The sequence below is a fragment of the Chelatococcus sp. XZ-Ab1 genome (genome assembly GCF_029309855.1).
GTDB classification, from domain to species: domain Bacteria; phylum Pseudomonadota; class Alphaproteobacteria; order Rhizobiales; family Beijerinckiaceae; genus Chelatococcus_A; species Chelatococcus_A sambhunathii.
The window spans coordinates 1-111981 of record NZ_JARKII010000001.1 but is presented as its reverse complement, the minus strand read 5'-3'; the positions used below and the strand labels follow the sequence as shown (position 1 = coordinate 111981).

Sequence of the window (111981 nt, the reverse complement as noted above, 5' to 3'; positions counted from 1 at the left end):
GCCCCTGCGGCGGTCCCGTCCGCCGAGGCACCTGTCGCGCTCGCCATGGCGCCGGTGCCCCCGCGGCGGCCTGAGGACGCCATCGCTTCCGTCAATGCCATTGCCGCAACGGCGGTCGTTGCGAACGTTCCGGCGCCGCCGAGCCGACCGGTGAGCTTCGCCGCCGCCGGCCTCGGCTCGCAGGAGATCGGCACGCGCGCCTCATCCGACGAGAGTGGCGCGCTCGCCGCCCTCGCCGCGGCGGCATCCGCCCGTCCACCGATGACCCGCGTTGCCGGCCTCGTGCCGATGGCCTATGCGGCGGCCGACGTGCCGGTGCCGCCTATCCGCCCCCTCGCCACCGCCGCATCGCCGGCTGTCGCCGAAGAGGCGAGGCCCACGCCTGCCACGCCCCGCCCGGTCGCCGCAGCGGCCGTCCCGCGCGTCCTGCGCCCCCTGTTCGGCGGCGACCCGGTCGAGCCGCCGACCCCCTCGTCGCGCATTGCGATGGCCCATGCGGCAGCCTCGTCCCCGCGCCCCCTGCCGGCGAGCCGGCTAGCGGCAGCGGCCTTCACGCTCGCGCTGCCGCTTCACGCCGACGGTCCGGAGGCACCGCAACCCTGAAGCGCAGCGACCCCAGACAACAAGAAGCCCCGGCAGGACCGGGGCTTCTTGTTGGGCCGGTACGGCAGCCTCGCGGCACCTCACATGCCGAGCGCCTGCATGTAAAGTTCGAGGATCGCCTCTTCCTCCTGGCGCTCCTCCGGCGGCTTCTTGCGCATGCTGACGAGCCGGCGGATCGCCTTGGTATCGAAGCCGCGTCCCTTCGCCTCGCCGTAGACTTCCTTGATGTCGCCAGCGATGGCCGCCTTCTCCTCCTCGAGCCGTTCGATGCGCTCGATGAACTGCTTCAACTCCTCCGCGGCAACACCACTGTCGGCAACGTCGCTGACCATATGTCTCTTCCGTCTCACTGATGGATCATGGGCGACCGGCGGCCGCCCGCGCGCGAGCCGCGCAGACTAGTGGCTCCGGCGCGGATTGGAAGGGGCCGTGGCGGCCGAAATGTCTCGTGTCCCCGCTATCCCGATGTCAAGGCCGGATCAGCCGTGGCGATGGCCCGCCTTGGTGAAGGCTGCCTTCTGCTCCGGCGTCGCCTCCTTCTGGTGGCGCTCCTTCCAGTCCTCGTAGGGCATGCCGTAGACATGCTCGCGCGCATTGGCCCGGTCGAGCGTCAGCGAACGCTCGGCGGCCGCTTCCTCGAGCCAGTTGGACAGGCAGTTGCGGCAGAAGCCGGCAAGGTTCATGAGATCGATGTTCTGCACGTCGGTGCGCTCGCGCAGGTGCTTCACGAGCCTGCGAAAGACCGCGGCCTCCAGTTCGGTCATCGTATGGGCGTCGATCTGCTGCATTGCCGTGCTCCTTCCTCGCCGTCCGGCCGTTGCGAGGAACAATGGTGACGAAAGTCGCAACTTGCCATAGGAGGAGCGGGATCGCGACCTCCCTCGCAGACGCCGGTGCCCCCTTGAGCATCACCTCATCCTCGAAAGCCACGCATGCACCCTCGCCGCTCGCGCTCGGCGCCCTCCTCGCTGCGGCGCTCGCCATGGGCCTGTCGCCCGTCCTCGTGCGCCTTGCCGATGTCGGGCCGTTTGCCAGCGCCTTCTGGCGCGTGGCGCTCGCCTTGCCCATCCTCTGGGTCTGGATGCAGGCGGAAGAACGCGGCCGCGGGACCGCACGGTCACGACCCTTCGGGCGCGGCACCGTGCTCGCCGGCCTGTTCTTCGCCGGCGACCTGTTTTTCTGGCATCTCGCCATCATGAACACGACGATCGCCAATGCCACCTTTTTCGCGACGATGGCGCCGCTCTTCGTCGTGCTGGCGAGTTGGCTCGTGTTGCGTCGCCGGGTCGCCGGCCCGGTTCTCATCGGCCTCGCCTTCTGCCTCGCGGGCGGGGCGGCCCTCATCGGCCAGAGCCTCGATATCGCGCCGCAGCGGCTCGTGGGCGACGGCTTCGGCATCGCCACGGCCGTCTTCTTCGGCTTCTACTTCCTCGCCATCGAACATGCGCGCAAGACGACCGGAGCTGCCCGCGTCACCTTCGAATCGAGTCTCATCACCGCCGCCATCCTGCTCGTCGTGGCCTTCGTCATGGAGCCGCACATCCTGCCGCGGAGCAGCTGGGGCCTTGCCGTCCTCGTCGCGCTCGCCTGGTTCAGCCATGCCGGCGGCCAAGGGCTGCTCGCCTTTGCCCTCGGGCATCTGCCGGCGACCTTCTCCTCCCTCGTCATCTTCCTGGAAGCGGTCTTCGCCGCGGCCTTCGGCTGGCTGATCGCGGGCGAGGCCTTGACGCTGGTGCAAACGGCCGGCGGACTGCTCATCCTGTTCGGAATCTGGCTCGCGCGGCCGAAAGCTCCGCGCACCGCAGTGGAACGACAATTGCCGGTGCCGCACTAGGGTCGAGTGCCGGGAGGAACGAGGGAGAACGAGATGGCCGAAGGCTTGGGCGACAAAGGCATGGCGCACCCGGCGTACCTGTCGGGTCCCGTCGGCGCGCGCCGCGCGGTGCTGGAGGCGGTCTTCGAGGCGGCCGTCGCCGCGGCCCACCCGCGCCTCTGCCTGCCGCAGCACCTGCCTCCCCCGCCCGCGAACGGGCGCATCATCCTGCTCGCCGCCGGCAAGGCCGCCGCATCGATGACGGTCGTCGCCGAGGAATTCTACGAGAGCGAATACCGCCTCCCGCGCGAACGCATGACTGGCATCGCCGTGACACGGCATGGCTATGGCCAGCCAACGCAACGAATCGAGATCGTCGAGGCCGGGCATCCCGTGCCGGACGCCGCCGGCCTCGCCGCGACGGAGCGGGCGCTCGCCCTTGCCGCCGGGGCGCACAAGGAAGACCTCGTGCTCGTGCTTCTGTCCGGCGGCGGCTCTGCCAATTGGATCGCGCCGGCCGGCAACCTGACGCTGGCGGAAAAGCAGGCCATCACGCGCGCACTGCTGCGCTCCGGCGCATCGATCGATGAGATCAACGCCGTGCGCAAGCACCTGTCGCGCATCAAGGGCGGGCGCCTCGCCCGCTGCGCCGCTCCGGCGACGATCCTGACCCTCGCCATATCCGACGTGCCCCGCGACGACCCCTCGACCATCGCCTCCGGCCCGACGGTGCCTGACCCGACAACACTCGCCGAGGCGCGTGCCATCGTCGCCCGACGCGGCGTTCCGCTGACCGCCTCGGCCGCAGCGCTGCTCGACGATCCGGCGAACGAATCTCCAAAGGCCGGCGACCCAGCCTTTGCGCGCAGCCGCTTTGAGATCATCGCCCGCCCGGCCGACTCCATCGCTATCGCGGCGCGCACCGCGCGGGAGAACGGCTACGAGCCCATCGTCCTGGGGGCCGACCTCGAGGGGGAGGCCCGCGAGATCGCAGCCAACCATGCACGGCAGGCGCTTGCCCTGCGCGAAGCCGGCCGCCGGGCCGCCATCATCTCGGGCGGGGAACTGACGGTCACGCTGAAGGGTAAGGGACGCGGCGGCCCGAACCAGGAATACGCCCTCGCGCTCGCCCTCGCCCTCGACGGCGCGGCGGGCATCTGCGCCCTTGCCGGCGATACCGACGGCACGGACGGCGGCGGCGGTGCCGCGAGCGACCCGGCGGGCGCCATCATCGACGAGACCACGCTCGCGCGCGCATGCAGCCTTGGCCTCGATCCCGCCGCATCTCTGGCCGACAACGATTCGACGCGCTTCTTCGAAGCCCTCGGCGACCTTCTCCTGCCCGGTCCCACACGCACCAACGTCAACGATTGTCGCGTGATACTCGTCGACGACCGCTAGGACGCGCCGGTACGGACAACGAAGAGGCGCGTTGACATTCCGCGCCGCGACGCTCAAGACCTGTATCGATTAGATGCTTGATTGGCCGATGAAACTCACCCAGCTTGCCCCCATGTCCCGGCTGCGAAAGTTCGCCCTCGGCGCCCTCGCCCTCGCGTGGCTCGCGCTTGTCATCGGGGCCGTTTCGCCTGCCCGGGCGGACCTGCGCATCTGCAACATGACCGGGGCGCGCGTCGGCGTCGCGCTCGGCTATCGCGACGCCCAGGGCTGGATGACCGAAGGCTGGTGGAACATCGACGAACGCAAATGCGAGACGCTGCTCAAGGGGCCGCTCGCCGGGCGTTTCTACTACATTTACGCTCTCGACTATTCCGGTGGCGGGGAATGGGGCGGCCGCTCCTTCCTGTGCACGCGCGACCGCGAGTTTTCCATTCGCGGCATCGACAACTGCCTCGCCCGGGGCTACGAGCGGACCGGGTTCTTCGAGGTCGACACGGGACAGCAGAAGAGCTGGACCATCCAGCTCACGGACAGCAACAGAGCAGCCGAGGTGCGTAGATGAGACGGATGCGGCGCGTAAAGATCTTGGCCACCCTCGGACCCGCGTCCAACGACCCGGCCATGATCGCCCGGCTGCATGAGGCCGGCGCGGACGTCTTCCGCATCAACATGAGCCACACCTCGAAGGACGATCTCGCCGAGCGCGTTGCCGCCATCCGTGCCGTCGAGCAACGCGCGGGCCGGCCCATCGGCATCCTCGTCGACCTGCAGGGACCGAAGCTGCGCATCGGCACCTTCGCCAAGGATGCCGAGATGCTGTCGGCGGGCGAGCGCTTCGTCCTCGATGCCGACCCCAAGCCCGGCACGTCCAAGCGCGTGCACCTGCCGCACCCCGAAATCCTCGCGGCGCTCGAGCCCGGCCATGCCGTCATCATCGACGATGGCAAGATCCGGCTCGAGGTGGAGAGCGTCGGCAAAGGCAAGGCCACCACGCGGGTCGTGGTGGGCGGCAAGATCTCCAACCGCAAGGGCGTCAGCCTGCCCGACACCACTATCCCAGTCTCGGCCATGACGGAGAAGGATCGCACCGATCTCGAGGCTGCCGTCAACATCGGGGTCGACTGGATCGCGCTCTCCTTCGTGCAGCGGCCGGAAGACATCGCGGAGGTGCGCAAGGTCGCGCGCGGGCGGGCGCTCGTCATGGCCAAGATCGAGAAGCCGCAGGCGGTTGCCCGGCTCGACGAGATCATCGAGGTCTCCGATGCGCTGATGGTCGCCCGCGGCGATCTCGGCGTCGAGATGCCGCTCGAGAAGGTGCCCGGCATCCAGAAGCTCATCACGCGCAGCGCCCGCCGCTGGGGCAAGCCGGTCGTCGTGGCCACGCAGATGCTGGAATCGATGATTACCTCGCCGGTTCCGACACGTGCCGAGGTGTCGGACGTCGGCACCGCCGTCTTCGAGGGCGCGGACGCCATCATGCTGTCGGCCGAGAGCGCGGCAGGCCAGTACCCGGTCGAGGCGGTGGCGACGATGAACCGCATCGCCGTGGAAATCGAGCGCGACAGCAACTACCGCGCCATCATCAACGCCCAACGCGCCGAACCCGAGGCGACGGGCGCCGATGCCATCGCCTCCGCCGCGCGCTCGATTGCCGAGACGCTCGACCTCAAGGCTATCGTTGCCTGGACCTCCTCCGGCGCCACGGGTCTGCGCATCGCGCGCGAGCGCCCGCAGACACCCTTGCTCGCCCTGACGCCGAATGCCGATGCGGGTCGGCGCCTCGCCCTCGTGTGGGGCGTGCATCCCATCGTGACCGAGGATGCCCGCGACATCGACGACATGGCCGACCGCGCCTGCGACATCAGCCGCGATGCCGGCTATGCCGAGGCCGGCCAGCGCGTCATCATCGTCGCGGGCGTGCCGTTCGGCACGCCCGGTGCGACGAACATGGTGCGCGTCGCCTTCGTCGCGCAGGATGGCGGTGCGCTCGGCCACGGTAATACATCGCGACGGCCCTGATGCCGAAGCGGCGGGCACGCTAGGCCGCTGACAGGCCGACGCGGGCGGCACGCTCACCCGCGGGGGCTTGCTGGACCTGCTGCCCGATCAGATATCCCGGCCGTCGACGTCCGGCGCCAGCCGCGCGACGGCGGCCTTCACCGCCTCGAGATGCGGGTGGACGGCCAGCGCCTGCCGATAGGCGCGCAGGGCGAGCGCCTTCTCCTCGTCCACCTCGAAGAGCCGGCCGAGGGCCGTCCACGCCTCGTAGTGGCGCGGTTCGCGAGCGATGGCCTGCTGCAGGTCGAGAATGGCCTGCCGGCGATCCCCCAGCATGCCGAAGAGCGTCGCGCGCTTCGCCCAGGCCTCGGCCCAGCCCGCCTCGATGACGACGACCCGGTCGAGCAATTCGATCGCCAGCGGCGGGTTGCCGGAGCGCGCGGCGACGAGCGCTCGGCTCATCAGGAGGTCGGCCGTATCGGAGCCGGAGCGCAGCCACTGGCGCTCGATGAGGCGGGCGATGCCAGCCGCCTCGGCTGCGTCACGGCTGTTGCCAAGACGCGCGAACAGCTGGTCGAGCTGGGCCGCCCGTCGCGCCGCGGGCGATACAGGCCGTTCTGCGCTCTGGGGTGGCTCCCGCGGCTCGGAGCCTTGCGACTGGGCTGCAATGCCACTCCACGGCGAAACGGCAAGGGCCATCCCCATCGAAAGAAGCACCAGCGGGCGGACTGCGCGTGTCATGCGACAGAGCCTAACGCGCCCAGGCTCCGGGGCAAAGTCCCGCGCAGACACGTCGCCGTGAATTGCAACCCGTCACCCCAACACCAAAAGCCCGGCGTCACCGCCGGGCTCTTCGTTGTTCATGCAAGACCGCCGAAGCGGCCGGGCGTCAGCCCTGGCGCGCCTTGAAGCGCTTCTGGGTCTTGTTGATGATGTACACGCGACCCTTGCGACGGACCAGCTGGTTGTCGCGGTGGCGCTCGCGCAGAGACTTGAGCGAATTGCGGATCTTCATCGTCCGATCTCCGTCCGGCGCGGCTCCATCGAACCTTGGCCGTCCTTCAAAAAATGGTGGGCGCGACAGGGATCGAACCTGTGACCCCTACGATGTCAACGTAGTGCTCTCCCGCTGAGCTACGCGCCCTTCGAACGACGCTTTCGCGACGTCCTCATGTGGGCCGCGGATATAGCGGCTTGCGGCGAACTGCGCAAGCCGCCCACGAAAAATAGTCAGGCGGCGAGCAACTTTTCCACTTCCGACACGAGTTCGCGCAGGTGGAAGGGCTTGGACAGCACCTTGGCGTCCTTCGGCGCCTGCGAATCGGGGTTGAGCGCCACCGCCGCGAAACCCGTGATGAACATCACCTTGATGTCCGGGTCGAGTTCGGTGGCCCGGCGCGCGAGCTCGATGCCGTCCATCTCCGGCATGACGATGTCGGTGAGCAGCAGTTCGAACGGCTCCTCCCGCAGGCGATTGTAGGCCGACAGCCCGTTGTCGAAGGACACCACCTCGTAGCCAGCATTCTGCAGGGCCTTGACGAGGAAGCGCCGCATGTCGTTGTCGTCTTCGGCGAGAAGAATCTTGCTCATGGCGCACGCGTCGAAAGTGATCGGGCGGGCCGCGGGCTCGGATCTGCCGTGCCGCGCTGCCCGGACGAAAGGTTAGTGGCACGTCCGTCGTCGGACAATGCTCTGCCCGAACCGCCGACGCCGTGCCTTATCGTCTAGACACGCTCCTCGTAAAAAAGCGGTGAAAAAGGGAGCGCGGCACACCGCCGGTCACGAATCGCACGCGCTCATGGCCATGCGGCGATGGACGACACGCCGGCAAATCGGCCACAATCATCGTTCGAGACGGCCCCGCCCGCGAGGGCCGTCGTCCCCGTAGCAGCGTCGTGGTCCCCGATGTCGTCTCCGATCGAGCCGGAACTCGCAATCCCCTTCACGGTCGTCGAACCATCCGATCAGACTGTGCCGCTTGTCTTCAACGCCCCTCACGCCGGCGCCGTCTATCCTCAGAGCTTCGTCGACGGCGCCCGGCTTGATCCACTCGCCCTGCGCCGTTCGGAAGATGCCTATGTGGACGCGCTCTTTGCCGGCATGGGCGCGCTTGGCGCCCCGATGCTCGTCGCCCGCTTTCCCCGCGCCTATCTCGACGTGAACCGCGAGCCCTATGAGCTCGACCCGCGCATGTTCGACGGCCGGCTGCCGCCCTATGCCAACACACGCTCGCTGCGCGTCGCAGGCGGGCTCGGCACCATCCCGCGCATCGTCGGCGACGGGCAGGAGATCTATCCCGGCAAGCTGCCTGTGGCCGAGGCCATGCGCCGCATCGAATGGCTCTACAAGCCCTACCATCGCGCCCTCCGGCAGATCGTGATGCGCACCCAACGCCGGTTTGGCTCGGTGCTGCTCGTCGACTGCCACTCGATGCCCTCTTCCAGCGTGACCCGGGACGAGAATTCGCGCGCCGACATCGTCATCGGCGATCGGTTCGGCACGAGTTGCGCGGCGGCGACCAGCGACAGGGTGGCGCAGTCCTTCGAGCGTCTCGGCTATCGCGTGGCCCGCAACCGCCCCTATGCCGGGGGCTTCATCACGGAGCACTATGGCGAGCCCGCAGCCGGCCGGCATGCCCTGCAGGTAGAGATCAACCGCAGCCTCTACATGGACGAGCGGACCATGCAGCGCACAGAGGGCTTCGCCCGCCTCGCATGCGACATCACCGAAGTCTTCTCCCTCATCGCAGCGACGGCCTGCACGGACCTCACCGAACGGCGCCTGGCGGCTGAGTAGCGCACGCTTGCCGACAGGCCCGTCAGCCAGGCACCAGGCAAGAAAAAAGGCCGCACACTTGCGTGCGCGGCCCAAGTCTAGGGAGGAAACGCCCAAGGAGGGCAGCGGCACCGCGACGGAACATCGCCGTACCGCACTGCAACAACATGCCACCGCACCGCACAAAAAGCAAGGGTGATTGACCTATTTTTTTGTGCCCCCGGGATCGCGATCCCGGCCGGGGTGGGGGTCGTGTGCGAGGACGTAGGTAATGAGTGCGGCCGCAATTGCAAGGGCCAGCAAGGAAAAGACAGCCTTGTAGGCCTCTTGTGGATAGTGCCCGAGGGGGCCACGACCGAAGAGATCCATAAGCCGACCCGTCACCGTCTGCATCACGAAGACGCCGCCCATGGTGCCGATGTTCATCAGCGTGATGCCGCGGCCGATAAGATTTTGAGGGAAAAGAGATTTCCCGTGCGCCATGACGGGCGGCGTATAGGCCACGGCCGCCCCGAAGGCGATAAGCCAGACGAGCACCGAGACCGGGCCGAGAGGCATGAGGGCAGCGTAGGCGAGGCATGCGATGGTTGCAGAGGCGCCGAGCACGACCGGGGGTTTGTATCCGCGGAGGAGCCGATCCGCCGCGCCCCACAGGAAGAGGGCGGCGATCTGCGTCGCCGACGCCGCGAAGAGCGCGACACCGCGCCGCTCGAGGTCGAAGCCGTAGACGTCGCTCAGAAACGGGCCCGCCCACAGGCCGATGACCGTGCCGAAGGCCGCATAGCCGGTCGCGTGCATCAGGAAGAGCGGCCAGAACGAACGCACGCGCACTGCCTCGCGCACGCCGGCGAGCGCCATGCGCCAAGATTCGCGGCCAGCCCATGCGGTGACGGCGGGACCGCGCACGCCGAGGAAGACCGCGAGGCCCGCCGCCGCCGCAAAGGCCGCGACGACGAGGAAGCTCGCCCGCCAGCCGATCGATTCGGCGGCGAAGGCGAGCGGGGCGGTGGCGGCGAGCGTGCCGAAATTGCCGATGCTGAGCTGGATGCCGGTAAGGAAGGCGAAGCGCTCGGGCGGGAAGAGGCGGGCATAGATGGCGAGCGGCGCCATGAAGAAGCTAGAGCAGCCGATACCTAGGAGAAGCCGCGCGCCGACGAGCATCGTCGCGTCCCGCGCCAGCGCGAAGAGCAGGACACCGGCCACCGCGATGAGGGAACACACCAGCATGACGCGACGCGGCCCGTAGCGATCGATGGAGATGCCAACCGGGATCTGAGCGGCCGCGAAAGTCAGAAAGAAGCCGCTGGAGAGAAGCCCGAGGTCGGTGGCGGTAAGCGACAGGTCCGCGGCGAGGTTCGGCGCAATGACTCCGATGGAATTGCGCAGGAATTGACTGACACTGTAGATGCCCGCAAGCACCGCGATGAGCAGCGCCGCCTGGCTTCCCACCGGCGCCGCGCCTACGCCCGTCGGAATCTGGCTGTCCTTCATGCCCGTTCCTCCCGCCCTGCGCTCCACCGGACGCATGGCCTCTCGTTCGTTCCTCTCTTTCTAAACGGCTCCGCCCGCGATAAGACCCCTCTGCAACGCAGCCCTGCCCGCATGAGGTGCGAGGCTCGTGCACGGCTGGCGGAGGGGATGGGAATGGCAGCGGTCGACTTCAGCGCCTTCATGGACGAGCTTGCAACCGTGTCCGGGCGCGCCATCCTGCCGTTTTTCCGCACCGCACTGATGGCGGAGAACAAGGCGCTCGGCGACAGGTTCGACCCGGTGACGGAGGCCGACCGGGCGGCCGAAGCCGCCATGCGCCAGCTCATCCGCCGGCAGTTTCCCCAGCACGGCATCTGCGGCGAGGAATTCGGTGACGAGCGCCTGGATGCCGACTACGTTTGGGTGCTCGACCCGATCGACGGCACGCGCGCCTTCATTTCGGGTCTGCCGCTATGGGGCACGCTGATCGGCCTCACCCACCGCAGCGCACCCGTCTACGGCCTCATGCATCAGCCTTTCACGGGCGAGCGCTTCTACGGCGGCGGCAGAAGCGCCGGCTACAAGGGCCCGATGGGTGCGCGCACGCTCAAGACGCGACGCTGCGCGAGCCTGGCCGAGGCAACCCTCTCCACCACGTCCCCCGCCCTCTTCGCGGCGAACGAGCGCCCGCGCTACGAGCGCGTCGAACGCGAGACGCGCCTCGTCCGTTACGGCTATGACTGCTACGCCTATTGCATGGTCGCAGCCGGCCACATCGACCTTGTCATCGAGGCCGGACTGAAGCCCTATGACATCGTCGCCCTGGTGCCGATCATCGAAGGAGCCGGCGGCGTCGTCACCAACTGGCAAGGTGATTCGCCGGCGGCCGGGGGCGCGGTTGTCGCCGCAGGCGACCCGCGCATTCATGAGGCGGCGCTCAAGCTGCTCTCGGCCTGATCCGGCAGCGCCCCGTCCGACCCCGGCACAAAGGCGTCGAAGGCGGCCCAGAACTGGTCACGAATGTCGTCGCGTTCCATGAGGATCTCGTGCCGGGCCCCGGGGATCACGATGGCGCGGCCCGTCTTGAGGCGGGCGGCGAAACGTTCGATCGCCGGCGTCGAGACGACCGGATCGGCCCCGGCCGCGACGACGAGCACCGGCGTCCTGATCTCGAGCGCGAAGTTCGGGTCCGCGAAGGCACCCATGGCGCGATAGGCTGCGTCGAGCCATGCCACCGTCGGATCGCCTATGGCGAGCGCGGGCGCCCGGGCGGCCACCTCGGCATTGCGCGCATAACGCACCGGGTCTGACGTCAGCCGATTGCCTGCGAAGGGCTTCGTCGAGATCGACGTGGCACCGCCGCCGGGAACATAACTCGCCCCGAAACCGCAGGCATCGAGCATCTCGGACAGGAGGCGTGCGGCACGCGGCCAGGGCACCATGGCGATGTCGATCATCGGCGCGACCGTCACGAGGCGGGCGAAGGGGGTCTTCTTCCCCCTCATGGCGTGGAGGAGGATCGTCCCGCCCATGGAATGGGCGAGCACGAAGTAAGGCGGTGGACAGCGCGGCAGGACGACCTGATCGACGACGGCCGCAAGGTCGCGCTCATAGAGGGAGAAGTCGTCGACGTGGCCTTTGCGCGGGTCGGCAAGGTCGCGCTGCGAGCCGCCCTGGCCGCGCCAGTCGAAGGCGACGACCGTAAAGCCGCGGCGGCGCAGGTCCGCCACCGTCTCGAAATATTTCTCGATGAACTCCGCCCGCCCCTGAACGAGGCAGACGGTGCCGCGGGTCCGGCGCGCTGTCGGCCGCCAGCGCACGGCCCGCAGCACGACGCCGTCGGCGGTGGTCACCGGCGTTATCACCGGCTGGCTCGGCACCGGGTTCAGCTCTGTAGCGACGAGTTCCATCGCCCCTCCCGCCGCGGTTTGCGGCCATTCCACCCGGTTATAGCCGCTGCACCCGCCTCATCGCCACAGGTCTTGAAAGACCGCCCGGGCGCCACCAACTCTCTGCCGTGCAGGCCGCTGACGGCTGCACGGTGGGATGCCCGGCCGGTTCAGGCGGGCATTGTCCGCATATCGCTTCAAATGGAGGATGTGCCATGCGTCAATTCGATCTGTCCCCCCTCTACCGCTCGACGGTCGGCTTCGACCGTCTGTTCTCGATGCTTGATCAGGTTGCCGGCGTCGACAGCTCCCCGAGCTATCCGCCCTACAACATCGAGCGCACCGGCGAAGATGCGTATCGCATCACGGTAGCCGTCGCCGGTTTCGCCAGCGATGATCTCGCCATCGAGACGAAGAACAACACACTGACGATCCGCGGCGAGAAGAAGGTCGCCGAAGGTGCCGAGAGGCCCGAAATGCTCTACCAGGGCATCGCGGCCCGGGCGTTCGAGCGCCGCTTCCAGCTTGCCGACCACGTCCAGGTGACCGGTGCCGCGCTGGAGAACGGTCTCCTGCACGTCGACCTCGTCCGCGAGGTGCCGGAGGCGATGAAGCCCCGCACCATCCCCATCGCGACGAAGCCGGCGAGCGTGGCCATCGACGCGAAGGTCGAGGAAGCCGCATAACACGGCAGCCATGGTCCGCCAGAGGGACCATGGACGATCCCAGAAAACAGACGAGGCGCCGGGCCTTCCGGCGCCTTTTGTCGCGTGCATTGGCAGCGGTGCATGCGGCCGGCGGCCGGCGTCAGAAAGGCGCGCTGGGCAGGATCTTCTCGCCAGAGGCCGGGCCGCCGATCTCATCGCCGTCATTGCCGATGACGTCGCCTGCCGGCGGCACGGGCGGCACCTCGGGCGGCGCGAGGACGACGCTCGGTCTCTCCTCAGCCTCGCCAGCCGCATCCGCCTGCCCGGAGGTCTCGGGCAGCCTCACGTCCCCGCGCGACGGCGGTAGCGGTGCGCGCAGCCCGAGCTCCTGGTCGCTCGGACGCGGCGGCGGCAGCGCCGCCATGCTCGGCTGGCGTTGCCGAAGCGGCACCGGCGCATAGATCTTGGTGCCACGGCCGGTATCGATCTCGACACCGATCTCGCCGCCGAACCTGTCGGGCGAATACGGCCGGAAGGGTTCCTCGGCCATGATGGTCGAGCGCAGCGGACGCGCATCGACGATGGCGCCCGAATAGGCGTCGATAAACAGGCGCATGCGCCAGCCATTCACGTCCGTGCCGTCGACGACGTAGAAGCCACGCGTCAGGCGCGGGCGGGAGATCTGGGCGAAGCCCTCCGAGCGCACCGAGCGCACCACCTCGCGCGGGCTCAGCGGCTCGTCGTAGACCTCCGGCGCGTAGTAGCCCTGGGCAAGAGCCACGCTCGACACCAGGGTAAGCGTCGCGACCGCCGCGAGAAGCCTGGCGGGGCGCCGCATTGGGCGCGATCCGGCAACAGGTGCAAACACGTCATCTGCCTCGTTCATTGCCACTCGTCACCCTCGTCTGTGCAACGGCATTGGGGCGGGCGTTTGGCGGCGCCGCGACAACGGCAGGTCAGGCGGCTGCCTGTCCGCCCGCGACGGCGAGAAAACGGTCGATGGCCGCCTCCGCCGTGTCGAAGGCCGTGACGAGACGCACCAGCACCTCCCCCTCCCCGGCCGCAACGCCCTCCGGCAGGCTGGACGTCACCCAGGGATGGTAGAGTGCCCCGGCAGCGCGCAGCGCCTCGTCCATCGCCTGCGGCAGGAAGACGAAGATCTCGTTGGCCTCGACCGGCAGGGCGACGCGGCAGCCGAGACGCGCGAGGCCCGCAGCGAGCCTGTCGGCCGCCGCATTGGCCCGGGCCGCGAGGTCGAGCCAGTGGCCATCGGCGAGATAGGCGTCGAACTGGGCACCGAGCAGACGGCCCTTCGAGAGGAGGTGGCCGCCGCGCTTGCGGCGCTGCGCCAAGTGCGCCGCCTTGTCGCGGTCGAAGACGATCACGGCCTCCGCCGCAAGACAGCCGTTCTTGGTGGCGCCGAAGGAGAGGACGTCGACGCCCGCGCGCCATGTCATGTCGGCAGGACTGACCCCAAGGCGCACGAGCGCATTGGCGAAGCGTGCGCCGTCCATGTGCACGCCGAGTCCGTGCCGGCGGGCGATGTCCGCGAGCGTCGCTATCTCGTCCGGAGTATAGACCGTGCCGGCCTCACTGGCCTGGGTCAGCGAGAGGGCCGAGGGAATGACCTGATGCGGCGGCCGGCCGGTCGGCGCGGCGAGATGCGCCGCGATCTCCTCCGCCGTGAGCTTGCCGAGCCGTCCGGGAAAGCCGACGAGCTTGGCCCCGCCCGTGAAGAACTCCGGCGCGCCGCATTCGTCCTCGGCCACATGCGCCTCGGCGTGGCACAGCACCGCACCCCAGGGCGGGCAGAGGGTGGCGAGCGCCAGCGCATTCGCGGCCGTACCCGTGGCGACGAGGAAGACCGAAAGGTCGCGCTCGAAGATCTCCTTGAGCCGCGCCTCGACGCGCGCCGTATGATCGTCCGCCCCATAGGCGCGCTGGCTGCCGGCATTGGCGGCGACGAGCGCCTCCATCACCCGCGGGCTCGCGCCCGCCACATTGTCGCTTGCAAAGTTCATCCCGCCTGTGCTCCCGCTTGGAAGCGGAAGCTAGAACATGGCTCGCCCAGCGTGAAGCGCCGAGCGGTCATGGCCGCGCCGCGCCCGCCTCCCGATCGCAGGATCGAAACGGCCGGCCGGCCATGGATGCGCAATTAAATTACGCTGACTTCATCTCGCTCGTCACGATCGCAATCCAGGTTGGGCGTCCCGTATAAGTTTCGATCAAACGACTCGCAAATACCCGCTTGTCACCTTAGAAAAAATCTGGCAAGGTCCGCCCGGTTTAGGACAGCCTTGCTGTCCCATTCCGATGATTATCCGAGCCCGGCATCCGGTCGGGCCTTCCGCGAGCAAGACAAGGCAGGTCTTGGTTATGGCACGTCCGACGGCCGCCAAACGCGATACGAAACCTGCCGCCCGCACGACGCGGGCTTAGCGGGCGCGCCCCGGCTTTACGCCGCGAGACGCCCGCGAGGTGCGGGCGCAACGGAAACAGCGCGACCGGACCTCCAAGACCAACAAGAGGGTGCGTACGGGCGGGCAGCGACAGGCTGCCGGCACGGACCGGCGACCCCCGCGAGAGACGAACGACGTGGACAAGGCCGCCGCGGCGGCAACGATGGGGCAGAACATGAGCGCGACGAACGAGCAAAAGCTGGTCTCCAACCCGGCGCTGCTTCAGAAAACGCGCGCTGCGGACCCCGGTCTGCCGCCCGCACAGGGCCTCTACGACCCGGCGCGCGAACGCGATGCCTGCGGCGTCGGCTTCATCGCCCACATGAAGAATGAGAAGAGCCACGACATCGTCGCCAACGGCCTTGCCATTCTGAGGAATCTCGATCACCGTGGGGCTGTCGGTGCCGACCCCCGGGCGGGCGACGGCTGCGGCATGCTGGTGCAGGTGCCGGACCGTTTCCTGCGCGAGGAATGCGAGAAGCTCGGCATCGCCTTGCCACCGGCCGGCGAATACGCCGTGGGCCATCTCTTCATGCCGCGCGACGCGGAAGGCTTCGCCATCGTTAAGGCGACCCTGGAGCGCGTCACTGCCGAGGAGGGCCAGGTGCTCCTTGGCTGGCGCGACGTGCCGGTCGACCCCTCCGTGCTCGGCGAGAGCGTGAAGCCCACCGAGCCGCGGCACGTGCAGGTCTTCATCGGCCGCGGTGAGGGCGCGACGACACAGGACGACTTCGAGCGGCACCTCTTCATCCTGCGCAAGGTCGTCTCCAACGCGATCTACGACCTCAACGACCCGCGCACGGCCGGCTACTACCCGGTGAGCCTGTCGACACGCACGCTCGTCTACAAGGGCATGCTGCTCGCCGACCAGCTCGGCGACTATTACGCCGATCTGCGCGACCCGCGCTTCGAGAGCGCGCTCGCCCTCGTGCACCAGCGCTTCGCGACCAACACCTTCCCCACCTGGTCGCTGGCCCACCCCTACCGCATGGTGGCGCACAACGGCGAGATCAACACCCTGCGCGGCAACGTCAACTGGATGGCCGCACGGCAGGCCTCGGTCGACTCCGAGATCTTCGGCAACGACATCTCCAAGCTCTGGCCCATCTCCTACGAGGGCCAGTCGGACACGGCCTGTTTCGACAACGCGCTCGAGTTCCTTACTCAGGGCGGCTATTCGCTCGCCCACGCCATGATGATGCTGGTGCCCGAGGCCTGGGCCGGCAACCCGCTCATGGACGAGGAGCGGCGGGCCTTCTACGAGTACCATGCCGCGCTTATGGAGCCGTGGGACGGCCCGGCTGCCATCGTCTTCACCGACGGGCGTCAGATCGGCGCGACGCTCGACCGCAACGGCCTGCGCCCCGCGCGCTACCTCGTCACCGAGGACGGCCTCGTCGTCGGCGCCTCCGAGATGGGCGTGCTGCCCATCCCCGAGGAGAAGATCGTCGAGAAGTGGCGCCTGCAGCCGGGCAAGATGCTGCTCATCGACCTCGAAGAGGGCCGCATCGTCTCCGACGAGGAGATCAAGAGCGAGTTGAGCCGCCGCCATCCCTACAAGGAGTGGTTGAAGCGCACGCAAATCGTGCTGGAGGAGTTGCCACCAGTCCAGGCGCGTGAATCGCGCACGGACGTGAGTCTGCTCGACCGCCAGCAGGCCTACGGCTACACCCAGGAGGACCTCAAGCTCCTCATGCAGCCCATGGCCGTCACCGGCCAGGAGGCCGTCGGCTCGATGGGCACCGACACGCCGATCTCGGCCCTGTCGGACAAGCCGAAGCTGCTCTACACCTATTTCAAGCAGAACTTCGCCCAGGTGACGAACCCGCCGATCGACCCGATCCGCGAGGAACTCGTCATGAGCCTCGTCTCCTTCATCGGGCCGCGCCCGAACATTCTCGACCTCGAGGGCACCTCGCGCCGTAAGCGCCTCGAGGTGCGCCAGCCGATCCTGACGAACGAGGATCTGGAGAAGATCCGCTGCATCGGCCACAGCGAAGACCAGTTCGACACCAAGACGCTGGACATCACCTATCCAGCCGGCCAGGGGGCGGAAGGCATGCCCGGCGCCCTCGAACGCCTGTGCGAGCGCGCGGAGGCGGCCGTGCACGGCCGCTACAACATCATCATTCTCTCCGACCGGATGCTGGGACCGGACCGTATCGCCATCCCCGCGCTGCTCGCGACGGCAGCGGTGCACCACCACCTCATCCGCAAGGGGCTGAGGACCTCGGTCGGCCTCGTCCTCGAATCTGGCGAACCGCGCGAGGTGCACCATTTCGCCCTGCTCGCCGGCTATGGCGCCGAAGCGATCAACCCCTATCTGGCTTTCGATACGCTGGCCGCGATGCACGAGGCGCTCGACTTCCCAGAGGAGGTCGATGACCACGAAATCATCAAGCGCTACATCAAGTCCATCGATAAGGGCCTCCTCAAGGTCATGTCGAAGATGGGCATCTCCACCTATCAGTCCTATTGCGGCGCGCAGATCTTCGATGCAGTCGGCCTCAGAAGCGACTTCGTCGCGAAGTTCTTCTTCGGCACGGCCACCACCATCGAGGGCATTGGCCTTGCCGAGATCGCCGAGGAGACGGTGCGCCGCCACCGCGATGCCTTCGGCGACGTTCCTGTGCTGCGCAATTCCCTCGAGGTCGGCGGTGATTACGCCTACCGCCTGCGCGGCGAGGACCACGTCTGGAACCCGGACACGGTGGCGACGCTGCAGCACGCGGTGCGCCTCAACGCGCAGGACCGCTATCGCGAGTTCGCCCGTCTCGTGAACGAGCAGGAGAACCGCTTCAGCACCGTGCGCGGCCTCTTCCGCATCCGGACGGCCGCCGAGCGCGGCGCTCAGCCGGTGCCGCTCGAGGAGGTGGAGCCCGCGGCTGAGATCGTCAGGCGCTTCTCGACGGGCGCCATGTCGCTCGGCGCCATCTCCAAGGAGGCGCACGAGACCCTGGCCTTGGCGATGAACGCCATCGGCGCCAAGTCCAACACCGGCGAGGGCGGCGAGGATGCCGCACGTTTCCGGCCGTTGCCGGACGGGCGCTCCAAGCGCTCAGCCATCAAGCAGATCGCATCGGGGCGCTTCGGCGTCACCACCGAATATCTCGTCAATTCGGACATGATGCAGATCAAGGTGGCCCAGGGCGCCAAGCCCGGCGAGGGTGGCCAGTTGCCCGGCCACAAGGTCGATGCCGTCATTTCCCGGCTGCGCCATTCGACGCCGGGCGTCGGCCTCATCTCGCCGCCGCCGCACCACGACATCTACTCGATCGAGGATCTCGCCCAGCTCATCTTCGACCTGAAGAACGTCAACCCCGCGGCCGACGTCTCGGTCAAGCTCGTCTCCGAGGTCGGCGTCGGCACGGTCGCCGCCGGCGTCGCCAAGGCGCGGGCCGATCACATCACCATTTCGGGCTTCGAGGGTGGCACGGGGGCCTCGCCACTGACGTCCATCAAGCACGCCGGCAGCCCGTGGGAGATGGGCCTCGCCGAAACGCAGCAGACGCTGGTGCTCAACCGCCTGCGCGGCCGGGTACGCCTGCAGGTCGACGGCGGCCTGCGCACGGGTCGCGACGTCGTCATCGGCGCGCTGCTCGGGGCCGACGAGTTCGGCTTCTCGACGGCGCCGCTCATCGCCGCCGGCTGCATCATGATGAGGAAGTGCCACCTCAACACCTGCCCCGTCGGGGTGGCGACGCAGGACCCGGTGCTGCGCAAGCGCTTCAAGGGTCTGCCGGAACATGTCGTCAACTACGTCTTCTTCGTCGCCGAGGAAGTGCGCGAACTGATGGCCGAGATGGGCTTCCGCAGGCTCGAGGAGATGATCGGCCGCACCGACCTCCTCGACAAGAAGGAGGCCATCGACCACTGGAAGGCCAAGGGTCTCGACTTCACGCGCCTGTTCCACCGGCCCGAGGTCGGCCCCGACGTCGCCGTCTTCCACAGCGAGCGCCAGAAGCATCCGATCGACGACGTGCTCGACCTCAGGCTCATCGCGCAGGCGCGCGGCGCCATCGACGAGGGCACGCCGATCGTCATCGAGGAGACGATCCGCAACGTCGACCGCGCGACGGGCGCCATGCTGTCGGGCGAGATCGCCAAACTGCACGGCCACGAGGGCCTGCCCGAGGACACCATCACGGTGAATCTCAAGGGCACGGCCGGCCAGAGCTTCGGCGCCTTCCTCGCCGCCGGCGTCACGTTGCACCTGACGGGTGAGGCCAACGACTATGTCGGCAAGGGCCTCTCCGGCGGCAAGATCATCGTCCAGCCGCCGGCGGAAATGAAGGCGATGCCGGAGCGCTCGATCATCGTCGGCAACACGGTGCTCTACGGTGCCATCTCCGGCGAATGCTATTTCCGCGGCGTCGCCGGCGAGCGCTTCGCGGTGCGCAACTCTGGCGCCATCGCTGTCGTCGAGGGCACGGGCGACCACGGTTGCGAATACATGACCGGCGGTGTCGTCGTCGTCATCGGCCCGACAGGCCGCAACTTTGCAGCCGGCATGTCCGGCGGCATCGCCTATGTGCTCGACGAGGACGGAACCTTCACCAAGCGTTGCAACCTGTCCATGGTCGATCTCGAACCCGTCGAGGAGGAGGAGGAGCTCATGGAGCGCCTGCACCACCACGGCGGCGACCTCGAGCACAAGGGCCGCATCGACGTGCTCGCCGACATGTCGGGCCACGACGAGGAGCGGCTGATGCAGCTCATCGCCAACCACCTGCGCTACACGGGCTCGACCCGCGCCAGGGCCATCCTCGACGACTGGGCGGGTTACCGCACCAAATTCGTCAAGGTGATGCCGGTCGAGTACCGGCGCGCGCTGCGTGAGATGGAGCGTCTGCGCACGCTGCAGGCGGCGGAATAAGGATATGGGACCGCGGTCCACCCTCTCCTTCGGGGGACGGGTCGGCGCCGGTGGCGCCGGGGTGGGGAGGCCGCGGTCCGGGCAGGAACCCCCTCCCGGCCGCTACGCGGCCGACCTCCCTCCGCCAGGGGGAGGTGGGTCGGCGGCGCAACGACTGGATGACGAGACGATGGGCAAGGTAACCGGCTTTCTCGAATACGACCGGCAGGAGCAGAAGTACCAGCTCGCCGGCGACCGCGTACGGCATTTCCGCGAATTCACGCTGCCGCTGGACGACAAGGACCTGCAGAAGCAGGCCGCCCGCTGCATGGACTGCGGCATACCCTTCTGCCACGGGCCGACGGGCTGCCCCGTCCACAACCAGATCCCGGACTGGAATGACCTCGTTTACAACGACGACTGGGAGGAGGCCTCGCGCAACCTCCACTCAACCAACAATTTCCCCGAATTCACCGGCCGCATCTGCCCTGCGCCCTGCGAGGAGGCGTGCACCCTCAACCTCGAGAACGTGCCCGTCACCATCAAGACCATCGAACAGGCGATCGCCGACAAGGCCTGGGAGATGGGCTGGATCCGCCCCGAACCGCCGGCGCGTCTCACCGGCAAGTCCGTCGCCGTCGTCGGCTCTGGCCCTGCCGGCCTCGCCGCCGCGCAGCAGCTTGCCCGTGTCGGCCACGAGGTGCATGTCTACGAGCGCGAACCACGTGCCGGCGGCCTGCTGCGCTACGGCATCCCGGACTTCAAGATGGAGAAGCACCACATCGACCGGCGCGTGGCGCAGATGGAGGCGGAAGGCGTCGTCTTCCACTACGGCGTCAACATCGGCGTCGACAAGCCGTTCGAGGAATTGGTGAAGGCCTACGACGCCGTGCTGATGTGCGGCGGCGCCGAGCGCCCGCGCGATCCCCAGTTGCCCGGTATGGAGCTCGAGGGTGTGCACTACGCCATGCCGTTCCTCGTGCAGCAGAACCGCCGCAACGGCCGTGAAAATTTCCTCGACGACGCGCCGATCCTCGCCGGGGGCAAGCACGTCGTCGTCATCGGCGGCGGCGACACGGCGTCCGACTGCGTCGGCACCTCCTTCCGCCAGGGCGCCCTCTCGGTCACTCAGCTCGACATCCGCCCCAAGCCGCCGGAGATGGAGGACAAGCTCACCGTCTGGCCTTACTGGCCGACGAAGATGCGCACGTCCTCGAGCCAGGCGGAGGGCGCGGAGCGCGAGTTCCAGGTCGCGACGCTCGGCCTCGAAGGCAAGAAGGGCCGTGTCACCGGCGTGCGCTGCGCCCGCGTGGACGAGAAGCGGGTGCCGATCGCCGGCACCGAATTCGTCTTGAAGGCCGATCTCGTCTTCATCGCCATCGGCTTCGCCGGCCCGGTCTTCGAGGGCATGGTAGCCGAGGCGGGCGTGGCGCTCGACAAGCGCGGCAATGTGGCGGCTAGCGAGCGCGACTATCGCACGTCGAACGAGAAGGTCTTCGCCGCCGGCGACATGCGCCGGGGCCAGTCCCTTGTCGTCTGGGCGATCCGCGAAGGTCGCCAGGCCGCCCGGGCCATCGACGAATACCTGACGGGCTCGTCCGTCCTGCCGCGCTGAGACCCCACGCGGGTGCTGCGGGCTTCGGCCCTTAGGATGCGGCCTGAGCGAAAGCGGCGCATGGGGCCGGATAGCCGGCATCGCGAGCGAGATTCTCCCGTCGACCGGACCGTTTACGGTTGCCGCGGCCAGGAAAAGTCGTCAACCCTGCCCTGTTTCGGCTGCGGCACGTCGCCGAGGATGAACACTCGCTCGGCAAGCTGGTCCATCTGGGCCGCACCCGCCGGCGCCGCGACGAGGACGCCGCCCGGGGCCGCATCCGGCGCGGTGAGCGGCAGGATGGGCCCAGCCACGGGCTTGCTCGACACAGAGATGAGACCGTTCGGCTCCGGCAGGCTCGGGATCGACGCATCGATCATGCGCTCGACGGGGTCGCGGCTATCGAGGCCGGGCATGCCGTCGTGCAAAGGCAGTACGGTCTGCTGCGCACTGCCGTGCGCATCGATCAGCCGGCGCAGCACGAGCGCCGCGAAATGCGCCGCCTTGCGCGCGCCCGCCTTGGTGAAGTGCACGCCGTCACTGGTGCGCAAGCGCGCGTTCTGGCCGCTCACATCGGGCCCGAAGGCCGAGAAGCGTCCGTCCGCATCGAGGAAGGCCTCCCAGATATCGACATACTGGCCGCCGGCCGCCGTCACGCGCTCGCGGAAGATGGCGTTAAGGGCCAGCATGTCGGCCGAGAGCCGCTCACCCTTCATCGGCGGCAGCCCCACCCAGACGAGCGGGATCCGCTTCTCGCCAAAGGTGCGGATGATCTCGTCGACACGCATCGTGTAGAGCGTTCGCCATTCCGGCGTGCCATGCTCCACCTCCCCCGCCGGCGTGCGAAAGCCCTGGCGGTCGTTGGCGCCGATCATCATTACGCCGATCGAGACGCGCGCGGGATTGGCGACGAGTTCCTGCACCGCCTTGGACCAGTCGTAGAAGTCGCTGCGCACGAGCCCCGTATCGCCCCGGGCGCGCGAATAGATCGCGACATCGGCGGCTTCGGCGAGCGTTTCGGCGAGCCCTTCCGTCAACAGTTCGGCGAGGGAATCGCCCATGACGACCACATAGGTGTCCACCTCGACACGGGGTGTGCGCTCGGCGACCCCACGTTGCTCGGGCGCTGCTCTTGGCGCCGTCTGGCGCGGGCGCGGGTCGGCGGGCCGGGAGGACCGTCTCGGCGCCTGCTCCACTTGCGGCGGGGGCTTCGGCTGAAAGATGCTGTTGAGGAAGCGGGTCAGCGGATCCTGCTGGGCGTGCGCGACCGCCGCGGCGAAGATGCATCCCGCCACGACGAGCAGGGCAACGATGAGGCTGCGTCCCGGCATCGTCCGTTTCCCGCCCCGGCCGCGGCCGGGGCCGGGTTCATGCTATCGCGTCTGGCGCAGTTGCGCCAACAGCCGGTTGTCGGCATGGCCGTCGGCGACGAGGCCTCGGCTCTCCTGGAAGGCGAAGATCGCGTCGCGTGTCTGGGAACCGATGCGCCCGTCGATCTCGCCGATGTCGTAGCCGCGGCTCGCGAGGTGCCGCTGCACCTCCTCCCGCTCGTGCTTGGCGAGCGGCACCTGATCGGTCGGCCAAGGCGCTTGTACCGGCGCGCCGCCATAGAGCCTGTCGCCGAGATGGGCGACGCCGAGAGCGTAGGCGTCGGAATTGTTGTAGCGCTTGATGACGTCGAAATTCGCCGTCACGAGGAAGACCGGCCCGCGGGCCCCGGCGGGCAGGAAGAGGCGCGCCTCGCCGGCCCCGGATAGCGGCCGCCCGTCGACACGGCGCACGCCGTGCGATGCCCAGGCTGCGAAGGACATCGTCTGCCGCCCGTAGCGGAAGCCCGCAGGCACCTTGACCTCGAAACCCCACGGCAGGCCCGGCTGCCAGCCGTGCTGCTTGAGATAGTTGGCGGTGGAGGCCAGCGCGTCCGGCACCGAGGTCCAGATATCGCGGCGCCCGTCGCCCGTGAAATCGACCGCGTAGCGCATGAAGCTCGACGGCATGAACTGGGTCTGCCCCATGGCGCCGGCCCATGACCCCTCCATGCGCTCGGGGCTGACGTGCCCCTGCTGCAGGATGACGAGCGCCGTCAGCAGTTCGTTGCGAAAGTAATCGCCGCGATACTTCGCCTCGGCGAGGGTGGCGAGCGCACGCACGACATAATGCGAGCCCGTGAAGCCGCCGAAATTCGTCTCCATGCCCCAGACACCCATGACGACCTTCCGGTCTACGCCGTAGGTGCGCTCGATGGTGTCGAGGGCGGAGGCCCACTGGCGCGTCATCGGCGTGCCGCGCTCGAGCCGGTTCGGCGACACGGCCGAGGCAAGATATTCCCACACCGGCTTGACGAACTCGGCCTGCTTCTTCGTGAGCGCGATGATCTTCTCGTCCTGCGTCACACCGGAGAAGGCCGCGTCGTAGACGGAGCGCGAGACGCCGCGGGCCTGGGCATCCGGCCAAAGGGCGGAGACGAAGGCGCGGAAGGACGGGGATGGCGTCCCCTCGCCGCGCGAGAACTTGGCCGGGGTTCGCAGTGCCTCGGGAGCGACCCGCTGCTCGGTCGGCGCATAGGGCGTGATGCTGCCGACGGACATCACATCCGCCGAGGCGCAAGAGCCGAGCGCGAGGCTTACGGCAAGCGTGGCCAACAGGGCACACCTGTCCCCATTCCTTGTCACGAGGCTCGTTCCACCGTCCGTGCCGCCATGCCGCATGTCGGATCCCCGTTTCGAACCGCGGCGAAGCCGCCACGCCTTGCACTCTCTCCACTAGCTCGCGCGATATGGTTGCAAAATCGTTGACGACGGGCTTCAAGCCGCCGATTGCTGGGCAAGCCGCCTCTCCCAGGCAAGCGCTTGGGAGACGATCACGTCGAGATCGTCGTAGCAGGGCTGCCAGTCGAGAAGGGCGCGGATGCGCGAGGCATCCGCCACAATGGCTGCCGGGTCACCGGCGCGGCGGGGAGACAGCTTCACCGGAAAGTCGATTCCCGACACCCGCCTGACCGCCGCCACGACTTCGAGCACCGAAAAACCCTTGCCGTAGCCGCAGTTGAGCGTCAGGCAGCCGCCACCCGCCCTGAGGTGCGCCAGGGCCGCCACGTGAGCGCGGGCAAGGTCCGAAACCTGGATGAAGTCGCGCACGCACGACCCGTCCGGCGTCGGATAGTCGGTGCCGAAGACCTCGAGCACTGGGCGCTGGCCGAGAGCCGTCTGGCACGCCACCTTGATGAGGTGGGTCGCCCGAGGGGTGGACTGCCCGATCCGGCCTTCGGGATCTGCGCCCGCAACATTGAAATAGCGCAGGATGACATGGCGAAGATCGTGCGCCACGGCGGCGTCGGCCAGCATCCATTCGCTGACGAGCTTGGATCGGCCATAGGGCGAGACCGGCGCCGGAGCCATGTCCTCGGAGACAGGGTTGGCGGTGACGTCGCCATAAACCGCCGCCGTCGAGGAGAAGATGACGTGCCGCACGCCGGCCCGCACCCCCGCCTCGATGAGGCTGCGCGTCGTGCCCGTGTTGGCGAGGTAATAACCGAGCGGATCGACCACCGATTCTGGCACCACGATCTTCGCCGCAAAATGCGCGATCGCGTCGACATCGTATTCGTCGATCAGCGATGAGACGAGAGCCTGATCACCCGCATCGCCCCGCACCAGCACGGCTTCGCGCGGCACAGCCTGGGCAAACCCGGTCGAGAGATCGTCCAGCACGACGACACGCTCTCCCGCCTTCACCAATTCGAGAACCATGTGGCTGCCGATGTAGCCGGCCCCGCCGGTCACCAGGACGCTCATGCCTCATCCCTTTCCTGCGCCAGGCCGCCCCGCTGGCGCAGCACTCCGGCTCCGTGGAACTATTGACAGACCGGCTGCGTTCATTCGTCAATCGCTTTACGCGATTGACACGTTCGCCGGTCAAGATCGGCGAGCATCTCGTGCGGGCACGGCCATGGCAAGAGAGGGCGCCGGGCCGTGTTTCTTGTTGTGCCCTCCAGCCCCTGGGGTTCCATGAAGAAGCCTATCCGAAAGGCCGTATTTCCCGTCGCGGGCCTCGGCACCCGCTTCCTGCCCGCCACGAAGGCGATGCCGAAGGAGATGCTGACGGTCGTCGACAGGCCGGTCATCCAGCACGTGGTGGACGAGGCACGTGCCGCCGGCATCGAACATTGCGTCTTCGTGACGGGCCGCAACAAGGGCGTCATCGAGGACCACTTCGACAGCCAGTTCGAACTGGAGCGTACGCTCGAGGCACGTGGCAAGACGAAGGAGCTCGAGCAGTTGCGCCGTGACCTGCCAGGGCCCGGACAGACCAGCTTCACCCGCCAGCAGGGGCCGCTCGGCCTCGGCCATGCCGTATGGTGCGCGCGCGACATCGTCGGCGACGAGCCTTTCGCCCTGCTGCTGCCGGACATGCTGCACCTCGGCGTGCGCCCCTGCCTCGCGGAGATGATCGAAGCCTACGAGGCCCACGCCACCGGCGGCAACATGATTGCCGTCTACGAGGTGCCGGCCGACCAGACGCATCAGTACGGCATCACGGGCGTGGGCGAGCCGATCGGCAACGGCAAGGTCTATCCGATCACGCAGATGATCGAGAAGCCGGCCAAGGGCACCGCCCCCTCCAACCTCGCCATCTCGGGGCGCTACATCCTGCAGCCGGAGATCTTCGACCTGCTGGCCAGGCAGGAGCGCGGCGCCGGCGGCGAGATCCAGCTGACCGACGCGATGATCACCTTGTCGAAGTCGCAGCCGTTCTTCGCCACGCGCTTTGACGGCGATATCTACGACTGCGGCTCCAAGCTCGGCTTCCTCGCCGCCAACGCCGCCTACGCGCTTTCGAACCCCGAGCTCGGCGCCGACTACCGCCGCGATCTGGAAGCCTTGCTGACCAAGAAGTAGGCGAAGCCTCCCCAGTGCCGGCGTCATGCCCGCGCTTGTCGCGGGCATGACGCCGTGGCGCCCTCGCAGGGTTGAATGGCCTGGATGGGCGGGACAAGCCCGGCCATGATGGTGGAGAGGCAGGCGCTTCTCGGTCGCGCTTTCGCGCTGTGCGAACGAACAGGCGGTCAACGGGCTTGACCATGACGGCGGCAGATCGTGAAGCCCGTGATATGGCAGGCAGTCGACGGTCGCCGTCGGCAGCGCCCCCGGCTCTGCCTAGCGAAGCTCAGCGCTGTAGGCGCAATCCGACGAGGAAGATGTTGGCGGTGTAGTCGTCGCCGGGTGTGGAACTGTCGAGCCGCTCGTGGGTGAAGCCCGCGCGCACGGCGAGCGAGCGCGTCAGCTTCCAGTCGATGCCGATACGGCCGGTAAAGCCCTTCTCGTTGAGGTCGACGCCCTTGTAGTCGCTGTCGCTGAGGGTCACCGAGGCCGTGAAGACGAGGTTGCGGCGCAGGGCGTGTTCGAGGGCGAGCGTCGCGCTGCGGTTCACGACGCCGTTCGATCCGGCGATCGTCGTCTCGCCGAGGCTGCCCGCTCCCGTGAGCCGGACGGTGGTCAGCGCCGTCGGCCGCCAGATCAGCGATACTTCACCGATGGGCCCGCGCAGGTCCGCGAGGCGCGGATCGTCGTACTTGCGCACCTCGTGCCCGATTGCCGCCTCGCCGGTAACGAGCCGCGTGAGCTCGAAGGTGGAGCCAACGCGCGCCCCGAGGCCATTGGACGAACGCTCGAACCCGCCGGCATTGATCCGCTCGTCGTACTGCCGACGGTCGATCAGGCCCTCGACGAACGGCACGAAACCGGGGTGCACCTCATAGCCCGCCCTGAGCCGCAATCCGTATTCGTTGTAGTTGCGGTAGCTCTGGTCGAGACGGCCGCCGTCCGCAAACTCCGCGTCGCCATAGACGTTGCGCTCGACGACGCCGGTTGCGCCGAGCGTCAGCCGGTTGAAGCGGTGCGCGCCGCCCAGTGAAGCACCGTAGGAGATGATCGTCGGCTGGTTGACGACACCGCCCGGCAGGTTGGGGTTGTCCGACCGCTGCGTCGTCAGCGATGCCCGTCCCTCGACATTGATGGTCGTATCCCGCGTGGCATCGAGGCGCAGGTTGAGGCGCCCGTCCGCCTCCGGCCGGTCCGCCTTCTCGAGGGTTGGGAAGGCCCAGTAGGAGCCGCGCAGATGGCCCGTGAACTCATGGCGCGACCAGTCGGACCGCAGGGCCACCCCGCCGCGCGTGACGACGGCGGTCGCTCCCTTCACGTTCCCGCTCTCGCGCCGGGGGTTGCTGTCGTAGCCACCATCGATCTCGATGGACGGAAAGACCGTCAGCGTGCCGAGGCGCAGGCCTAGCGGCGCCCAAGGATCGTCCTCCTCAGCCTCGCCCGGTCGCTGGGGCGCGGGGGGCGCGGGCAGGCGCGTGACCGGCGGCTGCCACCGACGCAGCGGGTTCTGTTCAAGCGCCGTGGGACCCCGCACGGAGCGATAGACGGGCGAGGCGGGCGGAACCGGTGGACCGTCGGCGGCCGTGGTTTCGAGGATACCCGGCAACGACACCTGCCCGCTGCCGGCGCGGTCGGGCTGCACGGTGCCGCGCAGCGTCAGGAACGACAAACCCTCCTGGCCGTGCGCGGCCGGACCCGCGAGCATGCTCGCAGTCACGACGAGGCACATTGCCAGCGGCGCACCGCCGCACCGGCGAGAAGGAATGGAGGGCCCCTGGTGCAAGTGGTCGCTTCCTGCAAAGGCGATGCGGCTCAGCCGCCGCGACGGTTCTGTCCGGCGGTTGATCTGCGTGGTTAACGGAGGCTAAAGCGGCATGGTTAACACCCGGTAAGCTTCCGCACGGACGTCGCCTGCTGACCCTCGCCGTGCTAAGAAGCCGCCGCGAGAAGCCCGGCGCCCGGCGCAAAGGGCAGGACGAAAGCCAGAATGAGGACCATGATGAGCCTTGCAGCCCGCGACACCGGCACGACACCGCGCAGAAGCGAGACGGCCGTGGCCTCGGCCCTGCGCACGCTGTCGAGCGAGCGGGCAGGGCTCGCGGCGCTGATCGAGGCCATCGAGGGCGAGCTTGCGGCCCCGTTCGAGGCTGCGGTCGCGACCATCGCCGGTGCGCGCGGCCGCGTCATCGTCACCGGCATGGGCAAGTCCGGCCACATCGGGCGCAAGATCGCCGCCACGATGGCCTCGACGGGCACGCCCGCCTATTACGTCCACCCCGGCGAGGCCAGCCATGGCGACCTCGGCATGATCCAGGCGGACGATGCCATCCTCGCCCTCTCCTGGTCCGGCGAGACGACGGAACTGTCGGACATCATCGGCTATGCCAAGCGCTTCCGCGTGCCGCTCATCGCCTTCACCTCGAGCGCGCAGTCGACGCTCGGGCGCGAGGCCGACATATGCCTCGCCCTGCCCAAGGCCAGTGAAGCCTGCCCGAACGGGCTGGCGCCCACCACCTCGACGACGATGCAACTCGCCCTCGGCGATGCGCTCGCCATCGCACTGCTCGAAAGCCGCGGCTTCTCGGCGCAGGACTTCCGCGTCTACCATCCGGGCGGCAAGCTCGGTGCGCAGCTCAAGTTCGTGCGCGACATCATGCACACCGGCGAGCGCCTGCCGCTTGTCGGCCGCGGCACCTCGATGGCCGAAGCGATCGTCGAGACGAGCGCCAAGGGCTTCGGCTGCGTGCTGGTGAGCGAGGACGACGGCCGGCTCGCCGGCATCGTCACCGACGGCGACCTGCGCAGGCACATGAACCCCTCGCTTCTTGCCCAGCGCGTGGAGGAGGTGATGAACCCCACGCCCAAGGCCGTCACGCCCGACACGCTGCTCGGTGAGGCGCTGGAGGTGGTGGAGCGGACGAAGGTCGGTGCCCTTGTCGTGGCCGAGAACGGGCGCGCCGTCGGCATCGTCCACGTGCTCGATCTTCTGCGCGCCGGCGCCGCCTGACAGGCAGCCGACCCGTTCCGCCCGCCCGCCGATCGTGCTTTGCGCGCAAGGCACCAGACGATATGATCTCCGCCAGGAGCCGGGGGGCCGCCCGTCGGGCGGCGCGGCGAGAAGCAGGACCGTTATGGGCCCGGAAAGGCCATGACGGATGACGCGTCGATCCCGAGCGGGGCGAAAGGCCCGCCCGCGAAGGGAGAACGCGTCATGTCCACCGCACCACGCCTCGAACATTACCTGTCGCGCAGCGGCGTCGCCTATGACCTCATGCGCCACGAACCAACTGCCACCTCGATGCGCACGGCGAAAGTCTGCGACGTGCCGGCCGACATGATCGCCAAGGCGGTCGTGCTGAAGGACAAGGCCGGCTACATGCTGGCCGTCCTGCCCGCGTCGCGACACCTCAGCCTTCGCGCCGTAAGCGAAATGCTCGACGAGGATGTCGAGCTCGCGCGCGAGGCTGAAATAGAGCGGCTCTTCCCGGATTGTGCCCGCGGCGCGGTTCCCCCGCTCGGCGCCGCCTACGGCATGCCGATGATCGTCGACGAGATGCTGGCCGACCTGCCGGACATCTATTTCGAAGCGGGTGATCACGAGACGATCGTCCATATGTCCGGCCGGGATTTCCGCCAACTCGCCGGCCGGGCGCGCCACGGCCGCATCTGCCTGCAGCAATGAGCGGGCGACGGCGGCGCCTCAGGCGTCGCCGTCCTCAACGGGCGCGACGACGAGATTGGCGCCGTCGAGGCCCATGACCATCACCCGCGTGCCCGCCGAGCAGTCGGGCCCGACGGCGCGCCAGACGGTATCGTCGATCCGCACGCGGCCCTCGCCGCCCGTGATCGGGGCATTGAGCGTGAACCTGCGGCCGACGAGCGCCGCGCCGCGCCGGTTGAGGAAGGGCTGGTCGGCCGATCCCTCGTCGCGGCGCCGGGTGACGAACCGCCCCACAACGACGCTCGCGACGGAGAGCAGCGCGAAGACAATGGCGCTCGCCTGCCACGAGAGGTCGAACAGGGCATCGACCAGACCAGTCGCGATGGCGGCGAGGCCGAGCCAGATGAGAAAGACTCCGGGCGCCGCCAGTTCGAGCGCCACGAGCACCAGCCCCAGCACGATCCAGGCCCAGGGGCCGAGGGCGATGATCGCCTCGCGGATCACGTGAGCCTCCCGTCAGACCGGGGCGGCGGTGCCGGGCCCACCGCTCGGCGGCACGCTTCCGCGGCGCGCCGCCTGCAACTGACGCGCCGCCGCGGTCCCGGTCCCCCCCTCGCCGAAGACAGTCTTGGTGATCTCGCCGAGGCCGGCCAGCGTGCCGACGACGCCCGCCGCCTCGATCGGCACGACCACGACCTTCTGATTGGGCGCCGCTGCAAGGTCCTTGAGGGCGTCGACATACTTTTCGGCGACGAGGAAGTTCGCTGCGGCGAGGTCGCCCTGGGCGATGGCGTCGCTAACGAGCGATGTTGCCTTGGCCTCGGCCTCGGCGAGCCGTTCGCGCGCCTCGGCATCGCGGAAGGCAGCTTCCTTGCGGCCCTCGGCAGCGAGAATTTGCGCCTGCTTCTCACCCTCGGCGCGCAGGATCTGCGCCTGGCGCTCGCCTTCGGCCTCCAGGATGCTGGCGCGCTTCTCGCGCTCGGCCTTCATCTGCCGCGCCATGGCATCGGCGAGGTCGGCCGGCGGCAGGATGTCCTTGATCTCGATACGGGTCACCTTGACGCCCCAGGGCGAGGCGGCCGCATCCATGACGCGCAGGAGCCTCTCGTTGATCTCGTCGCGGTGCGACAGGAGCTGATCGAGGTCCATGGAGCCGACGACGGTGCGGATATTGGTCATCGTCAGCGTCAGGAGCGCCTGCGACAGGTCGGACACCTCGTAGGAGGCGCGCGCGGCATCGAGCACCTGAAAAAAGGCGACGGCATCGATCTTGACGCCGGCATTGTCCTTGGTGATGGCTTCCTGGCTCGGCACGTCGAGCACCTGCTCCATCATGTTCACCTTGTGCCCGATGGATTCGACATAGGGCACGATGAGCCCCAGTCCGGGGCCGAGCGCGCGCGAGTAGCGGCCGAAGCGCTCCACCGTATAGGCATAGCCCTGTGGCACCGTGCGCACCCCGAGCGCAATCGTCAGGATGACGAGGCCGACGAGGACGATGACGAAGATATCGAACCCGAACATGATCCCCCCTTGAACCGCCCCCGCATGGCGCCTCGCGGCCGCAGGCCCGTCCCAGGTGGCGACGAAGCTACATATCACATGCCGGAGAGCACGAAAGCAGCGGCAACGATCGCCGAGAGGGTGGCGTCATCCGCAGCCGGCCTCCGGTCGCGGGGGCGGACCGGATCGGACGATCAGACCCAGCCCCGGAGCTCGCGCGTCACGATATGCTCGATGACGCGCATGCCCTCCGGCGAATCGTTGAGGCAGGGAATGGCGGCGAAGTGCTCGCCGCCATGTTCGTGAAAGATTTCGGCGTTCTCGCCGGCGATCTCCTCCAGCGTCTCGAGGCAGTCCGCCGAGAAACCCGGCATGACGACGGCGAGGCGCTTAACACCCTTTTCGGCGAGGCCCTTGACGGTCATGTCCGTGTATGGCTGCAGCCATTCGGCCCGGCCGAAGCGCGACTGGAAGGTGAGCAGGAAGCGCTCCGGCGGCAGGCCGAGCGCTTCACGCACCAGCCGCGCCGTCTTCTGGCACTGGCAGTGGTAGGGATCGCCCTTGAGGAGGTAGTCCTTGGGCACGCCGTGAAAGGAGGCGATGATGACCTCGGGCTCGAAGGTCAGCTTGGCAAGCTCCGCCGTCAGGCTCTCGACCACTGCGCCGATATAGACGGGATCGTCGTGATAGGGCGGCGAGACACGGATGGTCGGCTGCCAGCGCATCTGCATCAGCGCCTCGAAGGCCTTGTCGCAGGCCGTGGCGGTGGTCGCGGCGGCATATTGCGGATAGAGCGGCACCAGGAGGATGCGGTCGCAGCCCTCGCGCTGCAGCGCCTCGAGGCGCTCCTTGATACTTGGATTGCCGTAGCGCATGGCCCAGTCGACGACGAAGCGCCCGTCACTTCCGCCCGGCATGGCGGCGAGCTTCTGCGCGAGCTTCTCCGCCTGCGAGCGCGTGATCGTCTTCAGGGGCGACTCGTTGCGCTCCTTGTTCCAGATCGTCTCGTAGTCCTTGCCTTTGCGACCGGGACGCGTCGTCAGGATGATGCCGTTGAGCAGAGGCCACCAGAGGATGCGCGGGGTCTCGATGACACGCCGGTCGGAGAGGAACTCCTTGAGATAGCGGCGCATCGACCAGTAATCGGTGGCGTCGGGCGTGCCGAGGTTAAGCAGCAGCACGCCGATGCGCCCCGCCGCAACGGGCGGATGATCGGCAGGAAGGCGCACAGCACGGAATGCCGCTTCGCTCGAAGACACCGGATCGCTCTCCATTCGTTGCTCGCACAGGCACGACAGGCCTCATGTAGACACCTTTGGCCGCCTGTCCAGTATACGTGCAGCCGCCGATGGCGGACCGATCGCCGCAGACAAGGTCCAGCGCTGCCGCTTGCAGTGCTTGCCGGCTGCCCGATGCCTCGACATCATGACTCCGCGCGTCCCGCGCCATCTTCGTCGCAAGGTGCCATCGGTCGGAGCCCCCCAATGAGCCCCATCTCCCGTCGCCAGACCCTGCGCCTCGGCGTGACCGCCGGCCTCGCCGCCGCCACGCTGACCACCGGCGCCGAAGCCGCACCGCCGCCGGCGAGCTTCACGCTGCTGCTCGTCAACGACATCTACAAGATGAACGAGGACAAGGGACGCGGCGGCTTCCCGCGTCTGGCCGCCATCGTCAAGGCCGAGCGGGCGCGCGGCGTGCCCATGCTCTTCTGCCACGCCGGCGACTGCTTCTCGCCCTCGCTGATGTCGGGCTTCGACCACGGCGCCCACATCGTGGCCCTGACCAACATGATCAAGCCGGACGTCTTCGTGCCGGGCAACCACGAGTTCGACTTCGGCAAGGAGGATTATTTCGCCCGCCAGCGCGAGGCCGAGTTCCCCTTCTTCGCGGCCAACATGCGCGATGCCGCCGGCAATCCCCTGCCCGGCCACCAGGACAGCGCCGTCTTCGAACTCGGCGGCATCAAGGTGGGCGTCGTCGGCCTCATCCTCGAGAACGTGCCGCAGATGTCGGATCCAGGCGACCTCGCCTTCCTGCCGGTGATGGACACACTGAGCAGGCAGGCGAAGAAGCTGCGCGACGACGGCGCCGACCTCGTCGTCGCCGTGACGCATACGGACCGGGCGACGGACTATGAGATCGTGCGCTCGCGCCTCGTCGACGTGCTGCTCACCGGCCACGACCACGATCTTGCCATCGGCTTCGACGGCAAGACGGTGATGGTGGAATCGAACGAGGAAGGCAATTACGTCACGGCCATCGACTTCACCGCCTCCGTGAGCGGCGACGGCAGCGCCCGCAAGGTGACGTGGACGCCGACCTTCCGCGTCAACGATTCCCGCGCTGTCGACCCTGATCCGGAGGTGCTCGCGGTCGTTACGCGCTACGAGGCGGAATTGTCGAAAGAGCTCGACATTGCCGTCGCCACGCTCGCCGCCCCGCTCGACAGCCGCACGGCAAGCGTGCGCTCGCAGGAGACCGCCATCGGCGATCTCATCGCGGATGCCATGCGCGAGGCAACAGGCGCTGCCATTGCCATCACGAACGGCGGCGGCATCCGCGGCAACAAGCAATATCCGGCCGGCCACAAACTGACGCGCCGCGATATCCTGACCGAGATGCCCTTCGGCAACCGCACCGTCGTCACCAGTCTCACCGGCAGGCAGGTGAAGGAGGCGCTCGAGAACGGCTTCTCCCAGATGGAGCAGCGCGCCGGCCGCTTTCCCCAGGTGTCGGGGCTGACCGTGACGGTTGACCCCAGGCGCCCTGCGGGCAGCCGCGTCGTCGCGGTGACGATCGGCGATGCGCCCATCGAGGACGACAAGATCTACACCGTCGCCACCAACGACTTCCTGTTGAAGGGTGGCGACGGCTATTCGATGCTGGCGAGTGGCGTCAAGGGCGGTGATCTCGACGTCGCCGGCAAGCTGATGGCGAACGACGTGATGGTCTACGCCCGCAAGCTCGGCACGATCGACATCAAACCCGAAGGCCGCATCTTGATGCAGTAGAAGCCGTCGGGCGACGGCATCGCCTGCTGCCGACCGCCCGTCACCCCTCAATCGTACTTGCGTTCGTCGGCGATCACCTTGCCGTCGTTGGGCAGGGCGCCGGGCGAGACGAGCGAGACGCCACCCTTCAGCTTGGCGACCGCCTGCAGGGTCTCGCCCACGGCCGCCGCGTCGACGAGATCGGCATTGGCCGTCTCGGCCTGCAGCGTCATGACGTCCATCTCGTCCTCGCGCGTGACGACGAGGCGCAGCTTGCCGAGCTCCGGATGGCGGCGGCCGATCTCGGCCACCTGCTCGGGCCGCACGAACATGCCCTTGACCTTCGTCGTCTGGTCGGCGCGCCCCAGCCACCCCCTGATGCGCAGGTTGGTGCGCCCGCAGGGGCTCGTCCCGGGCATGATCGCGGACAGGTCGCCGAGGGCGAGGCGCAGGATCGGATGGTGCGGGTCGAGCGAAGTGACGACCACCTCGCCCACCTCCCCTTCCGCCACCGGGTCGCCGGTGCCCGGCCGCACGATCTCGACGATGAGGTCCTCGTTGACGACGAGGCCCTCGCGGGCCGGCGTCTCGTAGGCGATGGCGCCGCACTCCGCGACCGCATAGAGCTGGTAGCCGTCGATGCCGCGCTCGGCGAAAGCCCTCTGCAGCGACGGCGGGAAGGCCGCCCCCGACACCACCGCCCGACGGAAGGAGGAGGTGTCGAGCCCCGCCGCATCGGCCGCCTCGAGCAGGATCTTCAGGAAATCCGGCGTGCCGGTGTAGCCGGTGGGGCGGTACGCGGCGATGACCTGCAATTGCTGCTCGGTATTGCCAGGCCCGGCCGGGATGACGGCGCAGCCGAGCGCGCGCGCGCCGGAATCGAGGATGAAGCCGCCCGGCGTCAGATGATAGGAGAAGGTGTTGAGCACCACGTCGCCGCCGCGGAAGCCCGCGGCATGGAGCGCGCGCGCCGAGCGCCACGGGTCGGCCTGCGCCCCTTCCGGCTCGAAGATCGGCCCGGGCGAGGCGAAGAGCCGGCTGAAGCTGCCGGGAGCGTCGCCGACATAGCCGCCGAAGGGCGGCGCCGCGCTCTGCAGGGCCGGCAGGTCGGACTTGCGCAGCACCGGCAGGCTCGCCAGCGCCTCGCGGCTCGTGATGTCGAGCGGCTGGATGCCGGACAGATGCTGGGCCCAGCCGGGCGCCTGCATCGCCTTGGCGACGAGCGTCGGCAGATGGGCGAGAAGCTCCGCCTCCCGCGCGGCGGGGTCGCGCGTTTCGCGATGGTCGTAGAATTCCTTCATCGGTCCTCTCAGCGACGGTCGGTCGCAAGCCGCACGGCGAGCCCGGCGAGCACCAGTCCCATCAGGTAGCGCTGCGCCCTGAGCCACAGCGGCCGGCGGGCAAGGAAGGCGGCGATGGCGCCGGCGAATACGACGATGAGCATGTTGACGCTGACGCTCACGCCGATCTGGATCGAGCCGAGGAGAATGTTCTGCAGCAGCACGTCGCCTTTTCCGGGATCGACGAACTGCGGCAGCAGCGACAGGTAGAGCACCGCGATCTTCGGGTTGAGCAGGTTCGTCAGGAAGCCCATGGCGAAGAGGCGGACCGGCCTGTCGGGCGCGAGGTTCCGCGCCTCGAAGGGCGTCGCGCCGCCGGGCTTCACCGCCTGCCAGGCGAGATAGAGGAGATAGGCGGCCCCCGCCCACTTGATGGCCTCGTAGAGGAAGGGCACCGCGAGCGCGAGCGCCGTCAGCCCCACGGCCGCCGCAACCATGTAGAAGACGAAGCCCGCCGCCACCCCGACGAGCGAGACGGCGCCGGCGCGCCAGCCCTGCGTGATCGAGCGCGACACGAGATAGATCATGTTCGGCCCCGGCGTCAGCACCATGCCGAGCGCGATCAGCGCGAAAGCCGCCATCCGCCCCGTGTCGACCACGTCCATCCTTCGCTCCTACATCAGCCAGCGCTTGCGGCGCTTGTAGCTCTTCACCTCGCGGAAGGACTTGCGCTCACCCTCGCCGATGCCGAGGTAGAACTCCTTGACGTCCTCGTTCTCGCGCAGCGAGGCGGCGTCGCCGTCCATCACGATGCGCCCCGTCTCCATGATATAGCCGTAGGTGGCATAGCGCAGGGCGATGTTGGTGTTCTGCTCGGCGAGCAGGAAGGACACGCCCTCCTTGGCGTTGAGGTCCTTCACGATCTCGAAGATCTCCTCCACCACCTGCGGCGCGAGGCCCATCGACGGCTCGTCGAGGAGGATCATCTTCGGCCGGGACATGAGGGCGCGGCCGATGGCGCACATCTGCTGCTCGCCGCCGGAGGTGTAGCCCGACATCGAGCTCCTGCGCTGCCTGAGGCGCGGGAAATAGTCGTAGACCATCTCCATGTCGCGCCGGATGGCGGCCGTCCCGTCGCGCCGCGTGAAGGCGCCGGTCAGGAGGTTCTCCTCGATGGTGAGGTGGCCGAAGCAGTGGCGCCCCTCCATCACCTGGATGCAGCCGCGCCGCACCAGTTCGTTCGGCGTCATCCGGTCGACGCGCTCACCGTCGAACTCGATCGAGCCCTTCGTCACCTCGCCGCGCTCCGCCCGCAACAGGTTGGACACGGCCTTCAGCGTCGTCGTCTTGCCGGCGCCGTTCGCGCCGAGCAGCGCGACGATGCCGCCGCGCGGCACGGTGAGCGACACGCCCTTCAGCACCAGGATGACGTGATCGTAGATCACTTCGATGTTGTTCACCGAGAGGATCGTCTCTGTCGCCGCCTCGGCGGCGGGCGCGGCTGCGGTGCTCATACTGGTTCCCTCGTTGCCCCTGGACTTCCGGGAGCGGTTGGGGGCGGACGGTGAAGATCACGTTCCGTCCTGCCCCCTGCCCTCCCCCATGGGGGAAGGGATGAGACTGCGGACGTTCGCTCAGGACTGCTTGTCGCAGGGCTCCGTGCGCTTCGGCCAGCCCGTGCTCTTCTCGGCATAGTCCTTTGCCGCGGCCTCGAGCAGCGGCTTGACGCGGTCGGCCATCGGCTCGATGGGCTCGGAGATCTTTACCCACTTCTGGCCGTCCCACTGCTGCATAAAGGCCGGGCGATGGCCGTTGTGGTCCGCGCAGGTGAGCTTGATCGGGCCGGCGAAGCCCTCGAGTCCGAGTTCCTTCAGACGGGCCTCGTTAAGGTCGAGCGTCTCGAGGCCGCGGCGCACATCCTCACCCGTCACCGCCGTCTTACCGGTGATCTTCTGTGCGTTGCGGATGCCCTCGGCGATCAGCATCGAGTTGTAGACGCCGCGGTTGTAGAGCACCTCGCCCACGCTGTTCTTCTGTGCCTGGCTGAGGCCCTTGTCGACGACAAGCTTCTGGATGTCCTGCAGGGCCGGAAAGTCGGTGCCCACAGCGTGCCAGTTAAGGGTCTTGAAGCCCTTTCCGCCGGCGCCGGCCGAGCGCAGGTCGTCGTCGCCCGGCCACCAGATGGAGATGAACTTCTCCATGGGGAAGTTGATCTTGGCCGCTTCCTTGACGGCAGTCGGGTTGAGGGCACCCCAGCCATACATCACCATGTAGTCGGGCCGATCGCGTCGCACGCTCAGCCACTGCGAGGACTGGTTCTGCATGCTGTCGGCCGGCACCGGATAGAGCTTGAGCTCGAAGCCGAGGTCGCGCGACAGCTGGTCGAAGAGCGGCAGTGGCTCGCGACCGAAGCCCGCGTCGAGATAGATGTAGCCGATCTTCTTGCCCTTGAGCTTGTCGAGGCCGCCCTCCTGCTCGCCGATGTACTTGATGATCATCGACAGACCATCCCAGTAGGTGTTCGGCGGGTTGAAGATCCAGGGGAAGGTGTCGCCGTCCGCCGAGGCCGAGAGTCCGTAGGCCATGGACAGGATCGGGATCTTGTCGACCGCCGCGCGCGGGATGAGCGGCAGGGTGATACCGGTCGACCACGGGTTGACCATCACCGGCTTCTTGCCTTTCACCGCCTCGTAGCACTCGACGCCCTTCTTGGTGTCGTAGCCCGTCTCGCACTCCTCGAGGATGAGCTTGGCGCCGCCAATGCCCCCATCACGCTCGTTGAGCATGGTGAGATAGTCGCGCATGCCGTTGGCGATCGGGATGCCCGACCCCGAGAAGGGGCCGGTGCGGTAGGTGAACAGCGGCACATAGACCGAATCCTGCGCCTTGGCCGGCACGGCGAAGGCCGCCGATGCCACGACCGCAGTCGCCAGGATGGTGGAAAGCTTGCGCACCATGTTTCGTTTCCTCCCGTTGAAGCGCCCTGCGTCGCGGCGCCCGTCCGTTGTACGGCTCGTTCCCAGCCCTTCGCGCTAGTAGGGGAAGGGCCAGACCCTGAGCTTCTGTTTGCCCGTCTGCCACAGCCGCGCCAGTCCGTGCGGCTCGACAATCAGGAAGAAGATGATGAGCGCGCCGACGATCATGAACGTCAGGTGCTCGACCGTGGCGGCCCCGATGTCGAGGCCGACGAGCGAAGGCGCCCCGCGCAGAACGATGGGCAGGATGTAGATGAGCGCTGCGCCGAAGAAGGAACCGGTGAGGCTGCCGAGCCCGCCGATGATCACCATGAAGAGGATGAGGAAGGACTGGTTGATGGAAAAGACCTCGGGCTCGGCGCCGCCGTACCAGAGGAACACCATCAGCGCGCCGGCGACGCCGCAGTAGAAGGACGAGACGGCGAAGGCGAGCAGCTTCGTCGGCAAGAGCTTGATGCCCATCAACTCGGCAGCGATGTCCATGTCGCGCACCGCCATCCACGAGCGGCCGATGCGACCGTGGACGAGATTGGAGGCGACCCACGTCAGCAGAATGACGACGCCGAGGACGACGTAGTAACGCATCTCGGGCGAGGCGTTGGGGCCCGTCACGGCGATGCCGAACAGGGTCCGCGTCGGCACCTCGATCGCGCCCGAGACGTTGTAGTTGTAGAGCCACGGGATACGGATGAAGCACCATTGCAGGAAGAACTGCGCGGCAAGCGTCGCCACCGCGAGGTAGAAGCCCTTGATGCGCAGCGACGGCAGGCCGAAGAACACGCCGACGGCCGCGGCGAACAGGCCCGAGGTGAGGATCCAGACGATGATGTTCACGCCGGGGAAGATCGTCGTCAGCTTGTAGCAGGCGAACGCCCCCAAGCCCATGAATCCGGCCGTGCCCAGCGACAGGAGCCCGGTGTAGCCGGTCAGGAGGTTGAGCCCGATCGACGCCAGCGCAAAGATGAGGAACGGGATCATCACCACCGACAGAAAGAAGGCGTTGCCCGCGAGCGGGATGACCACGAGAGCGAGTGTGAGAATGAGAGCGATGCCGATCTTGTCCTGCAGGATCGGGAAGACCGCCATGTCTGCGGCATAGTTCGTCTTGAACTGGCCTGCTTCGCGGTAGAACATCGGATGCCGCCTCCTCAGATCCGCTCGATGATCTTCTCGCCGAACAGGCCCTGCGGCCGGAACAGCAGGAAGCCGAGAGCGATGACATAGGCGAGCCAACTCTCGATGCCGCTGCCGACGAGAGGCCCCCAGTAGAATTCGCCGAGCTTTTCGCCGACACCGATAATGAGCCCGCCAACGATGGCGCCAGGCACCGAGGTGAAGCCGCCGAGGATCAGCACCGGCAGGGCTTTCAGCGCGATGATCTGCAGCGCGAAGGACACTTCCGAGCGCGCGCCCCACATGATGCCGGTGGCGAGCGCCACGATGCCGGCGGTGAACCAGACGATGATCCAGATCTGGTTGAGCGAGATGCCGACCGACAGGGCCGCCTTATGGCTGTCGGCGACCGCCCTGAGCGCGCGGCCGATGCGCGTCTTCTGGAAGAAGACAGCGAGCGAGGCCACCATGATCGAGGCGATGACCGCGGCCGTGATGTCGATCTTCTGCAGGCTGACGAAGCCGCCGAGCATCTCGAACTCGACGGAGCCGCGCGGCAGGTAGAGTTCGTCCGTGATCATCACCTTCGGATTGCCACCAAAGACGAGCTCGCCGAAGCCGATGAGGAAATAGGTGAGCCCGAAGGTCGCCATGAAGAGGATGATGTCGGGCTGGTTGACGAGGGGGCGCAGCACGATGCGCTCGACGCCGACGGCGAGCACGAACATCACGCCGATGGTCAGGACGAGCGCCAGGATCGCCGGGACGCCGGCCTCGTACAGCCCGACGAGGGTCAGCGCCGCGAACACCACCATGATGCCCTGGGCGAAGTTGAAAACGCCCGAGGCCTTGAAGATGAGCACGAAACCGAGCGCGATCAGCGCATAGAGCACGCCCGAGACGAGCCCCTCCCACAGGGTCTGCACGAACAGGTCGGGCGCCGAGCCCATCTGCACGAAGGGGTCGATGAAGATGTTGTACAGGATGTCCATCAATGCGCCCTCAGTGCGGCACGCCGAGATAGGCGTCGATGACGGCCTGGTTGCTCTTGACCTCGTCGGGCACGCCGTCCGCGATCTTGCGGCCGTATTCGAGCACGACGACGCGGTCCGACAGGTCCATGACGACGCCCATGTCGTGCTCGATGAGCGCGATGGTGGTTCCGAACTGGCTGTTGACGTCGAGGATGAAGCGGCACATGTCCTCCTTTTCCTCGAGGTTCATGCCCGCCATCGGCTCGTCGAGCAGCAGCAGCTCCGGCTCCATGGCGAGCGCCCGGCCGAGCTCGACACGCTTCTGCAGGCCATAGGGCAGGCGCCCCACCGGCACCTTGCGGATGGCTTCGATCTCGAGGAAGTCGATGATCTCCTCCACCACCTTGCGGTGCTCGATCTCTTCGGCCATCGCCGGCCCATGCCGCAGCATCTGCCAGAAGAAGCCGCGCCTCATCTTCAACGTGCGCCCGGCCATGATGTTGTCGAGCGTCGTCATGCCCTTGAACAGCGCGACGTTCTGGAAGGTCCGCGCGATGCCCTGGCTTGCCGCGACATAGGGGCGCATCTTCGAGCGCGTCCTGCCCTTGAAGGTGATGCGCCCGTCCTGCGGGTGATAGAAGCCGTTGATGACGTTGAGCATCGACGTCTTGCCCGCACCGTTCGGCCCGATGATGGCGCGGATCTCACCCTTGCGGATATCGAAGGAGACATCCGTGATGGCCTTGACCCCGCCGAAGCGCAGGGAAACGTTCTCGACGGCGAGCAGGACGTCGCCGGCCGCGACACCGGCATCCATGTCAGGCGCCCTCATGCGGCCTTCTCCTTCACCGCTGCGGGATAGATCCGCATGTCGCGGATCTTGACGCGCGCCGAGATCGTGCCCTTGCGGCCGTCCTCGAAGGTCACTTCGGTCGTGATGTCAGCCTCCCGCGAGCCGTCGTAGAGCGCCGTGATGAGCGGCGCATAGCGCTCGGCGATGAAGCCGCGCCTGACCTTCTGGGTGCGCGTGAGCTCGCCATCGTCCGCATCGAGCTCCTTGTGCAGGATGAGGAAGCGGCGGATCTGCGCGCCCGCCATCATCGGCTCGGCGGCGAGGGAGCGATTCACTTCGTCGACATTCTTTTCGATCATGTCATAGACGAGCGGATGACCGGCGAGCTCCTGGTAGGAGCCATAGACCACGTTGTTACGCTCGGCCCAGTTGCCGACGGCGGTAAGGTCGATGTTGATGAAGCAGGAAACGTAGTCGCGCTCGTGACCGAAGGCGACGGCCTCCTTGATGTTGGGGAAGAACTTCAGCTTGTTCTCGATGTATTTGGGAGGGAAAAGCGAGCCGTCATTGAGCTTGCCGACGTCCTTGGCGCGGTCGATGATTTTGAGATGGCCGGCAGGATCGAAGAAACCGGCATCACCCGTCTTGATGAAGCCGTCCTCGGTCAGCACCTCTTTGGTCTTCTCGTCATCCTTGAAATAGCCGACGAACATGCCCGGCGAGCGGAACAGCACCTCCCCGCTCTCGGAGAGGCGGATCTCGACATTGGGCATCGGCGGACCGACCGTGTCCGGCTTGATGGCGCCATCGGGCTGGGCCGTGACGTAGAGGAAGGCTTCCGTCTGGCCGTAGAGCTGCTTCAGGTTGAGGCCGAGCGAGCGATAGAAGGAGAAGAGGTCCGGCCCGATCGCCTCGCCTGCCGTATAGGCGACGCGGATGCGCGAGAAGCCGAGCACGTTCTTCAGCGGCTCGTAGACGAGGAGTCGCCCGAGCCCGTAGAGCAATCGCCCGCCGAGCGGCACGTTTTCGCCATTGAGGATCTTCTCGCCATAGCGCTTCGCGACGCCGATGAAGTAGTGGAACATGCGCCGCTTCAGCCCGCCCGCATCCTCCATGCGGATCGTGACGCGGGTCAGGATCTGCTCGAAGACGCGCGGCGGCGCGAAATAGAAGGTCGGGCCGATCTCCTTGAGGTCCTGCATCGCCGTCTCGGCCGATTCCGGACAGGCCATGCAGAAGCCGGCGACGAGCCCCTGGGCATAGTTGAGGTAATGGTCACCGACCCAGGCGAGCGGCAGGTAGGCGAGCACCTCGTCCTTTTCGCCCAGCTTGTCGAAGGTCACCGTGTCGCGCGCCGCGGCGATGCAGCGCTCCGCCGTCAGCACCACGCCCTTCGAGCGGCCGGTCGTGCCCGAGGTGTACAGGATGATGGATACGTCCGAGCCCTTGCCGGCGGCCATGATACCGTCGAGCCAGGACGCGACGCCAGGATCCTTCAGCGCCTCCTCGCCCTCCGCGATGACCTCAGCCATCGGGTGGAGGCGCGTGTGGTCGTAGTCGCGCAGGCCGCGCGGCTCGTCGTAGATCATGTGCCGCAGCAGGGGCAGGCGCTCGGAGACGGAGAGGATCTTGTCGACCTGCTCCTGGTCCTGCACCGCCGCGAACTTCACTTCGGCATGGGCGAGGACATAGGCGAGTTCGTCCGCCACAGCATCGGCATAGACGGGCACCGGCACGGCGCCCAGCATCTGGGCCGCCATGACGGTCCAGTAGAGCTTCGGCCGGTTGGCGCCGACGATGGCGATGGCCTCGCCGTGCTTGAGGCCGAGCCTCTCGAGGCCCACAGCGAGGCAGCGCACGTTCTCGTAGACCTCGGCCCACGTCCACGTTTGCCAGATGCCAAGGTCCTTGTGGCGGAAGGCTGGCCGGTCGCCGCGCACCGCCGCGTTATGCGCCAGAAGCTTGGCGAACGTATCCGCCCGCACGGAATCGACCGCTGTCACGGCGCGTTCCTCCCTTCGGCCGCATCGGCCATGGCGTTTCCCTTCAGGCCGGATTTTGCCGGCTCTCGTTGATGCTCGAATAGTGCGCGGAGGGGCGTGTCTCCGCAAGCATCCGCTTGACAGACAAGTCAGGCCCGTGTTGGCTGGGATGCCGGCTTGTGCCCGGCCTCTTTCCTATTCTTTTCGCCCGTTTTGCGCCATTCCGCCGTCATGCGGGGCGCGGTTCATGCCGCAGCGCATCGTGCGAAAAAGCGAATATCGTCTGGGCCTTATCCGCGCATACTGTGCAACGATTCGCATCCGGTCTCATTCGCCGTAGCGGGCCAGCCGACGCAGGTCGATGATGCGCACGCCGCTGTGCTCGATCTTCAGGAGGCCTTCGTCCTCGAGCGCCCGGAGGCACTTGTTGGTCATCTGGCGCGACAGGCCGGAGAGCAGCCCGAGCTCCTCCTGGCTGATGTCGAGATAGCTGCCGACACTGGGATAGAGCACCGGGTTGAACATCCAGGCAAGGCCGCGCGCGAGACGCGCCTGCGCGTCGAGCATGCGGTCGTAGCCGAGTACGGCGATGAACTGGCCGAGCCGCTCGTTGAGTTGGTGGACGAGGAAACGGTTGAAGGCGACGCTGTTGTCGAAGAGCCAGAGAAAGGTCGCCCGGTTCATCAGGGCAAGGCGGGTCGCGCGGATGGCGACGAGATCGTACTTGCGCTGTTCGTCCTTGAGCAGGGTTCCCTCCCCGAACCATCCGCCCGCGGGCACGCCGGTGAAGGTCACGGCCTTGCCCGTATCGGACACGGTGCTGACCTTGACGAGACCGCTGACGACGCCGGACCAGCTGTCGAAGCGGTCCCCCTGATGGCAGATGTACTCGCCCTGCCCGAAGCTGCGCTCGACGATGCCCTTGGCCGCCCGCTCCCGCTCGGCGGGTGCCAGATCGTGCGCCCAGCGGGCAATGGAAAGAAGATACTCGGTCGTGATCAAGACACTGTCCGTGGCCGCGTCGCCGGCACACTATAGAGAGGCTTGCCGGCCGAGCGAAGCATTGCGCGCCGCCGCAGGCCTCGGCCTTTCGTCGCCCTTCTTTCGTCCTCTTGTCCAGTCTGGTCCGGAATGGAACCTTGGCGGCAGGAACCGGGCGAACCTTGGGGGAACCATCCTGCGATGATCATTGAAGCCGAACGCTCCTGCCTTCTTCTCGTCGATTTTCAGGGCCGCCTCGCGCCCGCCATTTCAAGCGCCATGGAAACGGTTGCCGCCGCGCGACGCCTCGCGCTCGCCGCCCGGCTCTTCGGCGTGCCCGTCATCGCCAGCGAGCAGAACCCGCAGGGGCTCGGCCCGACGATCGAGGCCCTGCGGGACCTGCCGGAGCTCGTCATCGCCAAGACGGCCTTCGACGCCTCGCGCCAGAGCGAACTGCAGGATGCCCTCGACGAGGATCGCGACACGGTGCTCATCGCCGGCTGGGAGGCGCATGTCTGCGTCATGCAGACGGCCTTCGGCCTCAAGATGAACGGCTTCGCCCCCGTCGTCGTGGCTGACGCCATCGGCTCGCGCCAGCCGGCGAGCAAGGCTGCCGCGCTCGACCGGCTCGCCCGCCATGGCGTCGAGATCGTCACGAGCGAGATGGTCGTTTTCGAATGGCTGCAGGATTGCGAGCACCCGCGCTTCAAGGAAGCGCTCGCCCTGATCAAGTGACTTATGGTCAGGTGCGTCGTGGCGGGCGCGGCACACCCGCCTGCCGCGCATAGGCCGCCGGGGTCAACCCATAGGCGCGTTTGAACAGTCGGGTCAGATGCGCCTGGTCGGTGAAGCCGGCGCCAGCCGCCGCTTCGGCGGGCGGGACGCCACGGGCGAGCGCACCCTTCGCCGCCTCCAGGCGGATGGCGCGCAGATATTCGCTCGGCGGCAGGCCGAAGCGGAGCCGGAAGGCGCGGATGAGCTGGAAGCGCCCGAGCCCTTCTCCCTCGGCGAGCGCCTCGATCGTCAGCCGCTCCGCCATCTCTTCCCGCATGCGCGCGGCGAGCCGGGCGATGGCTCCATGGCCTGCATCCTCCGCGCGGCCGCGCCGCCCGGCGTGCCGCATGAGCGCGGCGGCGAGCCCGAGGTAGCGCTCCCCCGCCGCGAAGGGATCATCCCCGGCGTCGAGCTCGCGCGCATAGGCGAAAAGCGCGGCGGCAAGCGGCGGATCCTCCGCCACCACATCCCGGAAGCCGATCTCGTGCCGGGGGCCGAGTTCGGCGAGCGCGGCCGACAATTGCTCCGGCGCGAGATAGAGCATGCGGTAGACGACGCCCGCGTCGGTTGTCGCATGGCCGTCATGCAGGTCGAAGGGGCTGAACAGGATGACGGAGCCCGGCTGCGTCCGGTGCCGGGCGCCGCGGCACCAGAAGCTCTGCGATCCCCGCTCCGTGAAGCCGACGGCATAGGTCGCATGCGCGTGCCGGCCATAGGCGTGCCGGCTGAGGCCGGCCTGCAGCGCCTCGGCCCCGCGCGTGTCATCGCGCCGTGTCCGGAACCAGTCGTCGGCAGTTGCCTGTTGCAAGACCATCCCTCCTCGCCGCACCAGCGTACAAGACGCGGGGCGCGACCGGAAACGATCCTGGACGCGACATGTCGATAAAGAGGCAGGAGAGCCCGGATCAGATGAAGTTCGACACCAAGATCGCCATTGCCGTGCGCGAGGATCTCGCCGTCTGGCAGAAGCTCAACATGGTCGCCTTCCTCGCGAGCGGCGTCGCCACCGGCCGGCCCGGCACCATCGGGGAGCCCTATCGCGACGGCTCGGGCCGGCAGTACTGGTCGATGTTCGGCCAGCCCGTGGTCGTGCTGACGGCCGCGGACGGCGCGGAACTCAAGGCTGCCTACGAGCGGGCCTGGTCACGCGGCCTCGGCCTCGCCGTCTTCACCGAGCAACTGTTCGCAACCGGCCACGACGCGACGAACCGCGCCGCCGTCGCCGCCGTGCCGAGCCCGGAGCTCGATCTTGCGGGCTTTGCCGTGCACGGGCCACGCAACGACGTCGACCGCGCCCTCAAGGGGCTCGGCCTGCACCGTTGAGCCCGGCCTATTCCGCCGCCATGGCGAGCGGCGGCTCGCCGGCGCGCCAGCGCTCCAGGAGTTGCGCCTCCTCCTTCTTCGCTGCCTCCAGATGGCGCAGCTTGACGTGGCCGAAGCCCCGGATCTTCTCGGGGATCGAGGCGAGCGCGACCGCGAGCGCATGGTTGTCCTGCGTCAGACCTTGCGTGAGCTCCGCGACGAGCGTCTCGTAGTCCTCGATCAGCTGCCGCTCCATGCGCCGCTCGGCGGTATAGCCGAAGATGTCGAGCGGCGTGCCGCGCAGCACCTTGAGCTTCGCCAGCATCCGGAAGACGGGCAGCATCCGCGGGCCGAAGCTCGTCTTCTTCGGATTGCCGCTGGCATCCTTGCGGCCGAGGATCGGCGGCGCGAGGTGGAACTCGTAGCGCAGGTTCTCGCCCGAGAAGGTCGCCCTCACCTGCTTCTCGAAGCTGCCGTCGGTGTAGAGCCGCGCCACCTCGTACTCGTCCTTGTAGGCCATGAGCTTGAAGAGATAGCGCGCCACCGCCGTCGCCAGCGCCGTCGCGCCGGGCTTCACCGCCGCCTCGCGCTCACGCACGCGCTCGACGAGCGCCGCATAGCGCGCCGCATAGGCGCTGTTCTGGTAGGCGGTGAGGAAGTCGACGCGCCGCTCCACCATCTCGTCGAGGGTCTGCGAGATGTGCCGGGCCGGCGTCGCCTCGCGCGTCGGCGCCACGAGTTGCTCGATGCGCGCCGGCTCCAGCGCCGCACGCCGGCCCCACAGGAAGGCCGCCTGGTTGAGTCCAACCGCCTGGCCATTGAGCGCGATGGCCTTCTCCAGCGCCGCGGCCGAGACTGGCACCTTGCCACGCTGGTAGGCGAAGCCGAGCATGAACATGTTGGCGGCGATGGCATTGCCGAGGATGGCGTTGGCGATGCCGGTCGCGTCGACGAAGGCGACGCCCTCTCCGGCAGCGGCCGCGATGGCCCGCTTGATGCGCTCGCTCGGCAGGCGGTAATCGGCGTTGCGCGTGAACTCGCCCGGATGCACCTCGGCCGTATTGACAACGACGGAGGTGCCGTCGGGCCGGATGGCGGCGAGCACCTTCTTCATACCGGTGACGACGAGGTCGCAGCCGAGGATGAGGTCCGCCTCGCCGGCGAATACGCGGATGGCGTGGATGTCCTCGGGCTTCTCGGCCAGCCGGACGTGGCTGAAGACGGCGCCGCCCTTCTGGGCAAGGCCCGCCATGTCGATCATGCCGCAGGCCTTGCCTTCGAGATGCGCAGCCATGCCAAGGATGGCGCCGATCGTGACCACGCCCGTGCCACCGACGCCGGTGACGATGATGTTCCACGGCCGGCCGTTGAAGCCCGGCAACTCCGGCTCGGGCAGGATGCCCCAGTCATCGGCGCTCTCCTTCACCTTGGCCGGTGTCGGCTTCTTCAGTTGCGCACCATGCACGGTGACGAAGGAGGGGCAGAAGCCGTTGACGCAGGAAAAGTCCTTGTTGCAGTTCGACTGATCGATGAGGCGCTTGCGGCCGAACTCGGTCTCCAGCGGCTGCACGGACACGCAGTTGGACTTGACCCCGCAGTCGCCGCAGCCCTCGCAGACGAGCTCGTTGATGATGACGCGCTTGTCCGGATCCGGGAACTCGCCCTTCTTGCGCCGACGGCGCTTCTCGGCCGCGCAGGTCTGGTCGTAGATCAGCACCGTGACGCCGGGAATGGCGGCAAGCTCGCGCTGCACCGTCTCGAGGTCGTCGCGGTGATGAAGGGTGATGCCTGCCGGCCACTCGATGGTTGCCGGATATTTGTGGGGTTCGTCCGAGACGAGGGCGATGCGCTCGACGCCTTCGGCGCGCACCTGCCGGGCGATCATGTCCACCGTGAGGCTGCCCTCGTGGTGCTGGCCGCCGGTCATGGCGACGGCGTCGTTGAACAGGATCTTGTAGGTGATGTTGGTCTTCGTCGCGATGGCCCAGCGCAGGGCGAGGATGCCTGAGTGGTTGTAGGTGCCGTCGCCGAGGTTCTGGAAGACGTGGCCGCGCGTGGAGAAGGGCGCCTCGCCTATCCAGTTGGCGCCCTCGCCGCCCATCTGGGTGAAGCCGTCGGTGCGTCGGTCCATCCATTGCACCATGTAGTGACAACCGATGCCGGCATAGGCGCGCATGCCCTCCGGCACCACCGTCGAGCTGTTGTGCGGGCAGCCGGAGCAATAGTGCGGCAGGCGGTTGGCGATTTCCGGTGCCTCCTTGAGGGCGCGCTGGAACGCCTTGATGCGGTTGACACGCGCCGCAAGCTCCTCGCTCGGGTAGTAGCGCAGCACGCGCTCCCCGACCGCGATGGCGATGTCGTTGGGGTCGAGCGCGCCCTTGACCGGGAAGAGCCAGTTGCCCTCCTCGTCCTTCTTGCCGACGCAGATCGGCTGGTCGGCCGTGCCGTAGAGCTCCTCGCGCAGCTGCACCTCGATGAGCGAGCGCTTCTCCTCGACCACGATCACCATGTCGAGGCCGCGGGCGAAGTCGAGCAGGTCCGCGCGGCCGAGCGGCCACGGGCAGGCGATCTTGTAGAGGCGGATGCCGAGGTCGTTGGCGCGGACCTCGTCGATGCCGAGGTCCTCGAGCGCCTGGCGCACGTCGAGATAGCTCTTCCCCACCGTGACGATGCCGATCTTCGGGGTGCGACCGCCCGAGGTGATGATGCGGTTGAGCCTGTTGGCGCGCACGAAGGCGAGCACGGCCTCACGCTTGAACTCGTGCAGCCGCTCCTCCTGCTGGAGGATGTTGTCGAACGGCCGGATGTTGAGCCCGCCCGGCGGCATGACGAAGTCTTCCGGCAGCACGATGTCTAGGCGATCCAGCGAGCCGTCGACAACGGCGGTCGATTCCACCGTGTCCTTCATGCCCTTGAGGGCCACCCAGGTGCCGGCGAAGCGGCTGAGCGCGTAACCGTAAAGGCCGTAGTCGATCAGTTCCTGCACGCCGGCCGGGTTGAGGATCGGCACCATCATGTCGACGAAGTTGAACTCCGTCTGGTGCGCCACGGTAGAGGATTCGGCCGTGTGGTCGTCGCCCATGATGGCGACGACGCCGCCATGCTTCGACGTGCCGGCCATGTTGGCATGGCGGAAGACGTCGCCCGAGCGGTCGACGCCCGGGCCCTTGCCGTACCACAGCGAGAAGACGCCGTCGTATTTGCCCTCGCCGCGCATCTCGGCCTGCTGCGTGCCCCAGACGGCGGTCGCGGCGAGATCCTCGTTGAGGCCGGGCTGGAAGACGATTCCCGCCGGATCGAGATAGCGCTTGGCGCGCTCGAACTGCTGGTCGAGGCCACCGAGTGGCGAGCCACGGTAGCCGGAAACAAAACCGGCGGTATGGAGGCCCATCCGCCGGTCACGCTCCCGCTGCATCAGCATGAGGCGTACGATCGCCTGCGTGCCGGTGATGAAGACGTTGCTCTTCGTGAGGTCGTACTTGTCGTCGAGCGACACGTCCCTAAGCGGAATGGCGGGCTGGCCCATGCCGATCCTCCTCCTGGCGCCTCTCGGACGCGCTTGCCGCCGGATTGCTTCCGGTCTTGCCATCTCGATATGTCAGCAATGCTGACATAATTTCGAATCTGCGTCAACGAGATGAGAATGGTTCCAGGCGGAGGTGCTTCCCGACCCCGGCGCCTCCATTTCGCCCCACTCGCACCGACATGTGCTAGAAACGGAAGGCGATGCTCCCGCACCCGCGTGCAAGATCGCAAGCAATGGTTAACCCTGTCGGCCGAGGCTGGACGGAACGCGTTGCGCTCGCTCGGATGAAATGACGGCGACATGACCCCGATGATCAAACGCCCTGCCGCCGCGATCACAGCGGCCTTAATGACGGCGCTCGCCGCCGCACCCGCCGCCGCCCATCCGCATGTCTGGGTAACGGCGCGCAGCGAGGTGCTCTACGACGGCAAGGGGGAGATGATGGGCGTGCGCCACGTCTGGACGTTCGACGCGGCCTATTCGGCCTTCGCCGTGCAGGGCCTCGACAAAGACGGCGACGGCAAGATTTCGCCCGACGAGCTCAAGGAGCTCGCCCAGGTCAATGTCGAATCCCTCAATGAGTACGGCTACTTCACAGTCGCCAAGGCGAACGGCGCCAAGGTCGCCTTCGCCGACCCCAGGGACTACGGTCTCACCTATGACAACGGCGCCCTGACGCTCACCTTCACGCTGCCCACAGCGAAGCCCGCGCGTGCGGACAAGCTGCTGTCGCTCGAAGTCTACGACCCGACCTATTTCGTCTCCTTCGCCATGGCGGAAGGCGATGACGCCGTGCGGCTCGCCGACGGCCCGAGCGGCTGCAAGACCAATGTCACCCGCCCGAAGACGCCTGACCCCGCCAAGATGCAGGAATTGTCGGAGAGTTTCTTCGAGAACCTCAGCGCGAACTCGACCTTCGGGGCCGATTTCGCCAACCGCGTGCTCGTGGCCTGCCCGTGACGAGCGTCGGTCTGGCAGGAGCGACGGCAGGGCCGCGTCTCGTGGCGCGCCGGCTCGTCGTTGCAATCATCGCAGTGGCGGTGGTCACCGGCGTGCTCGCGCTCATCGCCCACCTCCTGCAGGGGAGCGCGACACCGGCGCCGCCGGCGCGCAACCCCTTCGGCACCGGGCTGCGCGAGGCCGCGCCGGAGCCGACGGGTTTCGGCGCCTTTATCCTCGCCGTCCAGAGCCAGTACTACCGCCAGCTCACCGCCGCCGTGCAGGCGATGAAACAGGATGGCGCCGCCTTCTGGAGCCTCGTCGCCATCGGCTTCGCCTATGGCGTCTTCCATGCCGCCGGTCCGGGCCACGGCAAGGGCGTCATCTCCGGCTATATCGTGGCCAGCGGCCGCTCGCTGAAGCGCGGCGTCGGCCTCAGCTTCGCCGCCGCCCTCGTGCAGGCGCTGGTCGCCATCGCGCTCATCGCCGTGCTCGCCCTTGCGCTCAACGCGACCGCGCGCTCCATCAACGAGACCGCGCGCCTCGTGGAACTCGCCAGCTTCGCCGCGGTCGCGCTGATGGGGGCCGCCGTACTGTGGCGCAAGGCCGGCCGCTTCGTCGCCATCGGCCTGCCGCAGGCCGGTGCCGCATCCTGCGACGACGACTGCGGCCACGTGCACATCCCCCCGCCGGAGGCGCTCGACCGGATGCGCGACTGGCGCGAGATGGCGGGCATCGCCCTCGCCGCCGGCATCCGCCCCTGTTCGGGGGCGCTCATCGTCCTCGTCTTCGCCCTGTCGCAAGGCCTCTTCGCCGCCGGCGTCGCCGCGACGCTCGCCATGGCGCTCGGCACGGCCCTGACGACGGGGGCACTCGCGGCCCTCGCCGTCTTCGCCAAGGCACTCGCGCTGCGGCTCGCAGGCGGGCGCGGCCTCACGGGCGCGCGCATCGTCGGGGGGCTCGAGGTCCTTGCCGGAGCCTTCGTCCTCGTGCTCGGCCTTGCCCTCCTCGCAGGCCTGTGGGCCGGCGCCGCGCCAAGCTGAACGGCCTCACGCCGGGGCCAGCGGATCGTTTTCGAGCAGGATGGGCCGTCCGTGCGGCGTCGCCCGTGCGGCCCTGTCCCAGGCGGCGCAGCGCTCGGCAAGCGCCTCGGGCGCGGCGACGCCCTTCTCGGCGACGAGCCTCTCCAGCGCCGCGAGCCAATGGTGGTAATAGCTGTCGCCGAGGTCGGGATCACCCGCCGCCTGCGCGCGGCGGATCTCCTGCGACAACGCCTCGGCCCATTCGCTCCAGGTGAAGAGCCCGGCCTCGTTGAGCGCCACCGCCATGGCGAAGGCCTCAGCCTCCCAAGGCTCGCGGAATACGGGCCCGTCCGCGTCCCGCGCCACTGGCGTGATGCTGCAGACGGCATCGAGCAGTGTATCCGCCGCGCTCATGCCGCCGCTCCTTCGAGATAGCTCTCCCAGGCGTCGATCGAGACGGTGAGCGTCGCATCGCCGTCCGCGCCCCACAGTTCGGCCCCCGAGAAGGCAACGGTGTAGAGCCATTGCGGGCACTCGCCCTTCCCGTGCGCGTGGGTGTCGGGAAAGACGAAGACGCCGTTGACGCGCGCGATGATTCCGACCTTGCCGCGGGCATAGCGCGGCAGGCGCGTGTGGCCGGTAGGGTGCATCACCTTCGTGCGCACCCGCTCGCCCACCGCGAAGCGGGCGGGCGCCTCAGCCGGCCGGTCGTACTGCGTGCCCCGCGCGAGCACGGTGGGCACGTCCGCGGCCTTCAGCACGCGCTGGCCGGGATCGCCCGGCGCCAGCGCCCGGCCGGCCGCCAGCTCTTCCGCCGTCACCAGCCCGCGGGCGAGCAGCAGCTTCTCCAGCCCCTTGATCCAGATCTCGTAATAGCTCGACGACAGATAATCGGCCGGGGGGAGCGTCTCGCGCGCATGGCGGCTCGCATCGATGTTCCATTCGCCCATCGCGCCGGCGGCGAGGGTGACGGCGAGCGCCCGCTTCTCCCAGGGAGCGTGGAAGCGCACGTCCTCCGGCTCCGGCTCCACCGGGCCGAAGCCCATCATACCGCCGAGGTCCTGCGCGCCGTTCATGCCCGCCCCTCTTCGGGTGTGCGGGCCAGGCCCGTTCCGATCATCGAATCGCGTGTCACGAGCCGCGCCAGCGCCTCCTCGTCCCAGCCCTCGGTGCCGGCCGGGCGCATGGGGATGACGAGATAGCGCGTCTCGGCCGTCGAATCCCACACGCGGATACGCGTCGCCGCGGGCAGGGTGATGCCGAAATCGGCCAGCACGCCGCGCGGGTCGATGACCGCGCGCGAGCGGTAGGGCGCCGACTTGTACCAGACCGGCGGCAGGCCCAGCACCGGCCAGGGATAGCAGGAGCACAGCGTGCAGACGACGAGGTTGTGCTCCTCCGCCGTGTTCTCGACGGCGACCATGTGCTCGCCCTGGCGGCCGGTGAAGCCGAGCGAATGGATCGCCGCCGTCGCATCCGTGCGCAGCAAGGCACGGTACTCCTCGTCCACCCAGGCCTTGGCGACCACCCGCGCGCCGTTGCGCGGGCCGATCTTCGTCTCATAGGTATCAATCAGCACGTCGAGCGCGGCGGGATCGACATAGCCCTTCTCGACCAAAATCGATTCCAGCGCCCTGACGCGCAGCGCCATGGGCGAGAGCTCGCTGCCCTCGTGATCGTGGTCGCGATCATCGTGGTGATGGCCGTGGGAATGCTCGTGCATGGCGCCTCGCACCGAAGGGCAGGATCGGCGGCGATCATAGCGCCCGCTCGCCGGGGGAGCGAGCCCGTTCCGGTCCTGCCTCCCCTTCCCACGCGCCGCCTTTCCCCCGTGTTGGTGATTGACCCGCGACCGCTTCCCCCCTAGTCCCTCGCCTGCACGTCCCTCGCCTTCAAGTCCCGCCCCCTGCCGCACGAGAGTTCCCGTGCCGAACGCCCAGCCCGAACGCCCACTGCCCGCACGCCTCGCCGTCGCGCTCGAGATGCCGGTCCTCGCCATCGGCAACATCGTGTCCTGGTGCGCCATCCTGATGGTGGTCCTCGAATTCGCCGTCGTGCTCATGCGCTACGTCTTCGGCATCGGCTTCATCGCCCTGCAGGAGAGCGTCATCTACCTGCATGCCGCCACCTTCATGCTGGCCTCGGGCGCCGTGCTGGCGCGGGACGGGCACGTGCGCGTGGATGTGGTCTACAGCCGGCTCGGCCCCCGTTCGCGCGCGCTCGTCGACCTCTTCGGGGCGCTTCTTTTCGTCGTGCCGCTGGCGCTGCTGACCTTCGACGTCGCCCTGCCCTATGTCGCGCGCTCCTGGGCGATCCTCGAAGGCTCGCGCGAGACGAGCGGCCTGCCCTTCGTCTACCTGCTCAAGACCCTGATCCCCGCCTTTGCCGTGCTTCTTGCCGTCGAGGGCATCGCCATGGCGCTCAAGGCGCTCGCCGCGCTCGCAGCCGGCAGGGAGCGTTGAGCGTGCTCCACAACATCCTCGGCCTTGCCATGTTCGGCAGCGCCTTCGCGCTGCTCCTCACCGGCTTTCCCGTCGCTTTCGCGCTCGCAGGCTGCGCGCTCGTCTTCTTCGCCATCGGCCTGATGACCGGGGCGATGCCCTATGCCTTCCTGCAGGCATTTCCCCAGCGCATCTACGGCATCATGACCAACGACGTGCTGGTCGCCATCCCGCTCTTCGTGCTGATGGGCGTGGTGCTGGAGCGCTCGCGCGTCGCGGAGGAGCTGATCGACACCTGCGCCCGCCTGTTCGGCGCCGTGCGCGGCGGGCTCGGCCTCTCGATCTTCCTGGTCGGCGCGCTTCTTGCCGCGACGACCGGCGTCGTCGGCGCCACCGTCGTCACCATGGGGCTGATAGCCCTGCCGCCGATGCTGCGCCACGGCTATTCGCGCTCGCTGGCAGCGGGCTCCGTCGCGGCCGCCGGCACGCTCGGCCAGATCATCCCGCCGTCCATCGTGCTCGTCGTGCTCGGCGACCAACTCGGCACGGCCTATCAGAGCGCCCAGCTCGCGCTCGGCAATTTCGCGCCGGAGACCGTGTCGGTCGGCGACCTCTTCGCCGGCGCGGTCGTTCCCGGCCTGCTGCTCGTCCTGCTCTACGTGCTCTATCAGGTGCTCGTCGCCTGGCTGCGGCCCGCGCTTGCGCCGGCCCTGCCGGCGGAGGCCCGCGACCTCGGCCCTTCGCCGGTCGCAACCGTCGTGCGCGCTGTCGTGCCGACGGTGGCGCTCATCGTCGCCGTGCTCGGCTCGATCCTCGGCGGCGTGGCGACACCGACGGAGGCGGCGGCCGTCGGCGCGGTCGGCGCCATCCTGATCGCGGCCGACCGACGCGGGCGCAGAAGCGCCTTCATCGCGCGCTCCACCGCCGCCGCGCTGCTCGCTCTGCTCGTCCTCACCGCCTTCGTCGATCTGCGCCTCGGGCGCGAGGTCGTGACGGCGGGCCAGTCCGCCGGCATCCTCTTGGCAGCGGCGCTGTGTGCGCTCGTCGCGGCAGGCCTCCTCCACGCCCTCTGGCGACTGGCCGCAGACGGGCTCTTCAAGACCATCGCCCGCGCCACGACCGACGTGACGGCGATGATCTTCGCCATCCTCATCGGCGCGACGCTGTTCAGCCTCGTCTTCCGCGGCCTCGGCGGCGAGGACCTCGTCAAGGATGCCCTCTCGGCCATGCCGGGCGGCCCGGCGGGAGCGGTGCTCCTCGTCATGGCCGTGATGTTCTTCCTCGGCTTCTTCCTCGACTTTCTCGAGATCGTCTTCGTCGTCGTGCCGATCGTCGCCCCCGCGCTCCTGCAGATGGAGGGCATCGATCCCGTCTGGCTCGGCGTGATGATGGCGGTGAACCTGCAGACCTCGTTCCTCACCCCGCCCTTCGGGCCGACGCTGTTCTACCTGCGCGGCGTCGCCCCGCCAGAGGTGCGTACAGCGGATATCTACAGGGGCGTCGCGCCCTTCGTTGCCATCCAGCTCGCCGTGCTCGCCATCCTATGGCTGTTCCCCGCCCTTGCCACGGCCCTCCCGCGGGCACTCTACGGCTAGATTCCGGACTGATCGGCTTGATTCAACCCGATCGGATCCGGCTCTAAGCGCCGAGGGCGGCGCGGCCGACGATGCGGAAGCGCTCGCCCGGCCCGTCCTGCCGGCAGAGGGCGAGCGCATCGACGAGGACGTCCGCCGGCGGCACGTGCTCCGCATAGGCGAGGGCGAGCGCCGCCTCGGTGCGCGCCACGTCCTCGCGCGGCACGCGCCCGGTCAGCGTCATGTGGAAGCGGAATTCCTCGAGCACATAAGGGTAGCCGTAGGTCTCGAGATGCTGCCGCTGGCGTTCGGAGAGCGTCTCCGGCCGGCGCTTGGCGATCTCGTCGCCGTTCGCTGGTGCGCGGAAAGGCTCGAAGGCGGGGACGAGCGCCCGCTCCAGCTGCGCGAGCTCCGCGGATGGCCGGGCCTCGACGAGCGCGAGGAAGGCGCCTTCCGCCGGCCGCCGGCCGATGGCCGTCAGGATGAGGCGCGGCAGGGTGAAAGCCGACAGCGCCTCGGCGAAGTCGACGAGAGCCGCGATGAGGTCGCTCTCGGCCTGGCCCTCGGCCAGGCGGAACGGCGCCTTCAGCGTGGCGTGGAAGGCATAGCGCCGCGGCTCCTCCGTCAGCCTGTGGAAGGCCTCCGCATCGAGGCCGCGCGGCACGATCTGCGGCACCTCCTCGCCCGTCGCCCCGTCATAGCCGAGGATGCCGGAGCCGAAACGCCACAGCGGATCGTCGGAATGGGGCGCGAAATAGATGGCGTAACGCGAACCGTTGGATGACATCTCACCACTCGTTTCGGGAATGGTTGCGGGGAGCTTGGCGATTCGGCCGGGCGTGCGAGCGAGTGCACCGTTAAGCCATAGAGCGGCCGGGGCTTTTTCGCCAGCCGCCCCCGACGAGGCCGAAGGCCAAGGCCTCTTGCCTTTCGCCGCCACCATGCTGTAGTGCCAAGACCGTGACGTCACCATGAAGCCGCCGCGCGGCACGGGGAAGACAGAAGTGGCTGAAGCGCAGAAGGCCCGCACCTCCCGCACCCTCGTCACGCTCATCAGCGTGGCCGTGCTCGTCGGCACCGAGGTGTTCGCCGTCGCCATCGCGGCCGGCTGGGCCATTGCCGGCATCTTCGAGCTCGGCCAGACCGTAGGCTATGTGCTGATGGGGCTCTTCGCCCTCGTCGGCCTTTGGGCGATGGTCGGCTTCATGCGACAGGCCTCCCGGGCCGAAGGCGCCCACGGGGCGGGCGGCCACAAGGCTTGATCAAGGCCCGATCAGGGTCGGTCGCACGCCCGCAGCGTCACCGGATCCGCTGCCTGCGGCACGAGCCGCTCGAGCGGCCTGCATAGCCCTTCCACGCAGAGATACCAGTCCGCCACCGCGTGCGAGCGCCGCATGACAACCGTGTCCTGCGGCGGCAGCGATGGTGTCCAGCGCCAGAAGCCGTCGATCAGCCGGGCATCCGGCCCCGGGTCCATGCCCGCGCCGGAGCCCTTGACGCGCGCCTCGGCAATGGCGAGGCCCTGCTCCGTCAGCCGCCAGTCCTCCTCCCAGACGGTCTTTTCCACCGAATGGGTCCAGCCGAGCGTCAGGGTGGCCGTGCCGAGATGCACGACGAGCCCCGCCGCCGCGAGGCACAGGCCGCTCACGCGGCCGAGGCCGGCCGTGCGCCGCGGCGCGTGCGCCACCAGTGCCAGCCGAGCACCACGGCTGCGAGCGCGAAGCCGATCTCGTCGGTCATCGACAAAGCCGCGAAGAGCGACAGCGCGGCGATGGTCGCGACGACGCGCTCCCATGTCTGCAGCGGCGACCAGAGGTAGCCGATGGAAGCGATGCCCCACAGGCCGATGGCGAGGCCGGTCTTGAAGATCATGTAGCTGACATCCAGCCAGTAGGCGGCGCCCGAGAGGCCAGCGACCGGCTGTAGCATCAGCGCTGGATCGTAGACCGCCATGTAGGGGATGACAAAGCCCGGCAGCGCGATGCGCAGCGCCTGAAAGCCGATGCGGAAGCCGTTCTCCTTCGCTATCGGAGCGGCCGCGAAGGCAGCGAGCGCCACCGGCGGCGTCAGATCCGCCATGATGCCGAAGTAGAACACGAACATGTGGCTGACGATCAGCGGCACGCCGAGGTCGAGCAGCGCCGGGGCCGCCAGCGACGATGTGATGATGTAGTTCGGGATCGTCGGGATGCCCATGCCGAGCAGCAGGCTGACGAACATCGTCAGCACCAGCGACAGCGCGAGCGAGCCCTTGCCGATGGAGACGACCCAGTTGCCGAAGATTGTGCCGATTCCCGTCAGCGTCATCGTGCCGATGACGATGCCAACGACGGCGCAGGCGAGGCCCACGGGCAGCGCCTGGCGCGCCCCCTCGGCGAGCGCGTCGCGGCACGCCGCCAGCGTCTCGACGCCGCCGCGCACGAAGAGGCTGGCGACCACGAGGACGGCGACGAGGCCGAGGATGACGAGGACGCCCCAGATCAGGAAAGTCGCGGCGAGAAGGCCGAGGCCGACCCAGAACACGACGCGCACCACCTCGTGCACGAGACCGGCCGCGACGGCCGCCCCGAGGATCAGCACCACCGTGAGGGCAAGCCCGACCGAGCCCGAGAAGAGAGGCGTATAGCCGGCGAAGAGGAGGTAGACGAGCACCGCCAGCGGCAGCACCAGGTACCACTTCGAGGTGAAGGCCTTGAAGGCGTTGGGCAGCTCCGCCTTCGGCATGCCGGTGAGGCCGCAGCGCCCGGCCTCCAGATGCACGGCCCAGAAGGCCGAGGCGAAATAGAGGACGGCGGGCATGACGGCGGCCTGCACCACCTCGGCATAGGGCACGCCGATGGTCTCGGCCATGATGAAGGCGACCGCGCCCATGACCGGCGGCATGATCTGCCCGCCCATGGAAGCCGTCGCCTCGACACCGCCAGCGAAGGCCGCCCGGTAGCCGAAGCGCTTCATGAGCGGGATGGTGAACTGCCCCGTCGAGACGACATTGGCGACGCCAGAGCCGGAGATGGTCCCCATCAGTGCGGAGGAGAAGACGGACACCTTGGCCGGGCCGCCCCGGGCACCGCCGAAGAGCCCCATCGCCACGTCCGTGAAGAGCTGGATCATCCCCGCCCGCTCCAGGAAGGAGCCGAACAGGATGAACAGGAAGATGTAGGTTGCCGACACGGCCGTCGGCACCGCATAGAGCCCTTCGGTGCCGAAGGACATGTGCTCGATCACCTGCTCCAGCGTGTAACCGCGATGGTCGAACGGCGCCGGCAGGTAGTTGCCGAAAAGGCAATAGCCGAGAAAAATCCCCGCCACGATCGGCAGGGCTGGCCCCATCACGCGCCACACGAGAACGAACAGGATGACGATGGCGGCAATGCCGACAACGAAGTCCGACGGGATGAGTTCGCCCGCGCGCACCACGAGGTCGAAGTAGAAGACCCAGTGGTAGAGCCCGACGAGGAAGCCGCCGATGCCGAGCGCCCAGGCGATCGCGCGGCCCCAGGGGGTCTGCGAGCGGTGCATGGCAAGCAGGCCACCGGCGACGAGGCAGAGAAAGCCGACGTGGATCGTGCGCACGATCTGGCTCGGCACGCCGCCGCCGAATCGCGACAGCAGCACCATCGTCAGAGCGAGCGGCACGAAGGCATAGAGCGCCTCGGCGACCGGGCGGCCGCGCGCGGCATCGACCGCAATCTTCACGGCCCACAGGGCGAAGACGGCGCCGGTGACGACGATGAGGTCGACGCCCGGCAGGAAATCGCGGTCGAGCGGGATGCCGAAGGCCGTGACGATCTGGAAGAAGGAGAATGCGACGGCGATCCAGAAGAGGATCCGGGCCGTCGCACCGGCGCCGAACCCCTCGGGCATCCCGTGTTCGGCGTTCACCGTCGCTGCAGCCTCACGGCCGGCCGTTTCTGCCATTGTCTACTCCCGAAGCGAAGCACCCGCCCCTGTTCGCGGCGCGTGCCGCGGCCGTGGGAGAGCGCCAGTACCCTTCTTCCCGACACGGCCCGCGCCTGCCGGTTTTCGTGCGCCGTCTCAACACCACCCATGCCGAATTTGCAAGGGCCCGATGCTGCGAACGAATATCGCCGCCGCGTGGGGGAGCACGAAACAAGCCATGAAAAAAGCGGGCGCAAGGCCCGCTTTTCCACCGTGCCGTCCGTCGAACGGCTTATTGGGACACGCCCTTTTCCTTGAAGAAGCGCTCTGCGCCCGGGTGGAGCGGCACCGGCATGCCGCCGAGGGCGTCCTCGATCTTGATCGCCTTGGCCGCGCTGTGGGCCGCCGCGAGCTGGTCGAGGTTCTCGTAGATCGTCTTCGTCATCGCATAGGCGAGATCGTCGGAGACATCCTCGCGGGTGACGAGGAAGTTGACGACCGCAGCGGTCGGCACGTCGCCCGCCTGGCCGTTGTAGGTGCCTGCCGGGATCGTGCCGGCGATATAGGGCGCGCCGACCTTCTCGACCACGTCGGCCGGGATCTCCACGACCGTGATGTCGACCGAGGCGGCGAGGTCGCGGATCGAGGCGACGCCGAGGCCGGCCGACTGCAGCGTGGCGTCGAGCTGGCGATTCTTCATCAGCTCGACCGATTCGGCGAAGGGCAGGTACTCCACCTTGCCGAGATCGTTGTAACCGAGCCCGGCCGCCTCCAGGATGGCACGGGCGTTGAGCTCGGTGCCCGACTTCGGCGCGCCGACCGACAGGCGCTTGCCCTTGAGGTCGGCCAGGGTCTTGATGCCCGATTCCTTGGACGCGACGATCTGGATGTAGTTGGGATAGATCGCGGTGATGCCGCGCAGCTTGTCGAGCTTGCCCTTGAAGCCGGCTTCCGTGTCGCCTTCCCAGGCCAGCTTCACGCTGTCGCCGAGCGCGAAGGCGATTTCGCCCTTGCCCTGCTGCAGCAGGTTGAGGTTCTCGACCGAGGCCTTGGTCGCCTGCACCGACGGCCGGGTGTCCGGGATCTTCTCCGCATAGATCTTCGACAGGGCGACGCCGAGCGGATAGTACACGCCCGAGGTGCCGCCGGTGAGCACGTTGATGAACTCGGCCGAGCGGGCCGGCAGGCTCGAAGCCATCAGCACGGCCGTGAGTGCCGCAGCTCCTGCAGTCATCGTCTTCATGAAGCGACGCATCTTCCCTCCTCCCGGAATGCGTTGAGCGGACGCGGCCTCGCGAGGCCGCGTCCCCGTCGAGTTCAGAGTTATCCATGGCGACGGCAGCAAGCTCAAGTCTTCAGCGCCGGAAGCGCACGGTTTTCGCCATTCCCCCGCCATCTTCCCCGCGATAACCCGATGATGCCGTTGCCGCCTTGCGGGGATGACAAGGTGGAGCGGCGGCACCACATGGCCTGAGAGCCCGACCCACGACGCCACACAACGAGCGCCCGACGCATGATCGACAGACGTATGCTTCTTGCTTCCGCTGCCGCCACTGCCGGCCTTGCGGCAACGGGATTTGCCCCAGCCGCGCTCGCGGCCCAGGGCCTGAAGTTCGGCAACGAGGCGCCGTTCTCCTTCGAGGGGCTCGTAGCGCGGGCCGAAGCGATGGCCAAGCGCCCCTACAAGGCCCCGCCGGCACCTCCCTCCGAAATTCTCGAGCGCATCGACTACGACGCCCACGGCAAGATCCGCTTCAAGCCGGACTATGCGCTCTTCGCCGATGGGCCCGGCCAGTTCCCCGTCACCTTCTTCCACCTTGGCCGCTACTTCCAGAGCCCGGTGCGCATGCATGTCGTCGCCAACGGCAAGGCGCGAGAGATCGTCTACGACGAGCGCTATTTCGACATGCCGGCGGACAGCCCGGCGCATGAACTGCCGGCCGGCTCGGGATTCGCGGGCTTCCGCTTCCAGGAAAGCCGATTCGGCACCGACCCGAAGCGCAACTGGCGCGGTAACGACTGGGTGGCCTTCCTCGGTGCCTCCTATTTCCGCGCCATCGGCGCCCTCTACCAGTACGGCCTGTCGGCGCGCGGCATCGCGCTCGACGTAGCGGTCGCCGGCAAGCCCGAGGAATTTCCCGCCTTCACGCATGTCTATTTCGACACGCCGGCGGACGGCAGCGACACGGTCACGGTCTGCTGCCTGCTGGACGGGCCGAGCATCTGCGGCGCCTACCGCTTCGTCATGCAACGCGGTGAGGGCGTGCTGATGGATATCGACAGCACGCTCTTCCTGCGCAGCGACGTCACTCGCTTCGGCTTGGCGCCCCTCACGTCGATGTACTGGTACTCGGAGACGGTGAAGCCGACGGCCGTCGACTGGCGGCCGGAGATCCACGATTCCGACGGTCTTGCCTTGTGGACCGGCGCAGGCGAGCACATCTGGCGGCCCCTCAACAACCCGCCGCGCACCATCGCCTCCGCCTTCCAGGACGAGAACCCGCGCGGCTTCGGCCTCCTGCAGCGCGACCGCGCCTTCGACCACTATCTCGACGGCGTCTTCTACGACCGGCGGCCGAGCCTTTGGGTGGAGCCGAAGGGCGACTGGGGCAAGGGCGCCGTCGAGCTCATCGAGATCCCGACGGACGACGAGATCCACGACAACATCGTGGCCATGTGGGTGCCGCGCGAGCCCGCGAAGGCGGGCACGCGCCACGACATCTCCTACCGCCTGCACTGGCTCGCCGACGAGCCCTTCCCGACGGCCCTCGGCCGCTGCGTCGCCACGCGCCTCGGCAACGGCGGCCAGCCGGGCCAGCCGCGCCCGGCAGGCGTGCGCAAGTTCATGCTCGAGTTCCGCGGCCCGCCGCTCGCGACCATCCCCTTCGGCGAGCAGCCGGAACCCGTGCTCTGGGCCTCGCGCGGCAGCTTCTCCTACATCCTCACCGAGGCCCTGCCCAACGACGTGCCCGGCCACTGGCGCGTGCAATTCGACCTCACCGTCGAGGGCACCGAGCCGGTCGAGATGCGCTGCTTCCTGAAACTCGGCGACCAAGTGCTGACCGAGACGTGGCTCTACCAGTACCACCCGTTTTGAGCAGCAGCGGGGCCCGCCGCCACACAACCTCGGTCCCCGCGCAAGCAGCGAAGCGGAATGCGAAGCGAGCCACGAGGATGTGTCGGGACCGGCAGATCCCGGAACATTCCCCGGCGGCGCCCTGACGCGGCCCCGCGTGCTTGCAATGTTATAGTAGAACATCTAATTCAATGGTCATGACGCATTCGCACGCGCATCGCCACCATCATCACCATACCGAAGCGGTGCAGCCGACCCTGTCACTGCTGCGCATGTCGGCGCTGACGCGCCTTGCCGGCGCGGGTGCGGTGCTCGTGCTGCTATGGATCGCCGTTTTGTCCGTGCTGGATTGAGCCCATGACCGATGCCACGCGCGCGAGCGACGCCATCCGCTTCGAGAACCTGACGCTCGGCTACGACCGGCACCCGGCCGTGCACCATCTCGACGGCGCCTTGGCGAGCGGCAGCCTGACGGCTGTCGTCGGGCCGAACGGCGCCGGCAAGTCCACTCTGCTCAAGGGCATCGTGGGGGCGCTGCCGCCGTTGTCCGGCCATATCCGCCTGTCGCTCGGCAGGCCGCGCGGGGCGAAGGCGCGCATCGCCTATCTGCCGCAGGCGGCCGACATCGACCGCAGCTTCCCCATCACCGTCTACGACCTCGTCTGCGTCGGGCTGTGGAGCCGCGCCGGCCTGTTCGGCAGCATCGGCCGCAAGGACCGGGTGCAGATCGAGGAGGCGCTCGCCGCCGTCGGCCTCACCGGCTTCGAGAAGCGCACCATCGGCACGCTCTCGGGCGGGCAGATGCAGCGGGCCCTCTTTGCCCGCCTCCTGCTGCAGGATGCCGACATCATACTGCTCGACGAGCCCTTCACCGCCATCGACGCCCGCACCACGGCGGACCTTCTCGCCCTCGTGCGCCGCTGGCACGACGAGGGGCGCACGGTCGTCGCCGTGCTGCATGACATGGAGATGGTCCGTCAGGCTTTCCCGCGCACCCTCCTGCTGGCCCGCGAGCCGGTGGCCTGGGGCGAGACGGACGAAGTGCTGACGGCCGAGAACCTGCTGCGGGCCCGCCGCCTCGTCGAGGCCTTCGACACGCATGCGCCGGTCTGCGCACGCGACGCGGCCTGAGCAGTGATGCTCTACGACCTTCTCATCGAGCCCTTCGTCGTGTTCGATTTCATGCGCCGCGCCCTCGTCGGCGCCACCGCCCTTGCCTTGTCGGGCGGCCCGGTCGGCGTCTTCCTGATGCTCCGGCGCATGAGCCTGACGGGCGACGCGATGGCTCACGCCATCCTGCCCGGCGCCGCCGTCGGCTTCCTCCTCTACGGCCTGTCGCTGCCGGCGATGACCATCGGCGGGCTCGCCGCCGGCTTCGCGGTGGCACTCGCCGCCGGCCTCGTCGCACGCACGACGGCGCTGAAGGAGGACGCGGCCCTCGCCGCCTTCTATCTCATCTCGCTCGCGCTCGGCGTGACGCTCGTCTCGCTGCGCGGCTCCAACGTCGACCTGCTGCACGTCCTCTTCGGCACGGTGCTCGCCCTCGACGACGCGACGCTCCTGCTCGTCGCCGGCATCGCCACCGTCACCCTCGGCGCCCTCGCGCTCCTCTACCGGCCGCTGGTGCTGGAATGCGTCGATCCGGGCTTCCTGCGCTCGGTGAGCCGCGCGGGAGCCGCCGCGCATCTCGCATTCCTCGCCCTCGTCGTCATCAATCTCGTCGGCGGCTTTCACGCCCTCGGCACCCTGCTTGCCGTCGGCATGATGATGCTGCCGGCCGCGAGCGCCCGCTTCTGGAGCGGTGACATCACGGTGATGATCGGCGTCTCCACCCTCGTCGGCATGCTGTCCGGCGCGGCCGGGCTCATCCTGTCCTACCACACCGGCCTGCCGGCGGGCCCGTCCATCATCCTTGTCGCCGGCGGCGCCTATATTGCCTCGCTCCTCGTCGGCCCAGTCGACGGCCTCCTGTGGCGCCTCGTGCCAGGACGACATCTCGAAGCCTGAAATCACCGCCGCCCCGCGGCGGACGCTGGAGGATAGACCATGCGCACTAGACGCAACGTTATATCAGCACTTTTCGCCGTCATGGCGCTGCCACTCGCTCCTGCTGCCTTGGCGCAACCGGCCGAGGCGCCCTCGAAGACGAGGGTCGTCGCCACCTTCTCCATCCTGGGCGATCTCGTCCGCGAGGTCGGCGGCGAGCGCATCGACCTGACCGTGCTTGTCGGGCCTAACGGCGACGCGCATGTCTATTCGCCCTCGCCCGCTGATGCCCGCAACCTCGCCGAGGCCAGAGTGATCTTCGTCAATGGCCTCAAGTTCGAAGGCTGGATCGACCGCCTGGTACAGGCCTCCGGCACCAGGGCCACCATCGTCGAGGCCGCGGCCCGAGTGACGCCGCTGGAAATGGAGAACGACGGCCACGGGCATGGACACGCCCACAGCCGTGCCGACGATCATGACGAGAAGCACGCCCACGAGCACGGCGGGCTGGACCCGCACGCCTGGCAGGATGTGGCCAATGCGAAGCTATATGTCGCGGCGATCCGCGACGCACTCGTCGCCGCCGATCCGGCGGGCAAGGATGCTTATGCCGCCAACGCCGAGGCCTATCTCGCCAGACTCGATGCGCTCGAGGCCGAGGTCAAGGCGGCGGTCGAGGCCATCCCGCGCGACCGCCGTAAGGTCATCACCTCGCACGACGCGTTCGGCTATTTCGCGCGGGCCTACGGCCTCACCTTCATCGCCCCCCAGGGCGTCTCGACCGATGCGGAAGCCTCGGCCCGCGACGTCGGCCGCATCATCCGCCAGATCAAACGCGACAAGATCCCCGCCGTCTTCCTCGAGAACGTCACCGACCCGCGCCTCGTCGAGCGCATCGCCAAGGAAACCGGCGCCAAGATCGGCGGCCGCCTCTACTCGGATGCCCTGTCGGATGAAAACGGCGCGGCGGGGACTTACATCGCCATGATGCAGCACAATATAAAGGCGCTGAACGCCGCCCTCGCCCGGTGACGGTCGACGGCGGCCCGGCGGCGGTGCTAGGAGGGGGTGAAAAGCCCCGCATCCGGGGCGCCGCCTTTCGCGAGGTCTGATCACGCCCGCGCGGCAGGATCCGTCAGGATCGGGCCGCGCCCGGCGTCCCTTGGAGCCCATCTATGGCCGACAAGATTCCCGTCACCGTCCTCACCGGCTATCTCGGCGCCGGCAAGACGACGCTGCTCAACCGCATCCTCACGGAACCGCACGGCCAGCGCTTCGCCGTCATCGTCAATGAATTCGGCGAAGTCGGCATCGACAACGACCTCGTCGTCGGCGCGGACGAGGAAGTGTTCGAGATGAACAACGGCTGCATCTGCTGCACCGTGCGCGGCGACCTCATCCGCATCCTCGACGGGCTGATGAAGCGCAAGGGCAAGTTCGACGCCATCATCGTCGAGACGACCGGCCTCGCCGATCCGGCGCCCGTGGCCCAGACCTTCTTCATGGACCAGGACGTCTCCGACAAGACGAAGCTCGACGCCGTCGTCACCGTCGCCGACGCCAAGTGGCTGACCGACCGGCTGAAGGATGCGCCGGAAGCGAAGAACCAGATCGCCTTCGCCGACGTCATCATCCTCAACAAGATCGATCTCGTGTCGCCCGAGGAACTGGCCGAGGTGGAAGGCCGCATCCGCGCCGTCAACCCCTACGCGATGCTGCACAAGGCAGAGCGCGCCGCCGTCGACATCTCGCAGGTGCTCGGCCGCAACGCCTTCGACCTGGAGCGCGTGCTCGAGCTCGAGCCCGCCTTCCTCGAGGACGACGGCCACCATCACGATCATGATCACGATCATGCCTGCGGTCCGGACTGCGACCATGATCACCACCGTCATCACGGCGGGCTGAAGCACTATCACGACGAGGACATGCAGTCGGTGGCGCTGACCATCGAGGGCGAGGTCGATCCCGACAAGTTCCTGCCGTGGGTCAACGACCTCGTGCAGCGCGAAGGCCCGAACATCCTGCGTTCCAAGGGCATCCTCGCCTTCCGCGACGAGCCGCGCCGCTTCGTCTTCCAGGGCGTGCACATGATCCTCGACGGGGACCTGCAGCGCGAGTGGAAGCCCGGCGAGGAGCGCCGGTCGAAGATCGTCTTCATCGGCCGCAACCTCGACAAGGAGGCGATCCGCGAGGGCTTCCTGGCCTGTACGGCGTGACGCGGCGGGCCATTGCTCGCTCCCCCGGCTTGCCGAACGACTCCTCTTGTCCCCTCCCCCCTTGTGGAGGAGGGTAGGGAGGGGGGTGGAGCAGCACGCAGGCGGTCGTGCTCTTGCGTCGCGACCCCCACCCCTACCCCCTCCCCGCAAGGGGGAGGGGAGTCTCCGACCGACGCTCGATCATAAACATCCCATGGCCGCTCCGACGATCTCCTCCCTCACCGACCATGTCGCCGATCTCGCTGCCGGCGCGCATGTCACCGCCCTCGCCTGGCTCGGCGGCACCACCGCATTCGCACTGGCCGACGGCGCGGCGCTGCTCGTTGCCGGCGACGACCAGAAACGTGTCGCGGCCCATCCGGACGGGGCCGCGCTCGTCGCGACGAGCGACGGCCGGCGGCTCGTGACCGGCGGGGACGACGGCCGCATCGTCGCCGTCGCCGGCGACGGTACGGTGGAGGAGATCGGCGACGAGAAGGGCCGCTGGATCGACGCCATCGTCGCCGGTCGCGACGGCACCCTCGCCTGGAGCGCCGGCAAGCGCGTCACGGCGCGTGACGGCCGGGGCCGCCTGCGCCATTTCGAGGCACCCTCGACAGCCCAGGGCCTTGCGTTCTCGCCGAAGGGCTACCGCCTCGCCATCGCTCACTACAACGGCGTCAGCCTCTGGTTTCCGAACACTGACGCGGAGCCCGAAAAGCTCGAATGGAAGGGCTCGCACCTCGGCGTCACCTGGTCGCCGGACGCGCGCTTCGTCGTCACCTCCATGCAGGAGAACGCCCTGCACGGCTGGCGCCTCTCCGACCGGCGCGACATGCGCATGACCGGCTATCCGGCCAAGACGCGCTCCTTCTCCTGGTCGCACGACGGCAACTGGCTCGCCACCTCCGGCGCCGATGCCGTCATCGTCTGGCCCTTCGATAAGGACGGCCCGATGGGCCGCGCGCCGCGGGAATGCGGCGTGCGCCACGCCAAGGTTTCGCGCGTCGCCTTCCATCCCGGTGCGCTCGTCGTCGCCGCCGGATACGAGGATGGCTGCATCCTCCTCATCCGCCTCACCGACGCGACGGAGCTGCTGGTGCGCCGCGCGAGCGTGGAAGCGCAGGAGGATGCGGCGGTGACAGCCCTCGCCTGGGACGCCAAGGGCAAGCGCCTCGCCTTCGGCACGGCCGCGGGGGCGGCCGGCATCCTTACTTTGCCCTGAGGAGGGGCCATGGCGCTGCGCTTCGGCCTCTTCGGCAGGAAGGACGGCGACGACGGGGCCAGGGTCGCACTCGCCGCCCTGAAGGAGCGGGCCCGCATCGTGCTCTGCCTCTCCGACGAGGCGACCGTCGCCGTGAACGAGATCGTCTGCGCCGATCCCGCCTGCCCGGGCCTCGAGACTGTCGTCCTCATCATGGAGCCCGGCCGCAGGACCCGGGCGCTCAAGATCGCCAAGGCCGCCGGCGCGGTGACGGACGACGACCTGCACACGGCGGCCGCCGGCGCGCGGCTCTGAGACGATCAGTCATCTGCCTTGTTGTGCCTTGCCATTCCCGCCCTGCCGGGCAAAGCTGCCGCGCCGGCCGTCTTGACCGGCGGGGTTGGGGAGCGGTCTGGCGATGGTCGTCGGCGGTTTGCGAGTGTGGTGGCTGAAGCCGTTGGCCGGCATTCTCCTCTGCACGAGCCTCGCCGCCTGCGCCGGCCCACCCAAGGGTGTACTGGTGCCGGTTGCCACCGGGGCGCCCGGTGCCGCCACGGTCGACATGATCGTGGCAACGACCCGCAGTGCCGGGGCGACCCCTGCCGAGATGTTCACGGGCGAGCGGGGCCGTGACCCAGCCTTCGCCCGGATTACCGTCTCGATCCCGCCCGATAGCGCCCGCACCGTCGGCGAGGTGCAGTGGCCAAGCCGCGTGCCCGGCAACCCGGCAACCGACTTCGTCACGCTCCGGGCCGACAGACTTGACCGCCAGGGCGCGCTCGACTGGTTCCACAAGGCGGTGGCGCGCACGCCCAAACGCCGCGTGCTCGTGTTCATCCACGGCTTCAACAACCGCTTCGAGGATGCGGTCTTCCGCTTCGCGCAGATCGTCCACGATTCGGGCTCGCCCGTTGTGCCGGTGCTGTTCACCTGGCCGTCGCGCGCCAGCATCCTCGCCTACGGCTACGACCGCGAGAGCAGCACCTATTCCCGCGACGCCCTGGAAACCCTGCTGACCGCGCTTGCCCGGGATCCGGCGGTCGGTGAGATCTCGGTGCTCGCCCATTCCATGGGCAACTGGGTGACGCTGGAGGCGCTGCGTCAGATGGCCATCCGCAACGGCCGCGTGGCTTCGAAGATCCGCAACGTCATGCTGGCGGCACCGGACGTCGACGTCGACGTCTTCCGTACCCAGCTCGCCGCCATCACGAGACCGCGCCCCAATGTCACCCTTTTCGTCTCGCAGGACGACAGGGCCCTCGCTGTCTCGCGCCGGGTCTGGGGCAGTTCGGCCCGGCTCGGCGCCATCAATCCCGAGGCGGAGCCCTACCACACAGACCTGCCGCGCGACGGCATTACCGTCATCGATCTCACCAAGCTGCAGACAGGCGACCGGCTCAACCACGGCAAGTTCGCCCAGAGCCCGGAGGTCGTGCAGATCATCGGCCAGCGCCTCGTCGCCGGCCAGACGATGACGGACCAGCGCGTCGGCCTCGGCGACCGCATCATCCAGCTGACCGCGGGTGCAGCGAGTTCGGTCGGCACCGCCGCCGGCCTCGTCATCAGCGCGCCGGTCTCGGTCCTCGACGAGACCTCGCGCGGTAACTACGGCGCGCATGTCGAGCGTCTCGGCGGCTCGCTCGCCGACACGGCCGAGGCGACCGGCACCCTCCTCGTGCCGCAGATGTCCGCCCGCCGGCAGGGCACCGCGGCCGAACGGCCGTCGCCCTGACCGTCGCCATCGTTCTCGCGGGCCCTTGCCCTGCCGTAGGCGCGGTGGTAGCCCGAAGCGAAAGAAGGACGCTGCGACATGACGATCCGCCTGCACATCGGCGACCTGCCGGCCGACGCCGACTTCGGCGATGCCGTGGCCGTCGACACCGAAACCCTCGGCCTCGTGCCCCAGCGCGACCGGCTGTGCCTGGTGCAGCTGTCACGCGGCGACGGCACGGCGGATCTCGTCCAGATCCGCCCCGAAGGGCCGCGGCCCGACAATCTCGCGCGCCTCCTCGCGGACGAGAAGGTCTTGAAGATCTTCCACTACGCTCGTTTCGACCTCGCCGTCATCGAGCATTATCTCGGCGTCATGCCGGGTCCGGTGTTCTGCACCAAGATCGCCTCGCGCCTCACCCGCACCTACACCGACCGCCATGGCCTCAAGGACGTGCTGCGGGAACTCCTCGGCATCGAGATTTCCAAACAGCAGCAGTCGTCCGACTGGGGCGCCCCGACTTTGAGCGAGGCCCAGCTCGCCTATGCGGCCTCGGACGTCCTGCATCTCCACGCATTGAGGGACAAGCTCGAGGCGCTCCTTGCCCGCGAGGGCCGCTCGGAGCTCGCCCGCCAGTGTTTCAACTTCCTGCCAACGCGGGCGCGGCTCGATCTTGCGGGCTGGCCCGAGGTCGACATTTTCGCGCATTCGTGAGCCGGTTGGCTCGAGGCTTTGACCTTGCGCGCCGGCATCACTACATGAGGCTTGCCTTGGCGTGCATTGCCGTGCATGCCGAGTTATCTTGCGTTTTGATATTGCCGTCGATCGCGCGCCTTGTCGGGGCGGGAAGGATCCGCCCATCCGTGCGTTCGCCATGCGAGGTTGAGAACCTGTCACATGTCCGTCGGGGTGTCGTCGTCTAACAGGGCCGGCCGCCGCGTCACGCGCGGTGGCGATGCCTATGGAGCCGCCCTGCGTCATTCAGGCCGTGTGCGCTTTCTGCGGCGCGCGATTCCCGTCGGCGCATTTCTCGCCGTTCTCGCCATCGTTGGCATCAGCCTGCTTGCCCCGTTGGGCGCCATCGGCGGCCTGTCGCTCGGCCCCGTCAGCCTGTCCGGCACCAAGATCACCATGAGCGCGCCCAAGCTGCGCGGCTTCCGCGAGGGTACCCAGCCCTACGAGCTGACCGCCTCGGCCGCCACCCAGGACACGCGCAAGCCCAACCTCATCGAACTCGCCACCATCGACGGCCATGTCACGCTGAAGGACCAGGGCCGCGCGCATCTGAGCGCCGACAGCGGCCTCTATGATTCCCAGAAGGAACAGCTCGCGCTCGACGGAAACGTGCGGGTCACGACCGAGCGCGGCTACGATGCGCGACTCAAGTCGGCTTTCGTCGATTTCAAGGCCGGCACGGTGACCTCCAAACAGCCGGTCGAGGTCACCATTACCGGCGCGACCATTACCGCCGACACGCTTGACGTGACCGACAACGGGCAGCACATCACCTTCGCCGGACGGGTGCAGGCAACGATCGAGACCAAGGCGGCTCGCCAGCCCACCGCAGCCGATCCGCCGCCGACCGGCGGCGCCGAGACCGGATCCAACCGAGAAGATCGTCCATGACCATCAGGCTCCTGCCCCACGCCCTCCTTGCCGTTGCGCTGATGGCAGCCCCGGCCCTCGCCCAGCAGCAGGAGAGCGCATCGCCCTTCGGCGGGCTCGGCAACAGCAAGGACCCGATCAAGATCGACGCCGACCGGCTCGAGATCTTCGACAAGGAGCAGCGCGCCGTGTTCTCGGGCAACGTCGTCGCCGTTCAGGGCGACACGACCATGCGCTGCTCGCAGCTCGTCGTCCATTATGACCAGAGCGCTACACGGGGCGGCAGCCAGGCCGGCGGCAACCAAGCCAGTGCCGCGCAGCAGGCGGCTGGACAGACCGGGGGCACGCCGGCGGAAAACAACATCAAGAAGCTCGACTGCGCCGGGCCGGTGACAGTGGTCTCCAAGGACCAGACCGCGACCGGCGACAACGCCACCTTCGACCGTCAGGCCAACCGCGTGTTCCTGACCGGCAAGGTCGCGCTCAGCCAGGGTCAGAACGTGCAGCAGTGCGACCACATCGTCTACGACCTCAACACCAGCATCGCCCGGTGCGAGTCGAAGCCGGGCGGGCGCGTGCAGGGTGTGTTCGTCCCCGGGGGCAACGAGCCGCAGAAACCGGCACGTCCCCGCTGAGCCGCACCGCTCACCGATCGAGAACGGACCACAGACGTGAAATTCTCCCTGAAGCGCCATGCCGGTGCCGCGCACCGCCCGGACGGGCTGGAGACCGCCGACACCTTTGCCGGTGGCGTGCCCCCCTTCGGCGCGCCCCAGGCCCCTGACGATTTCGCCCCTCTCTATGCGGCTGGCGCCCACGACGGGGACGCTGCCTATGGCGGTCCTGGCATTCTCTCCGTGCGTGGCCTGCAAAAGAGCTATCGCGGGCGTACCGTGGTGCAGGATGCGGCGCTTAACGTGCGCAATGGCGAAGCCGTGGGCCTGCTCGGCCCCAACGGCGCCGGCAAGACCACGATCTTCTACATGATCACGGGCCTCGTCGCCTCCGATCGCGGCACCATCACGCTCGACGGGCACGACATCACCCATCTGCCCATGTACCGGCGGGCGCGCCTCGGCATCGGCTACCTGCCGCAGGAGGCGTCGATCTTCCGCGGCCTGTCGGTCGAGGACAACATCCGCGCCGTATTGGAGGTTGTCATCCGCGACAAGCGCGAGCGCGAGCGCGAGCTCGATGCGCTGCTGGAGGAATTCAACATCACCCGGCTGCGCAAGTCGCCGTCGATCGCTTTGTCGGGCGGCGAGCGGCGGCGCTGCGAAATCGCGCGTGCCCTTGCCGGCCAGCCATCCTTCATGCTGCTCGATGAGCCCTTCGCCGGCATCGACCCCATCGCGGTGGGCGACATCCAGAACCTCGTGCGGCACCTGACCAGCCGGGGCATCGGCGTGCTCATCACCGACCACAACGTGCGCGAGACGCTCGGCCTCATCGACCGAGCCTATATCATCCACTCCGGCCGAGTCCTCACGGAGGGCCGTCCGGACGAGATCGTCGCCAATGCGGACGTGCGTCGTCTTTACCTTGGCGAGGATTTTCACCTCTGAAGGCGATGCCGGGCGCACCGTCCCTTTGACGCAGGGTGCGACACTCGCTAAAACCGTAATCCAAGCAAGAAGCGTGCCGAAGGCGCGCGGTGTTTGGGGACGGCGGCGGCAACATGGCTTTGATGCACCGACTGGAGCTGCGCCAGGGCCAGAGCCTGGTGATGACGCCGCAGCTGCTGCAGGCGATCAAGCTGCTTCAGTTCTCGCACAACGAACTGGTGGCCTACGTCGAGGCGGAGCTCGAACGCAACCCGCTGCTCGAACGGGCCGACGGTGCCGATGGCGAGCGGCCGGCCGAGATGGCGGAGCCCGCCCCCGAGCCGGCCAGCGCTGACGATGAGCGCCAGTGGTTCAAGGACGAGCTCGCCGTCTCGCGCGACACGATCGAGGCAGGCCTCGGCACGCGCCTCGATAACGTCTTCCAGGACGAAGGAGGGGCGAAGGCCCGCGAGGTCCGTGCGGCTGAGGACCAGCTGCCGGTCTCGTCCTCCTTGTGGAGCGGCAGCGGGCACGGCTCCTTCGACGACGACGAGGGGCCGAGCCTTGAGGCGACGCTCGCCGCCGACCTGTCGCTGCACGATCACCTTGAGGCACAGTTGCTCGTCGCGACCAGCGATCCCGCGGAGCGGCTCATCGGCCGCCATCTGATCGATGCCGTCGACGAAACGGGCTATCTCGCGGAGGACACGGCGGCCATCGCTGCGCGGCTCGGCACCACGAACGAGCGCGTCGAAGAGGTGCTCGCCCTCGTCCAGACTTTCGAACCCTCCGGCATCGCCGCGCGCAGCCTCGCCGAATGCCTCGCCATCCAGTTGAAGGAGCAGGACCGGTTCGATCCGGCGATGCAGGCGCTCGTCGCCCACCTGCCGCTGGTCGCCCGGCGCGATCTCGCCGCCCTCAAGCGCCTTTGCGGCGTCGACGACGAGGACCTCACAGACATGCTCGCCGAGTTGCGCCGGCTCGACCCGAAGCCCGGCCGGGCCTTTGGCAGCGGCGTGGCGCAGACGCTGGTGCCGGACGTCTTCGTGCGCGAGGCGGCCGACGGCAGCTGGCTGATCGAGCTCAACGAGGCCGCGCTGCCGCGCGTGCTCGTCAACCAGACCTATCATGCCCGCGTCTCGCGCGACGTCCGCAGCGAGGCCGACAAGACCTTCATCGCCGATTGCCTGCAGACCGCCAACTGGCTGACCCGCAGCCTCGAGCAGCGGGCGCGCACCATCCTCAAGGTCACCAGCGAGATCGTGCGCCAGCAGGACGGTTTTTTCGCCCACGGCATCGAGCATCTGCGGCCGCTGAACCTCAAGGCCGTGGCGGATGCCATCGGCATGCACGAATCGACGGTCTCGCGCGTGACGTCGAACAAGTCCATCGGCACGCGGCGCGGTGTCTTCGAGATGAAATACTTCTTCTCCGCCGCCATCTCCGGCACGCCGGGGGGCGAGGCGCACGCGGCCGAGGCGGTGCGCCACCGGATCAAGCAAATGATCGACGCCGAGCCGCCGGACGACGTGCTGTCCGACGACGCCATCGTCCAGAAGCTTCAGGGTGCGGGAATCGACATCGCCCGCCGCACGGTGGCCAAATATCGGGAATCCTTACGCATTCCCTCCTCCGTCGAGCGTCGCCGGCAGAAGCGCGCGCAAGGTCGCGGCACTCAATGAAAGCCGGCGCGGCGGCGGACCGCGTTGACTTGGGCCGGCGCTCTTTCTACGACATACTGTGACAACCTGCCGAAAGGGGCCCCTCGAGGTGGCACCGTAAAAGGTCGCCAGAAAGGGAGAGAACAATGACGCTGCGGGTTTCGGGCAAGAACATCGACATCGGCGAGGCATTGCGCGGCCAGGTGGAGGAGCGTGTGGCCAGTGTCATCTCGAAATATTTCGAGGGCGGGCACGCAGGCCACGTGACGGTCGCCAAGGAGGGGACGGGTTTCAGGACCGAATGCGTGCTTCACCTCGCCTCGGGCATCACGCTCGAGGCCTCCGGCATGGCGCATGACGCCTATCTGAGCTTCGACCAGACCGCCGAGCGCATCGAGAAGCGGCTGCGGCGCTATAAGCGCCGCCTCAAGGACCGTCAGGCGGCCAATGGCGTGGTCAACGGTGCTCCGCAGGACATGTCGGCCTATGTACTCGAAGCGCCGGGTGACGAGGAGGACGAGAGCGGCCCGGACTTCCACCCGGTCATCGTGGCGGAATCGACCAAACAGCTGCATGTGCTGTCCGTCAGCGACGCGGTGATCGAGCTCGATCTGACCGGAGCGCCGGTCGTCGTGTTTCGACACGCTGGCAGTGGACGCCTGAACGTCGTATACCGGCGCCACGATGGGACCATCGGCTGGGTCGATCCGCCGGCCGACGGCACCGCTGACAAGGCCTGACGTGTGCCGACGGGCTGGACCTTTCCAGCCCAATGGCCGCGCACCCGCGTGTTGAGATATGGCTCTGACCGATTTGCTTTCGCCTGAGGCCGTCCTGCCGGCGCTCAAAGTCAACGGCAAGAAACAGGCTCTTCAGGAGCTGTCCGCGCATGCGGCCGAGCTGACTGGCCTCGACGAGCGCGACATCTTCGAAACGCTGCTCCAGCGCGAGCGCCTTGGCTCCACCGGCATCGGCGACGGCATTGCCATTCCGCATGGCAAGCCGGCCAGGATCGACCGGCTGTTTGGCCTCTTCGCGCGGCTCGAACGGCCGATCGACTTCGAGGCCCTCGACGGCCAGCCGGTCGACCTCGTTTTCCTGCTGCTCGCGCCCGAATCGGCGGGTGCGGATCATCTCAAGGCGCTCGCGCGCGTCGCCCGCATCCTGCGCGAGCCGGACGTGCTGGAGCGCATCCGCGCAACCCGCGACCCGGCGGCACTCTTCGCCATCCTCACCCAGGCGCCGAGCGTCGCCCACCAGCCGAGCGAATAGCTCTCACGGCCGCCACAGCCGTCGTTCCCATTCCATCGCATAGCGCTCGGGCGCGCGGCCGATGGCGGCGAGCCCATAGAGCACAGCGTCCGGCGTCGTGACGAGCCGCACGGGAATGGCCTTCGCGAAGGCCGCGACCGGCGGCTTGTCGGCGAAGGCGGCCACGAAGGCCGGCGCGTCGATCAGCGGCGCGAGCCGGGGCAGAATGCCGCCGGCGAGATAGACGCCGCCCGCCGCGCCGAAGGTCAGCGCCATGTCGCCGGCAAAGCGCGCGACGAGCCGCAGGAAAAGCACCACCGTCTCCCGACACTCCCCGTCCTGGCCGGCGAGCGCCCGCTCCACGATCTGCGGCGCCTCCTCGGTCGAACTCTCGCCGCCCGCAACGGCGAGCCGCGCACGGTGCAGCCGGGCGAGGCCCGGGCCGGAGAGGATCGATTCGGCCGTGTGGCGCCCTTCGACCCGCTCCAGGGCCGTCCAGATCGCGGCCTCGGCCGCATCCATCGGCGCGAAGTCCACATGCCCGCCTTCGCTCGGCAGCGGGATGAAGCGCCCGGCCGCCTCCGTCAGGCCGGCGACGCCGAGCCCGGTGCCGGGGCCGAGCACGACCCGCGTCGGCCCGTGCGCCGCGAGGCCAGCGGTCAGGTCGCGCAGGCCGTGCTCCGGCAGGGCCGGCAAGGCGAGCGCCTGCGCCTCGAAATCGTTCAGCAGCAGCCCCTGGTCGAGCGACAGGGCATCGGCGATCTCAGGCCCGTCGATGGTCCAGGTCGCGTTGGTCAGCTTGATGCGCCGGCCGTCGCAAGGGCCCGCGGCGCACAGGATGGCGGAGCGGGGAAAGAGGTCGCCCGCCCGCCCGAGAGCCGCTTCCGCGGCGGCCACCAGGCTGGCATAGGACCCGGTGTGCAGTTGCGCGAGGGGCCTGAGCGGCCCGCCGGGTTCCATCACCACCGCAAAGCGCGCATTGGTGCCGCCGATGTCGGCGACGAGAAGGGGATAGGCGAACATCGGTTTCCTGAGCGTTCCTTGTCCTGCCGATGGCCCCCGATGCGACGGGGGGACGCATTCGCATCTTCCACGCCTTGGAATGATGCGAGAGAGCCATTAGAAGCACGCTCGGGCCGCAGGGTCCACGGCCGTGCCCCTCCCCTCGCCAGATGAGGAACCCCGATGTCCGCCGACGCCGCCTACACGCCGCTCTTCCCCCTCGCCGCCGACGGCACCCCCTACCGCAAAATCGCGAGCGACGGCGTGCGGGTCGAGACCTTCGCCGGCCGCGAGATGATCGTCGTGGAACCCGAGGCCCTGCGCCAGCTGGCCGAGGCCGCCTTTGGCGACATCAATCACCTGCTGCGCCCCGGCCATCTCGCGCAGCTCAAGACGATCCTCGAAGATCCGGAGGCGACAGCGAACGACAAGTTCGTCGCCTATGACCTCCTCAAGAATGCGAACATCGCGGCGGGCGGCATCCTGCCCATGTGCCAGGACACGGGCACGGCCATCGTCATGGGCAAGAAGGGCCGGCGCATCTGGACGGACGGCGATGACGAAGCCGCCCTCGCGGCGGGCATCCGCGACGCCTATCTCAAGCGCAACCTGCGCTATTCCCAGCTCGCGCCGCTCTCCATGTTCGAGGAGAAGAACACGCGCAACAACCTGCCGGCGCAGATCGATCTCTATGCCGAGGGCGAGGATGCCTACAAGTTCCTCTTCGTCGCCAAGGGCGGCGGCTCGGCCAACAAGACCTTCCTCTACCAGGGCACGCCCTCGCTGCTGACGCGGGACAGGCTCCTCGCCTTCCTCAAGGAGAAGATCCTCACCCTCGGCACCGCCGCCTGCCCGCCCTATCATCTCGCCATCGTCATCGGCGGCACCAGCGCCGAGCTCAACCTGAAGACGGTGAAGCTCGCCTCCACCCGCTATCTCGACGGCCTGCCGACCGAAGGCTCGGAGGCGGGACACGCCTTCCGCGACCTCGAGATGGAGGCTGAGATCCATCGGATGACGCAGAAGCTCGGCGTCGGTGCCCAGTTCGGCGGCAAGTACTTCTGCCACGACGTGCGCGTCATCCGCCTGCCGCGCCACGGCGCCTCGCTGCCCATCGGCCTCGGCGTCTCCTGCTCGGCCGACCGGCAGGCCAAGGGCAAGATCACGCGCGACGGCGTCTTCCTCGAGCAGCTCGAGACGAATCCCGCCCAATATCTGCCGGAGGTCGATGAGGCGGCACTCGGCGGCGAAGTGGTCAGGATCGACCTGACCCGGCCGATGTCCGAGATCCTTGCCACACTCTCACGTCATCCCATCCGCACGCGCCTGTCGCTGACCGGGCCGATGATCGTGGCGCGCGACCTCGCTCACGCCAAACTGCGCGAGCGGCTGGAGCGCGGCGAACCGATGCCGGACTATTTCAGGAACCACCCCATCTACTACGCCGGCCCGGCCAAGACGCCGGAGGGCTACGCGTCCGGCTCCTTCGGCCCGACCACCGCCGGGCGCATGGACGCCTATGTCGACCAGTTCCAGGCCGCCGGCGGCTCCATGGTGATGCTCGCCAAGGGCAACCGCTCGGCACAGGTTCGTGAAGCCTGCCAGAAGCACGGCGGCTTCTATCTCGGCTCCATCGGTGGCCCCGCCGCACGCCTCGCGCAGGACTGCATCAAGAAGGTCGAGGTGGTGGAATATCCCGAGCTCGGCATGGAGGCCATCTGGCGCATCGAGGTCGAGGATTTCCCCGCCTTCATCGTCGTCGACGACAAGGGCAATGACTTCTTCAAAGAGCTGAACCTTGGCTGAGCCGGCCGGCGGCGCCACTCACCCGCGCCGGCGCCAGATACCCGGATAGTCGACGACGAGGCCCGCTTCGTCGACGGTGAGGTCCGCCGTGAAGCCGGTCGCGACACCGTGGTAGCGGAAGCGCCGCGGGGGCTCGCCCCGGTCGAGCCTTGTGTAGACCTGGGCCTCCGGCGTCACCGCGAGGTCCGGCAAGCGGACATAGGCGACGCGAATCTCCCGCGCCTCGTCGGGTGCGAGCCCGAGATTACGGATAGGCAGCGTATTGGTGAAGGGCGAGCCCATCAGGTCGATATCCGCGCAGGATCTGAGATCGAGCCGCTCGACACCGTCGACGCGCCAGTGCCCGTCCGGCTCGCGACCAAGATGGACTTCCCGCCGCGTCGGCCCCTGTTCCAACTGCACCTCGGCGTGGCGAAAACGCCACGCGCGATCGCAGGTCACGAGATAGTGCATACGGAAGGTGCCGCTCTCCAGCGTGCCGGCCACGACACCCTCGGCCACGATCGCCTCAGGCTTTTCCACGAGTCGCAGGTGCTCCTGTCCTGGCGCGTGAAGCCACTCCCAATAAATATCACGCATGGTTCGCCTCCCTCGCGCGGGGCCTCTTGACGTCCCTCGGCGCCTTGTCGCTCCGGTGGCGGCAGCAGGATATGAGACACCGACAAGGGTTCCTTCGACAATGCCCATGTCGCGCAGGCAACGAAAAAGGGCGGCATGCCAGACATGCCGCCCTTTTCTTGCTCCGGGACAATCCGGCTCGGCTTACCGGCCGGTCTTCACCCGGGTCCACAGCCGGGTCAGCGTGCGCTGGGCGCGCTCGTCATAGGCTGTGTTGGTGAAAAGGCGTTTCATCGTCTCGTCATCCGGATAGATGCCGGGATCGTTGCGGATTGCCTCGTCGAGATGCTCCTTCGAGGCGATATTGCCGTTGGCGTAGGCGACAAAGTTGCTGTTCGCCGCAGCGACCTCCGGCTTCATCATGAAGTTGATGAAGGCATGCGCCTCGTCCGGATGCGGTGCATCGGCAGGGATGGCCATCGAGTCGAACCACATCAGCGCCCCCTCCTTGGGGATGACATAGGCGACATTGACGTTGTTCTTGGCTTCTTCGGCGCGGGCCTTGGCCTGCAGGATGTCGCCGGAATAGCCGACGGCCACACAGATGTCGCCATTGGCGAGGGCGTTGATATATTCGGACGAATGGAATTTCTGGATATTGCCGCGCACCTTCACGAGAAGGTCGGCGGCCTTCTGGAAGTCCTTGGCGTCCTTCGAATCTGGATTGAGGCCGAGATAGCCCAGCACGCCCGGGAAGATGTCCTCCGGCGCGTCGAGCATGTGGATGCCGCAGTCCTTGAGCTTGGCCGAGAGCTCGGGCTTCAGCACGATGTCCCACGTGTTGAGCGGGATGTCGCCGAGCCGCTCCTTGACCTTGTCGACATTGATGCCGATGCCGGTCGTGCCCCACATGTAGTTGACCGCGTGCGCGTTGCCCGGGTCGAAGACCCGAAGCCGCTCCGTCACCTCGGGCCACGCGTTCTTCAGGTTGGGGATTTTCGTCTTGTCGAGCTTGGCGAAGATGCCTGCATTGATCAGCCGCTGCAGGAAGGGTCCCGATGGCACCACGATGTCGTAGCCGGACTTGCCGGCGAGCAGCTTCGTCTCGACGATCTCGTTGTTGTCGTAAGTGTCGTAAACGACCTTGATGCCGGTCTCCTTGGTGAACTCCTCGAGCATCTTCGGGTCGACATAATCGGACCAGTTGTAGACGTGGACGGTCTTCTCCTGTGCGGCCGCCGGGACGGCGAGCGCAAGGAGCGGCGCGGCAACGAGTGAGGCAACGAGAGCGCGGACCATTTCCGGGCAGTCTCCCAAGGCGAGATGGAAAGCGAACGCCCAAGGCGAGCGTCCCCGTGAAGGCTAAGCGGTTACGGGCATTTTCTCAACGGCCGAGACCGGCGAGACGCTCGAGCGCGCCGTCGAGCGTCGCGTCCTTCTTGGCGAAGCAGAAGCGCACCACGTTGCGCACCGGATTCTCGTGATAGAAGGCGCTGACCGGGATCGCGGCGACGCCCCTTTCGGCGACGAGCCGCTTGCAGAAGGCAACGTCATCCTCCTCCCCGAGGGGGGTGATGTCGATGTTGATGAAATACGTGCCCTCGCTCGGCAGCACGGCGAGCCCCAAGCTCCTCAGCCCCTCGGTGAAGCGGTCGCGGCTGCGCGCGAAATCGCGCCGCATCCCCTCGAAATAGGCGTCGTCCTTGGCAAGGCCGTAGGCGACCGCGCTTTGCAGGTTGGGCGGCGTCGTGAAGGTGAGGAACTGGTGCGCCTTGGCGAGCACCTTGAGGATCTCGGGCGCCGCCGAGACGAAGCCGACCTTCCAGCCGGTCAGCGAGAAGATCTTGCCGGCGGAGCCGATCTTGACGCAGCGCTCGCGCATGCCGGGCAGGGTCATCAGCGGCAGGTGCCGGCGCCCGTCGAAGACGAGGTGCTCCCACACCTCGTCGCAGATGGCGATGGCATCGAAGCGCTCGCAGAAGCGGGCGAGCAGCTCGAGGTCCTCGCGGGCGTAGACGACGGCGGAGGGATTGAGCGGATTGTTGAAGAGGACGACCTTCGTGCGCTCCGAAAAGGCTGCGGCAAGCGCCTCCTCGCTCAGCCGCCAGTGGGGCGGCTTCAAGGTGACGAAGCGCGGCACGCCGCCGGCCCGGCGCACCAGCGGCAGATAGGCGTCGTACATCGGCTGGAAGAGGACGACCTCGTCGCCCGGTTCGATGAGGGCGAGGAGTGCGCCGGCAATGGCTTCCGTGGCGCCGGAGGTGATCATCACCTCGCTCTCGGCATCGAGGGCAAGGCCCTGATGATGCTGGTAGTGATTGGCGACGGCCTGGCGCAGCTCCGGCAGGCCGAGCATGGGCGGATACTGGTTCCAGCCGTTGACCACGGCATCCGCAGCCATGGCGCGCACGTCGGCCGGGCCCGGATCGTCCGGAAAGCCCTGGCCGAGATTGATGGCCCCGGTCTCGCGCGCCAGGCGCGACATCACCTCGAAGACCGTCGTCGGCAATCCGGCCAGCACTGAATTCATGTGTACAACCCTCGCGAACACGGCAGCCCAGCCGCCGGCGTCGCTTAGCACCGGCGGCGGGCGAGGTGAAGCGATGTGCGCCAGCGCACATCACGATCCGCCGATTTGTGGGGTGCCTTATGACGAAAATTGACATTCATCATCCATCATCTACCTTCGCGGCAGCCGGTCCGGTGGCGTGGCGCGTGGTCCGCTCTCGGTGCCCCCCGATCCACGGGTTCCGTCCCCGGACCGGTCACCCCAAGGAGCCCAGGACCGATGCACCAGTTCTCGTCGCAGCCGGCCGACGGCCGCCTCTCCCGCACGTCGGCGTTCCTCGCCGCCCTGCTCTGCCTTGGCCTTGCGGCCTGCACGGACAGCGCCGCGGAGCAGGAGGCAAAGCCGGACCGGCCGGTGCTCGTCGCCAAGGTGCACTTCGAGGAGATCGTTCCCGAGCGGACCTTCGTCGCCAGCATCCGGCCGCGGGTCGAAAGTGATATCGGCTTTCGCGTGACCGGCAAGGTTGCCCGCCGGCTCGTCCAGGTCGGCGACACGGTGGCCAAGGGCACGCCGCTCGCGGAGCTCGACGAGACAGACCTGCGCCTGCAGGCGGAACAGGCCGATGCCGAGCTCAATGCTGCCCGGACGGCTTTGGCCCAAGCCGAAGCCGAGGAGAACCGCAGCACCGAGTTGCGTCGCCGCGGCTGGGCCTCCGAAGCCGCCTTCGACCGCCAGAAGGCCGCCGCCGCCGAGGCCCGCTCGCGCCTCGCCCGCGCCGAGCGTTCCGTGGAGCTCACTCGCAACAATCTCTCCTATGCCACGCTGACCGCCGACACCGACGGCGTCGTGACCGCGACCCTCGTCGAGCCCGGCCAGGTGGTGGCCGCCGGCCAGACCGCCGTCCGCATCGCTGAGCTTGGCGACAAGGAAGCCGTCGTCGCCGTGCCGGAGGCCTTGCTGTCGCGCGTGCGCCAGGGCGAGGCCTCCGTCACGCTCTGGTCGGACCGCGACCGGCGCTATGCCGCGCGCCTGCGCGAACTCTCGCCGGCGGCAGATCCGACGACACGCACCTATCTCGCCCGCTTCGCCATGCCTGATGCCGGCGACGAGGTGGCGTTCGGCATGAGCGCGACGCTGACCATCAAGGGCGGCACCGGCGAGAAGGCAGCCCGGCTGCCGCTCTCGGCGCTATTCAACCAGGGAAGCGGCCCGGCCCTCTGGGTCGTGGACCGGACGACAGGCGCCGTCGGCCTGAAGCCGGTGAGGGTCGCCCGCTACGACGCCCGCGACGTGCTGGTGACGGAAGGCGTCGCCGAAGGCGACGAGATCGTCGCGCTCGGCGTGCAGAAGCTCGATCCGGCACAGAAGGTCCGCGTCGTCGACGCCCTCGTCTATTGATCCCGCCGGGCCGTCAACGATCACGATTTGAGATGACCGCCGAGAGTCGCACCACCATGCAGCGCTTCAACCTTTCGCACTGGGCGGTGACGCATCAGGCGCTCGTGCTCTTCTTCATCCTCGCGCTCGCCGTCGGCGGCACGATCTCCTACCTGCGCCTCGGCCGGGCCGAGGATCCGTCCTTCACCATCAAGGTCGCCGTCGTCACCGCCATCTGGCCGGGTGCCACCGCCACCGAGATGCAGGCGCAGGTCGCCGACCGCATCGAGAAGAAGCTGCAGGAGCTGCCCTATTTCGACAAGGTGCAGACCTATACTAAGCCCTCCTTCACGGCGATGCAGGTGACGTTCCGGGACAACACGCCGGCGCGCGAGGTGCCGGAGCTGTTCTATCAGCTGCGCAAGAAGCTGACCGATCTCAGGAGTGAGCTGCCAGACAGCCTCATCGGACCGAACGTCAACGACGAATACGGCGACGTCGATTCGGTGCTCTACATGATCACCGGTGCGGGCCTCGATTACGCCCAGATGAAGCGCGTGGCCGAGGCGATGCGCCAGCAATTGCTCAAGGTGCCGAACGTCACCAAGGTCAATCTCTACGGCGTGCAGGACGAGAAGATCTTCGTCGAGTTCAGCCACGCGCGTCTCGCCACGCTCGGCCTCTCGCCGCAGGTGCTGTTCGATTCTCTGCAGCGACAGAACGCGGTGACGCCGGCCGGCACGGTCGAGACGGGCGCCCAGCGCATCCCCCTGCGCGTCACCGGCGCGCTCGACGGGGCGCAGGCCGTTGCCGAGACGCCGGTCGAGGCGAACGGGCGCACCTTCCGCCTCGGCGACATCGCCACCGTCACGCGCGGCTTCGAGGACCCGTCCGACTATCTTGTGCGCCAGCGCGGCGAGCCGGCCGTCGGCGTTGGCGTCGTCATGGCCAAGGGCGGCAATATCCTGAAGCTCGGAGAGGATCTTGACGAGGCGATGGCGCGCTTCACCGCTGCCCTGCCGCAGGGCATCGACATCGAGCGTATCGCCGACCAGCCGCATGTCGTCGACGGTGCCGTCGGCGAGTTCGTCAAGGTCTTCGCCGAGGCGCTCGGCATCGTGCTGCTCGTCAGCTTCCTGTCGCTCGGCTGGCGCACGGGCATCGTCGTCGCTTTGTCGGTGCCGCTGGTGCTCGCCTTCGTCTTCATCGCGATGTACGCGATCGGGCTCGATCTGCACCGCATCACGCTCGGCGCCCTCATCATCGCGCTCGGCCTGCTCGTCGACGATGCCATCATCGCCATCGAGATGATGGTGGTGAAGATGGAGCAGGGCTGGGATCGGGTGAAGGCCGCGTCCTTCGCCTGGACCTCCACCGCCTTTCCCATGCTCACCGGCACGCTGGTGACGGCCGCCGGCTTCCTGCCCATCGGCTTCGCCAATTCCTCGGTCGGCGAATATGCGGGCGGCATCTTCTGGGTCGTCGCCATCGCGCTCGTCGCGTCATGGTTCGTGGCCGTGATCTTCACGCCCTATCTCGGCATGAAGCTTCTGCCCGACTTCGCGGCCAAGATGGCGAAGAAGCACGGCCACGGCATCCACGACGACCCGAACGCCATCTACCACACACCGCTTTACGAGCGCTTCCGCGCCCTCGTGCGCTTCTGCGTGCGCTGGCGCGGGCTCACCATCATCGCGACGGTCCTCATCTTCGCAGGCTCCATCGTCGGCTTCGGCCGGGTGCAGCAGCAGTTCTTCCCGCTCTCCGAGCGGCCCGAGCTCTTCTTCCAGATGCGCCTGCCCGAGGGCACCGCCATCGGCGTCACAGAGGCAACGGCGAAGGAGGCGGAGCGCCTGCTCGCGGGTGACGACGACATCGCGACCTACACGACCTATATCGGCCAGGGCTCGCCGCGCTTCTGGCTCGGCCTCAACCCGCAGCTGCCGAACGAGGCCTTCGCCGAGATCGTCATCGTGGCGAAGGGCGTCGAAGAGCGCGAGCGCATCAAGGCGCGCATTGAGAAGGCCCTTTCGGACGGCGCCCTGTCGGAGGCGCGGGTGCGCGTCGACCGGTTCAACTTCGGCCCGCCGGTCGGCTTCCCTGTCCAGTTCCGCATCGTCGGCCCGGATCCCGACGCCGTGCGCCGCATCGCCTACGAGGTGCGCGACGTCATGCGCGCCAATCCCAACGTCGTCGATCCGCACCTCGACTGGAACGAGAAGACGCCGTCGATCTCGCTCTCCGTCGACCAGGAGCGGGCCCGGGCGCTCGGCCTCAACGTTGCCGACATCGCACAGTCGTTGCAAACGCTCATCTCGGGTGCGCCGGTGACGGTGGTGCGGGACGGCACCGAACGCGTGCAGGTGCTGGCCCGCGCCGTCGCCGAGGAGCGCCTCGACCTCGCGCGCCTGCCCGACCTCACCATCACCACGCGCGGCGGCATCGCGGTGCCGCTCGCCCAGGCGGCGCGCATCGACTACGGCCACGAGGAGCCGATCCTGTGGCGGCGCAACCGCGACATGGCGATCACCGCCCGGGCCGACATCGTCGACGGCATGCAGGCGCCGGACGTGACCAACCAGATCTGGCCCGCCCTCAAGGACATCCGCGACAAGCTCGAGCCCGGCTATCGCCTCGAGATCGGCGGCGCCATCGAGGAATCGCAGAAGGGCAACGCCTCGATCTTCGCGCTTTTCCCCATCATGGTGATCGTCATGCTGACGATCCTCATGATCCAGCTGCAGAGCTTCTCGCGCCTGATCCTCGTCTTCCTCACCGCCCCGCTCGGCATCGTCGGCGCCTCGCTCGCCCTCAACGTCTTCGACAGGCCTTTCGGCTTCGTGGCGCTGCTCGGCCTCATCGCGCTCGCCGGCATGATCATGCGCAACACGGTGATCCTGGTGGACCAGATCGAGACCGACGTCGCCGGCGGCCTCGCGCGCCGCGAGGCCATTGTCGAAGCGACGGTGCGCCGGGCCCGGCCGGTGATCCTGACGGCGCTCGCCGCCATCCTCGCCATGATCCCGCTGTCCCGCTCCGCCTTCTGGGGGCCGATGGCCATCACCATCATGGGCGGGCTGTTCGTCGCCACCTTCCTCACCCTGCTCTTCCTGCCCGCGCTCTACGCGCTATGGTTCCGCAAGCATCTCGACGAGCGCGGCGGAGCCGCGGAGGAAGAGGCGGCCAAGGAGATGCAGGGCACGCTGCCGCTGCCCATCGCGGCAGAATAGGCGGTTTTCCCAAGATCCAGGAGCGACGCTCGCTGCCCCTCCCCCCGCGGGGAGAGGAAAAGCGGCGGCCGCCCCACCAAGCCGCTATGGCATCGCTACCCGCCCGCCCGCCATCGGCTCCGGCACGCCGGTCGTCGTCGGGAAGCTGATCGGCAGCCCCCGCAGGCGCCGCACGGCGAGGAAGGCGAAGCACTCTGCCTCCACCGCATCGCCGCGCCAGCCCGCATCCTCCGCCATCACCGCCGTGACGCCCGCCCGTTCGGCGAGGGCCGAGACCAGCGCCGGGTTGCGGCGCCCGCCGCCGCACAGCACGAGCCTGTCCGGCCGGCGCGGCAGGAGGTCGAGTCCGCGCCCGACCGCTGCGGCGGTGAAGGCGGTCAGCGTTGCCGCCCCGTCTTCCAGCGTTAGGCCGTCCGCCATCGCGGCCGTGAAGTCGTAGCGGTCGAGCGACTTCGGGTAGGGCGCAGCGAGATAGGGATGGTCGAGAAGCCGCGCGAGCCGCGCCTCGTCCACGCGGCCGCGCCGGGCGGCTGCGCCGTCGACATCCATCTCCCCGGCGGCATGCTGTTTCATCCAGTCGTTGAGCGGGCCGTTGGCCGGACCGGTATCGAAGGCGACGAGGTCGTCCCCGCCGCCCCACCAGGTGACGTTCGCCACGCCGCCGAGGTTGAGCACCGCCGCTTCCGGCCCGAGCCCCCCGCGCCGCAGGAGGGCGGCGTGGTAGCTCGCCGCGAGCGGCGCCCCCTGTCCGCCGGCGCGCACGTCCGCGGTGCGGAAATCGAAGACGACAGGCACGCCGACGATCTCCGCCATCAGGGCGCCGTCCCCGAGCTGGCGCGTGTCCCCCGGCCGTCCCGGCTGCGGCGCCCGGTGCAACATGGTCTGGCCATGGAAGCCGACCGCCGCCACATCCGCCGCCGACAGGCCGTGCAGGCCCATGAAGGCCTTCACCGCCTCGGCCTGCGCGCGCGTCAGCGCCATCTCCGCCTCGGCGAAGATCGCCGGCTCGGGACCGGTGAAGTTCCATCCTCGCGCCGCGGCGACCGCTTGCGTCAGCAGGGCCTGCACCGCGGCGGGATAGGGCGACAGCGCATAGGGCCCGAGCCGATCGATCCGCTCGCCGTCCGTGCGGAGCGCCGCAATGTCGATCTGCCCGTCGAGGGCGGTCCCCGTCATCAGACCGATGGCCCAGACCGGCTTCCCATCCATTGTGCCCCTCCATGCGCCTCGCCCGCCCGAACCTTTGTCGCGTGACGCCCGTTCTGCAATGGTCCGACATCAGCAAGCCCCGGGGAGCCTTGATGACCTTCGACCAGATCCTGCTCTTTGCCCTGTTCGGCGTCATCCTGTCCATGTTGCTGTGGGGACGTCTGCGCTACGATCTGGTGGCGGCGGGCGGGCTGCTGGTGGCGGTGGCCTTTGGACTCGTGCCGCAGGAAAAGGCCTTTTCCGGCTTTGCCGACCCGGCCGTCGTCATCGTCGCGCTCGTGCTCGTCGTCTCGCGGGCCTTCGAGAACTCCGGCGCGTTGACGCTCGTCACGCGGCGGCTCGTCAGCGACCACCGCCCCACGAGCCGGCACATCGCCATGACCGGCGGCATCGGGGCGGCGCTCTCGGCGATCATCAACAATGTCGCCGCGCTGGCCCTTCTGATGCCCATCGACGTCGAGGCGGCGCGCAAGGCGGGCCGCCCGCCCGGCGTCACGCTGATGCCGCTCGCCTTCGCCACCATCCTCGGCGGCATGGTGACGCTGATCGGCACGCCCCCGAACATCATCGCTTCCGGCATCCGCGAGCGCCTGCTCGGCAGTCCCTACGGCATGTTCGACTTCGCTCCCGTCGGCGGCGCGGTCGCCGCCGCCGGCCTCGCCTTCGTGGCGCTCGTGGGCTGGCGCCTCGTGCCACACCGCGCCGACCAGTCCGCCGCGACGAAACCGTCCTCCTTCGAGGCGGAGGTGAGCGTGCCCGAAGGTTCCACCGCCATCGGCCGCCATCCGACGGACATCGACGAGGAAGCCCGCACCGCCGACGTCATCGTGCTCGGCCTCGTGCGCGAGGGACGCAAGCTGCCGCGCATGCGCATGCCGGCCATTGCGGCCGGCGACAAGCTGCGCCTGAAGGGCTCGAGCGATGCGATCGCCGCCTTCATCAAGGCGCTCGACCTGCAGCAGCCGGGCGATCGGCAAGAGGGAGCCGACGTGGAGGCCGACCAGCCCGCCGGAAGAACCAGGCGCCGCAGCGGCAGGAAGGAAGACAACAAGCCTGAGGGCGAGGAGGAGGAACAGCGCGACAAGGGACCGGAGGTGGTGGAGGCGGTGGTGCGGGCGGATTCGCTGCTCGTCGGCCGCTCGGCCGGCGCGATGCGCCTGAGGCCCCGCTTCGGCGTCACGCTGCTCGGCATCGCTCGCGCGGGCACCCTCACCCGCAGGGGCGTGCACGACAATTACATCGCAGCCGGAGACGTGCTTCTCCTGACCGGCCGCGGCACCGACAGCGCGACGCTCGACCTGCTCGGCGTCATCCCGCTCAGCCGCGCGAGCGTTGCCGGCACCTCCCCGGGCAGGGTGGCGATCACCATCGGCCTCTTCGCCGCCGCCATCGCGGCCGCCTCGCTCGGCCTCGTCTCCTTCACCATCGCCATCGCCATGGCGGTCGCGGCCTATGCGGCGCTCGGCATCGTGCCGGCGCGCGAGTTCTACCTGCAGATCGAATGGCCGATCGTCGTCATGCTGGCTTTCCTCCTGCCGATCGGCGCGGCCTTCGAGGAGGTGGGCGGCACCGCGCTCATTGCCGAAGGCATCGTCACCCTGACGCGCGATTATTCACCCGTCGTTGCACTCCTCGCCATCATGGTGGCGACCATGACACTGTCGGACGTCCTCAACAACGTCGCCACCATGGTCATCACCGGGCCCGTCGCCATCGGGCTTGCGCGTGAGCTCGACGTCAATCCCGATACCTTCCTGATGGGTGTGGCGATCGCCGCCTCCTGCGCCTTCCTCACGCCCATCGGGCACAAGAACAACACGCTCATCATGGGCCCAGGCGGCTTCCGCTTCTCGGACTACTGGCGCATGGGCCTGCCGCTCGAGGTCGTGGTGCTCGCCGTCTCGGTGCCGATGCTGCTGGTCGTCTGGCCGCTGTAACCGGGGCTCACATCACCAGCGTCAGGCAGTGGGCGGCGCGGGTGATGCCGGTGTAGAGCCAGCGGCTGCGGTGCTCGCGGAAGGCGAAGGATTCGTCGAAGAGGACGATATCATCCCACTGCGAGCCCTGTGCCTTGTGCACGGTCAGCGCATAGCCGTAGGTGAATTCGTCGAACTCGCGCCGCATCTGCGGCGTCAGCTCCTCCTCCCGCCCGTCGAAGAACTCCTGCGGCACGGACACCTTGACGACGTTGCGGGCGTCTTCCTCGGACTGCACGCGCATCGTCACCACCGCCTTCTTCGAGCGCGAGGTCGCGAATTCCTTGATCAGCCAGGTGCCGCCGTTGAGAAGGCCCTTCTGCTTGTTGTTGCGCAGGCAGACAAGCTTCTCGCCGGCCGCCGGCATGGCGTCGCGAAAACCCTTGAGGTTACGGATGCGGTTGTTGTAGGCTCGCCGCGTGCGGTTGAGGCCGACGAGCACCTGGTCGGCGCGCATGACGGCCTCGGCATCGATGTCGCGCTTGCCGATGATGCGGCTTTCGCCATAGGTGCCGTGCGACAGGCCCTCACCCTCGCGCACCGCCATCGACATGCGGATGATGGGATTGTCACGCGCCTGCCGGTGCACCTCCGTCAGCATCACGTCGGGCTCCGCCTCGGTGAAGAAGCCCCCGCCCTTGACCGGCGGCAGCTGCGCCGGGTCGCCCAGCACCAGCACCGGCGTGCCGAAGGACAGGAGGTCCTTGCCGAGGTCCTCATCCACCATCGAGCACTCGTCGATGACGATGAGCGCCGCCTTGGCGGCCGGGCTGTCGCGGTTGAGGACAAAGGTCGGGCTCTCGCCTTCGGTCTCGCGCGTGCGGTAGATGAGGCTGTGCAGGGTCGCGGCACCGGGGCAGCCCTTGGCCCTGAGCACGGAGGCCGCCTTGCCCGTGAAGGCGCCGAAGATGACCCCACCGTCCACCCCCTCGGCGAGGTGGCGCGCCAGCGTCGTCTTGCCCGTGCCGGCATAGCCGAACAGGCGGAACACCTGCGTGTCCTTGCGGCGCAGCCAGGCGGCGACGGCGGCGAGCGCCTCGTCCTGTTGCGGCGACCAAGCCATGGCGGCATCCTTCCTTGCGTTCACCCTCGCGCCCGCGGCGCCCTCGAGGCGCATCGCGGCCGCATTCCGGGCCATTCTGGTCATACTCAATCGAGGTGATTCGCAACCGGGATCGTCACCATGCACCCTGCCCGCCTGCCGTTCGCCGCCCTGCTCGCCATTCTTGCGCTGGCGCCGGCGTCGATGATGCCCGCTCATGGGCAGGAGAACGCCCGCGAGGAGGCGGCGCGGCGTGCGGCTGCTTTGAAATCCCTGCCCGAGGACGCCGCCAAGCGCTTCTTCGGCACGCAGACGAGCGCCGCTCCCCTTGCCGCGCGCGCTATCGGCTTCTATTCGCGTGGCTGCCTCGCCGGTGCCCGCGCACTGCCAGTCGACGGTGAGACATGGCAGGTGATGCGCACCTCGCGCAACCGCAACTGGGGGCATCCCGCTCTCATCGCCTTCCTCGAGCGCCTCTCGGCGCGCGTGCCGGAGATCAACGGCTGGCCGGGCCTGCTCGTCGGCGACATCTCGCAACCGCGCGGCGGCCCGATGCTGACCGGCCACGCCTCCCACCAGGTCGGCCTCGATGCCGACATCTGGCTGACGCCGATGCCGTCGCGGCGCCTGTCGCTCGCCGAACGCGACGAGATCGCCGCCACCAATGTCGTCGCCGGCGACTGGAACGACGTCGACCCCACGGCCTGGACGAAGGCACACACCGCGCTCATCCGCGCCGTCGCGAAGGAGCCGGCGGTGGAGCGCGTCTTCGTCAACCCCGCCATCAAGAAGGCCCTGTGCCGCGAGGCCGGGCGGGACAGGGCATGGCTCGCGACGGTGCGGCCGACATACGGCCACAACTATCACTTCCACATCCGCCTCGCCTGCCCGCGCGGCGAGGATGAGTGCCGCCCGCAGGCGCCGCCGCCGAAGGACGACGGCTGCGGCAAGGAACTCGCCTGGTGGTTCTCCGATGAGGCACGCAATCCCAAGCCCACGCGCCCCGCCCCGCCCCTGACCCTGGAAGACCTGCCGGCAGCCTGCCGCTCGGTCCTCGCGGCGCAATAGGAGGGCGCTCAGAACACCTTGAAGGCGATGGCGAGCTCGCGCAGCGCCAGCAGCGAGATGACGAGCCCGACCGCGATCATCAGCGGCTCCGGCCGGATGCGCCTGACGAGATAGCCGGCGAGCGGCGCCGCCAGCACGCCGCCGACGATGAGGCCGGCGACGTTCCACAGGTGCGTGGCGCCGAGCTGGCCGAAGAACGTCGCCGAGATGGCCGCCGTGACGAAGAACTCCGACGCGTTGACCGAGCCGATGACCTTGCGCGGCGCATGGCCGGAGCCGATCAGCGTCGAGGTGACCATCGGCCCCCAGCCGCCTCCGCCGATGGCGTCGAGGAAGCCGCCGACGAGACCGAGCGGCGCGGCTCCGGCCGGCGACGCATCGCTCCGGCGCGCCGAACGCGCCACGCGCAGGAGGATGAGTCCGCCCATGACGAGGAGATAGGCGGCCACGAAGGGCCGGATGGCGCTGCCCTCGACGTTGGAGAGCACGAAGGCCCCGAGACTGCCGCCCGCCGCCCCGGCGAGCGCGAGGCGCACGAGCAGGCGCCGGTCGACATTGCCGTGCGCTAGGTGAGACACCCCGGACACCGCAGTGGTCGCCAGTTCGGCCGTATGCACAGCCGCGCTCGCATGGGCGGGCGGTATGCCCAGCGCGAGCAGCGACGAGGTGGAAATGAGGCCGAAGGCCATGCCAAGCGCCCCGTCGACCAGCTGCGCGCAAAAGCCGACGAGCGCGAGAAGAAGGAATTCGGAGACCATGAAAGCCCCGCTGATGCCCAGGCGCGGCGTTGATCCGCCGCGCCAGCCGCAGCATACAGCGGGCGCCTATAAACTCAATAATCTTGTTAATTCATAATTTTCACATCAAATAATGTGTTATGCACTTGCCGCCTGCACCGTCGGGCAGGACACGCCGGTTCCGCCGAGGCCGCAATAGCCGCCAGGGTTCTTGGCCAGATATTGCTGGTGGTAGTCCTCGGCATAGTAGAACGCAGGCGCATCGACGATTTCGGTGGTGACCGGACCATAGCCCCGCGCCGCGAGCGCCTTGCCATAGGCCTCGCGCGAGGCGAGGGCCGCCGCCTTCTGGGTCGCGCCCGTTACATAGATGCCGGAGCGGTACTGCGTGCCGACGTCGTTGCCTTGGCGCATGCCCTGGGTCGGATCGTGGCTCTCCCAGAAGACCTTGAGCAGATGCTCGAATGGGATGACGGCGGGATCATAGACCACGAGCACCACCTCGTTGTGGCCTGTCAGTCCGGTGCATACTTCCTCATAGGTAGGGTTCGGCGTCTCGCCGCCGGCATAGCCCACCGCCGTGACATGGACGCCCGGTAGAGACCAGAAGACCCGTTCCGCTCCCCAGAAGCAGCCGAGGCCGAACAGCACCTGCGCACTATCCTGCGGAAACGGCCCCTTCAGGGGCTGTCCATTCACGAAATGCCGCTCCGCTGTCGGCAGCGGCATCGCGCGGCCCGGCAAGGCCTCGCCCGGCACCGGCATGGTCTGGCGCTTCCTGAAACCGTACATGCGGCATCTCCCTCGCTAAACAGGCCCGCATGATTTAGGAAGGCGCAGGCGTCGTCGCGAGACTGGGAAGCACTCAAGCTTTCGTGACACGCCTCAGCGGTCGCTCGCGAAACCGACGGACTCCGGCTTGCGCCGGCCGATCCACATGGCGAGGATGCCAATGACGAGCGCAACCACCCAGGTCGGCGTCGTGAAGACGGTGAGCAGCACCGGATCCCACAGGAAGGGATGGATATGCCGCGCCACTGCCGGCTCGATCAGTGGAAAGCTGTGCGGCAACAGGGCGAAGAGAGTCGCCCCGAGCGGGGTGAAATCGAAATGCCCGTTGGCTATCCCGCGCGTGCTGTCGATGACGAAGGACACGAAGCCGGCAACGATCACCAGAAAACCGACAACTCGCAGGACGAACCGCATCTTCCACCCGTGAACGCTGCAACGAGACCGCGGCGGCAAGACACCGCCCACCGGACCGGTCGGGACGGCTCGAGATGGTATGCAACCGATGCTGCCGTACATGCGCGGACCGCCCGCCTCCCTCCATCTATCACCGCGCACGGCGTTCCATGCAATCAAATCGACGGCACCGGTGAATTGCCGCCGGAACGCCTTGCGCTCGCCGCCCGACGGGCTATATAACGCGCCCCATCCGAGCGTGCCCCATGTCGGCTAACCGACCAACCGGCATGCATCCGGATCCGGAGAGGTGGCCGAGTGGTTGAAGGCGCACGCCTGGAACGCGTGTATACGGGCAACCGTATCGAGGGTTCGAATCCCTCTCTCTCCGCCACTTCGGAACAAAACCGGGAACGCCGATTCCCGCCGATTTCCCTCCCTTGGCGGCTACCAGCGTCCTCAACAGGACGTTTTTGCTTCCTTTGATGTAGATCGCGTCGTCTGCGACCTCGACGTGTTGGGCGAAGGCCCGGACGTGTTCCCGCCGATAGCCGCCCTTTCCAAGCCGCAGTCGGGTGCGTGCTTCGCTCGCCAGTTCCCGCACGGCTGCCCCGGTGAGGCGCTGGTGGGTTGAGCTGGCGAGCATAGCTTCGATCCGCGTGGCATCGGCCCGCGCCTGATCCCGAAGCGCCGTGAGGCCCGCGATGCGCTCGCCAAGGGAAGACTCGGCCGGGTCGAGCGAACCGGCTTCAATGGCGTCGTAGAGGCGCTTGAGGCGGTTGTCGGCCTCGGCCGCGCGATGGTTCAACTCGGCGATATGCTGGCTGCGCCGCTCGACGCCTTCCTGCCGGCGATCCAGAAGCGAGGCGAGAACGTCTTCGATCCGCTCGGGGTCGAGTAGCCTTTCCTCGATATGCGTCACCACCATGCGGTCGAGCTTATCCATCGGGATCGCGCGGCCTTTGCAGCCGGTTTCGCCCTGCCGTGCCCGAATCGAGCAGGCATAGTAGCGATACCGGCCGTTCTTGCCGGTGCGCAGCGTCATTGCGCCTCCGCAATTGCCGCAATGGCAGATGCCGGTCAGCAGGTTCGGGCCGCTGACAACGCGCGGCGGCGTCACCTTCGGATTGTTGACCTTCAAGCGGTTCTGCACGGCCTCGAATATCTCAAGGTCGATCAGCGGCGGCACGGCGACGGTGACGATTTCCTCCTCCGGCTTCACCACGCCCTTGTTGGAGCGGCGATTGAAGCGATGCTCGCCGATATAGGTGCGTCGGGTCAGGACACGGTGAAGCTGGCCGATGCCCCAACGCCCGCCGTTGCGGGTGAACATGCGGTGCCTGTTCAGGTGATTGACGATGTTCTTGACGCCCATGGGGCCGGACGTGCCGTCGCCTTCCGATGCAAGGCGGAAGATCAGCCGTACGGTGTCGGCGTGCAGCGGGTCGATTTCCAGCTTCTTCTTCATCTTCGCGCCGCGTTGCTCGGCATCCACGACACGGTAGCCGATGGGCGGCAGCGAGCCGTTCCAGAAGCCTTGCCGGGCGTTCTCCTTCAAGGCCCGTATGACGTGCTTGCCGTTCTCCTTCGACTGGTATTCGTCGAACAGCGCCATGATCTGCCGCATCATGACGTGCATGGGATCGTCGCCCATTTCCTGTGTGATGGAGACCAGCTTGACGCCGTTCTTGGCGAGCTTCCTGACGTTGAACTCCAGCTCGAAGTGATCGCGGAAGAACCGGCTGAACGAATGGACCACGACAACATCGAAGGGCGCGGGCTTGGACGTGCCGGCCTCGATCATCCGTTGAAACTCGGGGCGGCGGTCATTGGTGGCCGAAGCGCCGGCTTCCACGAAGGTTTCGACAAGCTGGTAGCCGCGCGAGGCGCAATAAGCCTCGCCCTGCTTGCGCTGGTCGGGGATCGACACGTCATGCTCGGCCTGCCGTGTCGTGGAGACGCGCAGATAGAGCGCGGCGCGCAAGGCGACATGGGGACTTTGCATATTCATAGCGCGTTTCCTTTCGCGGCCCGGCGTTCGATCAGCGGCAGCTCCAGCGCCACGCGATCATGCAGCACCTTGGGCACGACCTTCTGGCCCTCGCCGGGGTCCATGCGGACAAGGCCGTAGTTCGCCATCGTCTTGAGGGTGCGGGACAGGCTGGGCTTCGACCGCCCGGTGATCCGCGACAGTTCCTCCAGCGAGCCGGGCGACTGCTCGTCGATGACGCGCAGCAACTCGCGGTTCCCGCTGGACAGGATTTGCGCGAAGGATTCGGTTGAGGTGAACCACACCTTCGGATCACCGGGCGCGGGCTTTTCCTCGCCGCGCGCGATCCGCATGGTGCGGGCCTTCATTTCTTCATAGTCGGCGATCCCGACTTTCAATGTGGTCATGTTACGCCTCGCTCCTTCATCACCGCGTCCACCACCTGCCAGAAGTCGGCCAGCAGCGTGGCCGCGTCCTCGTAGGCGTAGGGCTTCACGGTCTGGAGGCGGTGCCGATGGTCCATCGGCTCGCCCCTCCTGCCCCGGCCGACCGGATGGGCGTTATCGAAACCGACCAGCCGTTCGCCCGAAGGCCCGTGAAGCGTGAGCGAGTAATCGAGGCCGTGCGGCTTCTCCGGTGATGCCGGAACGCGGGTGACAACGAACTTCACCCAATGGCCGCCCTCGGGATCGACAAAGAGCGTCTGTCCGTCGAGATCCAGAAGCGTGTCGAGGCTCGGGTCACGATCCTCGCTCATGGCTTACTGTTACCATCTGTTGTTAATATAGGCAAGCCCTGATTGTCGGGATCGTCGATTGGGCCGAACAGCCGGTCGAGCACGTCGCCGAAATACCGCTCGAAGATTTGCAGTTCTTCCTCGGTGATCGGCACCTTCTCGGGCCAGTCGTCGAAGACAGGCAACGACTCCACATCGACGATGCGAAGCGGCGACCTGCGGCGCTCCCGGCCGTCCGGCGTAGGTTCGTCGGCATAGTCGAAAAGATCGTCGGGAAGTGTCTCGGGGACCGGCTGTCGCGGTCGCCCTTTGCGGGCGCGACGGCGCTCTGCACACATGGAATCCTCCTTGGTTCTGGTGGATTCCGGGGCGCTATAGGCCCCGGAATTAGGCGAACCATGGAGGGCAGTCGGCGGCCTGTAGCGTGCCGCATTTGCGTCTATGCGCTGGCGGCACCCTTGCCGAGATGGGACTCAGTTGGCGGCTCGCCGTGCCTTGGCGAAGCCGCGATCCGTGGCGATGAACCGCTCCAGCATGGGCACGATGAGCCTGACGGGATCGGCGACGGGCTGGCCGCTCTCGCGGGCCAGCACCTCGGCATAGGCGGTCAGATCGCGGTGAAGCGGCGCGGGTAGCTCCACCGTCACCTTCACGGGCTTGTCGTCCGGGAGCGGGCCGAGTTTCAGCTTGGTCATGGTCAACCTCCTGCCGGCTCGAACACAAGGTCGCGGGTGACGATGATCCTGACCGGGAAGCCCGGCCGGATGGTCAGCGTCGGCGCAACCTGCAACTGACGCTGGACGATCTGCTGGCCCGCCTGATTGACGGTATCCTGCGCCCCGTCTCGGATAGCCCGGATATGCCGGTCCTCGTCGCTGGTGGCAAGTTCGGTTCCGACCGCGAGCAGCGTGGACAGCCCTGCGGCCTTCATCAGATCCCACCAATGATAATCGACTCCATCCTCAAGGCCGGCGTAGCCGCTGGCGTCCGCGCCCGGCAGGCGCTCAAGGACGATGGAACGGCCACCGGGCAGGATCAGGCGATTCCACACCAAGAGCACCCTGCGCTGGCCGAAGGTCACGCCGTCATCGTATTGACCGATGATGCGCGTCCCTTGCGGGATCAGGAGCAGGCTGCCGGTCGGGCTGTCATAGACGTTCTCGGTCACTTGCGCCGTGATCTGCCCCGGAAGGTCGGAGCGGATGCCGGTGATGAGCGCAGCCGGGATCACGGCCCCGGCCTGAAGGATATAGGGCGATGCCGGCGGCGCGACGCGATCCGGCGCAACGGTCTGCCGGTCCACCGGCCCGTTGAGAAACGCCGCGTGGCGATCCTGCGTCGCGGGCTGTCCGCCGAGGCCGAGACCGGCAAGGCCGGGCATGGCCGTCCCTGCCGGCGCTGCCGTGCGCGGGCCGGACTGGAAAAACACGTTGCTCAAGCGCGCGGCTTCTTCCTCGGCCCTGCGGCGTTCTTCTTCGGGATCGACGGCGGGCGTCGTCATGACGGGCGGCGCGACCGGCTGTTCCCTGTTCTGCGCGTCGAGGATCGGACGGCCGAGGTCGCCGGGTAGCGCGGGGCCGAGCACCGGCCCGCTATAGTCGCTCGGCAAGCCGGACAGGCCGTCCGCCGTGGGGCGGTTCTCGGTCGAATAGAGTTCTTCGCCGCCCGGTCCCGCATCGCGGGTCTGGAGCGCGTAGATCAGTACGCCGCCTATGCCGAGAAGCGCGACAGCTCCGACGCCTGCCAGCATCTTGCGCGACAGGCGTGTGACGCGGGGCGGCTCGGCGCGCAGCCGCATGGGGGCGGCAGTGTCGGCGATGGTTTTGTCGGTCATGAGGGGGAGCCTCCGATCACGCTGGCGGGTTGCGCGCCTGCCGCCTGCGTCGGGTTGGTGCGGACGATCCTGACGACCTGCTGGCGGTTGCCGCTGCCAAGGCGCAACTCGGCCGCGCCGAACAGGCGGTCCACGATCAGGACGTTCTGGTGGACTCGGCTGTTGACGATTTGCGGCTCGCCGTCCGCGCCGAGCAAAAAGATCGGCGGCATCTCGCCCTGCACGACGCCGCGCGGGAAGACGACATAGACGCGGCGGCCATCGTCAAAGACGGAGATGGGCCGCCACGGCGGGCTGTCGCCTGTCAGGCCGTAGCGATAGTTCCGCGCGGTCTCGGCCGGGATGACGGGCGCGGCCGGGACGGTCTGGCGCTGCCCGGCGGGTGGCGCGGGATAGGCCCAAGCCACGGCGGGCATGTAGAGCGATTCCCGTGCGCGCAGCTCGATCATGTAAGTGCGCCGGTCGGTGGTGACGATAAGGTTGGTGGAAATGTCCGGGCGCGTAGGCTTCACGAGGATATGGACCCGGCGGTTTGCACCGCTGCCGCTCTCGGTGTCGCCGATGATCCAGCGGGCGGTGTCGCCGGCTGCGATCGGCCCCGCGCCGGTCAGGCTTTCGCCCGGCTCCAGCGCAATGGTCGTGATCTGCCCAACAGCGGCATAGACCTGATAGAGCGCGCCTTCGCTCCACGGGAAAACTTGTATGGCGTTGTAATAGCCTTCGCGGCGTGGCTCGACGCGGGCGGCGGCATTGGCGTTCTTGACGCGGCCGGTCGGTGTACTCGCGGCGGTGCCGCCGCGCGCGATGTTCCATGCAGGCGGGACATGCAGAGGCCGGGGCGTGTCGTTGGTGACGGCCGCCTGCACGGTCGGCAGCGGCGGCACGGTATCGTCATAGCTCCATTGCTGGGCGCGATTGGTGGCGCAGCCCGCCAGCATGGTGGCCGAAAGCAGCATGGCGGCAAACGCCGGGGTGCGGGTGATCGTCCTCATTGGCTCATCTCCCGCGACCACGAAATTGCATTGACGTAGATTCCGAGCGGATTGGCGCGCAGGCGCTCGGCATTGCGAGGCGGCTGGATCACGATGGTCAGGATCGCGGTCCAGCGTTCGGTCGTGGAGAGTTGGCCGTTCTCGAAATGGCGTTCGGTCCATGCGACCCGGAAGCTATTCGGGGATGCCCGGATGACACTCGAGACCTCGACGGCGATCTGCTGGCGGCCGACGGGGGTGAACGGATCGTTGGCCCGTGCATAGTCGTTCAAGGCCGCCGCGCCTCTGTCGGTCGTGAACTCATAGGCGCGAAGCCAGTTCTGCCGGACAATGATGGCGTCGGCCGGGATCGCGCGGACCTGCTCGATGAAGCGGCCGAGGTGGAAAGCGATTTGCGGGTCAGTCGGGCGATAGTCGGCTACGGCCGGCGCGACGGTCTGCGCCTGCCCGAGATTATCGACCTGAACAACCCAAGGCACCACGGTCCCGCGCGCCGACTGCCAGACCAGCGCGGACGCGAAACCGGCTGACAGGATCAGGGAACCGAACGCCATGTAGCGCCAGTTTTTCGCCTGCACGCGGGCCGAGCCGATGCGCTCGTCCCACGCCTGCGCGGCCTTCTGGTAGGGCGTCTCGGGTTCGGGTGATTTGCCGTAATGAGTTGCTGGTCGTTTGAAGATGCTCATGAGCGGTCACTTTCTGAAAGGTTGACGGAGGAACCGGAGCCGTGGCTGTCGCCGGAGCGGACGGCATGGGCTGACATGGTGGTGCCGTGATTGAGGGCCTGCCGCCGCTGCATCCGCTGCGCCCAAGCCGGAGGACCAGCGGGGGAAGTCGGTGCTGTGGCTGCCGGGGCAGCGTTTGCTCCGCCGACCGTGCCGATGGAGGACGTGCCCCCCGTCGCACCAAAACCGGCGCGCACGCCATCGGCGAAACTGGACTTGACGCTCTCGCCGGCTTGGGATGTTGCACTGGAGGCAGCGCGTTTGAGCGGCGAAATGGCGGCCGAGCCTGCGGCCCGTGCCACGCCGCCGAGGCCGGAAGCAACGCCTGCCGCCCCGGTCTGGCCGAGAGAGCCAAGGCTATAGGCAGCGGTCGCCGCGCCCGCGGCGGTTGCGCCGCCTCGAACGGCCGCGGCTCCACCGGACAGGGCAGCAGCGCCGCCTTTCGCGGCAAGCATGGCTCCGCCACCAGCCGCCGCACCGCCCGCAAGCACCATCCCGCCGGCAGCGAGGCCGGTTCCTACGGCCGCGCCCGCGCCGAGCTGCGGGCCGCCCGATACAATGCCGTTGGCGATGCCGGGACCGAAGATGCCGAGTCCGAGCAGCGACAGTGCGGCGAGCACAATCGCCATGGCGTCGTCGATGCTCGGGGTCGCGCCGCCGAAACCGGCCGTGAACTGCGAAAACAAGGTGCTGCCGATGCCGATGATGACTGCGAGCACCAGAACCTTGATGCCGGAGGACACCACGTTGCCAAGCACGCGCTCGGCCATGAAGGCGGTCTTGCCGAACAGGCCGAACGGGATCAGCACGAAGCCGGCAAGCGTGGTCAGCTTGAACTCGATCAGGGTGACGAAAAGCTGGATGGCGAGGATGAAGAAGGCCAGCACGACCAGCGCCCATGCGAACAGCAGGCACGCGATCTGTATGAAGTTCTCAAAGAAGGCGATCCAGCCCATCAGGTCGGAAATGGAATCGAGCAGCGGACGGCCGGCGTCGAGGCCGGTCTGTGCCACGCGGCCGGGCCGCATCAGGTCTTCGACGGAAAAGCCGGTGCCCGACGCCATGAGGCCGAGTCCGGCGAAGCTCTCGAAGACGATGCGGGCGAGGCTGTTCCAATTGCTGATGATGTAGGCGAAGACGCCCACGAACAGGGTCTTCTTCACCAGCCGCGCGATAATGTCGTCATCCGCGCCCCATGCCCAAAAGAGCGCGGCGAGCGTCACGTCGATGACAATGAGTGTCGTGGCGATGAAGGCGACCTCGCCGCCGAGCAGGCCGAACCCCGAGTCGATGTAGGACGTGAATACGCCGAGGAAATTGTCGATGACGCCCGTGTTGCCCATGGTCAGCGCGCCTCGCTGCGATCACGGCCGAGGAAGCGGTCGCGGGATTCAGCCCATGCCGCGAGGCAGTCGGCGTCACTTGCCGCCGCCTCGCCGAGCTGCTGGCAGCGGCGCAGGGTTTCGCGCAACGGGTCGGCCGGGGGCTGGAAGGCCGGCGCAGGGGGTGGCGCGGAAGGTTCATCCTTCCGCGCCATGTCGATTGCGGTCGCCGTGACGGCGATGGCGATGAACACCACGGCCCCGAGCCGGGCCAGCATCTTGCCGTCCATGGCGAGCCTCCCGGTCAGTTGTTGCCGTTGTTGAACATCTGCGCGTTGCCCGGCTGGTAGCCGGAGCCAGGCGTGAGGAACCGTTCGCGCTGGATGCGGCCCTGCTCGGCGGCGGTCGTGCGCTCCGCTTCGGTCAGTGCGTCGGCGCGTCCGTTCGCCGAGATGACCGCGATCAGGTCGGAAAGCTGCTGCGACTGGAGTGCGAGAAGCTGGTTGCCGGCCTGCGTCGCCTGCAATGCACCGGTCGCGCCCTGACTCTGGCCGACAAGCGCGGCCATCTCGGCGCGGTTGCTGTCGATATTGCCGACCGCCCCCGCCTGCACGCGCATCGCGTCCTGCAAGCCGCCGACCGTGTTCTCCCAGCGCGAACGCGCATCGGCGACAAGCTGGGCGTCGGTTGCCGAAAGCGAAACATTGCCGTATCGCTGCTGGAACGCTTGGTCGATCTGCCCAACCTCGAAGGCGATGTTCTGAGCTTGGCCTAATAGCTGCTGCGTGCGCTGGACATTCTGCTGAAGGGCCTGAAGAGAAGAATGCGGTAGGCTCGCCAGATTACGGGCCTGATTGATGAGCATCTGCGCCTCGTTCTGGAGGCTGGTGATCTGGTTGTTGATCTGCTCCAGCGTTCGCGCAGCGGTGAGCACGTTCTGCGCGTAGTTGGACGGGTCATAGACGATGCGGCCGAAGCCGAATTGCGCATGGGCCGGACCTGCCAGCATGAGCGACAGCGCGACGGGCACGGCGAGCGCCAGCGCGAGGGCCGAGGCCCCGACGATCTTGGGATAGGTCATGGAAGTATCTCCTGTGTGGGGTGGTTATCGAGCCGGGCCGGCGCGGCGGATTCCGGCCGGTCGGCAAGATTGGTGAGGTTGGGGATCAGGTCGGCTGCCCACTCGACGCCACGCTCTCGCAGCCACGCGGCGAGGAAACCGTCGCGGCCGCGCTCGGCGACAAGTTCGGCAATGCGGGTCTGGTCGGATTTGGCGGATGCGGCGCAGAGCGCGAGGCCGACTTCGGACAGGCCAAGCTCGAACAGGCGATTGCCCCTGCGGCTTTGGCAGTAATAATCCCGCTTGGGCGTGGCCCTTGCGAGGATTTCGATCTGCCGGTCATTGAGGCCGAAGCGGCGATAGATGGCCGTGATCTGCGGCTCGATGGCCCGCTCGTTCGGCAGCAGGAGCCGCGTCGGGCAGCTCTCGATAATTGCGGGCGCGATGTTGCTGCCGTCGATGTCGGACAGGCTTTGCGTGGCGAAGATGACCGATGCGTTTTTCTTGCGCAGCGTTTTCAGCCATTCGCGGAGCTGGCCGGCGAAACCCTCGTCGTCGAGCGCAAGCCAGCCTTCATCTATGATGAGCAGCGTCGGCCGCCCGTCGAGCCGGTCGCCGATGCGATGGAACAGATAGGCGAGCACGGCGGGGGCCGCGCCGGTCCCGACAAGGCCCTCGATCTCGAACGCCTGCACATCAGCCGAGCCGAGATGTTCGGCTTCGGCGTCGAGCAGCCGGCCATAGGCACCGCCGTCGCAGAACGGCCGGAGCGCCTGTTTCAGATCGTTGGATTGCAACAGCACCGCAAGGCCGGTGATCGTGCGTTCCTCGACCGGCGCGGAGGCGAGCGAAGTCAGCGCCGTCCAAAGGTGTTCCTTGACCTCGGGCGTGATCGCCAGCCCCTCGCGCATGAGGATGGCCGCGATCCAGTCCGCCGCCCATGCGCGTTCATAGGTATCGTGGATGCGGGCAAGCGGCTGGAGCGAGACAGACGCCTCGGCCCCTTCTGTCAATCCGCCGCCAAGGTCGTGCCAGTCGCCGCCCATGGCGAGCGATGCGGCGCGGATGCTGCCGCCAAAGTCGAAGGCGAAGACTTGGCTAGCCGCATAGCGCCGGAACTGGAGCGCCATGAGGGCGAGCAGCACGCTCTTGCCCGCGCCTGTGGGGCCGACGACAAGGGTGTGGCCTACGTCGCCGACATGGAGACTTAGCCGGAACGGGGTTGAGCCTTCGGTCTTTCCAAAGAGCAAAGGGGGTGCACCGAAATGCTCGTCCCGTTCCGGCCCCGCCCACACCGCCGATAGCGGGATCATGTGGGCGAGATTCAAAGTGCTGATGGGCGGTTGCCGCACGTTCGCGTAGGCATGGCCCGGCAGCGAGCCGAGCCATGCGTCAACTGCGTTGACGGTCTCGGCCATGGCGGTGAAGTCGCGGTCCTGAACGATCTTCTCGACCAGGCGCAGCTTCTCGTCGGCAAGGCGCGGGTCTGCATCCCATACGGTGACAGTCGCCGTGACGTAGGCCATGCCCGCCACGTCCGCCCCGAGTTCCTGCAACGCCATGTCGGCGTCGAGCGCCTTGTTGGCGGCGTCGGTGTCCACGAGGGCGGACGCCTCGTTCGTCATCACCTCTTTCAGAATCGCGGCGATGCTCTTGCGCTTGGCGAACCATTGCCGCCTGATCTTGGTCAGCAGCCGGGTCGCATCTGTCTTGTCGAGCAGGATCGCCCGCGTGCTCCACCTGTAGGGGAACGGCAGCCGGTTCATGTCGTCGAGCAGGCCGGGCGTCGTCGCGGTGGGGAATCCCACGATGGTCAGCACGCGCAGATGCGCTTCGCCAAGGCGCGGCTCCAGCCCGCCGGTTAACGGCTGGTCGGCGAGCAGCGCGTCGAGGTGCATCGGCACCTCGGGCACGCGGACGCGATGCCGACTGGTCGAGATGGTGGAATGGAGATAGGTGAGCGTCGCGCCGTCATTCAACCAACGGCACTCGGGCATGAAGCCGTCGAGCAAGGCCAGCACGCGGTCGGTGCGGTCGATGAAGCCGCGCAGCAGTTCCCACGGGTCCACGCCCGCTTTCTCCCGGCCCTCATAGAGCCATGCCTCAGTGCGGGCGGCTTCCTCGGCCGGGGGCAGATAGAGGAAGGTCAGGAAGTAGCCGGACACGAAATGCGTGCCCGCTTCCTCGAAACCGGCTTTCCGCTCCGCATCGACCAGCGCCGACGCGGGATCGGGAAAGGTGCTGTCGGGATAGGTCGCGGCCTCGCTGCGCTGCGCCTCGACAAAGACGCTCCAGCCGGAGCCGAGGCGGCGCACGGCGTTGTTGATGCGGCCGGCGACGGCGACCAGTTCGGCGGCGACGGCGGAATCCAGATCGGGACCGCGAAATTTCGCGGTGCGCTGGAACGAGCCGTCCTTGTTCAAGACAACGCCCGAGCCGACCAGCGCGGCCCATGGCAAATAGTCGGCAAGCCGGGTGGCGGTGCGACGGTATTCGGTAAGGTTTATCATGGCCGCGCCCTCACACCGCCAGATGGCCGGGGATGCGGATATGCCGCCGCCCGACCTCGACGAATTGGGGATCGCGCTTGGCCGCCCATACGGCCGCGAAATGGCCGATGGCCCATATGGCTAGGCCGACAAGCCAGAGGCGCAGGCCGAGGCCCACGGCCCCGGCTAGCGTGCCGTTCATGATGGCAATGGCGCGCGGTGCGCCGCCGAGCAGAATATGCTCGGTCAGCGCCCGGTGGACCGGGACAGTGAAGCCCGGCACCGCGTCGAGTTGTTCGAGGCCGCCCGCCATCAAACGAGCGCCCCGCCGCCGAACGAGAAGAACGACAGGAAGAAGCTCGACGCGGCGAAGGCAATAGACAGGCCGAATACAATCTGGATCAGTCGGCGGAAGCCGCCGGACGTATCGCCGAAGGCGAGCGTCAGGCCGGTCACGATGATGATGATGACGGCGATGATCTTGGCGACCGGCCCCTCAATCGACTGGAGGATTTGCTGCAAGGGCTGCTCCCACGGCATCGACGAACCGGACGCATGGGCGGCCGGGGCGAGCATGAGGCTGATGGCAAGGGTGGATACGGCGGTCGCCATGTGGCGAGTGCCGCGCGAAATCGTGCGGATCATGAAGATTCTCCTGTGCTGGTGGGGATTGCCGAAGGGATGGGATGCGTGATGCGGTAATCGCCGTTCGGCCCAAGCCCCTCGACGCGGGCAAGCTCGGCCAGCCGGCGCGCGGAGCCGCGCCCGGAAAGGACCGCAACAAGGTCGATGGTCTCGGCGATCAGGGCGCGCGGGACGGTGACGACGGCTTCCTGAATGAGCTGTTCGAGACGGCGCAGCGCCCCGATCCCGGTTCCGGCGTGGATCGTGCCGATGCCGCCGGGATGGCCGGTGCCCCAGGCTTTAAGCAGGTCGAGGGCTTCCGCGCCGCGCACCTCGCCGATGGGGATGCGGTCGGGCCGCAGGCGCAGCGAGGACCGGACCAGATCGGAAAGCGTCGCCACGCCGTCCTTGGTCCGCATGGCGACAAGGTTGGGCGCGGCGCATTGCAGCTCGCGCGTGTCCTCGATGATGACGACGCGATCCGCCGTCTTTGCCACCTCGGCGAGCAGCGCGTTGGTCAGCGTCGTCTTGCCGGTGCTGGTGCCGCCAGCGACAAGGATGTTGGCGCGGGAGGAAACGGCCGCGCGTAGCATCGCGGCCTGATCGGCGGACATGATGCCGGCCGCCACATAGTCGTCGAGCGTGAACACCGCGACGGCGGGCTTGCGAATGGCGAAGGTCGGGGCGGCGACCACGGGCGGCAGCAGGCCCTCGAACCTCTCCCCGCTCTCCGGCAGCTCGGCCGAGACGCGGGGGCTGCGGGCATGAACCTCCGCGCCGACATGGTGCGCGACCAGCCGCACGATGCGTTCGCCATCGGCGGCGGACAGGCGCTCGCCCGTGTCGGAAAGACCTTCGGAGAGTCGGTCGATCCACAACCGCCCGTCCGGGTTCAACATCACCTCGACCACGGCCGGGTCTTCGAGCAGCCGGGCAATCGCGGGACCGAGCGCGGTGCGCAACATGCGTGCGCCGCGTGCAATGGCTTCCGGTCTTTGGTGGTTGGTGGTCATGTCGGCCCCGGCTTCTGGCGGGGACGCGACAGGCAATCCCCGGATCGGGGTCGATTAAGAGAGGCCGAAATCCGGTCGGTTCAACAAGTATCTAAGTGCGTGCGGTGATCGGCGGCTATCGGCGGTAAATAGGATGGTTCTGAATACTTACTCTTGATCGTCTCTAGTCTGCGTCTCGTCTGGTGACGGCTCGTCGTGGAGCGAGTCGAGGTCGCGTGACAGCTCTTTGAGGAACCTGTCGCCCGTCGCCAGTCGCTTGCCGAGGGTCTGCATGAAGCCCTCGAAGCGTTCCGCGCCTTTCGCGCGGGCAGCGGATTGCGCGGCTCCTGAAAGCGGCGGCGTGATGGTCATCCAGAAATGGATGAACTGCGCTACCGTCTCGCCGAGCACGGCAAGGTCCATGTCGAGCGTGTCGAACTGGCGGCCGAGCTTGTCCAGTCGGCGCGACATGGCGGCTTCAAGCTGATCGGCGGAATCGCCGGACAGGTAGGACATGACAGCCGCCTCGACGATGGCCGATTTCGAGACATTGCGGCGTAGCGCCACCGAGCGGCGCAGCGCCATCGCCTCGATCTGCGGAATGAGCGCGGGGTCGAAGTAGATATTCAGGCGCGTGCGTGTGGTCATGGGCGTGTCCTCAAAGCTCGATTCCATCATCGGGGTTCATGGCGACCTGCCGCGCTACCATCCTCATGCGCTGGCGCATGGCGCGGGCCTTGGCCGCGTCAACGTCCGGCTCGTCGTCCAGAAACTCGAACTCCTGTTCGGGCGACGGCGGCGGGGCGACGATTTCCTCATGCTCCGGCAATTCCGGCTCGCGGCGGATGCCGGCATTGGCCGGATCGCCTTCGGTCCCATTGGCGGCGTCCTTCGCGGAGCTGCCATCCGCCGTAACCACGCGACCGGACCAGTCATCGGTGGATGGGCTGGGCGCCAGCGGAGCGGCGACCAGATCGGGCGGCGGCAGGATGCGTTCCTGAAACCGCGCGTCCTCGTAGTAGCGGGCCTTGGTGGCGCGGATTGGGGGCGTTCCCGCAACCATGACGATTTCATCGGTGGGCGGAAGCTGCATGATTTCGCCCGGCGTGAGCAGCGGCCGCGCCGTCTCCTGCCGTGACACCATCAAGTGACCTAACCACGGGGCTAGACGGTGCCCTGCGTAGTTGGTGGAGTCGCGCAGCTCGGTCGCGGTGCCTAGTGCGTCTGAAACACGCTTCGCCGTCCTTTCGTCGTTCGTGGCGAAGCTGACGCGGACATGGCAGTTGTCGAGGATCGCGTTGTTCGGGCCATAGGCGCGCTCGATCTGATTGAGGCTCTGCGCAATCAGGAAGCCTTTGATTCCATACCCCGCCATGAAGGCGAGCGCCGATTCAAAGAAGTCGAGCCGGCCGAGCGCCGGAAACTCGTCCAGCATCAACAGCAGGCGGTGGCGCTTGCCGGAGGTGGTCAATTCCTCCGTCAACCGCCTGCCGATCTGATTGAGGATCAGGCGGATAAGCGGCTTGGTGCGGTTTATGTCGGATGGCGGCACGACCAGATAGAGCGTGACGGGCTGGCGGCTGCCGACCAGATCGGCAATGCGCCAGTCGCATCGCGCCGTCACCCGCGCCACCACGGGATCGCGGTAGAGGCCGAGAAACGACATGGCGGTGCTCAATACGCCCGACCGTTCGTTCTCGGATTTGTTCAACAGCTCGCGTGCCGACGACGCGATGACGGGATGAACGCCAGCCTCGCCGAGATGCGGCGTGTCCATCATCGCGCGCAAGGTCGCCTCGACCGGGCGGCGGGGATCGGACAGGAAGTTGGCGACGCCCGCCAAGGTCTTGTCCTTCTCCGCATAGAGAACATGCAGGATCGCGCCGACCAGCAAGCTATGGCTGGTCTTTTCCCAATGATTGCGCTTGTCGAGACTGCCTTCGGGATCGACCAGAATATCCGCGATATTCTGCACGTCGCGGACTTCCCATTCCCCTTGCCGGACCTCCAGCAGCGGGTTGTAGGCCGACGATCTGGCGTTGGTCGGATCGAGCAGTAGCACGCGGCCATGCTTCGCGCGGAAGCCCGCTGTCAGCGTCCAGTTCTCGCCCTTTATGTCGTGGACAATGGCGGATGCCGGCCATGTCAGCAGCGTCGGCACCACCAGCCCGACACCCTTGCCGCTGCGCGTTGGGGCGAAGCATAGGACATGCTCGGGACCGTCATGGCGCAGGTAGTCCCGGTCGTATCGGCCGAGTAGGACGCCATCGGGGCCGAGCAATCCGGCCGCGCGGATTTCCCTATCCTCGGCCCATCGCGCTGAGCCGTAGGTCGCGACGTTGCGCGCTTCCCTCGCGCGGATGATCGACATGAAGATGGCGGCGGTGATGGCGATGAAGCCACCCGACGCGGCGATAATCGCGCCCTCGACGAAGATCGTGGGCGCATAGGCATCAAACGAAAACCACCACCAGAAGAAGGCCGGCGGATAATAGACGGGCAGGCCCGCCAGCTCGAACCATGGCGCTCCAAGCTGCGGCTGGAAGCCGAGGCGAAAGGCAACCCATTGCGTCGCCCCCCACGTCATCACCAGAACGATGGTGAAGACGACAGCGATCTGACCCCAAAGGATTCGGCCTCCGCGCAAAGCAGGCTCCAGTCGGCAAGAGAGACGGAGCCGATCAGAGAATAAGCGTTTCAACCGAAGGCAACAGAAAACATGATGCGGGAGGGCTGCCGGATACTGTCGGCGGCAAATAGGACGGATCGCACCGGGATCGTCGTTGCTGGTGCCTATGCTGGCTGGCAGAAACGAATCGCGGCGGAAAATCAGTCCGTGCGGACCGGCCGGCCCATGTCGCTGGCGAGGGTGAGCAGGTTGCGAAGCGCCGCGCTGCGGTTGGACGGCGACCAGATGGCCGAGAACGGAACTGGTTCCGGCTCATCCGCGAACGGGACGAAGACGACGCCGGATGTTTGCAGCAGCGACGTAGCCGCACCGACGATAGTGATGCCGAACCCCTGTCCGACCATGGACAGCAGCGCGCCGCGCCCAACGTCGAAGCGCAGGATCGACGGGGCGGGCCAGCGCCCGGCATGACGTAGCACGATATGGCTATGAACTTGCGGGCCGGTGCCGCCATGGCGGACAAGGAACGTCTCGCCCGCCAGATCGACCCACGTGACCGATGATTGCCCGGCGAGCGGATGCCCCTCCGGCAGCGCCGCCACCAGCGGTTCGGTCCAGATCGGGCGGCTATGGCAGTCGGGCAGTTCGGGCGTGCCGGCAACAAACACCACGTCCAGCCGGTCTGCGCGAAGCTGCATGATCGCATCGCGGGCCGTACCCTCGGCGATCTCGACCTCGATGCCGGGATGGTCCTCCCGATACCGTCCGATCAGATCGGCGAGGAAACTGCGCGGGATTAGGGCGTGGATGCCGATACGAAGCCGGCCGCACTCGCCTACCGCCGCCATGCCTGCGGTCTTCACCGCATGGTCGAGTTGATCGACGCCGGCCGCGATCCTCTCCACGAAGTGGCGTCCGGCTTCGGTTAACCGGACGCCCCGCGCATGGCGCTCGAACAGGAGGATGCCAAGGTCTTCTTCCAGCGCCTTCACGCGGGCGCTGACGCTGGATTGCGCCACGCCGAGCGCATTGGCGGCGTGGCGGAAATTGAGATATTCAGCGACGGCGAGCGTCTGGATGAGCGACGCAAGGGGGATGCGCGATCCGAGCGCGGTCGGCGCTCCCCATGGGCGATCAATCGTATGTGTGGCACGACGACGCATCACTCACCACTAATCGGATTGTTTCAATGGCGGTTTCAACAGCGTCGATGTGACCGTTGATGCGACTGCGAAGGCGACTAAGAGAGCGCCCCCCCATTCGTAAGCCAGTTGGTTGTCCGTCGTCGCGGCTTGCTCAAGCACAATGACTGTGGTGATCGCGCCCAGCGCACCGCCAAGACGTTGGGCGATGTTGATAATTGTCGCCGCGTCGCTTGTCTCATTCTTCAAAACAGCGGCATAAGCGGCCGTCATGGCTGGCATTTGTGCCAATGCCAACCCACCTCCACGGACAAATAGTATAGAAGCTAAGGCGAGTGGCAGCATTGAGGGCCAAAAGAAGGCTGCCGTGCTTAGCAGTAGTATTGTGCTTCCGACTAAACAAACTGCGAGAGCGCCGTAGCGGTCAGTAAGGTTGCCTGCGATTGGCAAGATGACCGCTGACCCCAAGCCCATCAAAAACAACATCAATCCGGCATCAGTCGGAGACTGATGCAAACTGTCTTGCAAAAATATCGGTATAAGGAGCAATCCGCCATACATCGCAGCCCCCGTAAGGCTCGCGGTGACTACGGCAGCCACAAAGCCTGCTCGGCGGAATAGTCGAATGTCGATCAACGGGGTTCTTGAACGGCGAGCATGTATGATGAAAGAGATAGTAAGGATAATTCCGAACGTAAGCGAAAGGGTTGATGATGTGGTAATGCCCATCGCTCCGATCTCAGCGCTACCATACAACGCGAGTGGAAGCCCCAAGCCAATTAGTATTACCCCGATGGTATCGAGCCGATTTGCATGTGACACTTCGTCCGGTGGCAGCACATACTTGGCTGCGACCGCTGCGATGATTCCTACCGGCAAATTAATCCAAAACAACCAGCGCCAAGACAAGTTATCAATCAGCACACCGCCTAGCCCCGGCCCCAATGCGGGGCCAAGCGCGACTGCAAAGCCTACTGTTCCCATCAAACGGCCGAGTTGTTGGCGATTGGCAGCTTCGCTAAGCATCGCTTGTCCTACTGGCACCATCAAACCGGCAGCCAGCCCTTGCAAACATCGAGCGACGATTAGGCCGTAAACCCATAAACGGCTCTGGGTTCCCTGACGGTGGCGATTGTGATTCAAGCTCCTTTTCGGGAGCTTTGCGATGGGCCGCTACGATCTGACGGATTTCGAATGGGAGGCGATCCGGCCTCACCTTCCCAACAAGTCGCGGGGCGTGCCTCGCGTGGATGACCGGCGGGTTCTCAATGGCATCTTCTGGTGCCTGCGCTCGGGCGCGCCGTGGGCGGACATGCCGGCGCGCTACGGGCCGCCGACCACGATCTACAACCGCTTCAACCGATGGCGGAAGGCGGGCGTCTGGGATCGGCTCATGGACGCGATCACAAGGGCTTACGATG

Annotated in this window: 104 protein-coding genes, 2 tRNA genes and 1 pseudogene (1 of these 107 only partly in view); 44 read left to right on the top strand and 63 right to left on the bottom strand. The window is 67.7% G+C overall.

What is annotated here, in order from left to right; genetic code table 11:
• Positions 1–603 carry the final stretch of a DUF882 domain-containing protein gene (locus tag P2T65_RS00535; RefSeq protein WP_276198984.1) on the top strand. 993 nt of this gene lie to the left of the window's left edge, so only the last 603 of its 1596 coding nucleotides appear in the window; the start codon falls outside the window, past its left edge; the stop codon is at positions 601–603.
• 80 nt (positions 604–683) lie between these two features.
• On the opposite strand, the gene P2T65_RS00530 is transcribed toward P2T65_RS00535, so the two are convergent.
• Entirely contained in the window at positions 684–935 is a 252-nt protein-coding gene (locus P2T65_RS00530; protein WP_055457687.1) for a DUF2312 domain-containing protein, read from the bottom strand.
• 147 nt (positions 936–1082) lie between these two features.
• A complete protein-coding gene (locus tag P2T65_RS00525; RefSeq protein WP_055457688.1) occupies positions 1083–1391 on the bottom strand; it encodes a DUF1244 domain-containing protein in 309 nt (102 codons plus the stop codon).
• A 113-nt stretch (positions 1392–1504) separates the two neighbouring features.
• Here P2T65_RS00525 and P2T65_RS00520 point away from each other — a divergent pair, with 113 nt between their 5' ends.
• From P2T65_RS00520 to pyk, 4 genes are all read left to right on the top strand, one after another.
• Complete coding sequence (locus tag P2T65_RS00520) at positions 1505–2437, top strand: DMT family transporter (RefSeq protein WP_071924126.1); 933 nt, start codon at positions 1505–1507, stop codon at positions 2435–2437.
• Between the two features lie 60 nt (positions 2438–2497).
• Positions 2498–3817: a glycerate kinase gene (locus P2T65_RS00515; protein WP_276199179.1), complete on the top strand. Its 1320-nt coding sequence runs from the start codon at positions 2498–2500 to the stop codon at positions 3815–3817.
• A gap of 112 nt (positions 3818–3929) precedes the next feature.
• Positions 3930–4379, top strand: coding sequence for a DUF1036 domain-containing protein (locus tag P2T65_RS00510; RefSeq protein WP_055457690.1), 450 nt, complete (start codon positions 3930–3932; stop codon positions 4377–4379).
• Positions 4376–5836, top strand: coding sequence for a pyruvate kinase (gene pyk, locus P2T65_RS00505; protein WP_055457691.1), 1461 nt, complete (start codon positions 4376–4378; stop codon positions 5834–5836). The genes P2T65_RS00510 and pyk overlap by 4 nt, the downstream gene beginning before the upstream one ends.
• An 87-nt stretch (positions 5837–5923) precedes the next feature.
• Here the strand turns inward: pyk and P2T65_RS00500 are convergent, their stop codons facing one another.
• The 4 genes from P2T65_RS00500 to P2T65_RS00485 form a co-directional block, all read right to left on the bottom strand.
• Entirely contained in the window at positions 5924–6556 is a 633-nt protein-coding gene (locus P2T65_RS00500; RefSeq protein WP_071924127.1) for a tetratricopeptide repeat protein, read from the bottom strand.
• A gap of 148 nt (positions 6557–6704) precedes the next feature.
• Positions 6705–6830, bottom strand: coding sequence for a type B 50S ribosomal protein L36 (gene ykgO / locus P2T65_RS00495; RefSeq protein WP_019401092.1), 126 nt, complete (start codon positions 6828–6830; stop codon positions 6705–6707).
• 54 nt (positions 6831–6884) lie between these two features.
• A tRNA-Val gene (locus P2T65_RS00490) sits at positions 6885–6959 on the bottom strand.
• A gap of 86 nt (positions 6960–7045) precedes the next feature.
• Positions 7046–7405: a response regulator gene (locus P2T65_RS00485; RefSeq protein WP_019401091.1), complete on the bottom strand. Its 360-nt coding sequence runs from the start codon at positions 7403–7405 to the stop codon at positions 7046–7048.
• Positions 7406–7720: 315 nt separating this feature from the next.
• Between P2T65_RS00485 and P2T65_RS00480 the strand changes: the two genes are divergently transcribed.
• Complete coding sequence (locus P2T65_RS00480; protein ID WP_055457693.1) at positions 7721–8611, top strand: N-formylglutamate amidohydrolase; 891 nt, start codon at positions 7721–7723, stop codon at positions 8609–8611.
• A gap of 183 nt (positions 8612–8794) precedes the next feature.
• Here the strand turns inward: P2T65_RS00480 and P2T65_RS00475 are convergent, their stop codons facing one another.
• Positions 8795–10081 carry an MFS transporter gene (locus tag P2T65_RS00475; protein WP_245280443.1) on the bottom strand — a complete coding sequence of 429 codons (1287 nt, stop codon included), beginning with the start codon at positions 10079–10081 and terminating at the stop codon, positions 8795–8797.
• 153 nt (positions 10082–10234) lie between these two features.
• On the opposite strand from P2T65_RS00475, the gene hisN reads away from it, so the two are divergent.
• Complete coding sequence (hisN, locus tag P2T65_RS00470) at positions 10235–11017, top strand: histidinol-phosphatase (RefSeq protein WP_055457695.1); 783 nt, start codon at positions 10235–10237, stop codon at positions 11015–11017.
• On the opposite strand, the gene P2T65_RS00465 is transcribed toward hisN, so the two are convergent.
• Positions 10984–11970, bottom strand: a complete 987-nt coding sequence (locus P2T65_RS00465; RefSeq protein ID WP_276198983.1) for an alpha/beta hydrolase — start codon at positions 11968–11970, stop codon at positions 10984–10986. The two genes, hisN and P2T65_RS00465, sit on opposite strands and share 34 nt — an antisense overlap.
• A gap of 194 nt (positions 11971–12164) precedes the next feature.
• Between P2T65_RS00465 and P2T65_RS00460 the strand changes: the two genes are divergently transcribed.
• Positions 12165–12635 carry an Hsp20 family protein gene (locus tag P2T65_RS00460; protein ID WP_276198982.1) on the top strand — a complete coding sequence of 157 codons (471 nt, stop codon included), beginning with the start codon at positions 12165–12167 and terminating at the stop codon, positions 12633–12635.
• A gap of 121 nt (positions 12636–12756) precedes the next feature.
• Here the strand turns inward: P2T65_RS00460 and P2T65_RS00455 are convergent, their stop codons facing one another.
• Entirely contained in the window at positions 12757–13434 is a 678-nt protein-coding gene (locus P2T65_RS00455; protein ID WP_055457698.1) for a PepSY domain-containing protein, read from the bottom strand.
• A gap of 118 nt (positions 13435–13552) precedes the next feature.
• A complete protein-coding gene (locus tag P2T65_RS00450) occupies positions 13553–14617 on the bottom strand; it encodes a beta-eliminating lyase-related protein (RefSeq protein ID WP_055457699.1) in 1065 nt (354 codons plus the stop codon).
• 601 nt (positions 14618–15218) lie between these two features.
• Between P2T65_RS00450 and gltB the strand changes: the two genes are divergently transcribed.
• Positions 15219–19931, top strand: a complete 4713-nt coding sequence (gene gltB / locus P2T65_RS00445; protein ID WP_276199178.1) for a glutamate synthase large subunit — start codon at positions 15219–15221, stop codon at positions 19929–19931.
• Between the two features lie 169 nt (positions 19932–20100).
• Complete coding sequence (locus tag P2T65_RS00440; protein ID WP_055457700.1) at positions 20101–21525, top strand: glutamate synthase subunit beta; 1425 nt, start codon at positions 20101–20103, stop codon at positions 21523–21525.
• Between the two features lie 113 nt (positions 21526–21638).
• On the opposite strand, the gene P2T65_RS00435 is transcribed toward P2T65_RS00440, so the two are convergent.
• The 3 genes from P2T65_RS00435 to galE all read right to left on the bottom strand — a co-directional run bounded on the left by P2T65_RS00435 (position 21639) and on the right by galE (position 25298).
• Entirely contained in the window at positions 21639–22835 is a 1197-nt protein-coding gene (locus P2T65_RS00435; RefSeq protein ID WP_055457701.1) for an SGNH family hydrolase, read from the bottom strand.
• A 42-nt stretch (positions 22836–22877) separates the two neighbouring features.
• Positions 22878–24146: a lytic murein transglycosylase gene (locus P2T65_RS00430; protein ID WP_276198981.1), complete on the bottom strand. Its 1269-nt coding sequence runs from the start codon at positions 24144–24146 to the stop codon at positions 22878–22880.
• 162 nt (positions 24147–24308) lie between these two features.
• Positions 24309–25298 carry a UDP-glucose 4-epimerase GalE gene (gene galE / locus P2T65_RS00425; RefSeq protein ID WP_276198980.1) on the bottom strand — a complete coding sequence of 330 codons (990 nt, stop codon included), beginning with the start codon at positions 25296–25298 and terminating at the stop codon, positions 24309–24311.
• 213 nt (positions 25299–25511) lie between these two features.
• Here galE and P2T65_RS00420 point away from each other — a divergent pair, with 213 nt between their 5' ends.
• On the top strand, positions 25512–26402 hold the full coding sequence (locus P2T65_RS00420) for a UTP--glucose-1-phosphate uridylyltransferase (RefSeq protein WP_055457704.1): 891 nt from the start codon (positions 25512–25514) through the stop codon (positions 26400–26402).
• A 268-nt stretch (positions 26403–26670) separates the two neighbouring features.
• Here the strand turns inward: P2T65_RS00420 and P2T65_RS00415 are convergent, their stop codons facing one another.
• Complete coding sequence (locus P2T65_RS00415; protein WP_276198979.1) at positions 26671–28089, bottom strand: outer membrane beta-barrel protein; 1419 nt, start codon at positions 28087–28089, stop codon at positions 26671–26673.
• A gap of 291 nt (positions 28090–28380) precedes the next feature.
• Here P2T65_RS00415 and P2T65_RS00410 point away from each other — a divergent pair, with 291 nt between their 5' ends.
• Positions 28381–29391: a KpsF/GutQ family sugar-phosphate isomerase gene (locus P2T65_RS00410; RefSeq protein WP_096335175.1), complete on the top strand. Its 1011-nt coding sequence runs from the start codon at positions 28381–28383 to the stop codon at positions 29389–29391.
• A 204-nt stretch (positions 29392–29595) separates the two neighbouring features.
• Positions 29596–30066 carry a YbaK/EbsC family protein gene (locus tag P2T65_RS00405; RefSeq protein WP_055457922.1) on the top strand — a complete coding sequence of 157 codons (471 nt, stop codon included), beginning with the start codon at positions 29596–29598 and terminating at the stop codon, positions 30064–30066.
• 18 nt (positions 30067–30084) lie between these two features.
• Here P2T65_RS00405 and P2T65_RS00400 read toward each other — a convergent pair whose 3' ends face one another.
• The 3 genes from P2T65_RS00400 to hemH form a co-directional block, all read right to left on the bottom strand.
• Complete coding sequence (locus P2T65_RS00400; protein ID WP_276199177.1) at positions 30085–30546, bottom strand: NfeD family protein; 462 nt, start codon at positions 30544–30546, stop codon at positions 30085–30087.
• Between the two features lie 15 nt (positions 30547–30561).
• Entirely contained in the window at positions 30562–31569 is a 1008-nt protein-coding gene (locus tag P2T65_RS00395) for an SPFH domain-containing protein (protein ID WP_055457706.1), read from the bottom strand.
• Between the two features lie 173 nt (positions 31570–31742).
• Positions 31743–32822 carry a ferrochelatase gene (hemH, locus tag P2T65_RS00390; protein WP_063185517.1) on the bottom strand — a complete coding sequence of 360 codons (1080 nt, stop codon included), beginning with the start codon at positions 32820–32822 and terminating at the stop codon, positions 31743–31745.
• Positions 32823–33032: 210 nt separating this feature from the next.
• On the opposite strand from hemH, the gene P2T65_RS00385 reads away from it, so the two are divergent.
• On the top strand, positions 33033–34559 hold the full coding sequence (locus P2T65_RS00385) for a bifunctional UDP-sugar hydrolase/5'-nucleotidase (RefSeq protein ID WP_071924134.1): 1527 nt from the start codon (positions 33033–33035) through the stop codon (positions 34557–34559).
• A gap of 47 nt (positions 34560–34606) precedes the next feature.
• Here the strand turns inward: P2T65_RS00385 and P2T65_RS00380 are convergent, their stop codons facing one another.
• From P2T65_RS00380 to P2T65_RS00340, 9 genes are all read right to left on the bottom strand, one after another.
• Positions 34607–35839 (bottom strand): AMP-binding protein, encoded by a 1233-nt coding sequence (locus P2T65_RS00380; RefSeq protein ID WP_063185522.1) that lies wholly within the window; start codon positions 35837–35839, stop codon positions 34607–34609.
• An 8-nt stretch (positions 35840–35847) separates the two neighbouring features.
• Positions 35848–36483 carry a LysE family translocator gene (locus tag P2T65_RS00375; RefSeq protein ID WP_276198978.1) on the bottom strand — a complete coding sequence of 212 codons (636 nt, stop codon included), beginning with the start codon at positions 36481–36483 and terminating at the stop codon, positions 35848–35850.
• Positions 36484–36492: 9 nt separating this feature from the next.
• Positions 36493–37332 carry an ABC transporter ATP-binding protein gene (locus tag P2T65_RS00370; protein ID WP_055457710.1) on the bottom strand — a complete coding sequence of 280 codons (840 nt, stop codon included), beginning with the start codon at positions 37330–37332 and terminating at the stop codon, positions 36493–36495.
• Between the two features lie 120 nt (positions 37333–37452).
• The gene (locus P2T65_RS00365) at positions 37453–38775 is read right to left on the bottom strand and encodes an ABC transporter substrate-binding protein (protein WP_055457711.1); all 1323 of its coding nucleotides are present in this window, start codon (positions 38773–38775) and stop codon (positions 37453–37455) included.
• A gap of 75 nt (positions 38776–38850) precedes the next feature.
• A complete protein-coding gene (locus P2T65_RS00360; RefSeq protein ID WP_276198977.1) occupies positions 38851–39927 on the bottom strand; it encodes a branched-chain amino acid ABC transporter permease in 1077 nt (358 codons plus the stop codon).
• 14 nt (positions 39928–39941) lie between these two features.
• Positions 39942–40898 carry a branched-chain amino acid ABC transporter permease gene (locus tag P2T65_RS00355; RefSeq protein ID WP_186437989.1) on the bottom strand — a complete coding sequence of 319 codons (957 nt, stop codon included), beginning with the start codon at positions 40896–40898 and terminating at the stop codon, positions 39942–39944.
• A 10-nt stretch (positions 40899–40908) separates the two neighbouring features.
• On the bottom strand, positions 40909–41712 hold the full coding sequence (locus P2T65_RS00350; RefSeq protein WP_063185527.1) for an ABC transporter ATP-binding protein: 804 nt from the start codon (positions 41710–41712) through the stop codon (positions 40909–40911).
• Positions 41709–43676, bottom strand: a complete 1968-nt coding sequence (locus tag P2T65_RS00345) for an AMP-binding protein (RefSeq protein WP_276198976.1) — start codon at positions 43674–43676, stop codon at positions 41709–41711. Before P2T65_RS00345 ends, P2T65_RS00350 begins: the two co-directional genes overlap by 4 nt.
• A 306-nt stretch (positions 43677–43982) precedes the next feature.
• Positions 43983–44657, bottom strand: coding sequence for a Crp/Fnr family transcriptional regulator (locus P2T65_RS00340; RefSeq protein WP_063185529.1), 675 nt, complete (start codon positions 44655–44657; stop codon positions 43983–43985).
• Positions 44658–44837: 180 nt separating this feature from the next.
• On the opposite strand from P2T65_RS00340, the gene P2T65_RS00335 reads away from it, so the two are divergent.
• Positions 44838–45371, top strand: a complete 534-nt coding sequence (locus tag P2T65_RS00335) for an isochorismatase family protein (protein WP_276198975.1) — start codon at positions 44838–44840, stop codon at positions 45369–45371.
• A 7-nt stretch (positions 45372–45378) separates the two neighbouring features.
• Here P2T65_RS00335 and P2T65_RS00330 read toward each other — a convergent pair whose 3' ends face one another.
• Positions 45379–46218: an AraC family transcriptional regulator gene (locus P2T65_RS00330; RefSeq protein WP_276198974.1), complete on the bottom strand. Its 840-nt coding sequence runs from the start codon at positions 46216–46218 to the stop codon at positions 45379–45381.
• A gap of 101 nt (positions 46219–46319) precedes the next feature.
• Here P2T65_RS00330 and P2T65_RS00325 point away from each other — a divergent pair, with 101 nt between their 5' ends.
• Positions 46320–46733, top strand: coding sequence for a DUF2000 domain-containing protein (locus P2T65_RS00325; RefSeq protein ID WP_071924136.1), 414 nt, complete (start codon positions 46320–46322; stop codon positions 46731–46733).
• A 7-nt stretch (positions 46734–46740) separates the two neighbouring features.
• Here P2T65_RS00325 and P2T65_RS00320 read toward each other — a convergent pair whose 3' ends face one another.
• On the bottom strand, positions 46741–50238 hold the full coding sequence (locus P2T65_RS00320) for an indolepyruvate ferredoxin oxidoreductase family protein (protein ID WP_276198973.1): 3498 nt from the start codon (positions 50236–50238) through the stop codon (positions 46741–46743).
• A 309-nt stretch (positions 50239–50547) separates the two neighbouring features.
• Here P2T65_RS00320 and P2T65_RS00315 point away from each other — a divergent pair, with 309 nt between their 5' ends.
• A complete protein-coding gene (locus P2T65_RS00315; RefSeq protein ID WP_245316225.1) occupies positions 50548–51198 on the top strand; it encodes a DUF1007 family protein in 651 nt (216 codons plus the stop codon).
• On the top strand, positions 51195–52220 hold the full coding sequence (locus tag P2T65_RS00310) for a nickel/cobalt transporter (RefSeq protein ID WP_071924138.1): 1026 nt from the start codon (positions 51195–51197) through the stop codon (positions 52218–52220). The genes P2T65_RS00315 and P2T65_RS00310 overlap by 4 nt, the downstream gene beginning before the upstream one ends.
• 6 nt (positions 52221–52226) lie before the next feature.
• On the opposite strand, the gene P2T65_RS00305 is transcribed toward P2T65_RS00310, so the two are convergent.
• The 3 genes from P2T65_RS00305 to nthA are packed head-to-tail and all read right to left on the bottom strand — an operon-like array spanning position 52227 to position 53922.
• Positions 52227–52613, bottom strand: a complete 387-nt coding sequence (locus P2T65_RS00305) for a nitrile hydratase accessory protein (RefSeq protein WP_055457720.1) — start codon at positions 52611–52613, stop codon at positions 52227–52229.
• A complete protein-coding gene (nthB, locus tag P2T65_RS00300) occupies positions 52610–53275 on the bottom strand; it encodes a nitrile hydratase subunit beta (RefSeq protein WP_055457721.1) in 666 nt (221 codons plus the stop codon). The genes P2T65_RS00305 and nthB overlap by 4 nt, the downstream gene beginning before the upstream one ends.
• Positions 53272–53922: a nitrile hydratase subunit alpha gene (nthA, locus tag P2T65_RS00295; protein ID WP_055457722.1), complete on the bottom strand. Its 651-nt coding sequence runs from the start codon at positions 53920–53922 to the stop codon at positions 53272–53274. Before nthA ends, nthB begins: the two co-directional genes overlap by 4 nt.
• Positions 53923–54124: 202 nt before the next feature.
• Between nthA and P2T65_RS00290 the strand changes: the two genes are divergently transcribed.
• Both P2T65_RS00290 and P2T65_RS00285 read left to right on the top strand, forming a co-directional pair.
• Positions 54125–54661: a TRAP transporter small permease subunit gene (locus tag P2T65_RS00290; protein WP_276198972.1), complete on the top strand. Its 537-nt coding sequence runs from the start codon at positions 54125–54127 to the stop codon at positions 54659–54661.
• Positions 54662–54690: 29 nt separating this feature from the next.
• Positions 54691–56235: a TRAP transporter large permease subunit gene (locus P2T65_RS00285; RefSeq protein WP_276199176.1), complete on the top strand. Its 1545-nt coding sequence runs from the start codon at positions 54691–54693 to the stop codon at positions 56233–56235.
• Between the two features lie 43 nt (positions 56236–56278).
• Here P2T65_RS00285 and P2T65_RS00280 read toward each other — a convergent pair whose 3' ends face one another.
• Positions 56279–57001: a DUF1045 domain-containing protein gene (locus P2T65_RS00280; RefSeq protein WP_276198971.1), complete on the bottom strand. Its 723-nt coding sequence runs from the start codon at positions 56999–57001 to the stop codon at positions 56279–56281.
• Positions 57002–57218: 217 nt separating this feature from the next.
• On the opposite strand from P2T65_RS00280, the gene P2T65_RS00275 reads away from it, so the two are divergent.
• The gene (locus tag P2T65_RS00275) at positions 57219–57476 is read left to right on the top strand and encodes a hypothetical protein (RefSeq protein ID WP_186437990.1); all 258 of its coding nucleotides are present in this window, start codon (positions 57219–57221) and stop codon (positions 57474–57476) included.
• 11 nt (positions 57477–57487) lie between these two features.
• Here the strand turns inward: P2T65_RS00275 and P2T65_RS00270 are convergent, their stop codons facing one another.
• From P2T65_RS00270 to P2T65_RS00260, 3 genes are all read right to left on the bottom strand, one after another.
• Entirely contained in the window at positions 57488–57901 is a 414-nt protein-coding gene (locus P2T65_RS00270) for a DUF1850 domain-containing protein (RefSeq protein WP_276198970.1), read from the bottom strand.
• Positions 57859–59832: a TRAP transporter permease gene (locus P2T65_RS00265; RefSeq protein ID WP_276199175.1), complete on the bottom strand. Its 1974-nt coding sequence runs from the start codon at positions 59830–59832 to the stop codon at positions 57859–57861. The genes P2T65_RS00270 and P2T65_RS00265 overlap by 43 nt, the downstream gene beginning before the upstream one ends.
• A gap of 553 nt (positions 59833–60385) precedes the next feature.
• On the bottom strand, positions 60386–61336 hold the full coding sequence (locus P2T65_RS00260) for a TAXI family TRAP transporter solute-binding subunit (RefSeq protein WP_026015493.1): 951 nt from the start codon (positions 61334–61336) through the stop codon (positions 60386–60388).
• Positions 61337–61606: 270 nt separating this feature from the next.
• Here P2T65_RS00260 and P2T65_RS00255 point away from each other — a divergent pair, with 270 nt between their 5' ends.
• From P2T65_RS00255 to ptsN, 16 genes are all read left to right on the top strand, one after another.
• Positions 61607–63190: a glucan biosynthesis protein D gene (locus P2T65_RS00255; protein ID WP_055457726.1), complete on the top strand. Its 1584-nt coding sequence runs from the start codon at positions 61607–61609 to the stop codon at positions 63188–63190.
• Positions 63191–63366: 176 nt separating this feature from the next.
• Complete coding sequence (locus P2T65_RS00250) at positions 63367–63522, top strand: hypothetical protein (protein WP_157672312.1); 156 nt, start codon at positions 63367–63369, stop codon at positions 63520–63522.
• Between the two features lie 4 nt (positions 63523–63526).
• A complete protein-coding gene (aztA, locus tag P2T65_RS00245) occupies positions 63527–64300 on the top strand; it encodes a zinc ABC transporter ATP-binding protein AztA (RefSeq protein ID WP_071924143.1) in 774 nt (257 codons plus the stop codon).
• A 6-nt stretch (positions 64301–64306) separates the two neighbouring features.
• Positions 64307–65176: a metal ABC transporter permease gene (locus P2T65_RS00240; protein ID WP_276198969.1), complete on the top strand. Its 870-nt coding sequence runs from the start codon at positions 64307–64309 to the stop codon at positions 65174–65176.
• 39 nt (positions 65177–65215) lie between these two features.
• Positions 65216–66187, top strand: a complete 972-nt coding sequence (locus P2T65_RS00235; protein WP_063185555.1) for a metal ABC transporter substrate-binding protein — start codon at positions 65216–65218, stop codon at positions 66185–66187.
• Between the two features lie 143 nt (positions 66188–66330).
• Entirely contained in the window at positions 66331–67371 is a 1041-nt protein-coding gene (locus P2T65_RS00230) for a GTP-binding protein (RefSeq protein WP_276198968.1), read from the top strand.
• Between the two features lie 193 nt (positions 67372–67564).
• Positions 67565–68575, top strand: a complete 1011-nt coding sequence (locus P2T65_RS00225) for a hypothetical protein (RefSeq protein WP_055457731.1) — start codon at positions 67565–67567, stop codon at positions 68573–68575.
• A gap of 9 nt (positions 68576–68584) precedes the next feature.
• Positions 68585–68869 (top strand): hypothetical protein, encoded by a 285-nt coding sequence (locus tag P2T65_RS00220; RefSeq protein ID WP_055457732.1) that lies wholly within the window; start codon positions 68585–68587, stop codon positions 68867–68869.
• Positions 68870–68972: 103 nt separating this feature from the next.
• Entirely contained in the window at positions 68973–70286 is a 1314-nt protein-coding gene (locus tag P2T65_RS00215) for an alpha/beta hydrolase (RefSeq protein WP_055457733.1), read from the top strand.
• A 78-nt stretch (positions 70287–70364) separates the two neighbouring features.
• On the top strand, positions 70365–70979 hold the full coding sequence (locus P2T65_RS00210) for a ribonuclease H-like domain-containing protein (protein WP_055457734.1): 615 nt from the start codon (positions 70365–70367) through the stop codon (positions 70977–70979).
• Between the two features lie 183 nt (positions 70980–71162).
• Positions 71163–71891, top strand: coding sequence for an LPS export ABC transporter periplasmic protein LptC (gene lptC / locus P2T65_RS00205; RefSeq protein WP_055457735.1), 729 nt, complete (start codon positions 71163–71165; stop codon positions 71889–71891).
• Positions 71888–72505, top strand: coding sequence for an LptA/OstA family protein (locus P2T65_RS00200; RefSeq protein ID WP_071924146.1), 618 nt, complete (start codon positions 71888–71890; stop codon positions 72503–72505). Before lptC ends, P2T65_RS00200 begins: the two co-directional genes overlap by 4 nt.
• A gap of 36 nt (positions 72506–72541) precedes the next feature.
• Positions 72542–73435 carry an LPS export ABC transporter ATP-binding protein gene (gene lptB / locus P2T65_RS00195; protein WP_082464669.1) on the top strand — a complete coding sequence of 298 codons (894 nt, stop codon included), beginning with the start codon at positions 72542–72544 and terminating at the stop codon, positions 73433–73435.
• A 113-nt stretch (positions 73436–73548) separates the two neighbouring features.
• Complete coding sequence (gene rpoN, locus P2T65_RS00190; RefSeq protein WP_276198967.1) at positions 73549–75096, top strand: RNA polymerase factor sigma-54; 1548 nt, start codon at positions 73549–73551, stop codon at positions 75094–75096.
• A gap of 125 nt (positions 75097–75221) precedes the next feature.
• Positions 75222–75815 (top strand): ribosome-associated translation inhibitor RaiA, encoded by a 594-nt coding sequence (gene raiA / locus P2T65_RS00185; RefSeq protein WP_055457737.1) that lies wholly within the window; start codon positions 75222–75224, stop codon positions 75813–75815.
• Positions 75816–75873: 58 nt separating this feature from the next.
• Positions 75874–76347, top strand: a complete 474-nt coding sequence (gene ptsN / locus P2T65_RS00180; RefSeq protein WP_063185565.1) for a PTS IIA-like nitrogen regulatory protein PtsN — start codon at positions 75874–75876, stop codon at positions 76345–76347.
• A 3-nt stretch (positions 76348–76350) separates the two neighbouring features.
• Here the strand turns inward: ptsN and P2T65_RS00175 are convergent, their stop codons facing one another.
• Complete coding sequence (locus P2T65_RS00175; protein ID WP_276198966.1) at positions 76351–77349, bottom strand: glucokinase; 999 nt, start codon at positions 77347–77349, stop codon at positions 76351–76353.
• Between the two features lie 162 nt (positions 77350–77511).
• Between P2T65_RS00175 and P2T65_RS00170 the strand changes: the two genes are divergently transcribed.
• On the top strand, positions 77512–79134 hold the full coding sequence (locus P2T65_RS00170; RefSeq protein WP_055457740.1) for a fumarate hydratase: 1623 nt from the start codon (positions 77512–77514) through the stop codon (positions 79132–79134).
• A gap of 18 nt (positions 79135–79152) precedes the next feature.
• Here P2T65_RS00170 and P2T65_RS00165 read toward each other — a convergent pair whose 3' ends face one another.
• From P2T65_RS00165 to P2T65_RS00155, 3 genes are all read right to left on the bottom strand, one after another.
• The gene (locus P2T65_RS00165) at positions 79153–79713 is read right to left on the bottom strand and encodes a putative glycolipid-binding domain-containing protein (protein WP_071924147.1); all 561 of its coding nucleotides are present in this window, start codon (positions 79711–79713) and stop codon (positions 79153–79155) included.
• Between the two features lie 183 nt (positions 79714–79896).
• Positions 79897–80991, bottom strand: coding sequence for a polyamine ABC transporter substrate-binding protein (locus P2T65_RS00160; RefSeq protein ID WP_055457742.1), 1095 nt, complete (start codon positions 80989–80991; stop codon positions 79897–79899).
• Positions 80992–81076: 85 nt separating this feature from the next.
• Positions 81077–82222 (bottom strand): aminotransferase, encoded by a 1146-nt coding sequence (locus tag P2T65_RS00155; RefSeq protein WP_071924149.1) that lies wholly within the window; start codon positions 82220–82222, stop codon positions 81077–81079.
• 258 nt (positions 82223–82480) lie between these two features.
• Between P2T65_RS00155 and P2T65_RS00150 the strand changes: the two genes are divergently transcribed.
• Both P2T65_RS00150 and P2T65_RS00145 read left to right on the top strand, forming a co-directional pair.
• Entirely contained in the window at positions 82481–83599 is a 1119-nt protein-coding gene (locus P2T65_RS00150; RefSeq protein WP_055457744.1) for an efflux RND transporter periplasmic adaptor subunit, read from the top strand.
• A 56-nt stretch (positions 83600–83655) separates the two neighbouring features.
• Positions 83656–86808, top strand: a complete 3153-nt coding sequence (locus P2T65_RS00145; RefSeq protein WP_276199174.1) for an efflux RND transporter permease subunit — start codon at positions 83656–83658, stop codon at positions 86806–86808.
• Between the two features lie 84 nt (positions 86809–86892).
• Here P2T65_RS00145 and P2T65_RS00140 read toward each other — a convergent pair whose 3' ends face one another.
• On the bottom strand, positions 86893–88017 hold the full coding sequence (locus P2T65_RS00140) for an anhydro-N-acetylmuramic acid kinase (RefSeq protein WP_276198965.1): 1125 nt from the start codon (positions 88015–88017) through the stop codon (positions 86893–86895).
• A 92-nt stretch (positions 88018–88109) separates the two neighbouring features.
• Between P2T65_RS00140 and P2T65_RS00135 the strand changes: the two genes are divergently transcribed.
• On the top strand, positions 88110–89954 hold the full coding sequence (locus P2T65_RS00135) for an SLC13 family permease (RefSeq protein ID WP_276198964.1): 1845 nt from the start codon (positions 88110–88112) through the stop codon (positions 89952–89954).
• A 7-nt stretch (positions 89955–89961) separates the two neighbouring features.
• Here P2T65_RS00135 and P2T65_RS00130 read toward each other — a convergent pair whose 3' ends face one another.
• The gene (locus P2T65_RS00130) at positions 89962–91056 is read right to left on the bottom strand and encodes an ATP-dependent RecD-like DNA helicase (protein ID WP_276198963.1); all 1095 of its coding nucleotides are present in this window, start codon (positions 91054–91056) and stop codon (positions 89962–89964) included.
• A 120-nt stretch (positions 91057–91176) separates the two neighbouring features.
• Between P2T65_RS00130 and mepA the strand changes: the two genes are divergently transcribed.
• Positions 91177–92103, top strand: coding sequence for a penicillin-insensitive murein endopeptidase (gene mepA, locus P2T65_RS00125; RefSeq protein WP_055457747.1), 927 nt, complete (start codon positions 91177–91179; stop codon positions 92101–92103).
• Between the two features lie 8 nt (positions 92104–92111).
• Here mepA and P2T65_RS00120 read toward each other — a convergent pair whose 3' ends face one another.
• The 3 genes from P2T65_RS00120 to P2T65_RS00110 form a co-directional block, all read right to left on the bottom strand.
• On the bottom strand, positions 92112–92861 hold the full coding sequence (locus tag P2T65_RS00120) for a sulfite exporter TauE/SafE family protein (protein ID WP_055457748.1): 750 nt from the start codon (positions 92859–92861) through the stop codon (positions 92112–92114).
• 117 nt (positions 92862–92978) lie between these two features.
• Positions 92979–93632 (bottom strand): peptide-methionine (S)-S-oxide reductase MsrA, encoded by a 654-nt coding sequence (gene msrA / locus P2T65_RS00115; protein ID WP_055457749.1) that lies wholly within the window; start codon positions 93630–93632, stop codon positions 92979–92981.
• A gap of 93 nt (positions 93633–93725) precedes the next feature.
• Complete coding sequence (locus P2T65_RS00110; protein WP_055457750.1) at positions 93726–94046, bottom strand: hypothetical protein; 321 nt, start codon at positions 94044–94046, stop codon at positions 93726–93728.
• 283 nt (positions 94047–94329) lie between these two features.
• Here P2T65_RS00110 and P2T65_RS00105 point away from each other — a divergent pair.
• Positions 94330–94419: transfer RNA gene (locus tag P2T65_RS00105), tRNA-Ser, on the top strand.
• Positions 94420–94995: 576 nt separating this feature from the next.
• Here the strand turns inward: P2T65_RS00105 and P2T65_RS00100 are convergent.
• The 19 genes and pseudogenes from P2T65_RS00100 to P2T65_RS00010 form a co-directional block, all read right to left on the bottom strand.
• Positions 94996–96030: pseudogene (locus P2T65_RS00100) on the bottom strand (recombinase family protein); the annotation flags it as partial.
• 2 nt (positions 96031–96032) lie between these two features.
• Positions 96033–96422 carry a helix-turn-helix domain-containing protein gene (locus tag P2T65_RS00095; RefSeq protein WP_276198962.1) on the bottom strand — a complete coding sequence of 130 codons (390 nt, stop codon included), beginning with the start codon at positions 96420–96422 and terminating at the stop codon, positions 96033–96035.
• Positions 96419–96772 (bottom strand): DUF6516 family protein, encoded by a 354-nt coding sequence (locus tag P2T65_RS00090; RefSeq protein WP_276198961.1) that lies wholly within the window; start codon positions 96770–96772, stop codon positions 96419–96421. Before P2T65_RS00090 ends, P2T65_RS00095 begins: the two co-directional genes overlap by 4 nt.
• Entirely contained in the window at positions 96769–97089 is a 321-nt protein-coding gene (locus P2T65_RS00085; RefSeq protein ID WP_276198960.1) for a hypothetical protein, read from the bottom strand. The genes P2T65_RS00090 and P2T65_RS00085 overlap by 4 nt, the downstream gene beginning before the upstream one ends.
• Positions 97090–97224: 135 nt before the next feature.
• On the bottom strand, positions 97225–97446 hold the full coding sequence (locus P2T65_RS00080; protein ID WP_029074221.1) for a DUF2274 domain-containing protein: 222 nt from the start codon (positions 97444–97446) through the stop codon (positions 97225–97227).
• Positions 97447–97448: 2 nt separating this feature from the next.
• Entirely contained in the window at positions 97449–98585 is a 1137-nt protein-coding gene (locus tag P2T65_RS00075) for a TrbI/VirB10 family protein (RefSeq protein WP_276198959.1), read from the bottom strand.
• Positions 98582–99577: a P-type conjugative transfer protein TrbG gene (gene trbG, locus P2T65_RS00070; protein WP_276198958.1), complete on the bottom strand. Its 996-nt coding sequence runs from the start codon at positions 99575–99577 to the stop codon at positions 98582–98584. The genes P2T65_RS00075 and trbG overlap by 4 nt, the downstream gene beginning before the upstream one ends.
• Entirely contained in the window at positions 99574–100263 is a 690-nt protein-coding gene (gene trbF, locus P2T65_RS00065) for a conjugal transfer protein TrbF (protein WP_276198957.1), read from the bottom strand. The genes trbG and trbF overlap by 4 nt, the downstream gene beginning before the upstream one ends.
• Positions 100260–101645, bottom strand: coding sequence for a P-type conjugative transfer protein TrbL (gene trbL, locus P2T65_RS00060; RefSeq protein ID WP_276198956.1), 1386 nt, complete (start codon positions 101643–101645; stop codon positions 100260–100262). The genes trbF and trbL overlap by 4 nt, the downstream gene beginning before the upstream one ends.
• 2 nt (positions 101646–101647) lie before the next feature.
• Positions 101648–101914, bottom strand: a complete 267-nt coding sequence (trbK-alt, locus tag P2T65_RS00055) for a putative entry exclusion protein TrbK-alt (protein WP_018426314.1) — start codon at positions 101912–101914, stop codon at positions 101648–101650.
• A gap of 14 nt (positions 101915–101928) precedes the next feature.
• The gene (gene trbJ / locus P2T65_RS00050; protein ID WP_276198955.1) at positions 101929–102705 is read right to left on the bottom strand and encodes a P-type conjugative transfer protein TrbJ; all 777 of its coding nucleotides are present in this window, start codon (positions 102703–102705) and stop codon (positions 101929–101931) included.
• On the bottom strand, positions 102702–105194 hold the full coding sequence (gene trbE, locus P2T65_RS00045; protein ID WP_276198954.1) for a conjugal transfer protein TrbE: 2493 nt from the start codon (positions 105192–105194) through the stop codon (positions 102702–102704). The genes trbJ and trbE overlap by 4 nt, the downstream gene beginning before the upstream one ends.
• A 10-nt stretch (positions 105195–105204) precedes the next feature.
• Positions 105205–105486 carry a VirB3 family type IV secretion system protein gene (locus P2T65_RS00040; RefSeq protein WP_258124746.1) on the bottom strand — a complete coding sequence of 94 codons (282 nt, stop codon included), beginning with the start codon at positions 105484–105486 and terminating at the stop codon, positions 105205–105207.
• Positions 105486–105818, bottom strand: coding sequence for a TrbC/VirB2 family protein (locus P2T65_RS00035; RefSeq protein ID WP_276198953.1), 333 nt, complete (start codon positions 105816–105818; stop codon positions 105486–105488). The genes P2T65_RS00040 and P2T65_RS00035 overlap by 1 nt, the downstream gene beginning before the upstream one ends.
• Positions 105815–106810: a P-type conjugative transfer ATPase TrbB gene (gene trbB / locus P2T65_RS00030; RefSeq protein ID WP_276198952.1), complete on the bottom strand. Its 996-nt coding sequence runs from the start codon at positions 106808–106810 to the stop codon at positions 105815–105817. Before trbB ends, P2T65_RS00035 begins: the two co-directional genes overlap by 4 nt.
• 147 nt (positions 106811–106957) lie before the next feature.
• Positions 106958–107437 (bottom strand): CopG family transcriptional regulator, encoded by a 480-nt coding sequence (locus P2T65_RS00025; protein WP_276198951.1) that lies wholly within the window; start codon positions 107435–107437, stop codon positions 106958–106960.
• A 10-nt stretch (positions 107438–107447) separates the two neighbouring features.
• Positions 107448–109436, bottom strand: coding sequence for a conjugal transfer protein TraG (locus P2T65_RS00020; RefSeq protein ID WP_276198950.1), 1989 nt, complete (start codon positions 109434–109436; stop codon positions 107448–107450).
• A gap of 182 nt (positions 109437–109618) precedes the next feature.
• Positions 109619–110581, bottom strand: coding sequence for a LysR family transcriptional regulator (locus P2T65_RS00015; RefSeq protein ID WP_276198949.1), 963 nt, complete (start codon positions 110579–110581; stop codon positions 109619–109621).
• Between the two features lie 9 nt (positions 110582–110590).
• On the bottom strand, positions 110591–111703 hold the full coding sequence (locus P2T65_RS00010; RefSeq protein ID WP_276198948.1) for an MFS transporter: 1113 nt from the start codon (positions 111701–111703) through the stop codon (positions 110591–110593).
• A gap of 22 nt (positions 111704–111725) precedes the next feature.
• Between P2T65_RS00010 and P2T65_RS00005 the strand changes: the two genes are divergently transcribed.
• A partial coding sequence (locus P2T65_RS00005) for a transposase (RefSeq protein ID WP_276198947.1) occupies positions 111726–111981 on the top strand: 256 nt, incomplete at its 3' end.

What these genes read in the sequence shown, in the direction of transcription:
- P2T65_RS00215 (WP_055457733.1), top strand. Translation starts at nt 68,973, where the DNA reads ATGGTCGTCGGCGGTTTGCGAGTGTGGTGGCTGAAGCCGTTGGCCGGC.
- P2T65_RS00240 (WP_276198969.1), top strand. Translation starts at nt 64,307, where the DNA reads ATGCTCTACGACCTTCTCATCGAGCCCTTCGTCGTGTTCGATTTCATG.
- P2T65_RS00130 (WP_276198963.1), bottom strand. Translation starts at nt 91,056, where the DNA reads ATGGCTTGGTCGCCGCAACAGGACGAGGCGCTCGCCGCCGTCGCCGCC.
- gltB (WP_276199178.1), top strand. Translation starts at nt 15,219, where the DNA reads ATGGGGCAGAACATGAGCGCGACGAACGAGCAAAAGCTGGTCTCCAAC.
- trbG (WP_276198958.1), bottom strand. Translation starts at nt 99,577, where the DNA reads ATGAGGACGATCACCCGCACCCCGGCGTTTGCCGCCATGCTGCTTTCG.
- P2T65_RS00120 (WP_055457748.1), bottom strand. Translation starts at nt 92,861, where the DNA reads ATGGTCTCCGAATTCCTTCTTCTCGCGCTCGTCGGCTTTTGCGCGCAG.
- P2T65_RS00530 (WP_055457687.1), bottom strand. Translation starts at nt 935, where the DNA reads ATGGTCAGCGACGTTGCCGACAGTGGTGTTGCCGCGGAGGAGTTGAAG.
- ptsN (WP_063185565.1), top strand. Translation starts at nt 75,874, where the DNA reads ATGGCTCTGACCGATTTGCTTTCGCCTGAGGCCGTCCTGCCGGCGCTC.
- P2T65_RS00285 (WP_276199176.1), top strand. Translation starts at nt 54,691, where the DNA reads ATGTTCGGCAGCGCCTTCGCGCTGCTCCTCACCGGCTTTCCCGTCGCT.
- hisN (WP_055457695.1), top strand. Translation starts at nt 10,235, where the DNA reads ATGGCAGCGGTCGACTTCAGCGCCTTCATGGACGAGCTTGCAACCGTG.
- P2T65_RS00450 (WP_055457699.1), bottom strand. Translation starts at nt 14,617, where the DNA reads ATGAACTTTGCAAGCGACAATGTGGCGGGCGCGAGCCCGCGGGTGATG.
- P2T65_RS00265 (WP_276199175.1), bottom strand. Translation starts at nt 59,832, where the DNA reads ATGGTGCTGCTGTCGCGATTCGGCGGCGGCGTGCCGAGCCAGATCGTG.
- ykgO (WP_019401092.1), bottom strand. Translation starts at nt 6,830, where the DNA reads ATGAAGATCCGCAATTCGCTCAAGTCTCTGCGCGAGCGCCACCGCGAC.
- P2T65_RS00455 (WP_055457698.1), bottom strand. Translation starts at nt 13,434, where the DNA reads ATGCGGCGCCCCGCCAGGCTTCTCGCGGCGGTCGCGACGCTTACCCTG.
- P2T65_RS00015 (WP_276198949.1), bottom strand. Translation starts at nt 110,581, where the DNA reads ATGCGTCGTCGTGCCACACATACGATTGATCGCCCATGGGGAGCGCCG.
- P2T65_RS00480 (WP_055457693.1), top strand. Translation starts at nt 7,721, where the DNA reads ATGTCGTCTCCGATCGAGCCGGAACTCGCAATCCCCTTCACGGTCGTC.
- P2T65_RS00210 (WP_055457734.1), top strand. Translation starts at nt 70,365, where the DNA reads ATGACGATCCGCCTGCACATCGGCGACCTGCCGGCCGACGCCGACTTC.
- P2T65_RS00255 (WP_055457726.1), top strand. Translation starts at nt 61,607, where the DNA reads ATGATCGACAGACGTATGCTTCTTGCTTCCGCTGCCGCCACTGCCGGC.
- P2T65_RS00025 (WP_276198951.1), bottom strand. Translation starts at nt 107,437, where the DNA reads ATGACCACACGCACGCGCCTGAATATCTACTTCGACCCCGCGCTCATT.
- trbJ (WP_276198955.1), bottom strand. Translation starts at nt 102,705, where the DNA reads ATGACCTATCCCAAGATCGTCGGGGCCTCGGCCCTCGCGCTGGCGCTC.
- hemH (WP_063185517.1), bottom strand. Translation starts at nt 32,822, where the DNA reads ATGGAGAGCGATCCGGTGTCTTCGAGCGAAGCGGCATTCCGTGCTGTG.
- P2T65_RS00040 (WP_258124746.1), bottom strand. Translation starts at nt 105,486, where the DNA reads ATGGCGGGCGGCCTCGAACAACTCGACGCGGTGCCGGGCTTCACTGTC.
- P2T65_RS00320 (WP_276198973.1), bottom strand. Translation starts at nt 50,238, where the DNA reads ATGGGCCAGCCCGCCATTCCGCTTAGGGACGTGTCGCTCGACGACAAG.
- P2T65_RS00090 (WP_276198961.1), bottom strand. Translation starts at nt 96,772, where the DNA reads ATGAGCGAGGATCGTGACCCGAGCCTCGACACGCTTCTGGATCTCGAC.
- P2T65_RS00420 (WP_055457704.1), top strand. Translation starts at nt 25,512, where the DNA reads ATGAAGAAGCCTATCCGAAAGGCCGTATTTCCCGTCGCGGGCCTCGGC.
- P2T65_RS00225 (WP_055457731.1), top strand. Translation starts at nt 67,565, where the DNA reads ATGGCCGCTCCGACGATCTCCTCCCTCACCGACCATGTCGCCGATCTC.
- P2T65_RS00405 (WP_055457922.1), top strand. Translation starts at nt 29,596, where the DNA reads ATGTCCACCGCACCACGCCTCGAACATTACCTGTCGCGCAGCGGCGTC.
- trbE (WP_276198954.1), bottom strand. Translation starts at nt 105,194, where the DNA reads ATGATAAACCTTACCGAATACCGTCGCACCGCCACCCGGCTTGCCGAC.
- P2T65_RS00280 (WP_276198971.1), bottom strand. Translation starts at nt 57,001, where the DNA reads ATGTCATCCAACGGTTCGCGTTACGCCATCTATTTCGCGCCCCATTCC.
- P2T65_RS00095 (WP_276198962.1), bottom strand. Translation starts at nt 96,422, where the DNA reads ATGACCACATTGAAAGTCGGGATCGCCGACTATGAAGAAATGAAGGCC.
- P2T65_RS00475 (WP_245280443.1), bottom strand. Translation starts at nt 10,081, where the DNA reads ATGAAGGACAGCCAGATTCCGACGGGCGTAGGCGCGGCGCCGGTGGGA.
- P2T65_RS00145 (WP_276199174.1), top strand. Translation starts at nt 83,656, where the DNA reads ATGCAGCGCTTCAACCTTTCGCACTGGGCGGTGACGCATCAGGCGCTC.
- P2T65_RS00080 (WP_029074221.1), bottom strand. Translation starts at nt 97,446, where the DNA reads ATGACCAAGCTGAAACTCGGCCCGCTCCCGGACGACAAGCCCGTGAAG.
- P2T65_RS00350 (WP_063185527.1), bottom strand. Translation starts at nt 41,712, where the DNA reads ATGAGGGCGCCTGACATGGATGCCGGTGTCGCGGCCGGCGACGTCCTG.
- P2T65_RS00175 (WP_276198966.1), bottom strand. Translation starts at nt 77,349, where the DNA reads ATGTTCGCCTATCCCCTTCTCGTCGCCGACATCGGCGGCACCAATGCG.
- P2T65_RS00140 (WP_276198965.1), bottom strand. Translation starts at nt 88,017, where the DNA reads ATGGATGGGAAGCCGGTCTGGGCCATCGGTCTGATGACGGGGACCGCC.
- P2T65_RS00365 (WP_055457711.1), bottom strand. Translation starts at nt 38,775, where the DNA reads ATGGTGCGCAAGCTTTCCACCATCCTGGCGACTGCGGTCGTGGCATCG.
- P2T65_RS00415 (WP_276198979.1), bottom strand. Translation starts at nt 28,089, where the DNA reads ATGCTCGCGGGTCCGGCCGCGCACGGCCAGGAGGGTTTGTCGTTCCTG.
- P2T65_RS00435 (WP_055457701.1), bottom strand. Translation starts at nt 22,835, where the DNA reads ATGCCGGGACGCAGCCTCATCGTTGCCCTGCTCGTCGTGGCGGGATGC.
- P2T65_RS00355 (WP_186437989.1), bottom strand. Translation starts at nt 40,898, where the DNA reads ATGGACATCCTGTACAACATCTTCATCGACCCCTTCGTGCAGATGGGC.
- P2T65_RS00515 (WP_276199179.1), top strand. Translation starts at nt 2,498, where the DNA reads ATGGCGCACCCGGCGTACCTGTCGGGTCCCGTCGGCGCGCGCCGCGCG.
- P2T65_RS00360 (WP_276198977.1), bottom strand. Translation starts at nt 39,927, where the DNA reads ATGTTCTACCGCGAAGCAGGCCAGTTCAAGACGAACTATGCCGCAGAC.
- raiA (WP_055457737.1), top strand. Translation starts at nt 75,222, where the DNA reads ATGACGCTGCGGGTTTCGGGCAAGAACATCGACATCGGCGAGGCATTG.
- mepA (WP_055457747.1), top strand. Translation starts at nt 91,177, where the DNA reads ATGCACCCTGCCCGCCTGCCGTTCGCCGCCCTGCTCGCCATTCTTGCG.
- trbL (WP_276198956.1), bottom strand. Translation starts at nt 101,645, where the DNA reads ATGGGCAACACGGGCGTCATCGACAATTTCCTCGGCGTATTCACGTCC.
- P2T65_RS00525 (WP_055457688.1), bottom strand. Translation starts at nt 1,391, where the DNA reads ATGCAGCAGATCGACGCCCATACGATGACCGAACTGGAGGCCGCGGTC.
- P2T65_RS00110 (WP_055457750.1), bottom strand. Translation starts at nt 94,046, where the DNA reads ATGCGGTTCGTCCTGCGAGTTGTCGGTTTTCTGGTGATCGTTGCCGGC.
- aztA (WP_071924143.1), top strand. Translation starts at nt 63,527, where the DNA reads ATGACCGATGCCACGCGCGCGAGCGACGCCATCCGCTTCGAGAACCTG.
- P2T65_RS00160 (WP_055457742.1), bottom strand. Translation starts at nt 80,991, where the DNA reads ATGGTCCGCGCTCTCGTTGCCTCACTCGTTGCCGCGCCGCTCCTTGCG.
- P2T65_RS00075 (WP_276198959.1), bottom strand. Translation starts at nt 98,585, where the DNA reads ATGACCGACAAAACCATCGCCGACACTGCCGCCCCCATGCGGCTGCGC.
- P2T65_RS00325 (WP_071924136.1), top strand. Translation starts at nt 46,320, where the DNA reads ATGAAGTTCGACACCAAGATCGCCATTGCCGTGCGCGAGGATCTCGCC.
- P2T65_RS00200 (WP_071924146.1), top strand. Translation starts at nt 71,888, where the DNA reads ATGACCATCAGGCTCCTGCCCCACGCCCTCCTTGCCGTTGCGCTGATG.
- P2T65_RS00165 (WP_071924147.1), bottom strand. Translation starts at nt 79,713, where the DNA reads ATGCGTGATATTTATTGGGAGTGGCTTCACGCGCCAGGACAGGAGCAC.
- trbF (WP_276198957.1), bottom strand. Translation starts at nt 100,263, where the DNA reads ATGAGCATCTTCAAACGACCAGCAACTCATTACGGCAAATCACCCGAA.
- rpoN (WP_276198967.1), top strand. Translation starts at nt 73,549, where the DNA reads ATGGCTTTGATGCACCGACTGGAGCTGCGCCAGGGCCAGAGCCTGGTG.
- P2T65_RS00170 (WP_055457740.1), top strand. Translation starts at nt 77,512, where the DNA reads ATGTCCGCCGACGCCGCCTACACGCCGCTCTTCCCCCTCGCCGCCGAC.
- P2T65_RS00460 (WP_276198982.1), top strand. Translation starts at nt 12,165, where the DNA reads ATGCGTCAATTCGATCTGTCCCCCCTCTACCGCTCGACGGTCGGCTTC.
- P2T65_RS00155 (WP_071924149.1), bottom strand. Translation starts at nt 82,222, where the DNA reads ATGAATTCAGTGCTGGCCGGATTGCCGACGACGGTCTTCGAGGTGATG.
- P2T65_RS00335 (WP_276198975.1), top strand. Translation starts at nt 44,838, where the DNA reads ATGATCATTGAAGCCGAACGCTCCTGCCTTCTTCTCGTCGATTTTCAG.
- P2T65_RS00485 (WP_019401091.1), bottom strand. Translation starts at nt 7,405, where the DNA reads ATGAGCAAGATTCTTCTCGCCGAAGACGACAACGACATGCGGCGCTTC.
- P2T65_RS00260 (WP_026015493.1), bottom strand. Translation starts at nt 61,336, where the DNA reads ATGAAGACGATGACTGCAGGAGCTGCGGCACTCACGGCCGTGCTGATG.
- P2T65_RS00035 (WP_276198953.1), bottom strand. Translation starts at nt 105,818, where the DNA reads ATGATCCGCACGATTTCGCGCGGCACTCGCCACATGGCGACCGCCGTA.
- P2T65_RS00440 (WP_055457700.1), top strand. Translation starts at nt 20,101, where the DNA reads ATGGGCAAGGTAACCGGCTTTCTCGAATACGACCGGCAGGAGCAGAAG.
- P2T65_RS00085 (WP_276198960.1), bottom strand. Translation starts at nt 97,089, where the DNA reads ATGTGTGCAGAGCGCCGTCGCGCCCGCAAAGGGCGACCGCGACAGCCG.
- P2T65_RS00150 (WP_055457744.1), top strand. Translation starts at nt 82,481, where the DNA reads ATGCACCAGTTCTCGTCGCAGCCGGCCGACGGCCGCCTCTCCCGCACG.
- P2T65_RS00135 (WP_276198964.1), top strand. Translation starts at nt 88,110, where the DNA reads ATGACCTTCGACCAGATCCTGCTCTTTGCCCTGTTCGGCGTCATCCTG.
- P2T65_RS00500 (WP_071924127.1), bottom strand. Translation starts at nt 6,556, where the DNA reads ATGACACGCGCAGTCCGCCCGCTGGTGCTTCTTTCGATGGGGATGGCC.
- nthA (WP_055457722.1), bottom strand. Translation starts at nt 53,922, where the DNA reads ATGCACGAGCATTCCCACGGCCATCACCACGATGATCGCGACCACGAT.
- msrA (WP_055457749.1), bottom strand. Translation starts at nt 93,632, where the DNA reads ATGTACGGTTTCAGGAAGCGCCAGACCATGCCGGTGCCGGGCGAGGCC.
- P2T65_RS00315 (WP_245316225.1), top strand. Translation starts at nt 50,548, where the DNA reads ATGATCAAACGCCCTGCCGCCGCGATCACAGCGGCCTTAATGACGGCG.
- P2T65_RS00410 (WP_096335175.1), top strand. Translation starts at nt 28,381, where the DNA reads ATGATGAGCCTTGCAGCCCGCGACACCGGCACGACACCGCGCAGAAGC.
- P2T65_RS00375 (WP_276198978.1), bottom strand. Translation starts at nt 36,483, where the DNA reads ATGGACGTGGTCGACACGGGGCGGATGGCGGCTTTCGCGCTGATCGCG.
- P2T65_RS00395 (WP_055457706.1), bottom strand. Translation starts at nt 31,569, where the DNA reads ATGTTCGGGTTCGATATCTTCGTCATCGTCCTCGTCGGCCTCGTCATC.
- trbB (WP_276198952.1), bottom strand. Translation starts at nt 106,810, where the DNA reads ATGACCACCAACCACCAAAGACCGGAAGCCATTGCACGCGGCGCACGC.
- P2T65_RS00380 (WP_063185522.1), bottom strand. Translation starts at nt 35,839, where the DNA reads ATGAAGGAATTCTACGACCATCGCGAAACGCGCGACCCCGCCGCGCGG.
- P2T65_RS00250 (WP_157672312.1), top strand. Translation starts at nt 63,367, where the DNA reads ATGACGCATTCGCACGCGCATCGCCACCATCATCACCATACCGAAGCG.
- P2T65_RS00385 (WP_071924134.1), top strand. Translation starts at nt 33,033, where the DNA reads ATGAGCCCCATCTCCCGTCGCCAGACCCTGCGCCTCGGCGTGACCGCC.
- P2T65_RS00235 (WP_063185555.1), top strand. Translation starts at nt 65,216, where the DNA reads ATGCGCACTAGACGCAACGTTATATCAGCACTTTTCGCCGTCATGGCG.
- galE (WP_276198980.1), bottom strand. Translation starts at nt 25,298, where the DNA reads ATGAGCGTCCTGGTGACCGGCGGGGCCGGCTACATCGGCAGCCACATG.
- P2T65_RS00220 (WP_055457732.1), top strand. Translation starts at nt 68,585, where the DNA reads ATGGCGCTGCGCTTCGGCCTCTTCGGCAGGAAGGACGGCGACGACGGG.
- trbK-alt (WP_018426314.1), bottom strand. Translation starts at nt 101,914, where the DNA reads ATGGACGGCAAGATGCTGGCCCGGCTCGGGGCCGTGGTGTTCATCGCC.
- P2T65_RS00305 (WP_055457720.1), bottom strand. Translation starts at nt 52,613, where the DNA reads ATGAGCGCGGCGGATACACTGCTCGATGCCGTCTGCAGCATCACGCCA.
- P2T65_RS00230 (WP_276198968.1), top strand. Translation starts at nt 66,331, where the DNA reads ATGGCCGACAAGATTCCCGTCACCGTCCTCACCGGCTATCTCGGCGCC.
- pyk (WP_055457691.1), top strand. Translation starts at nt 4,376, where the DNA reads ATGAGACGGATGCGGCGCGTAAAGATCTTGGCCACCCTCGGACCCGCG.
- lptC (WP_055457735.1), top strand. Translation starts at nt 71,163, where the DNA reads ATGTCCGTCGGGGTGTCGTCGTCTAACAGGGCCGGCCGCCGCGTCACG.
- P2T65_RS00465 (WP_276198983.1), bottom strand. Translation starts at nt 11,970, where the DNA reads ATGGAACTCGTCGCTACAGAGCTGAACCCGGTGCCGAGCCAGCCGGTG.
- P2T65_RS00370 (WP_055457710.1), bottom strand. Translation starts at nt 37,332, where the DNA reads ATGAGCACCGCAGCCGCGCCCGCCGCCGAGGCGGCGACAGAGACGATC.
- P2T65_RS00510 (WP_055457690.1), top strand. Translation starts at nt 3,930, where the DNA reads ATGTCCCGGCTGCGAAAGTTCGCCCTCGGCGCCCTCGCCCTCGCGTGG.
- nthB (WP_055457721.1), bottom strand. Translation starts at nt 53,275, where the DNA reads ATGAACGGCGCGCAGGACCTCGGCGGTATGATGGGCTTCGGCCCGGTG.